107 protein-coding genes, 1 tRNA gene and 1 pseudogene (1 of these 109 running past the window's edge) are annotated in these 115,343 nt (G+C 56.5%); 59 read left to right on the top strand and 50 right to left on the bottom strand.

All coding sequences use genetic code 11. The annotated features are described in order from the left end of the window. Nucleotides 1-299, top strand: partial view of an O-antigen ligase family protein gene (locus BV390_RS16125; RefSeq protein WP_085397106.1) — the end only. The gene continues 874 nt to the left of window position 1, outside the view; 299 of the gene's 1,173 nt are visible here — the last part of the coding sequence; the start codon falls outside the window, past its left edge; its stop codon occupies nt 297-299. 46 nt (nt 300-345) lie between these two features. Here BV390_RS16125 and BV390_RS16120 read toward each other — a convergent pair whose 3' ends face one another. Further along, on the bottom strand, nt 346-1,428 hold the full coding sequence (locus tag BV390_RS16120) for a glycosyltransferase family 9 protein (RefSeq protein ID WP_085397105.1): 1,083 nt from the start codon (nt 1,426-1,428) through the stop codon (nt 346-348). 20 nt (nt 1,429-1,448) lie between these two features. After that, nucleotides 1,449-2,411 (bottom strand): polysaccharide deacetylase family protein, encoded by a 963-nt coding sequence (locus tag BV390_RS16115; RefSeq protein WP_032690271.1) that lies wholly within the window; start codon nt 2,409-2,411, stop codon nt 1,449-1,451. A gap of 111 nt (nt 2,412-2,522) precedes the next feature. Here BV390_RS16115 and rfaQ point away from each other — a divergent pair, with 111 nt between their 5' ends. The 7 genes from rfaQ to coaD all read left to right on the top strand — a co-directional run bounded on the left by rfaQ (nt 2,523) and on the right by coaD (nt 9,473). Continuing rightward, nucleotides 2,523-3,599 (top strand): putative lipopolysaccharide heptosyltransferase III, encoded by a 1,077-nt coding sequence (gene rfaQ / locus BV390_RS16110; RefSeq protein ID WP_085397104.1) that lies wholly within the window; start codon nt 2,523-2,525, stop codon nt 3,597-3,599. Next, a complete protein-coding gene (locus BV390_RS16105) occupies nt 3,596-4,723 on the top strand; it encodes a glycosyltransferase family 4 protein (RefSeq protein WP_046853332.1) in 1,128 nt (375 codons plus the stop codon). Before rfaQ ends, BV390_RS16105 begins: the two co-directional genes overlap by 4 nt. Before the next feature lie 2 nt (nt 4,724-4,725). Further along, nucleotides 4,726-5,820, top strand: coding sequence for a glycosyltransferase (locus BV390_RS16100; RefSeq protein WP_032698548.1), 1,095 nt, complete (start codon nt 4,726-4,728; stop codon nt 5,818-5,820). Nucleotides 5,821-5,850: 30 nt separating this feature from the next. Next, nucleotides 5,851-6,840 (top strand): glycosyltransferase, encoded by a 990-nt coding sequence (locus BV390_RS16095; RefSeq protein WP_032697011.1) that lies wholly within the window; start codon nt 5,851-5,853, stop codon nt 6,838-6,840. 91 nt (nt 6,841-6,931) lie between these two features. Beyond that, entirely contained in the window at nt 6,932-8,206 is a 1,275-nt protein-coding gene (gene waaA, locus BV390_RS16090) for a lipid IV(A) 3-deoxy-D-manno-octulosonic acid transferase (protein ID WP_032690266.1), read from the top strand. Then, nucleotides 8,206-8,976 carry a glycosyltransferase family 2 protein gene (locus BV390_RS16085; protein WP_032690265.1) on the top strand — a complete coding sequence of 257 codons (771 nt, stop codon included), beginning with the start codon at nt 8,206-8,208 and terminating at the stop codon, nt 8,974-8,976. The genes waaA and BV390_RS16085 overlap by 1 nt, the downstream gene beginning before the upstream one ends. Before the next feature lie 2 nt (nt 8,977-8,978). Next, on the top strand, nt 8,979-9,473 hold the full coding sequence (gene coaD / locus BV390_RS16080) for a pantetheine-phosphate adenylyltransferase (RefSeq protein ID WP_032690264.1): 495 nt from the start codon (nt 8,979-8,981) through the stop codon (nt 9,471-9,473). A 93-nt stretch (nt 9,474-9,566) separates the two neighbouring features. On the opposite strand, the gene mutM is transcribed toward coaD, so the two are convergent. The 4 genes from mutM to radC form a co-directional block, all read right to left on the bottom strand. Then, nucleotides 9,567-10,376 carry a bifunctional DNA-formamidopyrimidine glycosylase/DNA-(apurinic or apyrimidinic site) lyase gene (mutM, locus tag BV390_RS16075; RefSeq protein WP_032697013.1) on the bottom strand — a complete coding sequence of 270 codons (810 nt, stop codon included), beginning with the start codon at nt 10,374-10,376 and terminating at the stop codon, nt 9,567-9,569. A 146-nt stretch (nt 10,377-10,522) separates the two neighbouring features. Beyond that, the gene (rpmG, locus tag BV390_RS16070) at nt 10,523-10,690 is read right to left on the bottom strand and encodes a 50S ribosomal protein L33 (RefSeq protein WP_003024094.1); all 168 of its coding nucleotides are present in this window, start codon (nt 10,688-10,690) and stop codon (nt 10,523-10,525) included. Nucleotides 10,691-10,710: 20 nt separating this feature from the next. Further along, a complete protein-coding gene (gene rpmB, locus BV390_RS16065) occupies nt 10,711-10,947 on the bottom strand; it encodes a 50S ribosomal protein L28 (RefSeq protein ID WP_002436699.1) in 237 nt (78 codons plus the stop codon). Between the two features lie 216 nt (nt 10,948-11,163). Then, nucleotides 11,164-11,829: a RadC family protein gene (radC, locus tag BV390_RS16060; protein ID WP_032690262.1), complete on the bottom strand. Its 666-nt coding sequence runs from the start codon at nt 11,827-11,829 to the stop codon at nt 11,164-11,166. A 174-nt stretch (nt 11,830-12,003) separates the two neighbouring features. Between radC and coaBC the strand changes: the two genes are divergently transcribed. From coaBC to slmA, 3 genes are all read left to right on the top strand, one after another. Further along, nucleotides 12,004-13,215 carry a bifunctional phosphopantothenoylcysteine decarboxylase/phosphopantothenate--cysteine ligase CoaBC gene (coaBC, locus tag BV390_RS16055; protein WP_072000064.1) on the top strand — a complete coding sequence of 404 codons (1,212 nt, stop codon included), beginning with the start codon at nt 12,004-12,006 and terminating at the stop codon, nt 13,213-13,215. Further along, complete coding sequence (gene dut, locus BV390_RS16050; protein WP_004868951.1) at nt 13,193-13,651, top strand: dUTP diphosphatase; 459 nt, start codon at nt 13,193-13,195, stop codon at nt 13,649-13,651. Before coaBC ends, dut begins: the two co-directional genes overlap by 23 nt. A 125-nt stretch (nt 13,652-13,776) precedes the next feature. After that, the gene (gene slmA, locus BV390_RS16045; RefSeq protein ID WP_032690260.1) at nt 13,777-14,373 is read left to right on the top strand and encodes a nucleoid occlusion factor SlmA; all 597 of its coding nucleotides are present in this window, start codon (nt 13,777-13,779) and stop codon (nt 14,371-14,373) included. Between the two features lie 39 nt (nt 14,374-14,412). Here slmA and pyrE read toward each other — a convergent pair whose 3' ends face one another. Next, nucleotides 14,413-15,054: an orotate phosphoribosyltransferase gene (gene pyrE / locus BV390_RS16040; RefSeq protein ID WP_004868953.1), complete on the bottom strand. Its 642-nt coding sequence runs from the start codon at nt 15,052-15,054 to the stop codon at nt 14,413-14,415. Nucleotides 15,055-15,229: 175 nt separating this feature from the next. Beyond that, nucleotides 15,230-15,946, bottom strand: a complete 717-nt coding sequence (gene rph / locus BV390_RS16035; RefSeq protein WP_032690259.1) for a ribonuclease PH — start codon at nt 15,944-15,946, stop codon at nt 15,230-15,232. Nucleotides 15,947-16,185: 239 nt separating this feature from the next. Here rph and BV390_RS16030 point away from each other — a divergent pair, with 239 nt between their 5' ends. Further along, nucleotides 16,186-17,049, top strand: a complete 864-nt coding sequence (locus tag BV390_RS16030; RefSeq protein ID WP_032690258.1) for a YicC/YloC family endoribonuclease — start codon at nt 16,186-16,188, stop codon at nt 17,047-17,049. A 207-nt stretch (nt 17,050-17,256) separates the two neighbouring features. Beyond that, nucleotides 17,257-17,874, top strand: coding sequence for a trimeric intracellular cation channel family protein (locus BV390_RS16025; protein ID WP_004868959.1), 618 nt, complete (start codon nt 17,257-17,259; stop codon nt 17,872-17,874). A gap of 5 nt (nt 17,875-17,879) precedes the next feature. Here BV390_RS16025 and ligB read toward each other — a convergent pair whose 3' ends face one another. Then, nucleotides 17,880-19,559 (bottom strand): NAD-dependent DNA ligase LigB, encoded by a 1,680-nt coding sequence (ligB, locus tag BV390_RS16020; RefSeq protein ID WP_085397103.1) that lies wholly within the window; start codon nt 19,557-19,559, stop codon nt 17,880-17,882. Between the two features lie 256 nt (nt 19,560-19,815). On the opposite strand from ligB, the gene gmk reads away from it, so the two are divergent. From gmk to fpr, 7 genes are all read left to right on the top strand, one after another. Then, nucleotides 19,816-20,439 (top strand): guanylate kinase, encoded by a 624-nt coding sequence (gene gmk / locus BV390_RS16015; protein WP_032690256.1) that lies wholly within the window; start codon nt 19,816-19,818, stop codon nt 20,437-20,439. A 54-nt stretch (nt 20,440-20,493) separates the two neighbouring features. Beyond that, nucleotides 20,494-20,769 (top strand): DNA-directed RNA polymerase subunit omega, encoded by a 276-nt coding sequence (gene rpoZ, locus BV390_RS16010; protein ID WP_004868966.1) that lies wholly within the window; start codon nt 20,494-20,496, stop codon nt 20,767-20,769. A gap of 18 nt (nt 20,770-20,787) precedes the next feature. Continuing rightward, nucleotides 20,788-22,908, top strand: a complete 2,121-nt coding sequence (gene spoT / locus BV390_RS16005) for a bifunctional GTP diphosphokinase/guanosine-3',5'-bis pyrophosphate 3'-pyrophosphohydrolase (RefSeq protein WP_032690255.1) — start codon at nt 20,788-20,790, stop codon at nt 22,906-22,908. 165 nt (nt 22,909-23,073) lie between these two features. Next, nucleotides 23,074-23,835 carry a tRNA (guanosine(18)-2'-O)-methyltransferase TrmH gene (gene trmH / locus BV390_RS16000; RefSeq protein WP_032690254.1) on the top strand — a complete coding sequence of 254 codons (762 nt, stop codon included), beginning with the start codon at nt 23,074-23,076 and terminating at the stop codon, nt 23,833-23,835. After that, a complete protein-coding gene (recG, locus tag BV390_RS15995) occupies nt 23,836-25,917 on the top strand; it encodes an ATP-dependent DNA helicase RecG (RefSeq protein WP_085397102.1) in 2,082 nt (693 codons plus the stop codon). 67 nt (nt 25,918-25,984) lie between these two features. Continuing rightward, nucleotides 25,985-26,995, top strand: coding sequence for a class II fructose-bisphosphatase (gene glpX, locus BV390_RS15990; protein WP_004868975.1), 1,011 nt, complete (start codon nt 25,985-25,987; stop codon nt 26,993-26,995). Nucleotides 26,996-27,189: 194 nt separating this feature from the next. Then, nucleotides 27,190-27,936 (top strand): ferredoxin--NADP(+) reductase, encoded by a 747-nt coding sequence (gene fpr / locus BV390_RS15985; RefSeq protein WP_032690252.1) that lies wholly within the window; start codon nt 27,190-27,192, stop codon nt 27,934-27,936. Here the strand turns inward: fpr and BV390_RS15980 are convergent, their stop codons facing one another. After that, entirely contained in the window at nt 27,937-28,365 is a 429-nt protein-coding gene (locus BV390_RS15980) for a DUF805 domain-containing protein (protein WP_032690251.1), read from the bottom strand. A gap of 112 nt (nt 28,366-28,477) precedes the next feature. On the opposite strand from BV390_RS15980, the gene BV390_RS15975 reads away from it, so the two are divergent. Further along, entirely contained in the window at nt 28,478-29,077 is a 600-nt protein-coding gene (locus BV390_RS15975; RefSeq protein WP_032690250.1) for a DUF1454 family protein, read from the top strand. 110 nt (nt 29,078-29,187) lie between these two features. Then, on the top strand, nt 29,188-29,955 hold the full coding sequence (gene tpiA, locus BV390_RS15970) for a triose-phosphate isomerase (protein ID WP_015585511.1): 768 nt from the start codon (nt 29,188-29,190) through the stop codon (nt 29,953-29,955). Nucleotides 29,956-30,067: 112 nt separating this feature from the next. Here tpiA and BV390_RS15965 read toward each other — a convergent pair whose 3' ends face one another. The 4 genes from BV390_RS15965 to zapB all read right to left on the bottom strand — a co-directional run bounded on the left by BV390_RS15965 (nt 30,068) and on the right by zapB (nt 33,723). Then, a complete protein-coding gene (locus BV390_RS15965) occupies nt 30,068-31,372 on the bottom strand; it encodes an SLC13 family permease (RefSeq protein WP_032697017.1) in 1,305 nt (434 codons plus the stop codon). 108 nt (nt 31,373-31,480) lie between these two features. Further along, the gene (locus BV390_RS15960; protein ID WP_032690248.1) at nt 31,481-32,236 is read right to left on the bottom strand and encodes a CDP-diacylglycerol diphosphatase; all 756 of its coding nucleotides are present in this window, start codon (nt 32,234-32,236) and stop codon (nt 31,481-31,483) included. 91 nt (nt 32,237-32,327) lie between these two features. Further along, complete coding sequence (locus BV390_RS15955) at nt 32,328-33,317, bottom strand: sulfate ABC transporter substrate-binding protein (protein WP_004868989.1); 990 nt, start codon at nt 33,315-33,317, stop codon at nt 32,328-32,330. 160 nt (nt 33,318-33,477) lie between these two features. Beyond that, nucleotides 33,478-33,723, bottom strand: coding sequence for a septal ring assembly protein ZapB (gene zapB / locus BV390_RS15950; protein ID WP_086815662.1), 246 nt, complete (start codon nt 33,721-33,723; stop codon nt 33,478-33,480). Nucleotides 33,724-34,280: 557 nt separating this feature from the next. On the opposite strand from zapB, the gene BV390_RS15945 reads away from it, so the two are divergent. Both BV390_RS15945 and glpK read left to right on the top strand, forming a co-directional pair. After that, the gene (locus BV390_RS15945; RefSeq protein ID WP_004868993.1) at nt 34,281-35,126 is read left to right on the top strand and encodes an MIP/aquaporin family protein; all 846 of its coding nucleotides are present in this window, start codon (nt 34,281-34,283) and stop codon (nt 35,124-35,126) included. Nucleotides 35,127-35,147: 21 nt separating this feature from the next. After that, complete coding sequence (glpK, locus tag BV390_RS15940) at nt 35,148-36,653, top strand: glycerol kinase GlpK (protein WP_004868997.1); 1,506 nt, start codon at nt 35,148-35,150, stop codon at nt 36,651-36,653. A gap of 100 nt (nt 36,654-36,753) precedes the next feature. Here glpK and gltS read toward each other — a convergent pair whose 3' ends face one another. Then, nucleotides 36,754-37,956 (bottom strand): sodium/glutamate symporter, encoded by a 1,203-nt coding sequence (gltS, locus tag BV390_RS15935; RefSeq protein ID WP_032690246.1) that lies wholly within the window; start codon nt 37,954-37,956, stop codon nt 36,754-36,756. Nucleotides 37,957-38,242: 286 nt separating this feature from the next. On the opposite strand from gltS, the gene BV390_RS15930 reads away from it, so the two are divergent. The 4 genes from BV390_RS15930 to BV390_RS15915 all read left to right on the top strand — a co-directional run bounded on the left by BV390_RS15930 (nt 38,243) and on the right by BV390_RS15915 (nt 44,742). Continuing rightward, nucleotides 38,243-39,634: a nucleobase:cation symporter-2 family protein gene (locus BV390_RS15930; RefSeq protein ID WP_032690245.1), complete on the top strand. Its 1,392-nt coding sequence runs from the start codon at nt 38,243-38,245 to the stop codon at nt 39,632-39,634. 199 nt (nt 39,635-39,833) lie between these two features. After that, nucleotides 39,834-41,549, top strand: a complete 1,716-nt coding sequence (locus tag BV390_RS15925; RefSeq protein WP_085397101.1) for an AsmA family protein — start codon at nt 39,834-39,836, stop codon at nt 41,547-41,549. Nucleotides 41,550-41,789: 240 nt separating this feature from the next. Next, on the top strand, nt 41,790-43,349 hold the full coding sequence (locus BV390_RS15920; protein ID WP_046853325.1) for a PTS transporter subunit EIIC: 1,560 nt from the start codon (nt 41,790-41,792) through the stop codon (nt 43,347-43,349). A gap of 13 nt (nt 43,350-43,362) precedes the next feature. Further along, entirely contained in the window at nt 43,363-44,742 is a 1,380-nt protein-coding gene (locus BV390_RS15915) for a family 4 glycosyl hydrolase (RefSeq protein WP_032690242.1), read from the top strand. Between the two features lie 148 nt (nt 44,743-44,890). On the opposite strand, the gene BV390_RS15910 is transcribed toward BV390_RS15915, so the two are convergent. Continuing rightward, on the bottom strand, nt 44,891-45,622 hold the full coding sequence (locus tag BV390_RS15910; protein WP_032697020.1) for a MurR/RpiR family transcriptional regulator: 732 nt from the start codon (nt 45,620-45,622) through the stop codon (nt 44,891-44,893). Between the two features lie 336 nt (nt 45,623-45,958). Between BV390_RS15910 and BV390_RS15905 the strand changes: the two genes are divergently transcribed. After that, nucleotides 45,959-46,053: transfer RNA gene (locus tag BV390_RS15905), tRNA-Sec, on the top strand. Between the two features lie 201 nt (nt 46,054-46,254). Here BV390_RS15905 and BV390_RS15900 read toward each other — a convergent pair. Further along, the gene (locus tag BV390_RS15900; RefSeq protein ID WP_085397100.1) at nt 46,255-47,451 is read right to left on the bottom strand and encodes a hypothetical protein; all 1,197 of its coding nucleotides are present in this window, start codon (nt 47,449-47,451) and stop codon (nt 46,255-46,257) included. 552 nt (nt 47,452-48,003) lie between these two features. Here BV390_RS15900 and BV390_RS15895 point away from each other — a divergent pair. The 3 genes from BV390_RS15895 (at nt 48,004) to BV390_RS15885 (ending at nt 50,574) form a co-directional block, all read left to right on the top strand. After that, a complete protein-coding gene (locus tag BV390_RS15895; RefSeq protein WP_032697022.1) occupies nt 48,004-49,011 on the top strand; it encodes a zinc-binding alcohol dehydrogenase family protein in 1,008 nt (335 codons plus the stop codon). 1 nt (nt 49,012) lies between these two features. Further along, nucleotides 49,013-49,312, top strand: a complete 300-nt coding sequence (locus BV390_RS15890) for a putative quinol monooxygenase (RefSeq protein ID WP_032690238.1) — start codon at nt 49,013-49,015, stop codon at nt 49,310-49,312. A gap of 212 nt (nt 49,313-49,524) precedes the next feature. Continuing rightward, a complete protein-coding gene (locus BV390_RS15885) occupies nt 49,525-50,574 on the top strand; it encodes an NAD(P)-dependent alcohol dehydrogenase (RefSeq protein ID WP_032690237.1) in 1,050 nt (349 codons plus the stop codon). Here the strand turns inward: BV390_RS15885 and BV390_RS15880 are convergent. Both BV390_RS15880 and BV390_RS15875 read right to left on the bottom strand, forming a co-directional pair. Beyond that, on the bottom strand, nt 50,571-51,524 hold the full coding sequence (locus BV390_RS15880; protein WP_032690236.1) for a GlxA family transcriptional regulator: 954 nt from the start codon (nt 51,522-51,524) through the stop codon (nt 50,571-50,573). The genes BV390_RS15885 and BV390_RS15880 overlap by 4 nt on opposite strands. A gap of 26 nt (nt 51,525-51,550) precedes the next feature. Next, nucleotides 51,551-52,330: an MBL fold metallo-hydrolase gene (locus BV390_RS15875; RefSeq protein WP_085397099.1), complete on the bottom strand. Its 780-nt coding sequence runs from the start codon at nt 52,328-52,330 to the stop codon at nt 51,551-51,553. A gap of 168 nt (nt 52,331-52,498) precedes the next feature. On the opposite strand from BV390_RS15875, the gene BV390_RS15870 reads away from it, so the two are divergent. Continuing rightward, the gene (locus BV390_RS15870; RefSeq protein ID WP_032697025.1) at nt 52,499-53,053 is read left to right on the top strand and encodes an NUDIX domain-containing protein; all 555 of its coding nucleotides are present in this window, start codon (nt 52,499-52,501) and stop codon (nt 53,051-53,053) included. Here the strand turns inward: BV390_RS15870 and BV390_RS15865 are convergent. The 3 genes from BV390_RS15865 to BV390_RS15855 form a co-directional block, all read right to left on the bottom strand. Then, nucleotides 53,045-53,905 (bottom strand): DMT family transporter, encoded by an 861-nt coding sequence (locus tag BV390_RS15865; protein WP_032690233.1) that lies wholly within the window; start codon nt 53,903-53,905, stop codon nt 53,045-53,047. The genes BV390_RS15870 and BV390_RS15865 overlap by 9 nt on opposite strands. 24 nt (nt 53,906-53,929) lie before the next feature. Beyond that, entirely contained in the window at nt 53,930-54,739 is an 810-nt protein-coding gene (nlpA, locus tag BV390_RS15860) for a lipoprotein NlpA (protein WP_032697026.1), read from the bottom strand. Between the two features lie 307 nt (nt 54,740-55,046). Next, on the bottom strand, nt 55,047-55,952 hold the full coding sequence (locus tag BV390_RS15855; RefSeq protein ID WP_032690231.1) for a helix-turn-helix transcriptional regulator: 906 nt from the start codon (nt 55,950-55,952) through the stop codon (nt 55,047-55,049). Between the two features lie 117 nt (nt 55,953-56,069). On the opposite strand from BV390_RS15855, the gene BV390_RS15850 reads away from it, so the two are divergent. Next, complete coding sequence (locus BV390_RS15850) at nt 56,070-56,606, top strand: carboxymuconolactone decarboxylase family protein (RefSeq protein WP_064384803.1); 537 nt, start codon at nt 56,070-56,072, stop codon at nt 56,604-56,606. Nucleotides 56,607-56,623: 17 nt separating this feature from the next. On the opposite strand, the gene BV390_RS15845 is transcribed toward BV390_RS15850, so the two are convergent. Together BV390_RS15845 and BV390_RS15840 are read right to left on the bottom strand one after the other, a co-directional pair. Beyond that, nucleotides 56,624-57,094 (bottom strand): nuclear transport factor 2 family protein, encoded by a 471-nt coding sequence (locus BV390_RS15845; protein ID WP_032690229.1) that lies wholly within the window; start codon nt 57,092-57,094, stop codon nt 56,624-56,626. Beyond that, nucleotides 57,091-57,723, bottom strand: a complete 633-nt coding sequence (locus tag BV390_RS15840; protein ID WP_032697029.1) for a pyridoxamine 5'-phosphate oxidase family protein — start codon at nt 57,721-57,723, stop codon at nt 57,091-57,093. The genes BV390_RS15845 and BV390_RS15840 overlap by 4 nt, the downstream gene beginning before the upstream one ends. 102 nt (nt 57,724-57,825) lie before the next feature. Between BV390_RS15840 and BV390_RS15835 the strand changes: the two genes are divergently transcribed. Next, a complete protein-coding gene (locus BV390_RS15835; RefSeq protein WP_064384835.1) occupies nt 57,826-58,740 on the top strand; it encodes a LysR family transcriptional regulator in 915 nt (304 codons plus the stop codon). Here BV390_RS15835 and BV390_RS15830 read toward each other — a convergent pair. Next, on the bottom strand, nt 58,737-60,230 hold the full coding sequence (locus BV390_RS15830; RefSeq protein WP_032690226.1) for an MDR family MFS transporter: 1,494 nt from the start codon (nt 60,228-60,230) through the stop codon (nt 58,737-58,739). The two genes, BV390_RS15835 and BV390_RS15830, sit on opposite strands and share 4 nt — an antisense overlap. 80 nt (nt 60,231-60,310) lie before the next feature. Here BV390_RS15830 and BV390_RS15825 point away from each other — a divergent pair, with 80 nt between their 5' ends. After that, the gene (locus BV390_RS15825) at nt 60,311-60,958 is read left to right on the top strand and encodes a TetR/AcrR family transcriptional regulator (protein WP_032690225.1); all 648 of its coding nucleotides are present in this window, start codon (nt 60,311-60,313) and stop codon (nt 60,956-60,958) included. 28 nt (nt 60,959-60,986) lie between these two features. Here BV390_RS15825 and BV390_RS15820 read toward each other — a convergent pair whose 3' ends face one another. Further along, nucleotides 60,987-61,403: a GNAT family N-acetyltransferase gene (locus BV390_RS15820; RefSeq protein WP_032690224.1), complete on the bottom strand. Its 417-nt coding sequence runs from the start codon at nt 61,401-61,403 to the stop codon at nt 60,987-60,989. 200 nt (nt 61,404-61,603) lie between these two features. On the opposite strand from BV390_RS15820, the gene BV390_RS15815 reads away from it, so the two are divergent. The 9 genes from BV390_RS15815 (at nt 61,604) to BV390_RS15775 (ending at nt 73,052) form a co-directional block, all read left to right on the top strand. Continuing rightward, on the top strand, nt 61,604-62,173 hold the full coding sequence (locus BV390_RS15815; RefSeq protein ID WP_032690223.1) for a TetR/AcrR family transcriptional regulator: 570 nt from the start codon (nt 61,604-61,606) through the stop codon (nt 62,171-62,173). Nucleotides 62,174-62,308: 135 nt separating this feature from the next. Further along, on the top strand, nt 62,309-63,433 hold the full coding sequence (locus BV390_RS15810) for an efflux RND transporter periplasmic adaptor subunit (RefSeq protein ID WP_032690222.1): 1,125 nt from the start codon (nt 62,309-62,311) through the stop codon (nt 63,431-63,433). Then, nucleotides 63,433-66,540, top strand: a complete 3,108-nt coding sequence (locus BV390_RS15805; RefSeq protein ID WP_032698519.1) for an efflux RND transporter permease subunit — start codon at nt 63,433-63,435, stop codon at nt 66,538-66,540. Before BV390_RS15810 ends, BV390_RS15805 begins: the two co-directional genes overlap by 1 nt. Before the next feature lie 3 nt (nt 66,541-66,543). Next, on the top strand, nt 66,544-67,908 hold the full coding sequence (locus tag BV390_RS15800) for an efflux transporter outer membrane subunit (RefSeq protein ID WP_032697032.1): 1,365 nt from the start codon (nt 66,544-66,546) through the stop codon (nt 67,906-67,908). A 47-nt stretch (nt 67,909-67,955) separates the two neighbouring features. Further along, the gene (locus BV390_RS15795) at nt 67,956-69,119 is read left to right on the top strand and encodes a multidrug effflux MFS transporter (protein ID WP_032690220.1); all 1,164 of its coding nucleotides are present in this window, start codon (nt 67,956-67,958) and stop codon (nt 69,117-69,119) included. Nucleotides 69,120-69,283: 164 nt separating this feature from the next. Further along, nucleotides 69,284-70,186 carry an N-acetylmuramic acid 6-phosphate etherase gene (murQ, locus tag BV390_RS15790; protein WP_085397098.1) on the top strand — a complete coding sequence of 301 codons (903 nt, stop codon included), beginning with the start codon at nt 69,284-69,286 and terminating at the stop codon, nt 70,184-70,186. Between the two features lie 24 nt (nt 70,187-70,210). Beyond that, the gene (gene murP / locus BV390_RS15785) at nt 70,211-71,644 is read left to right on the top strand and encodes a PTS N-acetylmuramic acid transporter subunit IIBC (protein ID WP_032690218.1); all 1,434 of its coding nucleotides are present in this window, start codon (nt 70,211-70,213) and stop codon (nt 71,642-71,644) included. 121 nt (nt 71,645-71,765) lie between these two features. Further along, nucleotides 71,766-72,668: an EamA family transporter gene (locus BV390_RS15780; RefSeq protein WP_032690217.1), complete on the top strand. Its 903-nt coding sequence runs from the start codon at nt 71,766-71,768 to the stop codon at nt 72,666-72,668. A gap of 93 nt (nt 72,669-72,761) precedes the next feature. Further along, complete coding sequence (locus BV390_RS15775) at nt 72,762-73,052, top strand: YicS family protein (protein WP_032697035.1); 291 nt, start codon at nt 72,762-72,764, stop codon at nt 73,050-73,052. On the opposite strand, the gene BV390_RS15770 is transcribed toward BV390_RS15775, so the two are convergent. The 4 genes from BV390_RS15770 to BV390_RS15755 are packed head-to-tail and all read right to left on the bottom strand — an operon-like array spanning nt 73,053 to nt 76,453. Beyond that, the gene (locus BV390_RS15770) at nt 73,053-73,919 is read right to left on the bottom strand and encodes an NAD(P)-dependent oxidoreductase (RefSeq protein ID WP_085397097.1); all 867 of its coding nucleotides are present in this window, start codon (nt 73,917-73,919) and stop codon (nt 73,053-73,055) included. Then, entirely contained in the window at nt 73,919-75,001 is a 1,083-nt protein-coding gene (locus BV390_RS15765; protein WP_046853317.1) for a 4-oxalomesaconate tautomerase, read from the bottom strand. Before BV390_RS15765 ends, BV390_RS15770 begins: the two co-directional genes overlap by 1 nt. A 1-nt stretch (nt 75,002) precedes the next feature. Continuing rightward, complete coding sequence (locus tag BV390_RS15760) at nt 75,003-75,716, bottom strand: 4-carboxy-4-hydroxy-2-oxoadipate aldolase/oxaloacetate decarboxylase (protein ID WP_049268342.1); 714 nt, start codon at nt 75,714-75,716, stop codon at nt 75,003-75,005. Then, nucleotides 75,713-76,453 (bottom strand): PIG-L deacetylase family protein, encoded by a 741-nt coding sequence (locus BV390_RS15755; RefSeq protein ID WP_032697040.1) that lies wholly within the window; start codon nt 76,451-76,453, stop codon nt 75,713-75,715. Before BV390_RS15755 ends, BV390_RS15760 begins: the two co-directional genes overlap by 4 nt. Nucleotides 76,454-76,580: 127 nt before the next feature. Between BV390_RS15755 and BV390_RS15750 the strand changes: the two genes are divergently transcribed. Continuing rightward, nucleotides 76,581-77,801 (top strand): LysR family transcriptional regulator, encoded by a 1,221-nt coding sequence (locus tag BV390_RS15750; RefSeq protein ID WP_032690211.1) that lies wholly within the window; start codon nt 76,581-76,583, stop codon nt 77,799-77,801. Here BV390_RS15750 and BV390_RS15745 read toward each other — a convergent pair. The 3 genes from BV390_RS15745 to BV390_RS15735 form a co-directional block, all read right to left on the bottom strand. Beyond that, nucleotides 77,798-79,060 carry a gallate dioxygenase gene (locus BV390_RS15745; protein ID WP_032698510.1) on the bottom strand — a complete coding sequence of 421 codons (1,263 nt, stop codon included), beginning with the start codon at nt 79,058-79,060 and terminating at the stop codon, nt 77,798-77,800. The genes BV390_RS15750 and BV390_RS15745 overlap by 4 nt on opposite strands. A gap of 13 nt (nt 79,061-79,073) precedes the next feature. Next, complete coding sequence (locus BV390_RS15740) at nt 79,074-80,444, bottom strand: MFS transporter (protein WP_032697042.1); 1,371 nt, start codon at nt 80,442-80,444, stop codon at nt 79,074-79,076. A gap of 216 nt (nt 80,445-80,660) precedes the next feature. Further along, nucleotides 80,661-81,602, bottom strand: a complete 942-nt coding sequence (locus tag BV390_RS15735) for a LacI family DNA-binding transcriptional regulator (RefSeq protein WP_015585487.1) — start codon at nt 81,600-81,602, stop codon at nt 80,661-80,663. Nucleotides 81,603-81,896: 294 nt separating this feature from the next. Between BV390_RS15735 and BV390_RS15730 the strand changes: the two genes are divergently transcribed. The 4 genes from BV390_RS15730 to BV390_RS15715 all read left to right on the top strand — a co-directional run bounded on the left by BV390_RS15730 (nt 81,897) and on the right by BV390_RS15715 (nt 85,466). Beyond that, entirely contained in the window at nt 81,897-82,211 is a 315-nt protein-coding gene (locus BV390_RS15730; RefSeq protein WP_032690208.1) for a PTS sugar transporter subunit IIB, read from the top strand. Nucleotides 82,212-82,222: 11 nt separating this feature from the next. Next, nucleotides 82,223-83,548 carry a PTS sugar transporter subunit IIC gene (locus tag BV390_RS15725; RefSeq protein WP_049268341.1) on the top strand — a complete coding sequence of 442 codons (1,326 nt, stop codon included), beginning with the start codon at nt 82,223-82,225 and terminating at the stop codon, nt 83,546-83,548. A 133-nt stretch (nt 83,549-83,681) separates the two neighbouring features. After that, on the top strand, nt 83,682-83,984 hold the full coding sequence (locus BV390_RS15720) for a PTS lactose/cellobiose transporter subunit IIA (protein ID WP_015585486.1): 303 nt from the start codon (nt 83,682-83,684) through the stop codon (nt 83,982-83,984). A 102-nt stretch (nt 83,985-84,086) separates the two neighbouring features. Next, the gene (locus BV390_RS15715; protein WP_047663613.1) at nt 84,087-85,466 is read left to right on the top strand and encodes a carbohydrate porin; all 1,380 of its coding nucleotides are present in this window, start codon (nt 84,087-84,089) and stop codon (nt 85,464-85,466) included. A gap of 91 nt (nt 85,467-85,557) precedes the next feature. Here the strand turns inward: BV390_RS15715 and phnV are convergent, their stop codons facing one another. The 5 genes from phnV to phnR all read right to left on the bottom strand — a co-directional run bounded on the left by phnV (nt 85,558) and on the right by phnR (nt 90,317). Then, nucleotides 85,558-86,355 carry a 2-aminoethylphosphonate ABC transport system, membrane component PhnV gene (gene phnV, locus BV390_RS15710; RefSeq protein WP_032697045.1) on the bottom strand — a complete coding sequence of 266 codons (798 nt, stop codon included), beginning with the start codon at nt 86,353-86,355 and terminating at the stop codon, nt 85,558-85,560. 2 nt (nt 86,356-86,357) lie between these two features. After that, the gene (gene phnU / locus BV390_RS15705; protein ID WP_032690203.1) at nt 86,358-87,218 is read right to left on the bottom strand and encodes a 2-aminoethylphosphonate ABC transporter permease subunit; all 861 of its coding nucleotides are present in this window, start codon (nt 87,216-87,218) and stop codon (nt 86,358-86,360) included. Continuing rightward, entirely contained in the window at nt 87,218-88,330 is a 1,113-nt protein-coding gene (gene phnT, locus BV390_RS15700) for a 2-aminoethylphosphonate ABC transport system ATP-binding subunit PhnT (protein ID WP_032690202.1), read from the bottom strand. Before phnT ends, phnU begins: the two co-directional genes overlap by 1 nt. A gap of 5 nt (nt 88,331-88,335) precedes the next feature. Next, nucleotides 88,336-89,349 (bottom strand): 2-aminoethylphosphonate ABC transporter substrate-binding protein, encoded by a 1,014-nt coding sequence (gene phnS, locus BV390_RS15695; protein ID WP_085397096.1) that lies wholly within the window; start codon nt 89,347-89,349, stop codon nt 88,336-88,338. Nucleotides 89,350-89,597: 248 nt separating this feature from the next. Then, on the bottom strand, nt 89,598-90,317 hold the full coding sequence (gene phnR / locus BV390_RS15690) for a phosphonate utilization transcriptional regulator PhnR (protein WP_032690200.1): 720 nt from the start codon (nt 90,315-90,317) through the stop codon (nt 89,598-89,600). Nucleotides 90,318-90,456: 139 nt separating this feature from the next. On the opposite strand from phnR, the gene phnW reads away from it, so the two are divergent. After that, nucleotides 90,457-91,560, top strand: coding sequence for a 2-aminoethylphosphonate--pyruvate transaminase (phnW, locus tag BV390_RS15680; protein WP_085397095.1), 1,104 nt, complete (start codon nt 90,457-90,459; stop codon nt 91,558-91,560). 9 nt (nt 91,561-91,569) lie between these two features. Then, complete coding sequence (gene phnX, locus BV390_RS15675; RefSeq protein WP_032698499.1) at nt 91,570-92,379, top strand: phosphonoacetaldehyde hydrolase; 810 nt, start codon at nt 91,570-91,572, stop codon at nt 92,377-92,379. Between the two features lie 74 nt (nt 92,380-92,453). Here the strand turns inward: phnX and nepI are convergent, their stop codons facing one another. Both nepI and BV390_RS15665 read right to left on the bottom strand, forming a co-directional pair. Further along, nucleotides 92,454-93,635 (bottom strand): purine ribonucleoside efflux pump NepI, encoded by a 1,182-nt coding sequence (gene nepI / locus BV390_RS15670; protein WP_085397094.1) that lies wholly within the window; start codon nt 93,633-93,635, stop codon nt 92,454-92,456. Between the two features lie 167 nt (nt 93,636-93,802). After that, nucleotides 93,803-94,255: a DUF1198 family protein gene (locus tag BV390_RS15665; RefSeq protein ID WP_032690196.1), complete on the bottom strand. Its 453-nt coding sequence runs from the start codon at nt 94,253-94,255 to the stop codon at nt 93,803-93,805. 105 nt (nt 94,256-94,360) lie between these two features. Between BV390_RS15665 and BV390_RS15660 the strand changes: the two are divergent. From BV390_RS15660 to BV390_RS15635, 6 genes and pseudogenes are all read left to right on the top strand, one after another. Continuing rightward, a pseudogene (locus BV390_RS15660) lies at nt 94,361-95,263 on the top strand (LysR family transcriptional regulator). 334 nt (nt 95,264-95,597) lie between these two features. After that, nucleotides 95,598-96,944 (top strand): histidine-histamine antiporter, encoded by a 1,347-nt coding sequence (gene hdcC, locus BV390_RS15655; protein WP_085397093.1) that lies wholly within the window; start codon nt 95,598-95,600, stop codon nt 96,942-96,944. Between the two features lie 37 nt (nt 96,945-96,981). Further along, complete coding sequence (locus BV390_RS15650) at nt 96,982-98,118, top strand: histidine decarboxylase (RefSeq protein ID WP_085397092.1); 1,137 nt, start codon at nt 96,982-96,984, stop codon at nt 98,116-98,118. Between the two features lie 254 nt (nt 98,119-98,372). After that, nucleotides 98,373-99,725: an amino acid permease gene (locus tag BV390_RS15645; protein ID WP_085397119.1), complete on the top strand. Its 1,353-nt coding sequence runs from the start codon at nt 98,373-98,375 to the stop codon at nt 99,723-99,725. Beyond that, nucleotides 99,722-100,990 carry a histidine--tRNA ligase gene (gene hisS, locus BV390_RS15640; protein WP_085397091.1) on the top strand — a complete coding sequence of 423 codons (1,269 nt, stop codon included), beginning with the start codon at nt 99,722-99,724 and terminating at the stop codon, nt 100,988-100,990. Before BV390_RS15645 ends, hisS begins: the two co-directional genes overlap by 4 nt. Nucleotides 100,991-101,147: 157 nt before the next feature. Continuing rightward, nucleotides 101,148-102,986: an ATP phosphoribosyltransferase regulatory subunit gene (locus BV390_RS15635; RefSeq protein WP_085397090.1), complete on the top strand. Its 1,839-nt coding sequence runs from the start codon at nt 101,148-101,150 to the stop codon at nt 102,984-102,986. 48 nt (nt 102,987-103,034) lie between these two features. Here the strand turns inward: BV390_RS15635 and uhpT are convergent, their stop codons facing one another. From uhpT to rbsK, 7 genes are all read right to left on the bottom strand, one after another. Continuing rightward, the gene (uhpT, locus tag BV390_RS15630) at nt 103,035-104,426 is read right to left on the bottom strand and encodes a hexose-6-phosphate:phosphate antiporter (RefSeq protein ID WP_032690190.1); all 1,392 of its coding nucleotides are present in this window, start codon (nt 104,424-104,426) and stop codon (nt 103,035-103,037) included. A gap of 141 nt (nt 104,427-104,567) precedes the next feature. Continuing rightward, complete coding sequence (gene uhpC, locus BV390_RS15625) at nt 104,568-105,896, bottom strand: MFS transporter (RefSeq protein WP_085397089.1); 1,329 nt, start codon at nt 105,894-105,896, stop codon at nt 104,568-104,570. 9 nt (nt 105,897-105,905) lie between these two features. Then, on the bottom strand, nt 105,906-107,387 hold the full coding sequence (gene uhpB, locus BV390_RS15620; RefSeq protein WP_168185421.1) for a signal transduction histidine-protein kinase/phosphatase UhpB: 1,482 nt from the start codon (nt 107,385-107,387) through the stop codon (nt 105,906-105,908). 17 nt (nt 107,388-107,404) lie between these two features. Beyond that, entirely contained in the window at nt 107,405-107,998 is a 594-nt protein-coding gene (gene uhpA / locus BV390_RS15615) for a transcriptional regulator UhpA (protein WP_032690187.1), read from the bottom strand. A 206-nt stretch (nt 107,999-108,204) separates the two neighbouring features. Beyond that, entirely contained in the window at nt 108,205-109,218 is a 1,014-nt protein-coding gene (locus tag BV390_RS15610) for an aldose 1-epimerase family protein (protein ID WP_032690186.1), read from the bottom strand. Nucleotides 109,219-109,229: 11 nt separating this feature from the next. Beyond that, nucleotides 109,230-110,546, bottom strand: coding sequence for an L-fucose:H+ symporter permease (fucP, locus tag BV390_RS15605; protein WP_032697056.1), 1,317 nt, complete (start codon nt 110,544-110,546; stop codon nt 109,230-109,232). A 27-nt stretch (nt 110,547-110,573) separates the two neighbouring features. Beyond that, nucleotides 110,574-111,494 (bottom strand): ribokinase, encoded by a 921-nt coding sequence (rbsK, locus tag BV390_RS15600; RefSeq protein WP_004869105.1) that lies wholly within the window; start codon nt 111,492-111,494, stop codon nt 110,574-110,576. A 336-nt stretch (nt 111,495-111,830) separates the two neighbouring features. On the opposite strand from rbsK, the gene BV390_RS15595 reads away from it, so the two are divergent. Further along, on the top strand, nt 111,831-112,622 hold the full coding sequence (locus BV390_RS15595) for a DeoR family transcriptional regulator (protein ID WP_085397088.1): 792 nt from the start codon (nt 111,831-111,833) through the stop codon (nt 112,620-112,622). Nucleotides 112,623-112,759: 137 nt separating this feature from the next. On the opposite strand, the gene ilvN is transcribed toward BV390_RS15595, so the two are convergent. The 3 genes from ilvN to ivbL all read right to left on the bottom strand — a co-directional run bounded on the left by ilvN (nt 112,760) and on the right by ivbL (nt 114,939). Further along, on the bottom strand, nt 112,760-113,050 hold the full coding sequence (gene ilvN / locus BV390_RS15590) for an acetolactate synthase small subunit (RefSeq protein ID WP_004869110.1): 291 nt from the start codon (nt 113,048-113,050) through the stop codon (nt 112,760-112,762). A gap of 3 nt (nt 113,051-113,053) precedes the next feature. Beyond that, nucleotides 113,054-114,742 (bottom strand): acetolactate synthase large subunit, encoded by a 1,689-nt coding sequence (ilvB, locus tag BV390_RS15585; RefSeq protein ID WP_047663631.1) that lies wholly within the window; start codon nt 114,740-114,742, stop codon nt 113,054-113,056. Between the two features lie 101 nt (nt 114,743-114,843). After that, nucleotides 114,844-114,939 carry an ilvB operon leader peptide IvbL gene (gene ivbL / locus BV390_RS15580; RefSeq protein ID WP_004869113.1) on the bottom strand — a complete coding sequence of 32 codons (96 nt, stop codon included), beginning with the start codon at nt 114,937-114,939 and terminating at the stop codon, nt 114,844-114,846. Between the last annotated feature and the right edge of the window lie 404 nt (nt 114,940-115,343).

Genomic DNA, 115,343 nt, shown 5'->3' with positions numbered 1-115,343 from the left:
TCATTAACTACAGCGGTGAACACATTACCACCACCCACAGCGTCTATCTCGGCTCGCTGTTGAAAGGCGGCATCATTGGCCTGCTGCTGCTGCTGGCGGTCATCGCCAGCGGATTATGGCGGGCATGGTGCAAACGCCGCGGCGACAGCCGGTACGGCCTGGCGATCTTCATGTACGCATTGATTTTTATGGCGTCGCAGGGGATGTTTATCGTCAGCAACCCGCGAGAAACCTGGGTGCTGTTCTGGCTACCGCTCGGGATTGCGTTAAGCAATAACCTGACGGCAAAACGGCCGTAAGGCCGTCGTGAAACCGTAACAGAAAAGGGCCCGTCCGGGCCCTTTTTTATTGCCGCAAGCGCGTGGTCACCAGACTATCAGCCTGTTCTTTGATCATCGGCCATATGGCGTCAATCGAGACATCCGCCACGTTCTCTTCCTCGCAGACAATCTGTCTGGCCTTAGCATAACCCGGGGCCCAGATGGTATAACCCGGCAGGCCAGTATCCTTGAGCTTGCGCTTGTTATAGACCGCCACCATTGGCTTATCAAACACTCTGGCAATGTGCACAATGGAAGTGTCAGCGGTAATCACCAGATCGCAGCAGCGGATAACTTCTACTGCCGAGTTGATATTGCTGTCAGCCAGATACAGCGCCATATCCAGCCCAAGTTGACGGATTTTCTCACTGCGGCCAACCATCACCACGCTCACTTTATAGGGTAGCTGACGGAGTCGCTCAATGAGCGTGGCGACCTGATGACGGCAGAAGTCCTTATCGGTTGATGCGGTAAAGGGGTTGATGGCGACGCATAGCTGTCTGTCACTTTCTGTCGCCAGTAACTTTTCCACTCGCTCACGCTCGCGTATATCGCCGGGAACGTGATAATGATAGTGCTCATCTCTCACGCCAAAAAGCTTAACCACCTGTTTATAACGGGCGGAAATATGGCTTTTGCTATCATAAAAGGCGATTGACTGGTCATACAGCTTATATTTCTCTTTATTAAAACCAATCACGCAGGGCGCGCGTAAATCAGAGAGAAACTTAAACCGTTCATAGGTTTTCACATCATCAAAATCGATGACCACATCAAAATTAAGTGCCCGTAATGCAGCGAGAGACATCCGCGGTTTATACAAATATATATTCTCAAGAAATATTGAGCCTGCTAATATTTGCATACAGACAGGACCGGTGAGAACAGAGACTTTATAGCCGCGCTCGGCAAGAAGTCTGGCACAGCCTGTGGTCACCACCATGTCACCGACTTTGTCATCCAGACGCAGTAATAAAATGCGTTTCACCTGAGCCGGATTAAACGGCTGGCGCTCAGCTTTATTTCTATAACGAAAATTAATTAAATTAAATTTAATGTCGCGGAAGAAAGCATTCTTCTTCCGCGTCAGTTGTTTAAGGATACGCATACGGTACCTTAGGGTGCCTTTTATCGCTGTGTGTGTTTCCGCTGGTAATATTCTGCCAACGTCATTCCCTTCACCTGCGGCGCCAGCCAGTTAAAAAATGCTTCCAGGTCGACATATAACTGCTCGATATCCTGTTTATTTTTAAATGTTGGGCTGCCGCCAGGCATATACTCAGAAGAGTGCAGCATATATTCGACGTAATCATTACCCTGAGTCAATGTCTGCTGCACCACTTTCTTCATGGTGTCGACATTTCCCCCCATCGGGCGCAGCCAGTGAACGGAAGGCGAGCGCACTTTGCCGCGCAAGCGATCGTAGCCCTGCTTCACGCTGTTCATCCAGCCGGAGTGCTTATACTGAATGCTCATCGGCACTTCCAGCAGCGAAGAGCGGCCTTCGCGACTGATATCATTCTCATCAAGGAAATAGGCATGCTGCGGGAAACGACGGTAATCGGTCCCACCGTCCCCCTGCGGGGCGCCTTTCGCCGTCTTCCAGTTGACCCGCGGCGTGACCGAGCAGTCAACCAGATAGCCATGCTCCACCAGCAGACGGGCGTAGCGCTCATCAAACGCCCAGCGTCCGGCGCGATGGCTGACCATTTTCGTCTGGAAAGTGTCTTCCAGCAGATGGGTCATGTAAGCGACTTTTTCGCGCATCGCCGCATCGGAATATTCAATCAGGTAGGGCTTATGACGCCAGTCGTCATCGGTCAACGGGTCCGTCGGCGGGCTGTTCCAGGCGTGGAGGTGCATGCCGATTTCCGCCGTCCCGCGGGCAATCACATCTTTGGCGAATTCGATATAAAAGGGATCAATCGCCATTTCATAGTTGGTCAAATAGACGGGTTTAAAACCATACTTTTCGCAAAGCTGCTGAAAACGCGGTAAATAGCGCGCATTCTCGGTGGTAATGCTGTCATGTTTTTGCCAGAGGTTATCGCCCTCTGTATCAATCGTGATGAGAAATGCGGGATTGTGCACGAAAACGTCCTCAGAGCATACGTATCGGGTCATGGTAGAGCAATACAACGCTTCTCTCAATCAGTCTGATCCCCTAGAATCGGAAACCTGATATTGAATGAAGAACAGAGAATGACGCCTGAAACCCGCACTTCCGGCCCTGTGACCCCGACGCGAATCCTGGTTATTAAGCTGCGCCATCATGGCGATATGCTGCTGATCACGCCGCTCATTCACGCCCTCAAACAGCAATATCCCGCGGCCAGCGTTGATGTTCTGCTTTATGAAGAAACCCGGGATATGCTCGCCGCCAATCCTGATATCAACCAGATTTTCGCCATTGACCGGCGCTGGAAAAAACAGGGTACCGGCCACCAGCTCAAGATGGAGTGGCAGTTGATTCGCGCGCTGCGCCAGCAGCGCTACGATATGGTGCTCAATCTTGCCGATCAGTGGCCAAGCGCAATTATCACCAAACTGACCGGCGCGCCAACCCGTATCGGCTTTGACTTCCCGAAGCGTCGTCACCCGGCATGGCGTTTTTGTCATACCGCTCTCGCCGCAACGCAGCAGCATAACCAGCTGCACACCGTGCAGCAGAATCTGTCGATTCTGGCGCCGCTTGGGCTGGATATTAATGACGCGTCGGCGAAAATGGGCTACAGCGAGCAGGACTGGGACGCCAGCCGTGCGCGGCTGCCGGAAGGATTTCAGGACAACTATATCGTCATTCAGCCGACCTCCCGCTGGTTCTTTAAGTGCTGGCGCGAAGAGCGGATGAGCGCCCTGATTAACGCTCTCTCTGACGCGGGCTATCCGGTCGTGCTGACCTCCGGTCCTGATGGCAAAGAGAAGCAGATGATCGAAACCATTATGGCGGGCTGCCCCAATGCGCGTTTGCACTCCCTCGCCGGTCAGCTGACTCTACGCCAGCTGGCATCCGTCATCGACCATGGCCGCCTGTTTATCGGCGTCGACTCCGTACCGATGCATATGGCCGCCGCGCTGGGTACGCCGCTGGTGGCGCTGTTCGGCCCCTCCAAGCTCACCTTCTGGCGTCCATGGCAGGCCAAAGGCGAGGTGATCTGGGCGGGGGATTTCGGTTCTATTCCCGACCCGGATGATATCGATACCGGCACAGACGAACGTTATCTCGATTTAATTCCCACCGACGCGGTTATCGCGGCGGCGAAAAAGGTACTGGCATGAGCAAATTCAGGCTGGCCCTGGTGCGACAGAAATATCGCCCGGACGGCGGCGCGGAGCGCTTTGTCTCCCGCGCGCTGGAAGCCCTTGATAGCAGCAATCTTGAACTGAACGTCATTACTCGCGAATGGCAAGGACCGGTGAAACCCGACTGGAATATTCATATCTGCAACCCGCGTAAGTGGGGGCGGATCAGCCGCGAACGCGGTTTTGCCGACGCCGCCCGCCAGCTGTGGCAGAGCGAACACTTCGATCTGGTGCAGAGTCATGAACGCATTCCCGGCTGCGACCTGTACCGCGCCGGAGACGGCGTGCACCGCCGCTGGCTACAGCAGCGCTCGCGCATTTTGCCCGGCTGGAAAAGCCGCCTGCTGTTTGCCGACCGCTACCATCGCTATGTGATGCAGGCTGAGCGCGAAATGTACCAGGACTCGCACCTGCGCGGCGTCATCTGCAACGCGGAAATGATAAAACGCGAGATTATTGAAGACTTCGGCCTGCCGGCGGAGAAAATCCACGTTATCTATAACGCCATCGATAGCCAGCGTTTTCTGCCGCCTACGGAAGCGGCCTTTGTTGCGCTACGTAACCAATGGAATCTGCCGCTCCAGGCGACCTGCCTGATCTACGTCGGCTCCGGCTTTGAGCGCAAGGGGCTGGATGCGGCGATCCGCGCCATCGCCCCCACCGATCGCTATCTGCTGGTCGTCGGTAAAGACAAAGATCAGCATCGCTATCAGGCGCTGGCGAAAACCCTCAACTGCGAGGAACGGGTCCGCTTTTTCGGCATGCAGTCGGAAACCCTGCCGTTCTATCAGATGGCCGACGGCCTGCTGCTGCCGACGCTGTACGATCCGTTCCCTAACGTTATTCTCGAAGCGATGGCCTGCGGCCTGCCGGTCATTACCACCACCGGCTGCGGCGGCGCGGAGTTTATCGTTCAGGGCAGCAATGGCTATGTTTGCGATGCGCTGGATATCCCGGCGCTTCAGCAGGCGGTGATGGCGCTTCCTGCCCGCGCGTCAGGTTCTGCGGAAGGCCAACGCGCCCGCGAACGCATCATGACCTGCACCAGCGAACGACTCTCGACGCAGCTGCTCTCCCTCTATCAGGATCTGGTGAAATAACGATGCGTATACTGTTTGTGATCGACGGCCTGCCCGGCGGCGGAGCGGAAAAGGTCGTGCTGACCCTGGCTGAGCGCTTTCTGCGCCAGGGCGAACGGGTCTCGCTGTTTTCCCTGCGCGACGTCTGTGATTATGCGCTGCCGGAAGGGCTGGATTATCAGGTTGTGAGCGATCGCAGCCGGACACCCTGGCGCAAAATCACCGAACTTTCGCGCCGTGCCCGCCAGCTGGATGCAGCCATAGTCAACGCCGAGCAGCAGGGCGAATTCGATCTGGTGCTCTCCAACCTGCATAAAACCGATCGCATTGTCGCCCGCAGCCGGTCGCTGAAAAACCGGAACGTCTGGTTCTGCCTGCATGGCGTCTTTTCCACATCCTATCTGGGCCATCGCAGCGGATTTGATCGCTGGATGAAGCAGCAGAAGATTAAGCGTGTCTATCAGGGGCGCAACGTCATTACCGTCTCCGATGCGGTAGGCCAGGATCTGGTCGAACAGTTCGCTATTCGCCCGGCACAGTTAAAAACTATTTATAACCCGTTCGACATTCCCGCTCTGCGCGCCGCCGCCGATGCCCCTGGCGAGCAGCCCGCGGGTGATTATATTATTCACGTCGGTCGGTTCCACCCGGGGAAACGCCACGATCGCCTGATCGAAGCCTATGCGCAAAGCGGAATCAGCGCGCCGCTGGTGCTGCTGGGTCAGGGTAAACCGGAGCAGGAACAGCGCCTGCGCCAGCTGGCACAGCAGCTACAGGTTGCCGATCGTGTCCTGTTTAAAGGCTTCCAGAAAAACCCGCTGCCGTGGATTAAGCATGCGCGGATGCTGGTGCTCAGCTCCGACAGCGAAGGCTTTGGTAACGTGGTGGTTGAGGCTCTTCTGCTCAATACCCCGGTCGCCAGCACCCGCTGTCCTGGCGGGGTGACGGAAATTCTCACCGGCGAATTAGCCCGCGGTCTGGCCGATCTGAACAGCCCGGCGCTGGCCCGGACGATGCAAAGCATTTACCATAACCCACCCGCTATCGAACCTTCTGCACTGGAAAAATTCAGTGTGGATACGATTTGTCAGCAGTACCGTCAGCTGCGTCGCGGCTGACGCCGCTATTTAACCAGGATCGAATGATTTATGAGTCAAACGCCTTTACTGAGCATTGTGGCTGCCGTTTATAACGGCGAAAAATTCCTTGCGCAATTCTTTGAGTGCATTGAGCAACAGCAGCTGGAAAGCTATGAGCTGATCCTGGTCAACGACGGTTCGACGGACGGTAGCCTGGCGGTTATCGATGAATGGAAAGCACGCTTACCCCATATTATCGTGCTGGAACAGGAAAACCAGGGCGTCTCGGTTGCGCGTAATACCGGCCTGGCTGTGGCAAGCGGCAAGTACCTGGCCTTCCCGGATATTGACGATAAGCTTTATCCTGGAATGTACCGCACGCTGCTGGAGATGGCCGAAAAGGGCCGCCTTGATGTCGCCACCTGTAACGGCCGCTACGTTTACGAAACCCGAAAAGATATCCACCCGATTCTTCCACCGGACCGTCTGCCGTCGACCGGTATCCTGCCAGGCCACGTCTGGCTTAAACAGGCGTTGGATTCGCGCAAGTTCCTGCACGTGACCTGGCTGAACATCTATCGCCGCGAATTTATCATGCAGCACAAGTTCCACTTCGAGCCCGGATTACGTCATCAGGACATTCCATGGACCACCGAAGCGCTGCTGGCGGCTGAACGCGTGCAGTACACCAGCGAACAGTTCTACGATTACTATATTCACTCGGAATCGGTATCGCACAAACCGGACAACGACGACACGCTGATGCGCTCGGCGCGCCACTACATGAAAATTCTGGAGATGCTGGAAGCCATCAACCAACGCTATCCTGATAAGGTGCGTCATATTTCCGCCTGCCGCTGGCAAATCGCCAAAGAGGGGCTGGGAATTATTCATACCTTTGATAGCATGAAAGATGAGTCAAAAAAGCATATTATCATTAAAGAATTCTTTGACCGCGGCATCTGGCGTCTGATCTGGAAAAATGCGCGTACCTTCCGTTTACGCTGGCGCCTTGGCCGACGCTACCTGCGCATTAAACGCTATCGCGACGCGGCCTGACTCTGAATCCCGTTGTTTCCGCCAAAGAGATAGCTTTACGCGGGCTAAATGCTTAGAATTTGCCCGCTAAAACATAAATCGGATAAATCGCTTGGAATTGCTTTATACCACCCTACTCTATCTTATTCAGCCGCTGGTATGGCTGCGACTGCTGCTGCGCAGCCGTAAGGCCCCTGCCTACCGAAAGCGCTGGGCTGAACGTTATGGCTTCTGTCAGAACAAGGTAGCGCCGGATGGGATTCTGCTGCATTCCGTTTCCGTGGGTGAGACGCTTGCTGCTATCCCGCTCGTGCGCGCGCTGCGCCACCGCTACCCCTCGCTGCCTATCACCGTCACCACCATGACGCCGACCGGCTCAGAACGCGCCATGTCCGCCTTCGGCAAAGATGTTCACCATGTCTATCTGCCTTACGATTTGCCCTGCGCCATGAACCGCTTTCTCAACACGGTGCAACCGAAGCTGGTTATCGTGATGGAAACCGAGCTGTGGCCGAATATGGTCGCCGCGCTGCACAAACGTAAAATCCCGCTGGTCATCGCTAACGCCCGTTTGTCGGAGCGTTCCGCCAAAGGCTACGCGAAACTTGGGAAATTTATGCGTCGGCTGCTCAGTCGCATCACGCTGATTGCGGCGCAGAATGAAGAAGACGGCAATCGCTTTCTGGCGCTGGGTCTGAAGCGCAACCAGCTGGCGGTTACCGGCAGCCTCAAATTTGATATTTCCGTGACGCCAGAGCTGGCGGCACGCGCGATTACTCTCCGCCGCCAGTGGGCGCCGCACCGCAAAGTCTGGATCGCCACCAGCACCCATGACGGTGAAGAACAAATTATCCTGCAGGCGCACAGGAAGCTGCTCGATACCTTCCCGGACCTGCTGTTGATTCTCGTCCCTCGTCACCCGGAGCGCTTCGCCGATGCACGAGAAATGGTGCAGAAAGCGGGGATGAGCTTCACGCTGCGCAGTACCGGCGAAATCCCGTCGAACAGCACCCAGGTGGTGATCGGCGATACCATGGGCGAGCTGATGCTGCTGTACGGCATTGCCGACCTCGCCTTCGTCGGCGGCAGTCTGGTCGAGCGCGGCGGTCACAACCCGCTGGAGCCGGCGGCACACGCCATCCCGGTACTGATGGGCCCGCACACCTTCAACTTCAAAGATATTTGCGCCAAGTTGCAGCAGGACGATGGCCTGATTACGGTCACCGACGTCAGTTCGCTGGTCACCCAGGTCGCCAATCTGCTCACCGATGAAGACTATCGTCTGTGGTACGGCCGTCACGCGGTGGAAGTGTTGCATCAAAACCAGGGTGCGCTCTCGCGTCTGCTACATTTACTGCAACCCTATCTGCCGCAGCGGAGCCACTAATGTCGACCCGACTGTCCGTCGTGATGATCGCCAAAAATGCGGCGGATCTGCTGGCTGATTGTCTGGCCTCGGTAGACTGGGCCGATGAAATCGTGCTGCTGGACTCTGGCAGTAGCGATAACACCGTCGAACTGGCCCGCAGCCTCGGTGCAACGGTCTACATCAACAGCGACTGGCAAGGCTACGGTATTCAGCGTCAGCGCGCCCAGGACTACGCGACCGGCGACTATGTGCTGATGATTGATACCGATGAGCGCGTGACGCCGGAGCTGGCCAGCTCGCTTCGCCGCGTACTGGAGGCGCCCCAAAGCGGCGCCGTCTACAGCATCGCCCGGCGTAACTATTTCCTTGGCCGCTTTATGCGCCATAGCGGCTGGTATCCCGACCGCGTCATGCGTTTGTACGAACGCAGCCGTTTCCGCTATAACAATAATCTGGTGCACGAATCGCTCGATGCCAAAGGCGCGCAGGTTATCGAGCTGCCGGGCGATTTACTGCATCTGACCTGCCGCGACTTCTCCGGCTTCCAGCAAAAGCAGCTGGCCTATGCCTCAGCCTGGGCACGGGAGCGTCACCAGAAGGGGAAGAAAACCTCTCTGGCGAGCATCTTCGGCCATACGCTGGGAGCTTTTGTGAAAACGCTGCTGCTGCGCGGCGGCGTGCTGGATGGTAAACAGGGCTGGCTACTCGCCGTGGTCAATGCGCAGTATACGTTTAATAAATACACCGAGCTGTGGGCGCTGAGCCGCGGCTATTCAGAGAAAGTGTAATTATGAGCACAAAAGCGATCTATCCGGGCACCTTCGACCCCATTACTAACGGGCATATCGATATCGTCACGCGTGCCGCCAGCATGTTTGACAAGGTGCTGCTGGCCATTGCCGCCAGCCCGAGCAAAAAACCGATGTTCACGCTCGACGAGCGTATTGCGCTGGCGGAGCAGGCAACGGCGCATCTGGTCAACGTCGAGGTGGTTGGTTTCAGCGATCTGATGGCGAATTTTGCCCGCGCGCAGCAGGCGAATATCCTCATTCGCGGTTTACGCGCGGTAGCGGATTTCGAATATGAGATGCAGCTGGCACATATGAACCGCCACCTGATGCCGACCCTGGAAAGCGTCTTCCTGATGCCCTGCAAAGAGTGGTCGTTTATCTCTTCATCGCTGGTGAAGGAAGTGGCCCGCCACCAGGGCGATGTTTCCCACTTCCTGCCGGCCAACGTACACCAGGCGCTGCTGAAAAAGCTGTCATCTTGCGCCGCAGAATGATGCCCGGCACCCGTCCGGGCTACCCGCCAGCAATCGCGTAGACTCGTAGCCCGCTCAGCGAAGCGTCACCGGGATGGTGGCAACATCAGCACCTTACTTCTGGCACTGGCGGCAATAAAATGTTGCCCGCTGAGCATGTTTGCTGGCCGTAATCGGCGTACCACAAACGCGACAAAGTTCGCCCTTGCGGCCATAAACCTGCAGCTCCTGAGCGAAGTAGCCCGGCTTGCCATCACTTTGCAGGAAATCCTTCAGCGTCGTGCCCCCCTGCTCAATCGAGCGTAGCAGCACCGCTTTAATCACTTTTACCAGCCGTTCGCACTCTTCGCGCGACAGCGAAGACGCCAGCCGATCGGGATGGATCCCGGCCGAAAACAGCGATTCGCTGGCGTAGATATTGCCTACCCCGACCACCAGCTTGTTATCCATCAGCCAGGGCTTAATGGCGGTTTTCTTTTTCGCGCACTTGTGCTGCAAATAGTCGGCATTAAAATCATCGCTTAAGGGCTCTGGGCCAAGATGCGCCAACGCAGGATGTCCTTCCAGCGTGCGGGTCCACAGCCAGGCGCCAAAGCGGCGCGGGTCGGTGTAGCGCAGGACCTTGCCATTACTCATCACCAGGTCAACGTGATCGTGCTTTTCTGCGGGCAGCTCTTCACTCAGAATCCGCAGACTTCCCGACATCCCAAGGTGGATAATAATCCAGCCGCCGGGAAGCTCGAGCAGCAGATATTTGGCACGCCGCTGCACGCTCAGCACCGGTATGTCGCTCAACCGATAGATTTCTTCACTGACCGGCCAGCGCAGACGTCCGTTGCGAATAACAGCATGCAGAATGGTCGCGCCCACCAGGTATGGTTCGATGCCACGCCGGCTGGTTTCTACCTCAGGTAATTCAGGCATTCGTTTTCCTCCGTTAACCCAGAGTATTGTGATGCAGCAACAGACGGTAGGGAAGTAAATTCCCGGCAGGGTTTATCCGACGGTGTCTGCCGGACAAAAACAAAAAACCCCGCCGGGGCGGGGTTTTCTTTACAAGGAAACTAAAATTATTTGATTTTAGCTTCTTTGTATAAAACGTGCTGACGGACAACTGGATCGAATTTTTTCAGTTCCAGTTTTTCCGGCTTAGTACGTTTGTTCTTCGTGGTGGTATAGAAGTGACCAGTACCAGCAGAAGAAACCAGCTTGATTTTCTCACGAATACCTTTAGCCATGATTTATTTCCTCTTAGTACTTAGTACTTTTCGCCACGGGCACGCAGTTCAGACAGAACTGTATCGATGCCTTTCTTATCAATAACACGCATACCTTTAGCAGATACACGCAGGGTGACAAAACGCTTTTCGCTCTCAACCCAGAAACGGTGAGAGTGCAGGTTCGGCAGGAAACGGCGTTTGGTCGCGTTCAGTGCGTGGGAACGGTTGTTACCGGTCACCGGACGCTTGCCAGTAACTTGGCAGACTCGGGACATGTCTATTCTCCAAAAATCAAATTAGCTCGAGCTTCGTATGGGGTATCGGCGCCTCGTCAGGCTTTACAGCCCGGTCATCGCAGTTCTAAGTGAACCATCGATTGCCAGGCCCAAATGCCAAACCCGAGATTCTCAAAGGTGGCGTAGTATACGCTGACTCGGCGATGTGCTCAAGTCCCGAACAGACAAAGATCCCGCTGGATCGCGTGATCGGGGCTAAATCCAGCCGCGTTCGGCAAAAGATACGTACGCACCGCGGCCGATTACGAGATGATCGAGTACTCGTATATCCATGAAACCACAACACTTTACCACACGTTCGGTCATCAGTCTGTCGGCCTTACTCGGCTCGGGACTACCGGACGGATGATTATGTGCAAGGATCACCGCAGCGGCGTTCACTTTGATGGCTTCGCGTACAATTTCTCGCGGATGCACCTCTACGTGGCTAAGAGTACCAGAAAAAAGCCGGCTATGTTTCAATACCCGGTTCTGATTATCTAAAAAGATCACGATGAAGATCTCCCGCTCTTCATCAGAGAGATGGCTTTGCAAAAACTCCAGCGTCATCATCGGCGTGACCAGAGAAGGCTCTTCAACCAGCCGCAGGCTAAAATAACGCCGCGCCAGCTCGGCCACCCCTTTTAGCTGGGCATATTTCGCCAGGCCAATCCCGTCTACCGTCTCAAACTGTGCTTTATTCGCTGACAGCAGACCATACAGCGAACCAAAACGCTGTAGCAGGTCATGCGAGTACGTCATGACATCTTTATCCCGCGTTCCGGTGCGTAAAAACAGCGCCAGCAGCTCAACGTCCGACAACGTTTCAATGCCGTAAAGCCACATTTTTTCCCGTGGCATCAGGGGTTCCGGTGTATCCATAGGGCCTCTCCTTTCTCGTGCCCCCCATCCTGGCACAGCCCGACGGTGCTGCCGACTACCGCATGTACCTCTTGCGCAGCGCCTCGCAAAGTGAATTCCTGGCAGTCACGCGACGGCGACCGGATTGTGGTAATATGCGCGGATTCTGGTGTACTGCAACAGGAAAGAATCATGATGAGTCTGGCTGGTAAAAAGATCGTTCTTGGCGTGAGCGGCGGCATTGCTGCCTATAAAACGCCGGAACTGGTGCGCCGCCTGCGTGACCGTGGCGCGGATGTGCGTGTTGCCATGACGGAAGCCGCCAAAGCCTTCATTACGCCACTGAGCCTGCAGGCGGTGTCTGGCTATCCGGTCTCCGATAGTCTGCTCGATCCGGCCGCGGAAGCTGCGATGGGTCACATAGAGCTGGGCAAGTGGGCGGACCTGGTTATCCTCGCCCCGGCAACCGCCGATCTGATTGCCCGCGTCGCGGCCGGTATGGCCAACGATCTGGTTTCCACTATCTGCCTCGCGACCCCTTCTCCGGTTGCCGTTGTCCCGGCGATGAATCAGCAAATGTACCGCGCAGCGGCTACGCAGCATAACCTTGAGGTGCTTGCCTCACGCGGCTTACTGCTCTGGGGCCCAGACAGCGGTAGCCAGGCCTGTGGCGACATTGGCCCTGGCCGCATGCTGGATCCGATGACGATTGTTGATTTAGCCGCCGCGCATTTTTCGCCTGTCAAAGATTTGCAACATCTCAACATCATGATTACCGCGGGCCCCACGCGTGAACCGCTGGATCCGGTGCGTTATATTACTAACCACAGCTCCGGCAAGATGGGGTTTGCCATTGCCGCCGCTGCCGCAAGCCGCGGGGCGAACGTCACGCTGGTGAGCGGGCCGGTTGCATTACCGACGCCGCCGTTTGTCCAGCGAATCGATGTAACGACCGCGCTGGAAATGGAAGCGGCGGTCCAGCAAAGCGCTCAGCAGCAGCAGATTTTTATTGGTTGTGCCGCCGTAGCCGACTATCGTGCCGTCGCCATCGCTGAAGAAAAAATTAAAAAGCAAGGTGATGAACTCACCCTCAAAATGGTCAAAAATCCGGATATTGTTGCCGGGGTGGCAGCACTCACGGCTAATCGGCCTTTTGTCGTAGGGTTTGCCGCCGAAACGAATAATGTGGAAGAATACGCGAGGCAAAAACGCGCGCGCAAAAATCTCGACCTGATTTGCGCTAACGATGTTTCTCAGCCTGATCAAGGATTTAACAGCGACAGCAACGCATTACACCTTTTCTGGCAGGATGGAGATAAGCGCTTACCACTTGAGCGTAAAGAACTCCTTGGCCAATTATTACTCGACGAGATCGTGACCCGTTATGATGAAAAAAATCGACGTTAAGATTCTGGACCCGCGCGTTGGCCAGCAATTTCCGCTGCCGACCTATGCCACCTCCGGCTCCGCCGGACTTGACCTGCGAGCCTGTCTCGACGACGCCGTAGAGCTGGCGCCGGGTGCAACCACGCTGTTGCCGACCGGTCTGGCTATTCATATCGCCGATCCGTCTCTGGCGGCGGTGATTCTACCGCGCTCCGGGCTGGGTCATAAGCACGGCGTGGTTCTGGGCAACCTGGTTGGTCTTATCGACTCCGACTACCAGGGGCAGCTGATGGTTTCCGTCTGGAACCGCGGCCAGCAGAGCTTTACGATTGAACCTGGCGAGCGCATCGCTCAAATGGTCTTTGTACCCGTCGTACAGGCGGAATTTAACCTGGTGGAAGATTTTGACGCCACCGAACGTGGCGAAGGTGGCTTTGGTCACTCAGGGCGCGCATAAGCCCGACCACATCGAATCCGCATCCCAAAGTGCACTAATGCAATAACATCACCGCAAACGACCGTTTGCGGTCACTTTGTGGATGCCTGCCTGACAAGTGCTTATTTTCAGGGGTATTTTAAAACATGGCAGAAAAACAAACTGCGAAAAGGAATCGTCGCGAAGAAATACTTCAGTCTCTGGCCCTGATGCTTGAATCCAGCGATGGTAGCCAACGCATTACCACAGCGAAACTGGCGGCGTCTGTCGGCGTGTCCGAAGCGGCATTGTACCGCCATTTCCCCAGTAAAACCCGCATGTTCGATAGCCTGATCGAGTTTATCGAAGACAGTCTGATTACGCGCATCAATTTGATTTTAAAAGATGAAAAAGACACATCAGCGCGCCTGCGTCTGATTGTGCTGCTGATTCTTGGGTTTGGTGAGCGTAATCCTGGGCTGACGCGCATTCTGACCGGCCATGCGCTGATGTTCGAACAGGATCGTCTCCAGGGGCGGATTAACCAGCTGTTTGAGCGTATCGAGGTTCAGCTGCGCCAGGTCATGCGTGAGAAGAAAATGCGTGAAGGTGAAGGCTACACCATCGATGAGGCGCTACTGGCCAGCCAGCTACTGGCATTTTGCGAAGGCATGCTGTCGCGTTTTGTGCGCAGCGAGTTTAAATATCGTCCGACGGATGATTTTGACGCCCGCTGGCCGCTGGTCGCCGCACAGCTGCGGTAGCAGAAATCCCGGAGGCATATCGCCTCCGGGGCTTTTGACTTATACGCCAAACTCTTCGCGGTAAGCACGTACCGTCGCCAGATGCTCAGCCATCTCCGGCTTCTCTTCCAGATAGGCAATCAGGTCTTTCAGAGTAACGATAGAAATCACTTTGCAGCCGTAGTCACGCTCGACCTCCTGAATCGCCGAGATTTCGCCGCGACCGCGTTCCTGACGGTCCAGAGAGATCAGCACGCCGGCCAGTTCCGCGCCGTGCGCCTGGATAATTTCCATCGACTCGCGAATCGCGGTGCCTGCGGTAATCACATCGTCAACCAGCATGACGCGTCCCTGCAGGGGACTGCCGACCAGGTTGCCCCCTTCACCGTGGGTTTTTGCTTCTTTGCGGTTAAAGCAGTAAGGCAAATCCAGGTCATGGTGCTCCGCCAGCGCAACCGCGGTAGTCGTCGCGATAGGAATCCCTTTATAAGCCGGCCCAAACAGCAGATCGAAATCAATTCCGGAATCGACCAGCGCTTCGGCGTAGAAACGGCCTAACAGTGCCAGATCGCGCCCGGTATTAAACAGGCCGGCGTTGAAGAAATAGGGGCTCTTACGCCCGGATTTCAGCGTAAATTCGCCAAACTTAAGTACCTGCTTGTTAAGCGCAAACTCAATAAACTGGCGCTGATACGGTTTCATGGATTCGCTCCTCATCTTACTTTTCATCATTTAGGTTTACGCCAAATACTTCACGCGTCATCAGGCGGCACAGATACGTCGATAACGCTGTGAGCTGGTCGCGTGTGGCAACCGAGAAAGACCGCATGAAGGATAAAACGTAAAAAAAAGGGCGGCTCATCAGCCGCCCTTAAAATTAATTTTCTAACGCCGCTTTCTGCGTCGCGACAATGGATTCGATACCCCCGCGGGCCAGCGCCAGCAAGGTGAGTAGCTCTTCGTGGGTAAACGGCTCGCCTTCCGCGGTGCCCTGTACCTCAATGATGCGACCATCTTCGGTCATCACCACGTTCATATCGGTTTCCGCCGCTGAATCCTCGACATATTCCAGATCGCAAAGCGCTTCGCCATTGACGATACCGACAGAAACCGCCGCCACCATCCCTTTCATCGGGTTGGTTTTCAGTTTACCCGCCGCGACCAGCTTATTCAGCGCATCGGCCAGTGCCACACAGGCGCCGGTAATCGATGCGGTACGAGTGCCGCCGTCTGCCTGCAGAACGTCGCAATCAAGGGTAATGGTGAATTCGCCAAGCGCTTTCAGGTCTACCGCCGCGCGCAGGGCACGGGCAATCAGACGCTGGATTTCCATGGTACGGCCGCCCTGTTTCCCTTTCGCGGCTTCACGCGCGTTACGGGTATGCGTTGCACGCGGCAGCATGCCATATTCCGCCGTGATCCAACCCTGGCCCTGACCTTTCAGGAAGCGCGGCACGCCTTCATCGATCGATGCGGTGCACAACACTTTGGTGTCACCAAATTCGACCAGCACGGAGCCTTCTGCGTGTATTGTATAGTTACGGGTCAGGGTGACGGGACGCACCTGATTAGCGCTACGACCTGCTGGACGCATAATGATCTCTCCGGCTTGAAACGAATGTGGCGCGCATTATACACAAAATCATGCGGGATGCATGAGGTGACGCGCCCCTGACAGCATAGATAACTGGCGCTCAGGGCGGAGCGATGCCGCCAACAGAGGGGCTGTCAGAAGGATAACGTGTATATACGGATAATGCTCGCTTATTCCTATCCTGATAAGGCCCTGAAAGCTATAATCCACCTCACTCTCCTTTAAAAACAGGAACGTCTATGATCCGCAGTATGACCGCCTATGCCCGGCGTGAAATCAAGGGTGAATGGGGCAGCGCCGCATGGGAACTGCGCTCGGTAAACCAACGATATCTGGAAACTTATTTCCGTCTGCCGGAGCAGTTCCGTAGCCTGGAGCCTGTCGTGCGCGAGCGTATTCGTTCTCGCCTGACCCGTGGCAAAGTTGAATGTACCTTGCGTTTTGAGCAGGATCCCAGCGCCCAGGGCGAGCTGATTCTCAACGAAAACCTGGCAAAACAGCTGGTCAATGCCGCCAACTGGGTCAAGATGCAGAGCGACGAAGGCGAAATCAACCCGGTTGATATTCTGCGCTGGCCTGGAGTCATGGCCGCTCAGGAACAAGATCTCGATGCGATTGCCGCCGATATTCTGTCGGCCCTGAACGGCGCGCTGGATGATTTTATCGTTGCCCGCGAGACCGAAGGTCAGGCGCTGAAAGCGCTTATTGAGCAACGTCTGGAAGGCGTCACCGCTGAGGTCGCCAAAGTGCGCGCTCATATGCCGGAAATCTTACAGTGGCAGCGCGAACGCCTGGTGGCCAAACTGGAAGATGCGGAAGTACAGCTGGAAAACAACCGTCTCGAACAAGAGCTGGTGCTAATGGCACAGCGTATCGACGTCGCCGAAGAGCTGGATCGTCTGGAAGCGCACGTAAAAGAGACCTGGAACATCCTGAAGAAGAAAGAAGCCGTTGGCCGCCGTCTTGACTTTATGATGCAGGAATTTAACCGCGAGTCGAACACGCTGGCATCAAAATCCATTAATGCCGAAGTGACCAATTCCGCCATCGAACTGAAAGTCCTGATCGAGCAAATGCGCGAGCAGATCCAGAACATCGAGTAATCTCTTTTGCTGGCTCGTCTTGTTGCGAGCCAGCATTACTTTTACTTATCTTTTTTTCTCATCCTTCGATCAACATCCCACTGCAATACTGCTCATGAAATATCTCTCACATTAGTTTTTCCTGGTGTAAATGCTTCACCTTAGAAAATCTCAATCGTGATCTTACGCACAAATCGCTAATCTGCCCGACATCATTGTGGGGGATTTATGCTGCTTCATATTCTGTATTTAATCGGTATTACCGCGGAAGCGATGACCGGCGCTCTGGCCGCCGGTCGCCGCCGGATGGACACTTTTGGCGTCATCATCATTGCTACCGCCACCGCACTGGGCGGCGGCTCAGTCCGGGATATCCTGCTGGGCCACTACCCGCTGGGCTGGGTAAAACATCCGGAATACGTCATTATCGTCGCCGTCGCGGCAGTGTTAACGACCATTGCTGCGCCGGTCATGCCCCATCTGCGCCGCCTGTTTCTGGTCCTCGATGCCCTGGGCCTGGTGGTATTCTCGATTATCGGCGCGCAAATCGCGCTGGATATGGGAGAAGGACCGGTGATCGCCTCTATTGCCGCAGTGATTACCGGCGTATTTGGCGGCGTACTGCGGGACATGTTCTGCAAGCGCATCCCGCTGGTTTTCCAGAAAGAGCTGTATGCCGGCATCTCTTTTGCGGCAGCTATCCTCTATATTGCCCTGCAGCATTACGTCAGCAGCCACGACGTCGTGGTGATCTCCACCTTGCTGTTTGGCTTTACCGCTCGCATGCTGGCGCTGCGCTGGAAGCTGGGGCTGCCCGTCTTCCACTACAACCATAACGCCCACTGATCTCCTCAAAACCCGGGAATATGTTGCCCGCTGAGCCACTGCGCCAGCGCGGCAACATCCGGGTGCTGGAGAAAGGCAACCAGCTGTCTCGCTCTCTCTGCCCCCATGCCCGGTAGACGCTGCCACTGTTCTTCAGAACGTTCCCGTAGCTGCTGCCAGTTTTCCCTCGCCAGACCGGCAAGCGCCACCCGGGGTATCGGTACGCCCATCGCCTGGACCCAGCGCAGAAAGGGCTGTTCGCGCGCCAGATTAAACTGGTGCCAAAGCCGCTGCCCGCGCCCGGCGGTTATCCCTGGAATCCCCTGCAGCTGCGCTGGCGTCAATGTCAGCCACGAGAACAGATGCTCCAGCGGGCGCGCATGTTGCACCGTGCGCCACACTGATTCACCCACGCCATCAAGATTCAGAATCGGTTTTGACGACAGCCAGATAAGCCTTGCGAGAAACTGCGCGTCACACCCCGGCGTGGTGAAATAGCAGGTCAATGGGGTAAACCGTTCCGGGGGTGGCTGCGGCTTCGTACGCTGCGCCGATCGCCATACGACGCTGTCGAGACGCGGAATGCCCTGGCCCGCCAGACTGATTTGTAGCTGATCGCCGGGACCAATATCCAGGCGCTTCCAACGGGAAAGTGACCCGATACTGACTTGCTTAACCCGTTTGTCATCCAGGTACTGCGGCTCCAGCAGCGCGACGACGGAAATTTTGCCGCTGCGCCCGACCCGAAAGTGAATGCCGCGTACTTCCATTAACCGCGACGCCGGCGGATACTTCCACGCAACGATCCACTCACCCTGCCCTGGCGCCCACAATCGCCCGGCGGGTTCGTGGCCGCGACGCACGACCACGCCATCGGTAGCAAAAGGCAGAGGCGAGGTTAACCAGCGCTCTCGCCACCGTACCACCTGCTGAGCATCCGTAACGGGCTGCGTAAAAGATGCGCTATGGAGAAATCCGCTCTTGCGCAACAGGGCCAGACGCTGGAGCATATCCTGAGGACCATCTGGCCATGCCCAGATAAAGATCCCCAGCTCCGCGAGCTGCGCCGAGCTATCAAGGCGCATCAGAGTACCGGCCACTTTCGCCCGGGCATTCATTCCCCCCATCTGCTTCTGCACATGTCCGTCACGCTGCAGGAAAAGCTCTCCCTGCAGCACGCTGTTCGCCAGCTCGCCCTCCGTCACCTTCGGCACGGCTGGAATCTGCCGCACCCTGGCGGTCCACTCCTCCCCGGATCGACCATCGCCACGGCTAATGGCCTGTGCCAGCCGCCCGTGGCGATACACCAGCGTCACGGCGACACCGTCCACCTTCGGCTGCACCCAGAGATCCGTTTTATCGCGCATCCACCGCGCGACATCCGATTGATCGGCCAGTTTACGCACGCCGGTATGGGCAACCGGATGCCCGACCTCTCCGGTTGTGGGCGGCACATCAGCGTTATCCGCGGGCGACACCAGAGAAAAACAACGCCGCCACTGCATGAGTCGCGCCGAAAGCTGGTCGTATATCTCATCACTGACCCCACTGCTTCCCTGTCGCCAGTATGCATTGTTCCAGGCCGTCACCTGCTGGTTCAGACGATGTACCTCCTGCCGGGCCTGCGCCTGCGGCCATTCAGGGCAGGCAGTCTGCCCGTATCCAGCCACCGCCCACGCGCCAATCATCCAGATCCATTTATGCATGACTCCACCTCCTGTTTACCGGCGAACATTCTGCAGGAGAGCGGTTTTATGCGGCGACGAGGGATTTATCACGCTGCGATCGGACATCCAGACTTTGTTTGTCTTCTGTGTAATACACGGCGAAATCAGGGAAACGGCTGGCAAAATGAAAGAAACAGAAGCAAAAAGTGTGACAGGGACTGCGTCACGGTGCGGCGCCGTGTATAATAGGCTCGTATGTAGTATCTCTTTCGACAATCACATACAAAAGACTCTCATGGCTCAAGGCACGCTTTATATTGTTTCCGCCCCAAGTGGCGCGGGTAAATCCAGCCTGATTCAGGCTTTATTGAAAACCCAACCGCTGTACGACACCCAGGTCTCTGTTTCACATACCACGCGCGCGCCGCGTCCGGGTGAAGTGCACGGCGAACACTATTTCTTTGTTAATCACGACGATTTCAGAGCGATGATTAGCAGAGACGCATTTCTTGAGCACGCGGAAGTTTTTGGCAACTATTACGGCACCTCGCGCGAAACCATCGAGCAGGTACTGGCAACCGGCGTCGATGTCTTCCTGGATATCGACTGGCAGGGTGCTCAGCAAATCCGTCAAAAAATGCCTGGCGCGCGCAGCATCTTTATTCTGCCGCCGTCAAAAGATGAGCTTGACCGTCGCCTGCGTGGTCGCGGCCAGGACAGCGAAGAGGTGATCGCAAAACGTATGGCTCAGGCTGTTGCAGAAATGAGTCATTACGCGGAATATGATTACCTTATTGTGAATGATGATTTTGATACCGCGCTGAGCGATCTGAAAAACATTATTCGCGCCGAACGTCTGCGCATGAGCCGCCAAAAGCAGCGACATGGCGCTTTAATCACCAAACTGTTGGCAGACTGAACCCACATTCAGTATCATGCCCAGTCATTTCTTCATCTGTGGAGCATTTTAAGTATGGCACGCGTAACTGTTCAGGACGCTGTAGAGAAAATTGGTAACCGTTTTGACCTGGTACTGGTCGCCGCGCGTCGCGCTCGTCAGATGCAGGTTGGCGGAAAAGATCCGCTGGTACCGGAAGAAAACGATAAAACTACCGTAATTGCGCTGCGCGAAATCGAAGAAGGTCTGATCAACAACCAGATCCTCGACGTCCGCGATCGTCAAGAACAGCAAGAGCAGGAAGCCGCTGAATTACAAGCCGTTACCGCTATTGCCGAAGGTCGTCGTTAATCACGCAGTGGGTAGCCCTTGTATCTGTTTGAAAGCCTGAATCAGCTGATTCAAAATTACCTGCCGGAAGAGCAAATCAAGCGTCTTCGGCAGGCATATCTCGTTGCACGTGACGCTCACGAGGGCCAGACACGTTCAAGCGGTGAACCCTATATCACGCACCCGGTAGCGGTAGCCTGCATTCTGGCCGAGATGAAGCTCGACTATGAAACGCTGATGGCTGCGCTACTGCATGATGTGATTGAAGATACCCCTGCCACCTACCAGGATATGGAGCAGCTCTTTGGCAAAAGCGTTGCTGAGCTGGTAGAGGGGGTATCGAAACTTGATAAGCTCAAGTTCCGCGATAAGAAAGAGGCGCAGGCCGAAAACTTTCGCAAAATGATTATGGCGATGGTGCAGGACATCCGCGTCATCCTGATCAAACTTGCCGACCGCACGCACAACATGCGCACCCTGGGCTCACTCCGCCCGGATAAACGCCGCCGCATTGCCCGCGAAACGCTGGAGATCTACAGCCCGCTGGCCCACCGTTTAGGTATCCACCACATCAAAACCGAGCTCGAAGAGCTGGGCTTTGAAGCGCTGTATCCCAACCGCTATCGCGTCATCAAAGAAGTCGTCAAAGCGGCGCGCGGCAACCGTAAAGAGATGATTCAAAAGATCCTCTCTGAAATCGAAGGGCGTTTACAGGAAGCGGGAATCCCCTGTCGCGTCAGCGGTCGCGAGAAGCATCTGTACTCCATCTACTGCAAAATGGTGCTGAAAGAGCAGCGTTTTCACTCGATTATGGATATCTACGCCTTCCGCGTGATTGTGCATGATTCTGACACCTGCTACCGCGTGCTTGGCCAGATGCATAGCCTTTATAAGCCTCGTCCTGGCCGGATGAAAGATTACATCGCCATTCCCAAGGCGAACGGCTATCAATCTTTGCACACCTCGATGATCGGCCCTCACGGCGTCCCGGTTGAAGTACAAATTCGTACCGAAGACATGGATCAGATGGCAGAAATGGGGGTTGCGGCGCACTGGGCATATAAAGAGCACGGCGGCGAAAGCAGCACCACCGCACAAATCCGCGCGCAGCGCTGGATGCAGAGCCTGCTGGAGCTGCAGCAAAGCGCAGGCAGTTCGTTTGAATTTATCGAGAGCGTCAAATCCGATCTGTTCCCGGATGAGATTTACGTTTTCACCCCGGAAGGGCGTATTGTCGAACTCCCCGCTGGCGCCACGCCGGTGGATTTCGCCTACGCGGTGCATACCGATATCGGCCATGCCTGCGTTGGCGCACGCGTCGACCGCCAGCCATATCCATTGTCCCAGTCGCTCTCCAGCGGCCAGACGGTGGAAATTATCACCGCACCGGGCGCACGTCCGAATGCCGCGTGGCTGAATTTTGTCGTCAGCTCAAAAGCGCGCGCCAAAATTCGCCAGCTGTTGAAAAACCTTAAGCGCGATGACTCCGTCAGTCTGGGCCGCCGTCTGCTCAACCATGCCCTGGGCGGCAGCCGTAAACTGGCTGAAATCCCGCAGGAGAGCATTCAGCGCGAACTGGAACGCATGAAGCTGGCCAGCCTTGACGATCTGCTGGCGGAAATTGGCCTCGGCAACGCGATGAGCGTCGTGGTAGCCAAAAACCTGCAACAGGGCGAGACCGTCACCGCACCGGCGCAGGGCGCCTCTTCAGGCCACGGTCATCTGCCGATTAAAGGCGCTGACGGCGTGCTGATTACCTTTGCGAAGTGCTGCCGTCCGATTCCCGGCGACCCGATTATCGCCCACGTCAGCCCCGGCAAAGGCCTGGTCATTCACCATGAGTCCTGCCGTAACATTCGTGGCTATCAGAAAGAGCCAGAGAAGTTTATGGCCGTCGAGTGGGATAAAGAGACCGCGCAGGAATTTATCACCGAAATTAAGGTGGATATGTTTAACCACCAGGGTGCACTGGCGAACCTCACTGCGGCCATTAACACCGCCTCTTCCAATATTCAGAGTCTGAATACCGAAGAAAAAGATGGTCGCGTGTACAGCGCGTTTATCCGCCTGACGGCGCGCGATCGCGTCCATCTGGCGAATATTATGCGCAAAATTCGCGTTATGCCGGATGTAATTAAAGTCACCCGTAACCGAAACTAACCTTGTGCGCAAAATCATTTGCGTTTTGCACCGTACCGATCCCGAAGGGCCGTGCAGTCAGCCGGATCGCGCGGCGAGCGAATGAATTACCCGGCCCGTACAGGAATACGTAGCCGGGGTAATGAGTACGGCTAACGCCGAGGCAATTTGAAGGATGAAGTGTTTATGAATCCACAGCGTTATGCGCGTATCTGCGAGATGCTCGCCAGGCGCCAGCCTGACCTGACGGTCTGCATGGAGCAGGTCCATAAACCTCATAACGTCTCTGCGGTGATTCGTACCGCAGACGCCGTTGGCGTGCATGAAGTCCACGCCATCTGGCCCAGTAGCCGCATGCGTACGATGGCCTCTGCCGCCGCCGGCAGCAATAGCTGGGTGCAGGTTAAAACCCACCGCTCGATTGACGATGCCGTCAGCCATTTAAAGGGCCAGGGCATGCAGATCCTGGCCACTCACCTCTCTGACAAAGCCGTCGATTTCCGCGAAATCGACTATACCCGCCCAACCTGCATCCTGATGGGTCAGGAAAAAACCGGCATTACCCAGCAAGCCCTGGCGCTGGCCGATCGGGACATCATCATTCCGATGACTGGCATGGTGCAGTCGTTGAATGTCTCCGTCGCCTCGGCTCTGATTCTGTATGAAGCCCAGCGCCAACGGCAAAATGCGGGGATGTATAAGCGTGAGAACAGCATGCTGCCGGAAGAAGAACAGCAGCGCCTGCTGTTTGAAGGCGGGTATCCGGTACTGGCCAGAGTGGCAAAACAAAAAGGTCTGCCTTACCCCTACGTGAATGCGCAGGGCGAAGTCGAAGCCGATGACGCGTGGTGGGCAACCATGCAGGCTTCTGGTTCCGCTCACAGCAGCACGCGGGACAACCGTGCCGGAGCAGGCCAGACAAGACGCAGTCTGAAGGATGAAGGGTAAATGGCCGGTCGCCTGTTAGATGCTGTCCCGCTCAATTCGCTCACCGGCGTTGGAGCGGCACAAAGCAACAAACTGGCGAAAATCGGCCTGCATACCGTGCAGGATCTCCTTCTGCACCTGCCGCTACGCTATGAAGACCGCACCCATCTTTACCAGATAGGCGAGCTGCTGCCGGGCGTTTACGCCACCGTTGAGGGTGAAGTTCTCAGTAGCAACATCACCTTCGGCGGCCGCCGAATGATGACCTGCCAGATCAGCGACGGTTCCGGTATTCTCACCATGCGCTTTTTCAACTTCAACGCCGCCATGAAAAACAGCCTGGCGACCGGCCGCCGCGTGCTGGCCTACGGAGAAGCCAAACGGGGAAAATACGGGGCGGAGATGATTCACCCGGAATATCGCGTGCAGGGTGACATGAGCACACCCGATCTACAGGAAACGCTGACGCCGGTTTACCCCACCACCGAAGGCATCAAGCAGGCGACGCTGCGCAAGCTCACCGATCAGGCGCTGGAATTACTGGCGACCTGCGCCATCGCCGAGCTGTTGCCGCCCGAACTGGCGCAGGGAATGATGAGCCTGCCGGAGGCGCTACGCACATTACACCGTCCGCCGCCGTCGCTGCAGCTCAGTGACCTGGAAAGCGGTAAGCATCCGGCGCAACAGCGCTTAATTCTGGAAGAACTGCTGGCGCATAACCTGAGCATGCTGGCGCTTCGCGCCGGCGCCCAGCGTTATCATGCCCTGGCGCTCAGCGCAAACGACACATTCAAAAACCAGCTGCTGGCCTCCCTGCCCTTTAAGCCAACCGGCGCACAACAGCGAGTCACCGCCGAAATTGAACGCGATATGGCGCTCGATGTGCCGATGATGCGTCTGGTACAGGGCGACGTCGGCTCTGGTAAAACGTTGGTTGCCGCCCTCGCAGCGCTGCGGGCGATCGCTCACGGCAAACAGGTAGCGCTGATGGCGCCAACCGAACTGCTGGCGGAACAACACGCCAATAACTTCCGCCAGTGGTTCGCGCCGCTGGGCATCGAAGTGGGCTGGCTGGCCGGCAAACAGAAAGGGAAAGCCCGCCAGGCACAGCAGGAGGCCATCGCCAGCGGCCAGGTACAGATGATCGTCGGCACCCACGCCATTTTTCAGGAACAGGTGCAGTTCAACGGTCTGGCGCTGGTGATTATTGATGAGCAGCACCGCTTCGGCGTCCACCAGCGTCTGGCGCTGTGGGAAAAAGGCCAGCAGCAGGGCTTCCATCCCCATCAGCTGATCATGACCGCCACCCCGATTCCACGAACCCTGGCGATGACCGCCTACGCCGATCTTGATACCTCAGTTATCGACGAATTGCCGCCGGGCCGAACGCCGGTCACCACGGTGGCCATCCCCGATACCCGTCGCCACGATATTATCGATAGGGTTCGCAACGCCTGTACTCAGGAAGGGCGTCAGGCCTACTGGGTCTGCACCCTGATCGAAGAGTCCGATCTGCTGGAAGCGCAGGCGGCAGAAGCGACATGGGAAGAGCTTAAGCTCGCGCTGCCGGAGCTGAATATCGGCCTCGTGCATGGCCGGATGAAACCGGCAGATAAACAGGCGGTTATGCAGGCCTTCAAGCAGGGCGAACTGCACCTGCTGATCGCCACCACGGTCATTGAGGTCGGGGTCGACGTACCGAATGCCAGCCTGATGATTATCGAGAACCCGGAACGTCTGGGGCTGGCGCAGTTGCACCAGCTCAGAGGACGCATCGGGCGCGGCGCGGTCGCTTCCCACTGCGTGCTACTCTATAAATCACCGCTGTCAAAAACGGCGCAGAAACGCCTGCAGGTTCTGCGCGACAGCAACGACGGTTTCGTTATTGCCCAGAAAGACCTGGAAATCCGCGGCCCCGGCGAGCTACTCGGTACCCGACAAACCGGCACCGCCGAGTTTAAAGTCGCCGATCTGCTGCGCGATCAGGCGATGATCCCGGACGTTCAGCGCATCGCTCGTCATATTCACGAACGTTATTCTCAGCAGGCCCAGGCGCTTATTGAACGCTGGATGCCGGAAACCGAACGCTATTCCAACGCCTAGCGTCCGCTCTGTCCCGCAGGGCCAGAGCAGGATGCTGCGCGCAATTTATCTTCACAACGAGTGGATTATGAAACGAGAACTGGCCATCGAATTTTCGCGTGTCACCGAGGCTGCCGCGCTGGCAGGCTATAAATGGCTGGGCCGCGGCGATAAAAATACCGCCGACGGCGCCGCCGTCAACGCCATGCGCATTATGCTCAACCTGATTAATATCGACGGCACCATCGTAATTGGCGAAGGTGAAATCGATGAAGCGCCGATGCTGTATATCGGTGAGAAGGTCGGCACCGGCAACGGTGATGCGGTGGATATCGCCGTTGACCCTATCGAAGGGACGCGCATGACGGCCATGGGCCAGGCCAATGCGCTGGCGGTGATGGCGGTCGGCGATAAAGGCTGCTTCCTGAACGCGCCGGACATGTACATGGAAAAACTGATTGTCGGTCCAGGGGCAAAAGGGGCGATTGACCTCAATCTGCCGCTGGCGGAGAACCTGCGTAATGTCGCAGCGGCGCTGAATAAACCGCTGGCCGAGCTGACCGTCACCATTCTGGCCAAACCGCGTCATGATGCGGTGATTGCCGAACTCCAGCAGTCGGGCGTTCGCGTCTTCGCCATTCCGGATGGCGATGTGGCAGCGTCGATTCTGACCTGCATGCCGGACAGCGAAGTAGACGTCCTGTATGGCATCGGCGGCGCCCCGGAAGGGGTGGTTTCCGCCGCGGTGATCCGCGCTCTGGATGGCGACATGCAGGGTCGCCTGCTGGCTCGTCACGATGTCAAAGGCGATACCGCAGAAAACCGTCGTATCGGCGAGAACGAGCTGGCGCGTTGCAAAGAGATGGGCATCGAAGCGGGCAAAGTGCTGCGCCTGGACGAAATGGCCCGTAGTGATAATGTGGTGTTCTCCGCAACCGGTATTACCAAAGGCGATCTGCTCGATGGCATTACCCGTAAGGGCAATATGGCCACCACCGAAACGCTGCTGATTCGCGGTAAATCCCGTACGATTCGCCGTATTCAGTCCATTCATTATCTCGACCGTAAAGACCCGGATATCCAGCTGCATATTCTGTAAACATCCGATCGCCCGTGCGGAATGCACGCTGGCGCCAGGCCCAGGGACGGGCCGAAAACGGATGCCGCCAACCCACAGGCAATTGAAGTATGACGGGAATATTTGATCAATAGAGCTTTTCGGCGCCGTCAGGCTGGAAATCTTTGCCGCGTGCAACGAAGATAAGGCAACGCTTTGCGCAACGGGAGAAGATGATGGCGGACTGGGTTAGCGGTAAAGTAAAAAAAATAGAGTTCTGGACCGATACGCTGTTCAGTTTGTACGTCCACGCGCCCGTTCACCCGTTTACCGCCGGGCAATTTACCAAGCTCGGACTGGAAATTGACGGTGAGCGCGTTCAGCGCGCCTATTCCTACGTTAACGCGCCGGGCAATCCCGATCTGGAATTCTATCTGGTCACCGTCCCGGACGGTAAGCTCAGTCCACGCCTTGCGGCGCTCAAACCGGGCGATGACGTTCAGCTGGTCAGCGAAGCCGCGGGATTCTTCGTTCTGGAAGAGGTGCCTGACTGCGAAACCTTATGGATGCTGGCGACCGGCACCGCGCTCGGCCCGTATCTGTCAATTCTGCAGGAAGGTAAAGACCTTGAGCGCTTCAAAAACCTGGTGCTGGTCCATGCCGTGCGCTATGAGGCCGATTTAAGCTACCTGCCGCTAATGCGCGAATTAGAACAGCGCTATGGCGGAAAGCTGCGGATTCAGACCGTCGTGAGCCGTGAAACCGCCGCCGGTTCGCTGACCGGACGGATTCCGTTTCTTATCGACACCGGCGCCCTGGAAGAGGCCGTTGGCCTGCCGATGAACGTCGATACCAGCCACGTGATGCTGTGTGGAAACCCGCAGATGGTGCGTGATACCCAGCAGCTGTTGAAAGAAACCCGGCAGATGACCAAACATTTACGCCGCCGGCCGGGCCACATGACCGCCGAGCAATACTGGTAATCAGGGCTCCGCCTTCCAGCGAACATCCTGCGTATCTTTACCAAATTTATTCTCGCCCTGGGTGCCGACAAATGCGCCCAGGTCGATGAACATCATGACGATAATCAGCGTCGGCACAAACCGCCCGACAACCCATTGCCAGACGCCCGGCAGCACCGACCAGTTCCCCGCCAGCAGCATCCACGCCAGAATCATCAGCAGCGCCCAGAGCCCCGATTTACCGCGATCGTGCAGGCGTTTGATCGTCACCGCCGCCGTCGGCCACAGCAGGCACACCAGGATAAACGCGGCGGTCTGCACATTGAGCAAATGGGTGCCGGCCAGGGTAAAGAGCGCGCTCATGGCAAGAACCCAGATGGCCATCCAGATCCAGAAATCACGGCGCCCGATACGCCCCTTAATTGAGAACATCCACTGCTGTAGGGTCATGTTTTATTCCTTATCATCATCATTCGCGTAGTTTACCCTGAAGCCGTCACTTTTTGACAAGCGCGACGGTTCCCGTTTTAATCGTCTGCAGGCAAAAAAAGGAAAGACCGGCATGAAGACGTGGATGACTGTATGTTTTATTGGGCTGACGGCCATATCCGTCGGCCCGAAGGCGTTGTCCGCGGTGCCCGAATCCTCCGCCACCGCCCCTTATCTGCTGGCGGGCGCCCCTACCTTTGATATGTCTATCAGCGACTTTCGGGAAAAATTCAATGCGCAGAATCCGAAGCTGCAGCTGAATGAATTTCGCGCCATTGCCTCCAGCCGCGACAGGGAAAATCTGACCCGTGCGGCGAGCAAAATTAATGAAAATCTCTACGCCTCCACGGCGCTGGAGCGCGGTACTCTGAAAATAAAATCGATGCAGGTGACCTGGCTACCTATTCAGGGGCCCGAGCAGAAAGCGGCGAAGGCCAAAGCGCAGGAGTATATGAGCGCCGTGTTACGCATATTCGCGCCCACCTTAAGCGTGGCTCAGAGCCAGCAAAAACTGCAGAAAATGCTCGCCGCCGGCAAGGGAAAACGTTACTTCGCTGAAACGGAAGGTGCGATACGTTATGTTGTCGCAGACAACGGTGAAAAAGGACTGACCTTCGCTGTTGAACCGATTAAGCTGGCGCTATCTGAAACGCTGGAGAGCAATAATAAATGACAAAAAGCAAAGCCTTTCCAACGATGAATCTCTATACTGTTTGACAGACCATGCTGCCCTGACGGGTGGCTATATTCCTTAATTCGCTTAACGTAGCGTGGAGAATTAAAATGCGACATCCTTTAGTGATGGGTAACTGGAAACTGAACGGCAGCCGCCACATGGTAAACGAACTGGTTGCTAACCTGCGTACCGAACTGGCTGGCGTTTCTGGCTGTGCCGTTGCAATCGCTCCGCCAGAAATGTACATCGATCTGGCTAAGCATGCGGCAGAAGGTAGCCACATTCACCTGGGCGCGCAGAACGTTGACCTGAACCTGTCCGGCGCATTCACCGGTGAAACCTCGGCTCAAATGCTGAAAGATGTCGGTGCTGAATACATCATCATCGGTCACTCTGAGCGTCGTACTTACCACAACGAGTCTGACGAGTTCATCGCTAAGAAATTCGCGGTTCTGAAAGAACAGGGTCTGATTCCGGTTCTGTGCATCGGCGAAACTGAAGCAGAAAACGAAGCGGGCAAAACGGAAGAAGTGTGCGCACGTCAGATCGACGCCGTTCTGAAAACTCAGGGCGCTGCGGCATTCGAAGGCGTGGTTATCGCTTACGAACCTGTCTGGGCAATCGGCACCGGCAAATCAGCGACTCCGGCACAGGCTCAGGCCGTGCACAAATTCATTCGCGATCACATTGCGAAAGCAGACGCGAAAGTGGCTGAGCAGGTCATCATCCAGTACGGCGGTTCCGTTAACGCTTCTAACGCAGCAGAACTGTTCACCCAGCCGGACATCGACGGCGCGCTGGTTGGCGGCGCCTCCCTGAAAGCAGACGCTTTCGCGGTGATCGTTAAAGCAGCTGAAGCAGCGAAAAAAGCGTAACCTGCACTCATCCCGGCCCCGGCGGCGCACCGCTTACCGGGGTGAAGGGATAGCGCAATACGAGGAGCCCGGACAACGCGCGCAGGCGCCGCATCCGGGCTTTTTTATGCCGCTACAATTTCCCCAACGCGTGATACCACAGATAGTCCAGCGGCAGCAGAATCAAATAGCTCACCGCCGCCAGCACGATACACAGCAGCATTCCCGCCCGCGCCGGCACTTTGCCTAGCCCCATCGCCACGACAATCGGCGACGCCTGATACGGCAGCAGCGGCGTGGAATAGCCCAATACCTGAATCATAATCACGCTTAGCAGCGGGAAACCGGTGGCATCGGAAAAGCTCTGCGCAAAGGTGGTGTACAGCGCGGGGACGCCGTTAGCGGTCATAATAAAGTTCAGGGCGCTGGTCATGCCGGTTAATGCCAGGAAGCTGGTGAACGGACTCTCTTTGTCGAGCGGCATCACCTGCAGCAGCGCATTGCCGACCACCTCGCCGATCCCCGTTTGGGTGACGGTAATCGCCAGTCCGAGGATCCCGGCGACGTAAATGCAGGTGCGTATATTCACCCCGCTGGAGAACTCCTCCCCGCTGATAAAGCCAACCCTCGGCAGCAGCGTGACGACTGCGGCTGCCAGTCCCGTCCAGGCGGGCCCGATACCGTGCCAGCTTTCACTCACCCACAGCACCAGCACTACGGCCAGCAGCCAGGCCAGGCGCTTCTCGTCCCGACTCATCGGCGGAAGCGGCGTCAGTTCGCGCGGCGGATGCGGCTTGCCCGGGAACAGCCAGCAAATCAGAGCAATTAAGATCCCCCCCTTCAGCCAGCCCAGCACCGGCGTGTGCAGCAGCAAGTACGGCAGGTAATTAAGGTGGATCCCGTACGAACCTTCGGCGGCGCCGCTCATCACCAGGTTCGGGACGTTGGCGGGCAGAATGGTCGCCGACAGCTGAAAGGTCCCAAACCCCACCGCCAGCGCCAGCCCATACCAGGCCCGCGTGCCGTCTGCGATACCGGCCCGCTTAGCCATCGCCGCCACGATGGGCATCAGCAGCGCGATGCGCCCCATATTCGACGGCATCACGAAGGCCAGCGCATAGCTGAGTAGCACGACGCTACCCACCATCAACGGCCAGGAGTCCGTCAGTCGCGCCGATAGCGCCCGCGCCGCTCTGTCCGCCAGTCCGGTTTTACGAATCGCAATCCCGAGGACGAAGCCGCTGAATACCAGCCAGAATGCTGACGAGGCAAACCCGCCAAAGATCGCTTCCGGCGGCGCAATTTTGGCGATCATCGCCGCCGCGAAAAACAGCAGCGCGGTCATAAACTCCGGCAACAGCGAGGTCGCCCACAGCAGAATGGTTATCGCGATAATCAGCGAGGGAAGGAACAGAGGGTGAGAAAACCAGAGCGACATGCCTGTCTCCTGTCGTTTTTTCAGCAAGAATACGATCGGGGGCGAGGCAGGTAAACCTATCAAAAAATAGCCAGCCATGCGGGAACCCGCATGGCTCAGCAATAAAGGTTATTTCAGGATAGAGCAGCGATGATCCTGGATCTCTTCCGCAGAGGCACGATTCAGGGTCAGCAGGTTGCGCTCGGTCGCCAGCAGCACCAGCGAGCCATCGCTCTGTTTCGCCAGCGCCAGCGCAAAGCGCCCCATATGTTCACGCGCCTCCGGCACCTCTTCCGCCAGCATCAGAAACGGGCTACGCTGCGCCAGTTCGGACTCAGTCACTCGCCGCGCGAGATATTCATGGCCGAGCAAACCACCGGGAAGCGGCAGCCATCGGCTGCTGATGGCTGCGGTATCGTTATCCAGCCGGGCACGCACATCTTCGCGTAGGCAGGAGATATGAATATGGAAATGGTTTTGCGTGCGTCCGCTACGGGAGTTAATGGCTAATGACACGGCGCTATCCGGTATTGCCGAACCGCGGCGCTCACTCATGATGTCGCGTCCCTGCCATGCCTGCCAGAAGAAGTTCGGCGTTAACGGGTCGAGCAGCAGCGGGCTCTCGGTGCCGTTAATTCGGTACGTCGGCATCAGCAAATACTGCAGGGGTCCGTTACGATCTTTAAACAGCACGTAACCGCCCTGCAGATTAACGTCGGCACACGGCGAGGGAGTTTGGTGCTGCTGTTGATTAGGAACGCATTGCTGCAAAACAATCTGTCGCAGCGCGTCAGGGTTACCGGAATGCAGCCAGTACCAGCCGCCGGCCGCCGCTGCCAGCACAAGCACCGGCAGCAGCCATAAAAGGTATCGTACTCTTCTCATCATCTTTTCCTGTCCAGCCAGAAACGGAAGAGTAGCGTAGTTTGATGACTAAATAAAAACGCCCGGCTATTTAACCGGGCGTTCGGAACGATTAACGCTGACTGATTTGATCGAAAGTGCCGCCGTTTGAGAAGTGCTCTTTCTGGGCCTTAGTCCAGCCACCAAACTCCTGGTCGATGGTAAACAGCTTCAGTTTCGGGAACTCATCGGCATATTTCTTCGCCACTGCCGGGTCACGTGGGCGGTAGAAGTTCTTCGCCGCAATCTCCTGGCCTTCCGGCGAGTAGAGATACTTCAGGTAAGCTTCAGCCACCTGGCGGGTGCCTTTTTTATCGACCACTTTATCAACCACGGAGACGGTCGGTTCAGCAAGAATCGATTCGCTCGGAGTCACAATTTCAAACTTATCTTTGCCCAGCTCGTTCGCCGCCAGCAGCGCTTCGTTCTCCCACGCAATCAGCACATCGCCGATCCCGCGTTCAACAAAGGTATTGGTCGAACCGCGCGCGCCGGAATCCAGCACTTCGACGTTCTTATACAGCGCCTTCACAAACTCCTGGGCTTTTGCCTGGTCGCCGTGATTCTGGTGCAGGGCATAGCCCCAGGCGGCCAGGTAGTTCCAGCGTGCGCCGCCGGAGCTTTTCGGGTTTGGCGTAATCACCGACACACCCGGTTTAATCAGGTCGTTCCAGTCATGAATCTGTTTTGGGTTGCCTTTACGCACCAGGAACACGATGGTAGAGGTATACGGCGCGGAGTTATCCGGCAGACGTTTCAGCCAGTTTTTATCGATACGGCCGCGTTCAGCGATCGCATCAACATCGTAGGCCAGCGCCAGCGTCACGACATCGGCTTCGATACCGTTGATCACCGACGTCGCCTGTTTGCCGGAGCCGCCATGCGACTGGCGAATCACCACATTGTCGCCGGTTTCTTGTTTCCAGTGCGCGCTGAATGCCTTGTTGTACTGTTCGTACAGCTCGCGCGTTGGATCATAAGATACGTTTAATAACTGAATGTCTTTGGCCAGAACGCTGGCGGATGCCAGCAACAGAGTTAACCCAACGCCCCACTTGTTCATCGCACCGCTCTCTTTATGTCGTGTTGTGATGAGTTAAGCGTGCCAGAAAGCGAAACAATGATTAAAGAATAAAAAAAGATTGGCTATAACTTGTGAGTATATGTAAAGCGGAGGGGAATGCTTACCCTCTCCAGGAGAGGAGAGGGTGAGGGCGAGAGGGTTACACTTCTTCCATGCGACCCAACAGCGCCTGCAGACGATCCTGCCAGCCCTGCAGCTGTTCTCTCAGCTGACCGTTTTCACGCTCCAGCTCTTCACGGCCGTGCTGTGCGCCCTGGACTTCCTGCGCCAGCGTGTTGTTTTTTTCTTTCAGCTCTTCGATTTCCATCTGCAACAGAGTGATGGTATCAATCGCCTGCTGTACTTTTGATTCTAATTTCTCAAACACTTCTAATGACATCGTCATACCTCTCCTGAACTTGCAAGGCGTTGATAGAGTACTATCCCGTACACGTCGTCCTTCAAGCTGCTTCTGCGTTAGCGGGTGCTTCCCGAACACTTACCGAAGTAAGCGGCGAGGATTCATTCGCTTGCCGTTTTGACACATCCCGAATGATGTTGTGTACCTACGCGGTGACGCCTTAACGAAAATAAGCGCACTACAGTGGTCATGCAGTCGATTGTATGAATCCCCGCCTTCCCTGTCCAGCGACAACCCGCGCAGATTGCGGTTTGCAACACTTTTCAGTCTTTACCTGGCGCATTCGGCGCGTTTCTGTGGAAGTTATCCTGCAATTGTTAATCAATGGGTTAACAAAATCCGCCGGAAAAGCGGGGCAAATGTGTCACAACACGCGTTTATGGCGCGAAAACGCTCATTTTCTTGACGCAGCACACACATTTATATTTCGATATTTCTCGTTTTTGTTCGTTAACGATAAATTAACACTATGCCTACAAGGCAGCGTGGTCGTCTATGACCTTCATACATACAATAATCACCACTTCGCTTCAGGATTCGATATGAGCCAAACATCAACATTAAAAGGCCAGTGCATCGCAGAGTTCCTCGGTACCGGGTTGTTGATCTTTTTCGGCGTTGGGTGCGTCGCGGCGCTCAAAGTTGCGGGAGCCAGCTTCGGTCAGTGGGAAATCAGCATCATCTGGGGTCTGGGGGTGGCCATGGCTATCTACCTGACCGCGGGCGTATCCGGTGCGCACCTTAACCCGGCGGTCACTATCGCATTGTGGCTGTTTGCCTGCTTCGACGGGCGTAAAGTTGTTCCTTTTATCATTTCTCAATTCGCAGGCGCCTTTTGCGCCGCGGCGTTAGTTTACGGGCTTTACTACAATCTTTTCTTCGATTTCGAACACAGCCACAATATGGTGCGCGGTAGCGTCGAAAGTCTTGAGCTGGCCGGTATTTTCTCCACTTACCCGAACCCACACATCAATTTTGTGCAGGCTTTCGCGGTAGAAATGGTGATTACCGCTATCCTGATGGGCGTTATCCTGGCACTGACTGATGACGGCAATGGGATTCCGCGTGGTCCGCTGGCGCCGCTACTAATCGGCCTGTTGATTGCGGTTATCGGCGCATCCATGGGACCGCTGACCGGATTTGCCATGAACCCGGCCCGCGACCTCGGACCAAAAACGTTTGCCTGGCTTGCCGGCTGGGGCGACGTCGCCTTCACCGGCGGTAAAGATATTCCTTATTTCCTGGTGCCGCTGTGCGCACCGGTGGTGGGCGCCGCGCTGGGCGCGTTCAGCTATCGTAAGTTGATCGGCCGCCACCTGCCTTGCGACACCTGCGTCGAGGAAGAGAAAGAGAGCACCTCGACTACGCAACACAACGCTTCGCTGTAATCTGACTACGGGACTCATACTATGACCGACAAAAAATATATCGTTGCGCTCGACCAGGGCACCACCAGCTCCCGAGCCGTTGTGATGGATCACGATGCCAATATCGTCAGCGTTTCTCAGCGAGAATTTGAACAAATTTATCCGCATCCAGGCTGGGTTGAGCATGACCCGATGGAGATCTGGGCGTCGCAAAGCTCCACGCTGGTTGAAGTGCTGGCAAAAGCCGATATTAGCTCCGACGAGATCGCCGCAATCGGGATCACTAACCAACGTGAAACCGCCATTGTGTGGGAGCGCGAAACCGGTAAACCGATCTATAACGCTATCGTCTGGCAGTGCCGTCGTACCGCAGAGATCTGTGAACAGCTCAAACGTGACGGCATGGAAGAGTACATTCGCAAGGCCACCGGCCTGGTGGTTGACCCGTACTTCTCCGGCACCAAAGTAAAATGGATTCTCGATCACGTGGAAGGCGCCCGCGAGCGGGCAAAACGCGGCGAACTGCTGTTCGGAACCGTGGATACCTGGCTGGTGTGGAAAATGACCCAGGGCCGCGTCCACGTGACCGACTACACCAACGCCTCGCGTACCATGCTGTTCAACATCCACGAACTGGACTGGGATGACAAGATGCTGGAGGCGCTGGATATTCCGCGCGCGATGCTGCCGGAAGTGCGCAAGTCTTCCGAGGTATACGGTCAAACCAACATCGGTGGTAAAGGCGGCACGCGTATTCCTATCGCCGGTATCGCCGGTGACCAGCAGGCGGCGCTGTTCGGCCAGCTGTGCGTCAAAGAGGGGATGGCAAAAAATACCTACGGCACCGGCTGCTTTATGCTGATGAATACCGGGGAAAAAGCGGTAACCTCCACGCATGGCCTGCTGACCACGATCGGCTGCGGCCCACGCGGGGAAGTGAACTATGCGCTGGAAGGCGCAGTCTTCATGGCCGGCGCCTCCATTCAGTGGCTGCGCGATGAAATGAAGCTTATCAACGACGCCTTCGATTCCGAATATTTCGCCACTAAAGTGAAAGACACCAACGGCGTGTATGTGGTTCCGGCCTTTACCGGTCTCGGCGCGCCATACTGGGACCCGTATGCGCGCGGCGCCATCTTTGGCCTGACGCGCGGGGTGAACGCCAACCATATTATTCGCGCCACGCTGGAGTCTATCGCCTATCAGACACGCGATGTACTGGAAGCGATGCAGGCAGATTCAGGGATTCGTCTGCACGCCCTGCGCGTCGACGGCGGTGCCGTGGCCAACAACTTCCTGATGCAGTTCCAGTCCGATATTCTGGGTACCCGCGTAGAGCGCCCGGAAGTGCGTGAAGTGACGGCGCTGGGCGCCGCTTACCTCGCAGGTCTGGCCGTTGGCTTCTGGCAAAATCTGGATGAGCTGCAGGAGAAAGCGGTGATTGAGCGCGAGTTCCGCCCGGGTATCGAAACCACCGAGCGTAACTACCGCTACAACGGCTGGAAAAAAGCGGTGAAACGCGCGCTGGCGTGGGAAGAACACGAGTAACCGCGACCACAGGACTGCCCCGGTGACGCTACGCTTACCGTGCCTACAGAGTCAGGATTTTGTAGGCCCGGTAAGGCGCAAGCCGCCACCGGGCCACTCATCAGCCAAATATCGGCAGCAGCAGATACAGCTTAATCACCAGCGCATTCACGATATCAATAAAGAACGCGCCGACCATCGGCACCACCAGGAACGCCATATGAGACGGGCCAAAGCGGTCGGTGATTGCCTGCATATTGGCAATCGCCGTCGGCGTCGCCCCGAGACCAAAACCACAGTGCCCGGCCGCCAGCACGGCGGCGTCATAGTTTTTCCCCATCATGCGATAGGTCACGAAGACGGCATACAGCGCCATCGCCACCGTCTGGACCGCGAGGATCGCCAGCATCGGCAGCGCCAGCGAAGCCAGTTCCCACAGCTTCAGGCTCATCAGGGCCATGGCAAGGAACAGCGACAGGCTAACGTTGCCCAGCACCGATACCGCACGCTCAAACACGCGATAGAAACCTAACAGCGACAGACCGTTGCTGAGGATCACCCCGATAAACAGTACGCAGACAAAAGTGGGCAGCTCAAAGACGGTGCCGGTCAGCAGTTGCGCAACCACCCTCCCTACCGTCAGGCAGATGGCAATTAAGGCGATGCTCTCAATCAGCACCAGCGAGGTGATCATGCGGCCCATATCCGGTTTTTCGAAGGCGGTAGGCGCCAGCTGATCATCCGGCGTTCCGTCAGGTGAAGAAGAGTGTTTAACCAGATAGCGCGCCACCGGGCCGCCAATCAAACCACCCAACACCAGACCAAAGGTGGCGCACGCCATTGCGACTTCGGTCGCGTTGGCAAAGCCGTAGCGTTCAACAAACAGCTTACTCCACGCCGCGCCGGTGCCATGGCCGCCAGACAGGGTAATTGAGCCTGCCAGCAGACCCATCAGCGGGTCCAGCCCTAGCAGCTTCGCCATCCCGATGCCGAGGGCGTTTTGCAGCAGCAACAGTCCCACCACCACAATCAGGAAGGTGCCCACCACTTTGCCGCCGGCCCGCAGGCTGGAGAGGTTAGCGTTCAGACCGATAGTCGCAAAGAACGCCATCATCAGCGGGTCTTTCAGGCTCATATCAAAGTCAATTTCCCAACCCATGCTCTTTTTCAGCACCAGCAGCGCCAGCGCCACCAGCAGACCGCCCGCGACGGGTTCAGGGATTGTGTATTTTTTCAGGAAGGGGACATTCTGCACGAGTTGTCTGCCCAACAGCAGCACCAATGTTGCGGCAACGAGCGTCGATAAGGTATCGAGATGAAACATAAAAAGAGCTCCTTAAAGGCGCATGATCCATTCACACGCGTCGGTATTCCCGGTGTCGATTACTTCTCATCTTGAGGAATCGGAGGGGGATTTTAAGCAGAACCGCGCAAAAAATGACAGGAAAAGATATTTTGTTTTGATATTGATGCGATCAAGCATACAAAATGTTAATTAATAACCGACCCCGCTGAGTTGTATAAATATTTCTCAGCAAACGCTGGCAAACGTTTGCTTTTGTACTACAGTCCGATAAAATTCCCGCTTTGCCACCTTGGGATTGTTTGTGATGTCCGTTAACACCGCCGAGTCAGAAGCTGCGCAACCGGTTGCGCATAAAACAACCAGCGAATTAATCTACCGCCTCGAAGACCGCCCGCCGCTGCCGCAAACCCTGTTCGCCGCCTTTCAGCATCTGCTGGCGATGTTTGTCGCGGTCATCACGCCGGCGTTGTTAATCTGTCAGGCGCTGGGCCTCCCGGCTCAGGATACGCAGCACATTATCAGCATGTCGCTGTTCGCTTCCGGCGTGGCATCCATCATTCAGATTAAAGCCTGGGGACCCGTCGGTTCCGGCCTGCTCTCTATTCAGGGCACCAGCTTTAACTTCGTCGCCCCGCTGATTATGGGCGGCACCGCGCTGAAAACCGGCGGCGCCGACGTGCCGACGATGATGGCCGCGCTGTTCGGCACCCTGATGCTGGCCAGCTGCACGGAAATGGTCATCTCGCGCGTTCTGCACCTGGCGCGGCGGGTGATTACCCCGCTGGTCTCCGGGGTGGTGGTGATGATTATCGGCCTGTCGCTGATTCAGGTCGGGCTGACCTCCATCGGCGGCGGCTATGCGGCGATGGCCGACCATACCTTCGGCGCGCCGAAAAACCTGCTGCTGGCAGGCATCGTCCTGGCGCTGATCATTATTCTTAACCGCCAGCGCAACCCGTATCTGCGCATCGCGTCGCTGGTTATCGCCATGGCGGCGGGTTACCTGGCGGCCTGGCTGCTGGATATGCTGCCGGCAAATACCGCGCCTGCCAACGATAGCCTGATTACGGTCCCGACCCCGCTCTACTACGGCCTGGGCATCGACTGGAGCCTGCTGCTGCCGCTGATGCTGGTGTTTATGATCACCTCGCTGGAAACCATCGGCGATATCACCGCCACCTCTGACGTGTCGGAGCAGCCGGTCTCCGGTCCGCTGTATATGAAGCGCCTGAAAGGCGGCGTGCTGGCTAACGGCCTGAACTCCTTTGTCTCCGCCGTCTTTAATACCTTCCCGAACTCCTGCTTCGGCCAGAATAACGGCGTAATTCAGTTGACCGGCGTCGCCAGTCGCTATGTCGGCTTCGTGGTGGCGCTGATGCTGATCGTACTGGGCCTGTTCCCGGCAGTCAGCGGCTTTGTCCAGCATATTCCGGAGCCGGTCCTCGGCGGCGCAACGCTGGTGATGTTCGGTACTATCGCCGCTTCCGGGGTGCGCATCGTCTCCCGCGAACCGCTCAACCGCCGCGCGATTCTGATTATCGCCCTGTCGCTGGCAGTGGGCCTCGGCGTTTCCCAGCAGCCGCTGATTCTGCAGTTCGCCCCTGACTGGCTGAAGAACCTGCTCTCCTCTGGCATCGCTGCCGGGGGTATCACCGCCATTGTGCTGAATTTAGTGTTCCCGCCAGAGAAGAATTAAACCCGTATCCCCGATGGCGCATTGCCTGGCGGGGATAACGGCGGAATATCCCGGATGAGGCCTTCACACCGCCCTCCGGGTATGCCTGAATAAAACGTATCTCCCATCACTCTGTCATTCAAATAAACAACTCCTGTCTTGAGGATTGCGCATAAATCGTGCATAACAGCCCTATGTGCACTTCTCAGGATGGAAGATCATGAAATTTATTGGAAAGCTGATTTTGTGGCTCGCGATCGCCCTACTGGTGGTGGTGATTGCCCTCTATTTCCTGCTCCAGACCCACTGGGGTTCACGTCAGGCCAGCGCCTGGCTGAGCGATGGCACCGGCTGGCAGGTTTCCTTCGATGCGATGGAGCACAGCTTCTCTTCCCCTCTTCACCTGCAGCTGCAAAATGTCACTTTCGGACGCGACGGCAAACCGCCGACGCTGGTCGCTAAAGCGGTGGATATTGGCTTCAGCACCCGCCAGTTCAGCGATCCGCTGCACGCCGACGAGATTGTGCTTAGCGACGGGACGTTAAATCTCTCGCCCTCCTCCGCTTCTTTACCCTTTGCCGCCGACCGTCTGCAGTTGCGCAATATGGCGTTTAACAGCCCGGAAACCGGCTGGGCGCTGAGCGCACAGCGCGTTGACGGCGGCGTCAGCCCCTGGGCGCCGGAAGCGGGCAATGTGCTGGGTAAAAAGGCACAGATTCAGATGAGCGCAGGCTCGCTGACCCTCAACGGCGTGGATGCCAGTAACGTGCTGATCCAGGGAAGCCTTGATAATGGCGAAGTAACGTTATCCACGCTGGGCGCCGATATTGCGCGCGGGACGCTGACCGGCAACGCCAAACGCAACGCCGACGGCAGCTGGCTGGTAGATAATCTGCAGCTCAACGAAATTCGCCTGCAGAGCGATAAATCGCTGGCAGAATTCTTCACCCCGCTGACCAGCGTCCCTTCACTGCACATTGGCCGTCTCGACATGACCGACGCCCGTTTGCAGGGGCCGGACTGGGCGGTGACCGATCTCGACCTCAATCTACGCAACCTGACCCTGAGCCAGGGCGGGTGGCAAAGCGATGACGGCACCCTGTCGATGAACGCCAGCGAATTTATTAACGGATCGCTGCATCTGCTTGATCCCATCGCCAATGCCGAATTTTCACCACAGGGTATCGCGCTGCGCCAGTTCACCTCACGCTGGGAAGGCGGGATGGTACGGACTTCTGGCAACTGGCTGCGCGCGGGTAACGCGCTGGTGCTGGACGACACCGCCTTTGCCGGGCTGGAATATACCCTCCCCGCTAACTGGAAACAGCTGTGGATGGAGTCGCTGCCCACGTGGCTGGAAAACCTGACGCTGAAGAAATTCAGCGCCAGCCGCAATCTGGTTATCGATATCGATCCCGCATTCCCATGGCAGATCACCGCCCTTGACGGCTACGGCGGCGAACTGCAGCTGGTGAAAGACCATCGCTGGGGCGTGTGGAGCGGCAGCGCAACGCTGAACGCCGCCGCCGCAACCTTTAATCGCATCGACGTTCGCCGGCCATCGCTGAAGCTTAACGCCAATGCCTCAACGCTCAACATCACCGAGCTAAGCGCCTTTACCGAGCGCGGTATCCTGCAGGCCACGGCGGCCGTCTCGCAGCTTCCCCAGCGCCAGGTCACGCTCAGTCTGAACGGTCGCGGCGTACCGCTGAATATTCTGCAGGCCTGGGGCTGGCCCGCCCTGCCGGTTTCCGGCGACGGTAATTTCCAGTTGACCGCCAGCGGCAGCGTGCAGGCCGATGCGCCGCTGAAACCGACGGTTAACGGCCAGCTCAGCGCGGTGAATATGGAGAAACAGCAGGTTGCGCAAGTGATGCGCAACGGCCAGCTAAACAGCGAGCCGGCTCAGCCAATCGCTCCCCCGCCAGCACCGTAATCGCCCTCCGCCCTCTCTCCGCCGGAGAGAGGGTCCCGCTCTGGTCTTCGTCCATCGGTCCCTCTTTCACTCCCTCAGGCACGCCTTTCTCGTCAGCGAAACCTGTGTGCATTTTGCGGCTACCTGTACCTATTTCCCGCAACCTGTTTCTTTCAAAGATCGGAATTGCTATAAACAAAATACTGGAAGTAGAGATAAAAATTAAAAACCCTATGTAAATATAAAAATAAAGGAACGACTATGTCCGCAATACGTCAACGTATTCTGGAGAATATGCAAAAATTCTCCAGAGCAATGATCGGTGCAGTCCTGTTCTTGCCCGTCATTGGCCTGATTCTGGCACTCAGTTCTGTCTTAACCAACCCTACATTAATTTCTGAAACCAGTTTTTTACATCAGTCAGGACAATTACTCGGCGATACGTTCTGGCCGCTGTTTGGCAATCTTGGATTACTTTTTTGCGTCGGTATTAGTTATGGGCTGGCGAAAGATAAAAAAACAGAAGTCGCCCTGGTTTCAGTGATGTGTTTTATTATGTTTCTGGGTGCTAACCATTCGTGGCTGGAACATATCCACGGCATCGCTGAAAAAATTAATGGCGAATACTACGGCACCGGTCAGACGCAACTGCTCGGTTTTGTGGTCGTCGATATGGGGGTGTTCCTCGGCATTATCCTCGGCTGCACCATTGCCTGGGTGCATAACAAAGTCTCGAACATCGAACTGCCCGGCGCGCTGTCAATGTACGGCGGCGCCAAGCTGACCCTGGTAGCCATGACCCCGGTGGTGATTTTCTATGCCATCGCCTTCACCTGGATCTGGCCGTTTATGACCCACGGTATCGGGGCGTTAACCGGATTTATGAAAAACGCCGGCGTGGCGGGGGTTTTCGTTTATGGCTTCTTTGAAAAATTCCTTATCCCCACCGGCCTGCACCATTTCGTCTGGTCGCCGTTCCAGCTCACGCAAATCGGCGGTACGCTAAACGTTGACGGACAGGTGGTTTCCGGTACCCAGGCGATTTTCCTCGCCTATATGCGCCACCCGGATCTGACCCCGGTCATGAACGATGCGCTCCGTTTCTCACAGCAGGGGATGACCACGATTTTCGGCCTCGCTGGCGCATCGCTGGCCTTTTATCACACGGCGAAACCGGAGAAAAAAATGATGGCTAAAGCGATTCTGCTGCCCGCCATTATTACCTCAATGCTCACCGGTATTACGGAGCCGATTGAGTTCACCTTCCTGTTCGTGTCGCCGCTGCTCTGGGTGATTCACGCCACCCTGACCGCCGCGTCACAGGCGATTTGTGACATCTTTACCGTTCGGCCGTGGGGCGCATCCGGGCTTATCGAATTCCTGATTTATAACCTGCCGCTGCCGGTCTCATTAACGCGCTGGCCTGGGTATGTTCTTATCGGTATCGGTCAGTTCGCCGTTTATTACGTTATTTTCCGCACCCTGGTAGTGAAGCTGAATTTAAAAACACCGGGCCGTGAAGACGACGATAACGTGAAGCTCTACAGCAAAGCTGATTATCGTAAAAAGGTCGGTAATCCGCAGTCGGTGACCGATGAGATTATTAGTGGCCTCGGCGGCAAAGAAAATATTATTTCGGTCGACAACTGTTTCACTCGCCTGCGGGTGGTAATTAAAAATATGGATTTGGTTGATGATCTCATATTGAAAAGTACCGGTGCCAATGGCGTCGTACGAAATCGTAACGAAGTTCAGGTTATTTATGGCGTCAAAGTGGGACAGGTACGTTCCCGGGTTGATAGCTGGCTGGCAGAAAATTAATTGGGAGTGATGTATGAAATTAACCGTATTAGGCGGGGGCGGCGTTCGCTCTGCATTTTTGGCGAAATCTCTGGCTTATAACGCCCACCGCATAGGTTTAACGGAAGTGGTATTTCTGGACAGCTCGGAAGATAATCTGGCCCTGTTTGGTGAAATTGCCCGCTACGTGTTTAATACGATTCGTCCGGATATTGCGTTCAGTACGACCAGCGATCCGGTCGCCGCGCTGAAAGGCACAAATTATGTGATTACTACCCTGCGGGTGGGCGGCGATGAGAGCCGTATTCGCGATGAGCGTATTGCGCTTGAGCATAATACCTTAGGCCAGGAGACCACCGGTGCGGGCGGCTTTGCCATGGCGATGCGTTCGATCCCGGCGATCCTCAACTACTGTCGCCTGATCGAAGAGCATGCCGCCGAGGATGCGATCCTGTTTAACTTTACCAACCCATCGGGGCTGGTCACCGAGGCGATCATCAAGTCCGGCTTTAAGCGTCGCGTATATGGCATTTGCGATGCGCCGTCGGAGCTGATTCGCGAACTGCCCGAGATTCTCGGCTGCGACGAGCGCGATCTCAGCGTCGAGTGCTACGGGCTGAACCATTTCTCCTGGTTCACCCACATCACCGTACGCGGGGAAGAGGTGACCGAACGCCTGATCGCCAGCCCGGATTTATACCGTAAAACGGCGATGCAGTATTTCTCGCCGGAGCTGGTTCAGCTGTGTGATAAGCAATTACTCAACGAGTACCTCTATTATTACTATTATCGCGAGGTAGCCTTAAAAGCGATTCAAGAGGCGGACGAAACGCGCGGCGAGCAGATTGCCCGTATCAATCGCGATATGCGGGACGCGCTGCGCGGCATTGATGTGAAAGCCGATCCGCAGGCGGCATTTTCTCTGTGGATGACGCACTACCTGCGCCGGGAAAATAGCTATATGCAGAACGAGTCGCAGCAGGAGAAATTCCATACCCGCGAACCGTTAACCCTGCGCCAGTTTATTGAGGAGCCGGATACCGGCGGCTACGCCGGGGTGGCGCTGGACATTCTGGAGGCAGTCAACAGCCGCACCACCAAACGAATCGTGGTCTCCATACCCAATAACGGCACTCTCGATTTCTTGCGTCCTGACGATGTGATTGAGATCAGCTGCGACCTGAGCAAAGATGGCTTAAAACCGGTGACGCCAGCGCACGTGCCCACGGCGCAGAGAAACATGATTGCCAGCGTGAAAGAGTATGAGCGGCTGGCAGTGGCGGCCATTTTGCAGCGCGATAAATCCCTGGCGATACGCGCATTAATGGCACACCCGCTGATCGGCTCTTTTTCGCTGGCCAAAACCCTGGTCGAGGCCTATCTCGACGACGCGCAGTTCGCCGACTGGCAATAAACGCCCGGCTCAATCCCCCGGATAGCGGCTAACGCCTTATCCGGGCTACCGGATAAGGCATGATTGGCCGGTTTTGTAGCCCGGGTCAGGCGTCTAAGCCACAACCCGGGAACGCGTAAGTTGTCATTTTATCGCCCTGACAGGCGCGTCAAACGCCGCCTCCAGGGTTCTCCGTCTGTATAAACCACATCTTCAGCAGCCGCTCAAACCCGAGTATGCAGTAACCGAAAAACGGGTTGCTCCAGTAAATATCATCGTCGAACTTCTGCGGGTCATGAATAATGAATGCGGTATCCGCCGCCTGCGCCAGCGGACTTTGATAATCGCCGGTAAAGCACACCAGATTAATCGCCTTGCCTTCCAGCGCCTTCACCCAGTTCAGAGCCGAGCTGCTGCGCCCGGATTTTGAGACGATCCAGATGGAGTCGAATTTCGCCGCATTTTTTTGCTCCAGGATTTCGTAATCCGGCCACAGCGCGAGGCTGGCGTTCACGCCGGTCACCAGGAACTTATTATAAATATATTGCGCAATCAGCTGCGAAAAGCCGCTGCCGTGGATCAGGATCCGCTGATGCTGCAGGCTTTCCAGCAGCGGCGTCAGCCGCTCTGTCGGCTGAATACTCATATAGTCGATGTCGTTGGTGACATCGAGTTTCGGCATGGTGATATTGAATTTAATAAAATAGACCAGCTCCAGCCAGCCGCTGAACTTCAGTTTCTTCGCCAGCCGCACCAGCGAGGAGGGGTTGCTATAGCAGCGCTCAGCGACGCTGCGGATGCCTTCCCGCACACACTGCTCAGGATCATTCTGGATAAAGCGCAGCACGGTCATTTCCGTTTTGCTCAGCTTGACGTCACGAAAGATATTTTCTAAGTCCATTGCGGCTCCTCTCAGCGGCAGATTACGCTATCACCAAACGGCAAAGGTGTCTGTGGGGGAACTCACTGGCAGGAAAGAGCGAATAGCGACATGGCATGCATGCGCCACGCTGACTGAGACGCATGGAGGCGGCCGCGTATCTCTCCAGCGTCGTTTTTTCCTGCCAGATCGCCCTCGCAGAAAAAATATAAAAGTGTAACCCGCGGATTTTACGAGGGTTTGTGTCAGACTGTTCTGTAAAGTCCAGTTTTAACAGTAAAAAAGTGCGTTCAGGTATGTGGTAAATGCCTGAAAGTAGCTATAATGCGCCCCGCCTCCATGTAGCAATCGAGGCGCGGAAGATCGTCATCTCCGGTGAGGTGGCTGGACTTCAAATCCAGTTGGGGCCGCCAGCGGTCCCGGGCAGGTTCAACTCCTGTGATCTTCCGCCAGTTTGCTACCCCTGAACTTCCCCATATGCAATAAACCATGCCAATCCGCGGTGTCATCCTCAGGCCAACTCATGTTGACCCAGACCCCGAATATCATCAGGGATAACCGGCTTCATGTTGCTTGCATCTTCTGGCAACCGGCAGACTTCTTAGCAGGATGGCTGTGCGAAGCGGGGGCTTTTGAGAAGCCAGTTCCCCTCATCAGAAGTAATAACCAATATTAACGTTAGTGCGGAAATACCATTTACCGCTGCCCTCGGACTGAGTGCTGGTCCAGCCGGTAGAGTTCAGCGCGCCGCCCCACGGATTGACGTTCTTCGCCCAGCTGAGATCGACCCAGAACATCACCGGTAGCGCGAAGACCTGCACGCCGAGGGTGTTCATCTGCGAATCCTGCCAGCCGCTTTTGTCTTTCCACAGTACGCTGTAGTCATTGTAGAAACGCAGCTTCGAGACTGTCCCCCATTTCACATCGACGTCGCGGGCAAGGTTGAGCGATGCGGTGGTCGCTTTAGCCGGGATCAGGTAGGCCGGAGTCAGGCCGTTGCCGCCCATCAGAATCGTATCGTCGCTGACGCCCGCCGGGTTCTTCGGATCGTACTGGTAGCGAATCAACTGCGAGGTGAGCTGCCACGGCCCGTTATGCAGCATGCCGTGTACTCCCGCCGCCCAGAAGGTACCGTCGTCGTCAGTCTCGCGGTTGTGCAGGCGCGCCAGCGCCAGCGAGCCGCCCAGCTCGTTACTCCAGCCGCCGCCGTGGAAATTGCGCGCGATACGCACATTAACCTGATCGCGCTTTTCATTATGCTGCTGATGCTGGGTAGGATAAATCGTGTTTTTCAGACGATCGTAATCGCCGACATCCGGCGCGTAGCGTAAATTCTCCGGCTCCATCCACGGAAAATAAGCCACATCCAGCGACCAGTTATTATCGTGATATTGATAGTTGACGCCACTGCCGGCGCTGACGCCAAAACCTAAATAAAACGGTATGCCGTACGACCAGCCAAATTGCGGATAGGGCTGCAGACCGAAAGGTTTGCCGGGAATGCCCAGCTGGATATTATTATTACCATCAACGCGATATCCTACATAGGCGCGGTCGACGGCGTATTTACGATGATCCTGGAACCAGAATCCGGCATCAAAGAAATAATGATTATAAAAACCGCTGCTGTCGATACGAAAGGTATCAAAACGCAGATGCGGCGGGTTACGATAATTACTGCCCTTCCAGTCTTCATAGCGGTAATTGGCCCGCAGCGCGCCGCCGAAATCCAGACCAGCGAGATTGTCCGCGCTGCGCCAGCCGATATGCGGAAAAGGCTTGCCGTCGTCCGCCTGTGCCAGCCCGTTGGCGCTGGCGACCAGCAGCAGCGAAAGAACTAATTTACGCATAGTACATCCCTCACTTTATATTTTAATAAGCGATAAAAAGCCTCGCCGCTTAATATCGGCGTTTTTATTTATTTTTGTCTCAGCAGTGAAACTATCGATTAAACAGCAAGATTTTTATATTTTCGTTCCAGATATGAAACTCTGTTTATTATTTTATAGAGGGAAAATCGCACGCAGGATGCCAGGAGTCAAGGCATAAACCTTGAGCGATAACGCAATATTATTATTCCCTGCGGAAGATATTCATATTTGCGGTACAGGAACAAAAACATTCTCAAATATGAAACATAATTAGCGAAGTACAAACCACATTCCCCGGAGCGATCGTTTAGCGATATTCCTCCCGGGAGTCTCTGCATTGGCGCCGTGCCACCGGCGAAGTCAGCGTATCCGCGCTGAGGGATCTGCGTCGGATAGCGCGACGCTTATCCCCGGAGCTGATTTTCAGCTTTTCAATATAACTCTTATCGCCCGGGCCCCGTTTTTCCCTCCCCGCCAGGGGTCTACCATTAATGGATTCCCACAGAAACCCCATTTAAAACCGGAGAGTGTATGAAAGCGATTGCCATTACCCGCGCCGCTACTGAAGGCAGTAACATCCCATTTTTAAGCGCCATCGAGCTACCGGTTCCGGTTGCTGCGGGGCATGACCTGCTCATCGAAGTGAAGGCGATTTCCGTGAATCCGGTGGATACCAAAGTGCGCGCCGGATTTACCGGCGATACCCCGCGCGTGCTGGGCTGGGATGCGGTTGGCGTCGTAAAATCGGTCGGCGAGGCGGTCACCCTGTTCGCGCCGGGCGATGAAGTCTGGTATGCCGGTGCGCTGGGGCGCGCGGGAAGTAATAGCGAGTTTCAGCTCGTCGACGAACGGATCGTCGCCCTGAAGCCGCGCTCGCTGGATAACGCCTCTGCCGCCGCCCTGCCGCTGACCGCCATCACCGCATGGGAGTTGTTGTTCGATCGTCTTGGCGTGCAGGAAGGCGGCAACGCCGGGGACGCGCTGCTGATTGTCGGCGCGGCGGGTGGCGTCGGCTCCATTCTCACGCAGCTGGCGCGTAAACTGACGCGTATGACGATCATCGGCACCGCTTCGCGCCCGGAAAGCCAGAAATGGGTGCTTGATGCCGGGGCGCACCACGTTATCGATCACAGCAAGCCGCTCAGTGAAGAGCTGGCGCGGATTGGGGTCAACGCCGTGACGCACGTCGCCAGCCTCAACAATACTGAGCAACATTACGCGCAGCTGATTGCGGCTCTCGCCCCGCAAGGCAAGCTGGCGTTGATTGACGATCCGCAAACCCTGGACGCCCGCCCGTTGAAGGCTAAAAGCCTTTCGCTGCATTGGGAGTTTATGTTCACCCGTTCGATGTTTGAAACGCCGGATATGCTGGCCCAGCATCAGCTGCTGACCCGGGTAGCGGCCCTGATTGACGATAAGACCCTCAAAACTACCCTCGGCGAGCATTACGGTCCAATCAACGCCAGCAACCTGCAGAAAGCGCACACTCAGCTGGAAACCGGACGCGCGGTCGGCAAAATCGTGCTGGAAGGGTTTTAAGATGACGAACGACACGGTATCTGTCATTGCGGTTCTGAAGGCCAAACCGGGGCAAACGGCCGCTCTGCGGCAGGCGCTGAAAGCGCTGTTACAGCCGACCCGTCAGGAAGCGGGTAATCTGGATTATGCCCTGTTTCAACTGCGCGATGCGCCGGACACCTTCTACATGCGCGAGTCGTGGCGTGACCCGGCGGCGCTGGAGGCACACATCGCTCTGCCGCACTTTCAGGCCTTTATCGCGCAAATGGACAGCCTGCTGGCTGAGCCGCTGCGCCTGGATTATCTGACGCCGGTTGAATAATCGCCTCAACGCTGCGGGTTCCCTGCCAGGCAGGGAACCCGCCTCTTTTTGCCCCTTTCCTTTTTTATCCCGTCTTTTTCCCTTTTCTGTTTAACACTCTGAGCTAATCGCCCCACGCCCCGCGCTGACCAGGCTACGCTTACCGTTGCCGCCAAAAAGCAGGTCATCCCCTCCGAATCATCCAGCACGTTCATTCAGAAAGAGGTTTCGCTATGCAGATCAATGCTATTGGTACGTACTCCGCCACCCAACCGCTGAAATCGATGGCTATCTCCCGCCGCGACCCGGGCCCCCACGATGTACAGATCGCCATCGATTACTGCGGCGTCTGCCACTCCGACCTTCATCAGGCGCGATCTGAATGGGCCGGTACGCTCTATCCTTGCGTGCCGGGACATGAAATCGTCGGCCAGGTGACCGCCATCGGCAATCAGGTCTCGGGATTCAACGTGGGAGATCTGGTCGGCGTCGGCTGTATGGTCGACAGCTGTCAACAGTGTGAAGAGTGCGAAGCAGGGCTGGAAAATTACTGCGACCATATGATTCTCACCTACAACGGCCCCACGGCAGACGCGCCCGGACACACTCTCGGCGGTTATTCGCAGCAGATTGTGGTGCACGAACGCTACGTGCTGCACGTGCGCCATCCGAAAGCCCAACTTGCCGCCGTGGCGCCGCTGCTCTGCGCGGGGATCACCACGTACTCTCCGCTGCGCCACTGGAACGTCGGGCCGGGAAAAAAAGTCGGCATCGTAGGTATTGGCGGGTTGGGACATATGGGAATTAAGTTGGCCCACGCCATGGGCGCCCACGTGGTGGCCTTTACCACCTCAGAATCGAAGCGGGAAGCGGCAAAAGCGCTGGGCGCGGATGAGGTGGTTGTCTCACGCAACGAGGACGAAATGGCCGCCCACGTGAAAAGCTTCGATTTCATCCTCAACACCGTGGCGGCACCGCACAACCTCGATGCCTTCACCACCTTGCTCAAACGCGATGGCACCCTGACCCTGGTCGGCGCGCCGGCCAGCCCGCATCCTTCGCCGGAAGTGTTTAATCTGATATTTCGCCGTCGTGCGATTGCCGGTTCGATGATTGGCGGGATCCCGGAAACCCAGGAGATGCTCGATTTCTGCGCCGAACACGGCATCGTCGCTGATATTGAGCTGATTCGCGGCGATCAGATCAACGAAGCCTGGGAGCGGATGGTCAAAGGCGATGTCAAATATCGCTTCGTGATCGACAGCGCGACGCTCGCCGGCTAAATGCCGCGGCGAAAGGTGCGCCGCCACTCCGCCGGGCTGACGCCAAAGCGGGATTTAAACTGCTGGCGCCAGGTCACGGCGGAGCGGAATCCAACGCTCTCCGCCACCTGCTCGACGGGCATATTCCCCTCCTCGAGCAGGAGCTGACTGCGCCGTAGACGTTCAATGGTCAGCCAGTCGGCAATGCTCATGCCGGTAGCCCGGGTAAAGTGACGAGTCAGCGTACGGCGGCTCATCGCCACCACCTGCGCCAGCGAGTCGAGGTTGTGCGGCTCGGCGATATGCTGCTGGAGATACTCCAGCAGGCCGTTAATCCGCGCGTCGCGGGTATTTTTCGGTACCGGCTGGGCGATAAACTGCGCCTGGCCCCCTTCACGATGGGGCGGCACGATCATACGCCGGGCGATTTGATTCGCCGCGAGGCTGCCGAAACGCTGGCGAATGATATACAGACAGCAGTCGAGCGCCGCCGCGGTGCCCGCTGAAGTAATGATCCGCTGGTCATCAACGTACAGCGCGTTGATATCCAGCCGCACCTCGGGAAACTGCTGCTGAAATGCCTGCTCAAACTCCCAGTGGGTCGCCGCCCGTTTGCCGTCCAGCAGCCCGGCATAGCCGAGAACAAAGGCACCGAGGCACAGCCCGACGATTTCAGCGCCGTTCTCCCTTGCCCGTACCAGGCTATCCAGCAGCGACTGGGGCGGACGCTGATGCACCGCTCCCCAGTAAGGCACCACCACGATATCGGCCTGCTCAAGAGCGGTGAAATCTGCGCTGGCGTTGAGCGCAAAACCGTCGCGCGCGGTCAACAATCCCGGCCGTTCGGCGCAAATCTGCAGGTTAAAGCGTTTCGTTTCCGAGACGCTATCGCCAAACAACATGCAGGGAACCGAGTAGTGAAAAGGGCTGAACCCGTCCACGGCAACAATCGCGACATCGGTTAATTTCATCATCCTCTCCGTTCCCCGCGGCGGGCTTAAAAGATCATACTTTCCCCATCCTGCGGGATGCTGACACAATCGGCAATCTGATTATCCGCCACGTATTCGCGCAGCTCCTCGCGGCTCAGCAGGCAGTGATTAACCGCCTCAAGATGGATGGCGACAATTTTCGCCTCTGGCAGGGTGAAATGGGTTTTCAGCACATCTTCTTTGCCCATGATAATCGGCCCGAATCCAATCACGTGCGCGTACCCGGCATTCAGTACCACGACATCGGGACGTAGCCGTAGCATGTCGGCCGCAATTTCAGGACGCCAGATGGTATCGCCGACCAGCCACAGCGTCTTCTCCTGCGGATGGCGAAACACCACGCCGCAGGCTTCGCCCAGCCGCTCCGCCATAGCCGGTACGGCATAGGTGCGGTCGCTACCATGCTGCCCGGAGGTGGTTTTCTGTAAACGGACGCCGGCAAACTCGCTCTCTTCCGACAGCAGACGGACATCCTGAAATCCCTGTCCACGCAGCAGCCCGGCATCACCGTCATGCTGCACAAAAACCGGCAGCGTTTTCGGGATCGCGGCGATCGCCGCCTCATCCCAATGATCATCATGCGTATGGGTGACGATCGCCGCATCGACATCAATGATAGTTTTCAGGGAAAAAGGCAGCCCGACCAACGGATTACGCAGCGCTGCGCGGGCGGTGCCCGGGAATCCCGGCCAGGCGCCACGATCCGCCAGCATCGGGTCAATCAGGAACTTTTTCCCTGCATATTCAATAAGCTGAGTTGAGTTACGGATCTGGGTCATTTTCATGATGTTCACTCCTCTTCGCGGTTATCTGGCGAACATCGTACGTCCCACCAGCCTGGCGCAATATGGGCATTTGGGCAATGTTCGATGAGATTGGGCCAACTTTCTGCGGTTGCCATCCGCCCCAGGCTATGGTGTCCTGAACGCGGGTTTTCTGAGGAAGTGGCTACGATGAAAAAGAGACTAAGCGCCGCCGATATGCACGACGCCGAAGTGATTGCGCAAACTCCGTGGTTCAGCATGCGTAAAGTGGCCATCGACGTCACCGACGCCGAGCGCCGCGATTTTTACTCTGTCCATTACCCGCGTCCGGCGGTGGGGATTGTCGCCATGCAGCAGGACAAAGTACTGCTGATCCGCCACTATCGGTATCTGATCGATAAGGTGGTATGGGCTATTCCGTCCGGCGGTATTGATGAAGGGGAAGAGCCGCGCGCGGCGGCCCTACGCGAGCTACGGGAAGAGACCGGCTATCAGGCGAAACAGGCCACAGAAATTATCCGCTACAACCCCTCCTACGGCAGCAGCGACCAGCTGTTTATCACCTGGCTTGCGCGCGATCTGACGTATGTCGGAATGGATGAAGATCAGGATGAGGTGATGGAAACAGGCTGGTTTACCTTCGCCGAAATCAGCCAGCTGATCGCCCGCGGCGAGATGCCTGACGGGCTGTCGCTGGTGCCGCTGCTGCATCTGATGGCGCAGCAGCATAACGGTTTAGCGTAACGGCCTGAGCATCCGCCAGCGGAACCACAGCTGCGCCACCAGGATCAGCATACCGCCAATAATCTTTTGCAACGGCAGCTGTTCGCCGTACCACAACGCGGCGGCAATGACCGTCAACAGCGGCTCCAGCACCATGATAATCGCAGCGCTCGCCACCGCCGCGTACTTCTGCCCCTTCATTTGCAGGCCGAAACGCAGACTGGTGGCGATAACAATACTGGCCAGCAGCCAGCCGAAAGTGGGCAGCGTGAATGGCTGGTCCCAGGTTTCGACAGCGGCGGAGATCCCCAGCCCAACGACCCCGGTAATCGCCAGTTGCACGGTGGTCAGCGGGATCAGGGGCACATCGCGGGCGCAGCGGCTGGTGTAGCAAAACCAGATCGACTGCACCAGCGCGGTCAGCAGAAACCAGCCCTGGCTAGGGTGGAAGGCAATCGGCATATGCAGACTGAGCAGCCCGAGGCCGACGATCGCGACCGGCAGGCACTCCCAGTATGCCCGGGCAGGGCGTGTTTTCATCATCACCCATGCGGTGAGCGGCACAAACAGCATCGACAGGCTCATGATAAACGCCCCCTCGCCCAGCGAGGCAGTGGTCGAAACCGAGTAGATCCACAGACACAGGTTCAGCGCAAACCACAGCCCGCCGATCGTCATCTGCCGCCAGTGTCGCCTCTCAACGTGAAAGCCGCGACAAAACGGCAGCAGCAGCAGCGCCGCAAAAAAGAAACGCAGCCCGAGGAAGGCGAAAACCGGCATTCCGGCGATGGCTTCGCGAGAAAATATCCACCCACATGCGGCGATAACCGTAGCGGCTACCAGCAGTAAATCCGCCTGACGCTGCCGGACCATATTCACCTCTCCTTGTGTTGACGATTACCAGCCGGGAACCGCACCACCGTTAAAGATAGTCTCTGCCGCCTTTGCCACTTCCGGCGACTGATAGGACTGCATAAATTCCTTCACGTTTTCCGCGTCTTTATTCTCTTCGCGGGCCACGATGATATTCACGTACGGCGAGTTTTTATCTTCAATAAAAATCCCGTCATGCACCGGCGAGAGACCGGTCTGCTGAAGATAAGTGGTGCTGATAATCGCCACATCCACTTTCGGGTCGTCCAGCACGCGCGGCAGCTGCGCCCCTTCCAGCTCCATAATGTTCAGGTGACGCGGGTTAGTGGTGATATCGACCGCCGTAGGCAGCAGGCCAGTCCCCGCCTTCAGGGTAATCAGCTGCTCTTTTTGCAACAGCAGTAACGCGCGGCCCAGGTTGGTGGGATCGTTCGGAATGGCGATAGTCGCCCCGTCTTGCAGATCGGCCACTGATTTTATTTTGCGTGAATAGCCCGCCATCGGAAACACGAAGGTGTTGCCGACCGCCACCAGATGGTAGCCGTGCGCTTTGTTATCCTGCGCCAGGAACGGCCGGTGCTGGAAGACGTTAGCATCCAGATCGCCGGCGTTCGTCGCTTCGTTAGGCAGAAGCGAACCGCTAAAGCCCACCAGCTCGACATTCAGACCATATTTCTCTTTGGCGACCTTTTTAGCCACTTCCGCTACATCCTGTTCCGCGCCGTTGATGACGCCGACTTTAATGTGTTTCGCATCGCTGCCTTTCTGGTCGCAGCCTGCCAGCAGCAGACCCGCCAGCACCACGGCGGCGGCTGTCCGTAAACGCAATTTCATCATTTTTACCCTGTCAGTCCATAGAAGTCGTTATTATTTTTCGTCCGAAACTATAACGACTTTATGGTCAGGTTTTAAACTGCAAAAACAGCAACCGGAAATAAAATCATCTACCGGTGTTTGGCTTCATGCGCCAGCAGCCCAGGCGTCGCCTGTTGCTGTTGTTGTGCGAAATCCATAATTCCTCCGGATTGGTAATGATACGGCGGATGCTGGCCCGCGCGTCACAACCGGAAACCGGACGACAATGTTGTGTTTAGCCGCTGGCGGCACCGGCCGTCACGACCAGCCTCGGCGCCACAGCCGCTTACCGACGCCGCCACTCCCCAGGCGTCACGCCATACAGTTTTTTAAACGCCTTCGAGAACGAGGCCTGCGACTGAAACCCACAGCGCCCGGCAATCACATCAAGGTTGGTCTGCCGCTCCACGCGCAGCAGGCGCGCAGCCATCGCCATCCGCAGCTGCGAAAGCCAGGCCTGCGGCGTGAGGTGATAAGCACGGGCAAAGTGCCGGGCGAAGGTCGCGCGCGATAAAAAAGCGCGGGCGGCCATACTCTCCAGCGTCCAGGGCTGCTCCGGCGTCTCCAGCACCGCGAAAACAGCGGGCATCAGCCGTTCATCGCTCATCAGCCGCAGCAGCCCTTCCGGCGGCGCTTCGCTGCCCAGTAGCGTACGCAGCAGCAAAACCAGCAGCGTGTCGCCGAGACTACGCACGATAGCCCCGCCGCCGGGGCGCGCCATCAGGCTCTCCCGTACCAGCACGTTAAGCAGCAACTCCAGCTCCGGGCACTCCGCCCGCTCATCGGTGTGCAGATGAATCAAGTCAGCCGGTTCCGCAAATAACCAGCTGACGTGCGGGCCGAAGTAAAATTCGCCGCACAGCATCTCCAGCGCATCATGGTCGGTAGCGGTTCGGACCTCGGTCAGGGTCCCGTTAAAGCGGTGGGCGACGGGCAGAATCTGCCCCCACTCCACCAGACTTTCCATCAGATGCGGCGAGCCGTGCGGGAGCAAGATGACATCGCCCGCCCGCATCTGCCGGGTTTGCCTGCCGACCGTCAGCCGCCCCTCGCCACGCAACACAAAATGCCAGGGCACCACGCCGCTGCGCATCTGCTCATGCCCGGCCTGCCAGCGACCGCCAAACCGGCAATGCAGATTCACTTCGCAGCGCGGCGCCAGCAGCGCCAACAGATGACTGAGACTGTCCATGCCACTCCTGAGACGATAAGACAAAAAAATGAGACGAAGAGCCTCAGTCTAGCACGCCGCCTGTCCCTAACATGTCGCCATTGCCACATCACACCCTCACAGACACAGGAGCACACCATGAGCCGTTTAGCTGATATTCGTGAACAAGACGTCACCGGTAAAGCCGCAGAAATTTTCGGTGCGATCAAAAAAGCGATGGGTAAAGTGCCCAATGCCTATCTGACCATTGGCGGTCATTCACCGGCGGCATTGCAGCAGGCGTTGGCGCATAACGCGATGCTGAGTAAAAGCAGCCTGAATGCCAAACAGCTGGAAGCGATTAACCTGGCCGTGAGCGAGGCCACCGGCTGCGATTACTGCCTGGCGGCGCATACCTTAATGGCGAAAAAAGCGGGTTACAGCGGCGAGCAAATCCATGCCCTGCGCCGCGGCGAGGTTACTGATGATGCCCGTCTCGATGCGCTGGTCAAGTTTGTCCAGACCCTGGTGCGCACTCGCGGTACGCTCCCGGAAGCCGACGTCAGCGCACTGCGTAACGCTGGCTTCGGCGACCAGCAGGTGATTGAGATTATCAGCGCGGTGAGCGCCATTCTGTTCACCAATATGGTGAACCGGGTGAATGATACGGTCGTCGACTTCCCGAAAGCCGATTAACCCGTCACATCGCCTGTTTATAGCCCCAGCTCGCTCAGCCCCGGATGGTCATCGGGGCGGCGCCCCTGGGGCCAATGGAACAGGCGATCCCGCGCGGCAATCGGCAGATCGTTAATGCAGGCGTAGCGGGTATGCATCAGGCCATGCTCATCAAACTCCCAGTTTTCATTGCCATATGAGCGGAACCAGCTGCCGCTGTCATCACACCATTCATAGGCGAAACGCACGGCAATACGGTTATCGTTCCACGCCCACAGCTCCTTAATCAGCCGGTACTGCTGCTCCTTTTGCCATTTTCGCGTCAGGAAGCCGATGATTTCCGCACGCCCATGGACAAACTCACTGCGGTTGCGCCACTGGCTGTCGGCCGTATAGGCCAGCGCCACTTTTTGCGCGTCGCGGCTGTTCCAGCCATCTTCGGCGGCGCGAACCTTTTGCAGCGCGCTTTCCCGGGTAAACGGCGGTAGCGGCGGGCGAACTTCGGTCATGGTCGTTCTCCTTTTAACGTTAACTGTTGTTGTAGCTTCAGATTTTCCTGCTCCAGCGCCTGGATACGCTGCTGCAGCGTCTGGCTGTACTCCGCCACCTGTCGGGCGCTGTAGCGCGGCGTTATGTGCTGCGGACAGTTCCAGTCAAACGCCTGCAGATGAAAGCGAAACAGGCGCTCCACCCGGGCGCGGTAATTGTCCGGCGTGACCCGAGCCAACAGCCCGGGATCATCGTCCTTCGCCAGCACCTCGACGGTGGCATAGATTTTCAGCCTGGCGCGGCGCGGGTAATCCATCAAAAACAGGCAGGCCCGGTCGCTGCCGCGCAGGTTGCCGGTGGTGATGTACTGCCGGTTGCCGCCAAAATCCGCCATCGCCAGGGTGGCGTCATCCAGCAGATGGAGAAAACCCGGCGGCCCGCCGCGATGCTGGATGTAGGGCCAGCCGGTTTGCGATAACGTTGCCAGATAAAAACTGTCGCGGGTGGCGATCATCTCCTCTTCGCTGGCGCCGAAACGTTCTCCCCTGCGCTGGCGATACGGCGACTGCCACAGACCATCGCTTCCCATTTCATGTTGAACGTCCATCACATCAGGCGTGATGGCAATATCGAGAAAGTCCCCCGGCATAGATCCTCCGAACGCGCTGTGACTGCGCTCATCATGGACTCTGCCGCCATAAATGATAATACTGCGATACTGACAATCATCTTTCCGGAAAACGGGATAATTATGGATCGCTTGAGCGCCATGGCGCTGCTGGTAAAAGTCACTGAACTGGGCAGCATGTCGGCGGCGGCGCGGGCGCTGAATACGCCGTTGACCACCATCAGCCGCCATATTGCCGAACTGGAAAGCACGCTCGGCGTGCGCCTGCTGCTCCGCACCACCCGCAAGCTGACGCTGACCGATGCCGGTATCGATTATGTCGCCGCCGCACGGCGGATTCTCGAAGAGGTTGACCTGGCCGAGCGCCAGGCGGCGGGGGAATATCAGCAGCCGAAGGGTGAGCTGACGATCGCGGCACCGACGATGTTTGGCCGACAGCATGTTTTGCCGGTTGTCACCGCTTTTCTCGCCCGTTACCCGCAAATTCGCGTCCGTTTGCTGCTCAGCGATCGTAATGCCGACCTGGTCGACGACCATATCGATCTCGCGGTGCGTATCGGTACGCTACCGGATAGCGGAATGGTTGCCACCCGCCTGGGCGAGATGCGTATTGTCACCTGCGCCCACCCGGCGCTGCTGGAGAAGCACGGATACCCGCAGCGCCCGCGTGAGCTGAGCACACTGCCGGCCATTGGCATTGAATCACCGATGCCCTATCGCGGCTGGCGGTTTAAGGCGCCGATGGCGGAAGACCGGCACGTAGTGCTCCAGCCGGTGCTCTGCGTGACCACTCCGGAAAGCGCCGCCGACGCCGCGCGACTGGGGGCCGGCGCGGCGCGCCTGCTGCACTACCAGGCCATCGATGGTCTGGCGTGCGGTGAACTGACGCTGATACTGGAAGCGATGGAACCGGAGCCTGCGCCGGTACACCTGCTGTATACCGCCCGCGGGCTGGCACCTCTTAAGTTGCGGAAGTTTATCGATTTCGCCACCCCGATGCTGCGCCAGGCGCTGGCGCGCATCGCGGCAACCCGCTAGCTCGCCACCGTTTTCAGCGGCGCCTCTTTCAGCAGCCATGAGAGCAGGAAAGCGACCGCCATGATGCAGGCTGCCATCAGGAATGCGGCATGAATCGCCGAGCCAAAGGCATCGAGATAATCGAGGCGGATCTCTGACGGCAGGTTCTGCACCGCGGCCGGATTCAGCGCCCGCGGCAGCGCCGTCCCTTCCGGCAGCAGACGCTGCAGGTTGTTTTGCAGAACGTGGGTGAACACCGCGCCGAACAGCGCCACCCCGATGGAACCGCCGATCGAACGGAACAGCGTCACGCCAGAGGTCGCCACGCCGTACATCTGCGCCGGCATGGCGTTCTGTACCGCCAGCACCAGCACCTGCATCACCAGTCCCAGGCCCATCCCCAGCACGGCGGTAAACAGATACAGCTGCCACATCGGCGAGTAAATGGTAATACGCGTCAGCAGCACCATCCCCACCATACCTGACAACGTGCCAAGAATCGGGAATATGCGGTACCGGCCAGTACGGCTGATAATGCGCCCGCTGACGATCGACGTCATCAACAGCCCGCCCATCAACGGAATGAGCTGCATCCCGGCTTCGGTCGGCGTCGCCGCCTTCACCACCTGCAGATAGAGCGGCAGGAAGGTGACCGAGCCAAACAACGACATCCCGATGACAAAGCCAATCAGGCTGCACAGCAGAAAGCTGCGATTGCGAAAGAGGGAGAGCGGGATAATCGGTTCTGCGGCGATCCGTTCTTCATAAATAAAGCCGATAACCCCCACCACGCCGAAGGCGAGAATGCACCACAGCTGCGGGTCGTTCCACGCGCGCACGCTGCCGCCTTCAGAGGTGAAGAGAATGATACACAGCAGCGCCATACTCAGGTAAATCGCGCCCAGCCAGTCAACCTGATGCTGGCTACGTTTATTGCTGCTGTGGAAAACCGCGCCGATCACCAGCAGCGCAAACAGCCCCAGCGGCAGGTTGATATAGAAAATCCAGCGCCATGAAGCGTGCTGGACCAGGAAGCCACCGATGAGCGGCCCGATCACCGTCGCCAGGCCGAATACCCCGCCGAACAGCCCCTGATAGCGGCCGCGGTTGGCCGGTGGGATCACGTCGGCCACCGCCGCCATGCTGATCACCATCAGGCCGCCGCCGCCCAGCCCCTGTAGCCCACGCATCAGCACCAGCTGCGTCATATTCTGCGCGACGCCGCACAGCGCGGAACCGACCAGGAACAGCACGATCGCAACCTGGAGCACAATTTTGCGGCCAAACAGATCGCCAAATTTACCGTACAGCGGTACGACAATCGTCGAGCTGAGAATATAGGCGGTGACCACCCAGGAGAGCTTATCCAGCCCCCCAAGCTCACCAACAATCGTGGGTAGCGCCGTCGACACAATGGTCTGATCCAGGGCCGACAACAGCATAACCAGCATCAGCGCGCTAAACAGCAGACGGATCGACGGTGCCGGTTGGGTCGCGACTTGAGACGTCATCACATAACTCGCTTGAAATTAATTAAATGTATAATTAATATTTAGGGAAATGATGAATCCCGTCAAGAGAGGATCAAGAAATGGCCGCACAAAAAGACAATGATGTCCCTCGCCGCCCGGGCCGCCCGCGGGGTAAAAAACCCGGCACAGCCAGTCGCGAGCAGCTTATGGATATTGCGCTGATGCTGTTTGCCCGTCAGGGGATCGCCCATACTTCGCTCAATGCCATTGCCAAAGAAGCCGGCGTGACGCCGGCGATGCTGCACTACTATTTCAGCTCGCGGGAAGCGTTAGTAGACCAGTTGCTGGAAGAGCGCTTCATGCCTTTGCGCAGTGAGATAGGCCAGATTTTTATCGAACATCCGGAAGATCCGGTGACCGCTTTCACCTTGCTGATCGAGGCACTGGGGACGCTGGCGGAGAAGCACAACTGGTTTGCGCCGCTGTGGATGCAGGAGGTGATTGGCGAGATGCCGATACTTCGCCAGCATATGCACGCGCGCTTTGGCGATGATAAATACCACCGGATGCTGGCAACGGTGAAGCGCTGGCAGGAAGAGGGTAAACTCAACCCGGCCCTGTCGCCAGAGCTGCTGTTCACCACCCTGATTAGCCTGGTTCTGGTGCCTTTCTCCCGCCTGCGTACCGACACACGCTTAGCCTCCGTCTCCCGACAGACCATTGTCAGCCACGCGCTGACGCTGATCCGCCAGGGAATTGCCGGTTAAGCCACGCGCTATCGGCTGCCCGCCGGAGCTACAGCGCTTTCGACAGGTAGTGGCGCGCCATCCCGACGTGCGGAAAATCAGGAAGCGACATCTGCAGCTGATAGCCCTGCTTTTGATAAAACGGCAGGGCCTGGAAGCTGAAGGTATCGACCAGAACATGGCGACAGCCCTCCTCGCGCGCCTGCTTTTCCGCCGCGCGCATCAGTTCGCCGCCCAGCCCGCTGCCGCGCGAAGCTTCACTGACCCACAAATACTCAATACAGAGCCAGTTGGCCTTTCTTTTGGCAATCAAACCGCCCAACATGACCCCGGCCTCATCGCGGAAGTAGACGCCCAGGTCAGCAAACTGCGTCGCATCCAGATAGCGCAGGTTGTATTCACGTAATCCTGCCAGCAACTCCTCCTGATCCGCTGGATTAATACTTTTCGTTATAATCAATGCCATCGGCATTCTCCTTAATTCAATATTATGAAGATATCTCTGCGCTTACTTTCACAAAAAATACTTATTTTCTCCATTATTTCCTGTCTAAATTTTCCGGGCTTATTTTTAATTAAAAAAACCTTTCCATCATCCGCTGGAAACGTATAATGAAGGAAAAATGAGAATGATCATTCTCACTTTATGTCACCACGGAGAAAACCATGAGCAACGCCCTGGCCGCCCGGCAAAAGATCCGGCAGGATGAAATCATCGCTGCCGCACGTCACTGCTTTCGTCGTCATGGTTTTCACGGAGCCAGCATGGCGCAGATCGCCAGCGAGGCGAAGCTGAGCGTCGGGCAAATCTACCGCTACTTCGCCAGTAAAGACGCCATTATTGCGGAAATGATCCGCCGCATCATCGATTATCGTATTGCCGAGATGGACGGAAAAACGCAGACGGACCAAATTCCGCGGCTGCTCGCCTGGCGACAGACCCTGGATGAAGATGATGACGCGCTGATGCTGGAAATGGCCGCCGAAGCGACCCGCAATCCGCAAATCGCGGCCATGATGGTGGAAGCCGACAAGCGCATGTTTGCCAACGCCTGCGCGCATATACGCAAAGCGCACCCGCATCTGAGCGACGAACGCATCCGCTGCTGCGTTGAGATCACCGCGGTGATGATGGAAGGGACGATTTACCGGCGTCTTGTTCCACAAACGGTGGCACCAGAAGTCCTCGAGAAACTTTATCGGGAAATAACCGCTATGTTGCTAATGGATAAATAATTAACTGCAATTAATAAACAGGGAATTTTAAATTCCCTTTTTGTCGTTTCCGTTTATCGGAAATGCGTCACCCGCTGGCCTGAACCCTGCTATTTAATTAGCGGGGAGGACGTCGTTCATCCTGAGAAAAATATAATGAAATATACCATAATCCCCATCGCAGCGGCCTTATTCATCCTGAGCGGATGCGATAATGCCCAAACATCAGCCCCACCACAGGTGACGCCGGAAGTGGGCGTCGTCACGCTGAAAAGCCAGCCCGTTTCCGTGATCAGCGAACTGACCGGTCGTACCACGGCCTCACTCAGCGCCGAAGTGCGTCCGCAGGTGGGCGGCATCATTCAAAAACGCCTGTTCACCGAGGGCGATAGGGTAAAAGCCGGCCAGGCGCTGTATCAAATCGACCCCGCCAGCTATCGCGCAGCCTATAACGAAGCCGCCGCCGCGCTCAAGCAGGCCCAGTCGCTGGTGACATCCGACTGTCAGAAAGCCCAGCGCTACGCGGCGTTGGTCAAGGACAACGGCGTTTCCCGTCAGGATGCCGACGATGCTATCTCCACCTGCAATCAGGACAAAGCCAGCGTGGAGTCGAAAAAGGCGGCGCTGGAGAGCGCGCGGATTAACCTGAACTGGACCACCGTTACCGCGCCGATTGCCGGACGGATCGGCATCTCTTCCGTCACCCCCGGCGCACTGGTTTCCGCCGACCAGGATACCGCCCTGGCCACGATCCGTGGGCTGGACACCATGTATGTCGATCTCACCCGCTCCAGCGTCGATCTGCTGCGCCTGCGCAAACAAGCGCTGGCGACCAACGACAATACGCTTAGCGTGTCGCTGACCCTGGAAGACGGCAGCACCTACAGCGAAAAAGGGCATCTGGCGTTGACCGAAGTGGCGGTGGACGAATCCACCGGTTCGGTCACGCTGCGCGCAGTCTTCCCCAACCCGCAGCATGTCTTGTTACCGGGAATGTTCGTGCGCGCCCACGTCGATGAAGGAGTGATGGACGATGCGATCCTGGCGCCACAGCAAGGCATCACCCGTGATGCCAAAGGCAATGCCACCGCGCTCGTCGTCGATAGCAACAGCAAAGTAGAGCAAAGGGAAGTCGAAACCGGTGACGCATACGGCGACAAATGGCTGGTGGTGAACGGCCTGAAAAGCGGCGATAAGCTGATCGTTGAAGGCACCAGCAAAGTCGCTGCTGGCCAACAGGTCAAAGCCGTCGAAGTCAACAATGACGGAGGCAACGCCTGATGTTTTCCCGCTTCTTTGTGCGTCGCCCGGTTTTTGCCTGGGTTATCGCCATTCTGATCATGCTCGCCGGGGTGCTCGCCATCCAGACGCTGCCGGTGGCGCAATATCCTGACGTCGCCCCTCCGGCGGTAAAAATCTCGGCCACCTATACCGGGGCCTCTGCGGAAACCCTGGAAAACAGCGTCACTCAGGTCATTGAACAGCAGCTGACCGGGCTGGATAACCTGCTCTATTTCACCTCCACCAGCAGCTCTGACGGCTCGGTAGATATTACCGTCACCTTCGAGCAGGGGACCGACCCGGATACCGCCCAGGTGCAGGTGCAGAACAAAGTCCAGCAGGCGGAATCACGCCTGCCGAGCGAGGTGCAGCAGTCCGGCGTCACGGTAGTGAAATCGCAAAGTAACTTCCTGCTGATCCTCGCGGTGTACGATAAAAATAACAAAGCCACCAGCTCCGATATCTCCGACTGGCTGGTCAGTAACATGCAGGACCCGCTGGCGCGCGTTGAGGGCGTCGGTAGCCTGCGCGTTTTCGGCGCAGAATACGCGATGCGTATCTGGATGGATCCAACCAAACTGGCCTCCTACGCGCTGATGCCTTCCGATGTACAAACGGCGATTGAAGCGCAGAACGTGCAAATTTCCGCGGGCAAAATCGGCGCGCTGCCGTCATCCAGCGCGCAGCAGCTGACCGCCACCGTCCGCGCCCAGTCGCGGCTGCAAACCGTCGATCAGTTCAAAAACATTATCGTCAAGAGCAAGTCAGATGGCTCGGTGGTGCGTCTGGGCGACGTCGCTCGCGTTGAGATGGGCAGCGAAGATTACACCGCCACCTCAAACCTCAACGGCCATCCGGCCGCCGGTATCGCGGTGATGATGGCCCCGGGCGCCAACGCGCTGGATACCGCCACGCGCGTGAAAAGTAAAATTGCTGAATATCAGCGGCAGATGCCGCAGGGCTACGATATCGCCTATCCGAAAGACAGCACCGAGTTCATCAAAATCTCGGTTGAAGATGTTATTCAAACGCTGTTTGAAGCCATCATTCTGGTGGTTTGCGTGATGTACCTGTTCCTGCAAAACTTCCGCGCCACGCTGATTCCGGCGGTGGCGGTGCCGGTCGTGCTGCTGGGGACCTTTGGCGTACTGGCGTTGTTCGGCTACTCCATCAACACCCTGACCCTGTTTGCGATGGTACTGGCCATCGGCCTGTTGGTGGATGACGCCATCGTGGTGGTGGAAAACGTCGAGCGTATTATGCGCGACGAGGGCCTGCCCGCCCGTGAAGCTACCGAAAAATCGATGGGCGAAATCTCCGGGGCGCTGATCGCGATTGCGCTGGTGCTGTCGGCGGTATTCTTACCGATGGCCTTCTTTGGCGGCTCGACCGGCGTGATTTATCGCCAGTTCTCGGTGACCATTATCTCGGCGATGATGCTGTCGGTGGTGGTGGCTCTCACCCTAACGCCGGCGCTGTGTGGCGCGCTGCTCTCCCACTCTAAGCCGCATACCAAAGGGTTCTTCGGGGCGTTTAACCGCCTGTGGGGCCGTACCGAACAGGGCTATCAGCATCGCGTGCTCGGCGGGCTACGCCGCTCTGCCATGATGATGGGCGCCTTTGTGCTGATCTGCGGCACCATGGCGCTGGCGATGTGGAAGCTGCCGGGAAGCTTCCTGCCGGTAGAGGATCAGGGTGAAATTATGGTCCAGTACACCCTCCCGGCGGGCGCCACCGCCGTGCGTACCGCCGAGGTACGTCGCCAGGTGACCGACTGGTTCCTCAGCAAAGAAAAAGCCAATACCAACGTTATTTTCACCGTCGATGGCTTTAACTTCAGCGGCAGCGGACAAAACGCCGGGATGGCCTTCGTGTCGCTGAAAAACTGGTCCGAGCGTAAAGGCGCCGAGAACACCGCCCAGGCCATTGCCCTGCGCGCCACCCGGGATCTGAGCAGTATTCGCGACGCCTCGCTGTTTGCCATGACCCCGCCGTCGGTGGACGGTCTGGGGCAGAGCAACGGCTTTACCTTTGAACTGATGGCGAGCGGCGGCACCGATCGCGATAGCCTGATGAAAATGCGCAGCCAGCTGCTGGCTGCCGCCAACCAAAGTCCGGAACTCCAGTCGGTCCGCGCCAACGACCTGCCGCAAATGCCGCAGCTGCAGGTCGATATCGACAATGACAAAGCCGTTTCCCTGGGACTGTCGCTGAGCGATGTCACCGACACGCTCTCCAGCGCATGGGGCGGCACCTACGTCAACGATTTTATCGATCGCGGACGCGTGAAGAAGGTTTACATCCAGGGAGAAAGCGACGCCCGCGCCGTGCCGTCCGATCTCGGTAAATGGTTCGTACGCAGCAGCAATGACAGCATGACGCCGTTCTCCGCCTTTGCCACCACCCATTGGCAATATGGCCCGGAAAGCCTGGTGCGCTACAACGGCGCCACGGCCTTCGAAATCCAGGGTGAGAATGCCTCCGGCTTCAGCTCGGGTGCGGCAATGGAAAAAATGGAAGCGCTGGCCAACAGCCTGCCGGCAGGCACCACCTGGGCATGGAGCGGCATGTCGCTTCAGGAAAAGCTGGCCAGCGGGCAGGCCATGAGCCTGTATGCCATCTCGATTCTGGTGGTGTTCCTGTGTCTCGCCGCGCTGTATGAAAGCTGGTCGGTCCCCTTCTCGGTGATCATGGTGATCCCGCTGGGCCTGCTCGGCGCGGCGCTGGCGGCGTGGATGCGCGATCTGAGCAACGATGTCTACTTCCAGGTCGCACTGTTGACCACCATCGGTCTGTCGTCGAAGAACGCCATCCTGATTGTTGAATTTGCCGAAGCGGCGGTCGATGAGGGCTATTCCTTGTCGCGCGCGGCGCTACGTGCGGCGCAAACGCGTCTGCGTCCTATCGTGATGACCTCGCTGGCGTTTATCGCCGGGGTCCTGCCGCTGGCGGTAGCGACCGGCGCCGGGGCCAACAGCCGCGTGGCGATCGGGACCGGTATTATCGGCGGCACCCTGACCGCAACGCTGCTGGCAGTGTTCTTCGTTCCCCTGTTCTTTGTGCTGGTGAAGCGTCTGTTCACCCGCCAACGCCCTACTCAGGAGTAAGTTATGTTTCGTTTGACCCTGGTTTTTGTTGCGCTCCTGACCGCAGGCTGTGTTTCCCTCGATCCGGACTATAGCCGCCCGGCGGCGCCGGTTCCCGCGACGCTCCCTGGCGCTCACGGTGAAGCCACTGCGGTGGTCGGCAGCTGGCAGCAGGTTGTCAACGATGCGCGGCTGAAAAAAGTGGTCAGCATGGCGCTGACCAGCAACCGCGATCTGCAGAAAGCGATTGCCGACATTGAGGCCGCTCGGGCGCAGTATGGCGAAACCCGCGCATCGCTGTTCCCCACCGTTGACGCCGAACTGAGCCATACCCGCAGTAAAACTGTCGCCAGCGGCCTCACCTCATCCTCAGAGGCCGACGGCGCGGTCTCCAGCTTCGAGCTGGATCTGTTTGGTAAGAATCAGAGTTTATCGCGGGCGGCACGGGAGACCTGGCTTGCCAGCGAATACACCGCGCAGAATACGCGCCTGACGATGATTGCCGATCTGACCACCGCATGGGTCACGCTCGCGGCGGATAACAGCAATCTGGCGCTGGCCCAGCAGACCCTGGCCAGCGCAGAGAACTCACGCAAAATTGTTGCCCGCCAGATGGCGGTAGGCACCGCTTCCGCGGGCGACCTCAGCGATGCCGAAAGCGTTTACCAGCAGGCGCGTGCCAGCGTCGCCAGCTATCGCACCCAGGTGGCGCAGGACAAAAACGCGCTCAATTTACTGGCCGGTGAAACCGTGCCCGACAGCCTGCTGCCCGGTACCCTGGAAAGCCTCGGCGACCACGGCATTAGCCTGGTACCGGCCGGCGTATCCTCGTCGGTGCTGCTCCGCCGCCCGGATATCCAGGAAGCGGAGCATAACCTGAAGAGCGCCAATGCGGATATCGGCGCGGCGCGAGCCAATTTCTTCCCGACCATCTCCCTGACCGCCAGCGCTGGCGTAGGCAGCGATGCGCTATCTTCCCTGTTCAGTCACGGGATGCAGGTGTGGTCGTTCGCCCCATCGATTAGCCTGCCGCTATTTACCGGCGGCAGCAATTTGGCCCAGTTGCGCTATGCCGAAGCGGAGAAAAAGGGGCTGATCGCCACCTACGAGAAGAGTATCCAGAGCGCCTTTAAAGACGTGGCCGATGCGCTGGCGCGCCGGGAAACGCTGAGCGAGCAGCTGGATGCCCAGCGCCAGTACGTCGCCGCCGAGCAGACGTCGCTGGATATTGCGTTGAGGCGTTATCAGACCGGCGTCGGCGATTATCTGTCGGTCCTGACCGCCCAGCGCACGCTGTGGTCGGCGCAGGCCACGCTGATATCGCTGCAACAAACCGATCTGGAAAACCGCATCACGCTCTGGCAGTCGCTGGGAGGCGGCGCCAGCTAAATCAATATCAACCGGGCGGCAACGCCCGGTATGCTAAAGGAGTTTTTATGCCGCGCATCTCCCTCTCCTGGGCGTTAATTCTCGGCCTGTTAACCGCCATCGGTCCGCTGTGCACCGATTTCTATCTGCCCGCGTTGCCGGATATTACCCGGCAGCTGAATGCCACCGGCACGCAGACCCAGTTCTCGCTAACCGCAGCGCTGATTGGTCTTGGTCTCGGCCAGCTGTTTTTTGGTCCGCTCAGCGACCGCATCGGGCGTAAAAAACCGCTGGTGCTCTCGCTGCTGCTGTTTATTTTCTCATCGGCGATGTGCGCCGCGACCGACGATATTCATCTGTTGATCGGCTGGCGTTTTCTGCAGGGCTTCGCCGGTGCGGGGGGGTCAGTGCTCTCCCGTTCGATTGCCCGCGATAAATATCAGGGCGCCCGACTGACCCAGTTTTTCGCCCTGTTGATGACCGTCAACGGCATCGCCCCGGTGGTGTCGCCGGTGATTGGCGGCTACATCATTACCGCGTTCGACTGGCGAATTTTGTTCTGGACGATGGCCGGGATCGGCGGCGTACTGCTGCTCCTGAGCCTGACGGTGCTACGCGAAACGCTGCCGGGTAAAGATCCGGCCACGACACATCAGCAAAGCGACATCCCGGTGCTGAAAAACCGCCCCTTTATGCGCTACTGCCTGATTCAGGCTTTTATGATGGCCGGACTGTTCTCATACATCGGCTCGTCGTCGTTCGTGATTCAGAGCGAATACGGCATGACGGCCCTGCAGTTCAGCCTGCTGTTTGGCGTAAACGGCATTGGACTGATTATCGCCGCGCAGATCTTCTCCCGCCTCTCGCGCCGCTATAGCGCCGATACGCTGCTGCGCGGTGGCCTGAGCCTGGCGGTCCTGTGCGCAGTCATCACCCTGTTTCTCGCCTGGCAACATCTGCCGCTACCGGCGCTAATCGGCCTGTTCTTCACCGTGTCGTTCATGAGCGGTATCAGCACCGTTGCCGGCTCAAAAGCGATGAGCGAGGTCAGCAGTACGCAATCGGGTACCGCCTCGGCGCTGATGGGGACCCTGATGTTTGTCTGCGGCGGCATCGCGGCGCCGCTGGCCGGACTCGGCGGTGAAACGATGTTGAAAATGAGCCTCGCCATGACCATCAGCTATCTGATCGCCCTGTTCTTCGGCCTGCAAAAAAACCACTCGACCCGTTAAGCGCGAATGCAGTAATAAAATATTCCAATTTTGTTACTGCATCACTTCCCGACCTGCCTACAAATCTCTTATTATCCGTTGAGTATTAATCGTGATAACCTTCACATGATTGGAATAATTAATTCCTTAGAATCTGGCTTAACTGTGATTGAAGAGGTTTGTGTATGAGTATCGACCTGAGCGCGCTGCTGACCGAGCGCCGCAATGCCAATAGCGCCAATATAGACACCCTGTCCACCGTCGAGATGCTGACGGTTATTAACCAGGAAGACCAGCAGGTGCCCCACGCGATCGCCCCCTATTTACCGCAAATCGCTCAGGTCGTAGATAAAGTGGCCGCGGCGTTACAAGCCGGTGGACGCCTGATTTATATTGGCGCCGGGACCTCCGGGCGCCTGGGGATCCTGGATGCCAGCGAATGTCCGCCGACTTTCGGTACCCGTCCGGAGCAGGTGGTCGGGGTGATTGCCGGCGGCCATAAAGCCATTCTCAGCGCCGTGGAAAATGTGGAAGATAACAAAGCGCAGGGCGCCATGGACCTGCAAAATCTTAACTTCAGCAACCGCGATGTGCTGGTTGGCCTGGCCGCCAGCGGACGTACGCCGTACGTCATTGGCGCCATGGAGTATGCCCACAGCCAGAACGCCTTTGTGACCATCGTCAGCTGCAACCCGCACGGTGAAATGGCCCGTCTGGCCGATGTGGCCATTACCCCAGTCGTGGGTCCGGAAGTGGTCACCGGGTCTACCCGTCTGAAAGCGGGAACCGCGCAAAAGCTGGTGCTGAACATGATCTCCACCGGTGCCATGATCCGTATTGGTAAGATTTACAGCAACCTGATGGTTGACGTTGAAGCGACCAACGCGAAGCTGATTGAGCGCCAGGTCTCGATCGTTATGGAAGCAACCGACTGCGATCGCGCCACCGCACAGGCCGCGCTGGACGCCTGCGGTCGCCACTGTAAAACCGCCATTGTCATGGTGCTGGCGAATCTGAACGCTGCGGAAGCCCAGTCCCTGCTGGCGCAAAATAACGGTTTTATCCGCCAGGCGCTGAGCAACACCTAAGCGCCGACAACCCGGTAACGTGCAATGGCAAAAATAAATAAAGAGATGATAGCGCGGATCCTGACCCATGTTGGCGGGGCCGCAAACGTCGCCCAGGCGGGGAACTGTATGACCCGCCTGCGTTTAACCCTACGTGATGAGCAGCTCGCCGATAGCGCCGCCATCCGCCAGATTGAAGGGGTGATGGGGGTTATCGTCAGCGATGAGCAGTTTCAGGTGGTGCTCGGCCCCGGTAAAGCGCAAACCGCAGCGGAAATGATGAACGGACTGCTGGAAGAGGCGCCGGCCGACGCGCCGTCTCTGGCGGAGGTGGCGGCAGAGAAAAAACAGGCGCTGAAAAGTAAGCAAACCAGCGGCGTGCAGAAGTTTCTCGCCAAATTCGCCACTATTTTTACCCCGCTGATTCCCGGTTTTATCGCCGTCGGTCTGCTGCTCGGCTTCGCGACGCTGGCAGAACAGATGTTTGTGCTGGAGAACGCCCATCCCAACGCCTCCCTGGTGGCGCTAATTGGCTACATGAAAGTCTTCAGCAAGGGGATGTTCACCTTCCTGAGTATCCTGATCGGCTATAACGCGCAGAAGGCGTTTGGCGGTTCCGGAGTCAACGGCGCCATTATCGCTTCGCTGTTTGTCCTCGGCTACAACCCCGAAGCCACCAGCGGGTTCTTCTCCGGGATCACCACCTTCTTCGGCCACGGCATTGACCCGCGCGGCAACATTATCGGCGTGCTGATTGCCTCGATTCTCGGTGCGTGGGTGGAAAAGCAGGTACGCCGCGTGATGCCGGCCAACCTCGATATGATCCTGACCTCGGCAGTCACCCTGCTGATTATGGGCGCGGTGACCTTTACGGTGATTATGCCCATCGGCGGCTGGTTGTTTACCGGGATGTCGTGGCTGTTCCTCCATCTCAACGGCAACCCGTTTGGCTCCGCGGTGCTCGCCGGTCTGTTCCTGCTGGCGGTGATGTTCGGCGTCCATCAGGGCTTCGTGCCGGTCTATTTTGCGCTGGTCGATGCGCAAGGATTTAACTCACTGTTCCCGATCCTGGCGATGGCGGGAGCCGGGCAGGTTGGTGCCGCGCTGGCGCTGTACTGGCGGGCGAAGCACGGCTCGATGCTGCGGACCCAGATTAAAGGGGCGATCATTCCCGGCTTTCTCGGTATCGGCGAACCGCTGATTTATGGCGTAACCCTGCCGCGCATGAAGCCGTTTATCACCGCCTGTATTGGCGGTGCCTGCGGCGGCTTTTTCCTCGGTCTGATCGCGTGGCTGGGCCTGCCGGTAGGGCTGAATACGGTCTTTGGCCCTTCTGGCCTCGTGGCGCTACCGCTAATGACCTCCGCGAGCGGGATCTACGCTGGCATGGCGGTTTACGCCGCAGGTCTGGCCGTTTCCTACCTCTGCGGCTTCGCCTTTACCTGGCTGTTCGGCAGTAAAAACGTCGATTTGAGCTAACGCCAAATCACCCCGGGGTCCCGGCCATCGCCACCACGCCGGGCCCCACCATTTCCTGCCCGCCTGCGCGCGTCAGCTCATGCTATGATGCGCCCTTTGCAATATTTCATTCGAGGAAAAGATGGGCTCCAGCAAAAAAGGGATGCTGAACGTACTGATAGCCGCGGTGCTATGGGGCAGTTCTGGCGTTTGCGCGCAGTACATTATGCAGCAAAGCCAGATGTCATCGCCGTTTCTGACCATGACGCGTCTGCTGTTCGCTGGCCTGATTCTCCTGATGCTCGCTTTTGTGCACGGCGACAAAATTTTCCGCGTCCTGCAAAACCGCAAAGATGCCTTCAGCCTGCTGTTCTTCTCGCTGTTTGGCGCGCTGACCGTGCAGTACACCTTCCTGATGACCATCGAGAAATCGAACGCCGCGACCGCAACGGTGCTGCAGTTCCTGTCGCCGACCATTATCGTCGCCTGGTTTGCGCTGGCCCGCAAAACACGACCGGGGCCGCTGGTGCTGGCCGCCATCGGGACATCGCTGGCCGGTACGTTCCTGCTGGTCACCCACGGCAATCCCACCACGTTGTCCATTTCGCCGTCGGCGCTGCTCTGGGGGGTGGCGTCGGCCTTTGCCGCCGCGTTTTACACCACCTGGCCGTCAACGCTCATCGCCCGATACGGCACCCTGCCGATCGTCGGCTGGAGCATGCTGCTGGGCGGGGCAATGCTGCTGCCGTTCTACGGCGGTCAGGGCACCCACTTTGTCGTCAATGGCCGTCTGCTGCTGGCGTTCTTCTATCTGGTGGTGATCGGCACTTCGCTGACCTTCAGCCTCTATTTAAACGGGGCACAGAAAATTGGCGGCGCGAAAGCGGGGATTCTCAGCTGCGCCGAACCGCTGAGCAGCGCGCTGCTGTCGCTCATGCTACTGGGCATCACCTTTACGCTACCGGACTGGCTCGGTACGCTGCTGATTCTGTCCTCTGTGGTGCTGATCGCCGTGGATTCCCGACGTCGGGTTCGGGTAGCATAGATCTGATTTTAAACAACTTAACTTCCTGATAATTTGCGTGTTTCGCATCCTGCGCATATAGTTGACTGAAGCTACTATTTGAGGAGAAGCACCATGAAAGCGTGTTGGATATTGTGCCTGGTTACCACCCTCAGCGCGACGGCGGCCTGGGCCGAATCACCGCTGAAGAGCCTGCAGTTCGAGCAACAAAAGCAGCTGGTGTTAAAAGCGGTGAAGGAAAAATGTGCCCCGAAGCCCCCCCTGAGCGATACCGATTTTGCCAATAAAATCCTCGCCTCTCAGGCAAACCAGGAGTATGTCCGGGAGGCCACGCTGGCGAAAGAGCGAAATAACCAGCAGGGTTATCAGGCAGCCATCGATAAAATCAGCTGCCCGGAAACGTAATCACTTTAGCTTCGCCGCCAACGCTTTCCAGTCGAACGGCACCAGCTGTGCATAGTTCAGGTCGCGTGCGGCCATGCTCTGCGGCAGCTGGCGTTGCGCCTGGGCCGTCGCCCGGCTCATCAGCCCTGCGCCCCCCGCATCACGCAGCGTTTTCACCACCTCTTCCATCTCCTCACTGCGGCGAATACCGTGTTCAGCCACCCGGCTAATCAGATATCCCGGCAACGCGTCGTTCCAGCCCAGCGACGGAAAACTGGCGTGCAGCGATGCCAGTACCTGCTCTTCCACCCCATATTCGCGGGCGGCGAACAGGCATTCGGTCGTCAACGCTTCCAGGCCTTTGATCATCACGCTCCGGCACATTTTAATGGCCGACACCTTGCCCACCTCATCCGCGCCGTAACGAGCGTTCAGCCCCAGGGCGCTTAAGCGTTCCGTGAGTGCGCGAGCCTGCGTGCCCCCGATCAGCAACGGCGTGCTCAGCCGCGCCGGCGGTACCGGCGCCATGACCGCCACATCGAGATAGGCCCCGGGCAAAAAGCGATTGGCCGCGATACGTTTAGTTTCAGGGGCCACCGAGTTCAAATCGAGGAAAAACTGGCCTTCGCGTACGTATTCGGCTGCTGCCAGCGCGACTTCCAGCGCCGAGCCGGCGGTCACGGTGGAGAAGATCAGCGCTGCCCCCTCCAGCGCCTGGGCAAGCGAGTCCGCAACCCGGACGCCAGCGAGATGCGCTTTTTCCCGCATCGCTGCGCGCTCTGCGCCCTGAAGCTTGCGGTCCCAGATGGCAACGTCATTTTCCCGTGCCAAATCACCCGCCAGAATCCCGCCCGCTTCGCCAAAACCAATAAATGTTATTGCCGTCATCATTGCTCCTTATGCGGCCAGACCCTGGCCGGAATACAGACTTCGCCGGAAAACAGCAGGCGGGCGGTACGCAGCAGACCGCAGCCCGCCAGTTCACCCTGCGCGTCGCGCCGCAGGGCAACGCTGAACTCGCCGCTGGGGTGCTCAACGCTGATAAGCGGATTGTCGCCCACCCGCGCCAGCCCCTCGGCGACCGAACCGGGGATCAGGCAGGCGCTGGCGACGCTGACTGCGCCAAATACGCCAATCGACGCATGGCAGCGGTGAGGGATAAAGGTCCGGCTGGAAATCGCGCCACCGTCGCGCGGCTCGGCGAGCAGGGTCATTTTCGGTACCGTACGCCGGGCAACATCGCCCAGATTCATTCGTGGGCCGGCCTGCAGGCGTATCGACTCCAGCCGCTGTTTCAGCTCGCTGTCGTTATCCAGCTGTTCACGGGTTTCATAGCCGCTTCGCCCAAGGTCGCGGGCACGTAACAAAATCACCGGCATACCGTTATCGATGCAGGTCACCTCGATGCCGTCGAAGCGATCAATGGCGTTGCCGGTTGGCAGCAGCGCGCCGCAGCTGGAACCTGCGACATCAAGAAAATTCAGTACGATTTGGCTGGCATACCCCGGCACCCCATCAATACGCGTCCCACCCGCATACTCCACGCCGTCTTCATCGCAAGGCACCTCAGCGATAGCCGTCTGACCGGTGTTTTCCATAAATATTCGCACCTGGGTCAGCGGCGCCGCGTGGGCCACCAGGCCGCGCTCAATCGCGAACGGCCCGACGGCGGCGAGAATATTGCCGCAGTTCTGTCCATAATCGACCACGGCGCTATCGACGTTAACCTGAGCAAACAGGTAATCGACGTCAGCGTCTGGTCGCGCGGAGCGACGGATAATCGCCACTTTGCTGGTCAGCGGATCGGCGCCGCCGATGCCGTCAATCTGTCTGGCGTCCGGCGAGCCCATCGCCGCCAGCAGCACCGCATCGCGCTGCGCGGGGTCTGACGGCAGATCGTCCGCCAGGAAACAGGCGGCTTTCGAGGTACCGCCGCGCATCAGCAGGCAGGGTATCTTGCGTTGCGCCATCTTAGCCCTCCACATCGTCCGCATTGTCGTAGTAACGCAGCCCCTTTTCCGCCAGACGCGGACGCATGGCGTAGATATCCAGTCCCAGCTCGCCGTCGCGCATCCGATCGCGCTTCGCCATTTCATTAGCCATTCGGGTTTCCGCTTTGGCCAGCACCGCGCGGGCTTGTGCATGCGGTACGACCACGACGCCATCGTCATCCGCCACCACCACATCGCCGGGGGTAACCAGTTGCCCGGCGCAGACAACCGGGACGTTGACCGATCCCAACGTCTCTTTCACCGTCCCCTGGGCATAGACCTGGCGCGACCACACGGCAAAGCCCATTTCTCGCAGGGTATGCGAGTCGCGGATCCCGATATCGCCCACCAGGCCTATCACGCCCCGTGATTGCAGCGACGTTGCCAGCAGGTCACCGAAGAAGCCATCGCCGCAGGGCGAGGTCGGGGCCACGACCAGAATATCGCCCGCGCGACACTGCTCGACCGCCACGTGGAACATCCAGTTGTCGCCCGGCGTCACCAGCACCGTTACGGCGTTCCCCGCCCGGCTGACGCCTTGCTGAATCGGGCGAATGGCTGGAGCCATCAATCCCTGCCGATCGTGCGCTTCATGAATCGTTGCCACCCCGGCTGTTGCAAACTGCTGTAACGTCGCCGCGTCGTGGCGCGGCAGATTACGGACAACAATGCCTTTTTTATTCAACAGGTTCATGCCAGATTCTCCGTCACCCGCGGGAAGATGCTCTGATATGCTTCGCCGTGAACGATATCGCGGGCGGCGGTGATGCCGATATTGCGTTTCGCCTGCACGCCGCGCTGCAGCGCAACCCGGGTGTAGTACTCCCAGAGATGCTCCTGGCCCTGCATACACTGAATAGCCTGATATTTTTTCTCCCACACGCTGGTGATATCCAGCAAGACATCCGGCTGCCAGTGGCACTGTTCCGGCTGGTGCGGCTCAAAGCAGTAAACCGGCGGCGCGGCAACGATCTTTTCGCCGGGACGATAGCCTTCTGCCTGGGCAATGATCCGCGCTTCCTGGGCCAGATTAGAGGCCATCGGATGGTCGTAGTTGTAGGGGTCCTGCAGCGAGTGAGTCAGGACAAAGTGCGGCTGCACGCGACGATAAACATCGGCCAGACGGAACAGCGTCTCTTTATCGGCGCGCAGAGGATAATCGCCGATATCAAAGAACTCGACGCTGGCGCCGAGGATATCGGCGGCGGCCTGCGCCTCTTGCTGGCGGATCTGCTTCACCGTCTCTTCGGTCATGTTGCCTTTGCGCCACAATTTGGCCGATTCGCCACGCTCGCCGAACGACAGGCAGACAATATGGACCTGGTAGCCCTGGCTGGCGTGCAGGGCAATCGCCCCGCCAGCGCGCCAGACGAAATCGGCAGAGTGGGCGCTGACGACAAGGGCACTTTTTTCGCTATGCGGATGAGACATGATGGCTTCCTCTGTTGTTTTTTTCAGCTTGTCATGTCCCGGGGTCCGCGGGTAATTCGTTAACTTGCGAAGGCTATGATTTTTATTTATGTTGTAGGAAAGCTCACAACCTGGCGCCTGGTACAGAATGTTGAAGAGAAAATACGATAAGACGATAAATATCATGCAGCTACGCTTCTTCTGCCAGGTCGCTCAGCGCGGTAGCGTCTCGCGTGCCGCTGATGACTTATTTCGTACACAGTCGGCGATCACCCGGGCAATCCGCGATCTGGAAGCGGCGCTGAACGTGACGCTATTCGAGCGCCACTACAGCGGGATGGTGGCGACAGAGTACGGTAAATGTATTCTGCCGCGCGCCCTGCGCGCGATCGGTGATTTACAGGCGATTCCCGCCCTGTTGCACAAGCTGAAAGCCCGCGCCTCATCGGCGCTGCCGGACGCCGGCTGGCTGTTTAATACCCGGCGGCTGGAGATTTTTCTGCAGCTCTACCATGTCAACCACACGCAGACCGTCGCCACGCAGCTGGGTATCACCCAGCCGGCGGTCAGCGCGGCGCTGAAAATTCTGGAAAAAGGCGCCGATTCCGCGCTGTTTCGCCGGACACCGGAAGGCGTCCGCCCGACGCCGGCAGCAGACCTGCTGTACCCGCCCATCAGCCGGGCACTCAACGAGCTGGAGAATATCTGGAGCGATCTTGCCGCCCGTCGGGGGGTGCTTGAGGGTAGCGTGCGCATCGGCGCCCTGCCGCTCAGCCGTACCCGGCTGCTGCCTGCGGCGATTAGCGCCTTTCTGGCGCATCATCCGGGGATTATGGTGATGACCAACGAAAGTCCGTATGAGTCGTTGGTTTCCGACATGCGCGCGGGGCACATCGATTTTATTATCGGCGCGCTGCGTCAGGATGAAGAGCTGCCGGACCTGAGCTGCGAGGCGCTGTTTGAGGAAGATATGTTGATTCTTCTGCGCAACGAGCACCCGCTGCTTCGCCACCCCGACCCACTGAGTCAGCTAGCGGCCGCGCAATGGGTACTGCCACGCTCGAATGCTCCGGCACGACGCCTGCTGGAGCGGGCGTTTCTGACATTGGGATTACCTTTGCCGCAGCCAACCGTGGAGACAGGAGATGCGGCGATGGTGCGCGGCCTGCTACGCGACTCTGATATGCTGGCGGCAGTTTCCGCCAGCCAGATGTGTTTCGAAATCGACAATGGCCTGCTGACCGTCCTGCCGGTGCAGCTGCCGGATACCACCCGCCGCATCGGGCTAACCTTCCGCGCGGGCAGTTTGCCGTCGCCGGCGACCCAGGCACTGCTCAGCTTTATCCAGCGGCAGGTCGCGCAAGGTTAACGGGTTCCGGCCACCGAGTAAGTCACCTGCTGATTTCGCGTTTTCTGGAACTCTTCCAGCGTCTGTCCGCGCATGGCGGCGTAGATATGCAGGTTGGATACGCCCACCACCGCCCCCATTTTCTCCAGCAGGAAAAAGCTGGCGCCGTACTGAATCAGCCCACGCCAGTCGCGCTCGTCGAGCAGACGTTGCTCCTCTTCGCTGAGCCCCGCTTCGGCGTAAAGCGCCTGCGGTTGCTTGAGAAAACGCTCGCGCCAGGCGGGCTGGATCAACTGGTGGAGGAAACTGTTCAACCGCAGGCTATTCAGGCTCCGTTCATGGGTGAACGGATAGGTCCCCGGCAGCTTTTCCACGCCAGCCAGCTGCTGTGCCATATGCTGACGATGGCGACTGAGGGTATCCACCGGCGGAGTGCGGGCATTATTTTCCAGAATCAGGGTGGCGATGCCGGTCATTGACGGCAGGTAGTAGTCACGCCAGGTTTCAGTCACATTCGCCGACAGCGCGCCGCGCATGACCAGCCACATAATCACTTCAGACCCTTCCATCCCCCCAAGCGTGGCGTACTCGCCAAGCGTCATTTCAGCCAGCTTTTCCGGATCATTAACCAGCATATCAACGAACTGCGCGTCCCACTGCGGATTGTTGAAACCGCAGCGCTCGCCATGCACCTGATGCGACAGGCCCCCGGTCGCGACGATCGCCACGTTGATATCTTGCGGGTAGCTTTCAATCGCCCGGCGCAGCGCCTGGCCAAGCTTGTAGCAGCGCCGGGCGCTGGGCACCGGGAATTGCAACACGCCGATTTGCAATGGGATCACCCGCGTCGGCCATCCCGTCTCCTGCTGCCACGGCAGCAGCGCCGAGAGCGGAGAGAACAGGCCGTGGTCGAGCTTTTTGTTCATAAAGAACGACATATCAAACTCGTCCGCCATCAGGCTCGCGCCAATATGCCTGGAGAGCGCCGCATCGCCTTTTACCGGCGGCAGATCGCGCGGGCCTCCCCCTTCGTCTGCCACATCGTATTCGTTATCAATCCCGAGCGTAAACGTCGAGTAGTGGTCGAAGAAAAAGGCGGTCACATGGTCATTGAAGATATAGACCAGCGCATCCGGTTTTTTCTCATCAAGCCAGCGCTGCAGCGGCTCAAAGCTCTGGAAAATAGGTGCCCATGCCGCGTCCTGCTGTTTGTGATGATCGACGGCAAAGCCGATGGTCGGGGTATGAGAAACGGCGATCCCGCCGAGTATTCTGGCCATAAGGTAACTCCACTTATCGGTTATGCAACGTTTGCGACAGCGCGTTCAGATCCGCCTCTGTTTGCCGAGGCTTAGGGTGGTTCATACGGTGCAGTAAAATCGCGATCCCCGCCAGGCAGGCCGGTAGCGCCAGCACCAAAAATATTGAAGAGTGGCCCGGTACGGCGAGCATAATCACGCCACCGAGGGTAGAGCTAAGTATCGCTCCGCTACGGCCAATACCGTGCATCCAGCTAACGCCGGTGGCGCGAATTTCGGTCTGATAGTAGGCCGGCGAGTAGGCCTGCAGGCCATTTTGCGCGCCGTTAATACACATGCCGCTGATAAAGATCAGCACCGCCAGCGCCGCCGAGCCGAAGTCCATCAGCCCCTGGGTTAACAGACACATACAGCCGAGGAAATAGGTCACCGCAATCACCGCTTTTGCCGAGCCGCGGTCCATCAGATAACCGACAAGGATCCCCCCCAGCGGGCCGCCCAGCTGGAACAGACCGGTGATAATCGCCGCCTGCTGCAGCGACAATCCACCAGAACGTAAAATCGTGGGCAGCCAGCCGTTGAGCAGATAAATCACAAACAGCCCCATAAAATAGGTCAGCCACAGGGCGAGCGTGCCGCGCGCATAGCCGTTGCGGAACAGCTGCGCCACCTTACTGCGCCGTGAGATTTGCGGCGCATTGAGCTGAAAGACGGTGCTGCTATCGAAGCTGCCGCCCAGACGGTTGAGGACCCGGGCAATATGCTCACCCGGTAAGCGACGTGCCACCATATTCATCGCCGACTCCGGCAGCATGACGACCATGAACGGCAGCACCACCAGCGGCAGTACGCCGCCGAATATCAGCGCCGAATGCCAGCTGTAATGCGACAGCAGACCTGCGGCGATAAAGCCGCCCAGCCCGGAGCCGACGTTAAAGCCGCTGTACATCAGGGTGATCATCAGCCCCTTACGACGTTCGGGCATATATTCCGCCACCAGCGTCACGCAGTTGGGCATCACCGCCCCCAGCCCCAGCCCGGTGAGAAAGCGCATCAGCGCCAGCTGTGACGGGCTCTGCGCCAGCGCGGCGGCAAGGCTGAAGAGAGCAAAAAAGGCCACCGACCACAGCAGAATACGCTTGCGACCGTAACGATCGGAAAGCGGGCCGGCAACCAGCGCGCCGAGGGCTACGCCAAACATGGCGGCCCCGAGGATCGGCCCCATTTCGGCCCGACTGATGCCCCAGTCTTCAATCAGAGCCGGGGCGATAAAACCCATCACCGCCGCGTCGTAGCCATCAAGCATAATGATGACAAAACACAGCAGCAGGACGTTCCACTGAAAACGTGAGATCGGTCGGGCATCGATCCACGACTTCACGTCGACAACACGAGGGTGATTCATAGGGTGACTTCCTTAAGCAGGCGATACGAATGTTCTGGTTAATGATTTTTGGTATTGAACTTTCGTATTCAACTTAAGGTAGTCACCGGGCGCTGTCCGGTTCAAAAAACCGGCGGCAGCTATGAGTTCTGTTTATATTGTGAAGTGGGCAGCAAAAAGGTCGGTATAAAAAAACCCGCGGTGTTAAAGCCGCGGGTCGAGGTTCAGAAGGGGCGCTTAGCGCTTCGGAATAATTAAATCACCACGCAACATGCTGCCGCCGAGCATCTGGGTTTTTTCCGTCAGCCAGCTGACGATGCGTGCCGCCATGGCGTCCATCGAATACTCAATTGCCGGGATGGTCGGAATACCGGGCAGCTGTAACGATCCGGCCAGGCTGAACACCATGACTTTTTCCGGCACCGCCCGGTTGAACGCCAGCAGCTGCGGCACAATATGCTGAGCCTGTTGCTCGTCGGCAACCAGTAACGCATTGAAATTCAAGGTGGTCGCATTGTTCACCAGTTCCTGCACCGCCACCGACGGCGATGTGCTGTCGAGGAATACCAGGTTGCGATTAAACGGCAGGAAATTTTTTTCCAGCGCATGTTTGTAGCCCAGCAAAACCTGGTCGGCAAAGCCGCTCCCTTCCGGATGAATTAACGCAATCTGTCGCCGCCCCTGGCTAATCAGGTAGTTACAGGCCGTTTCCGCCGCAAATGCGTGGTCAAACTGAATATTGTTCACCCCTTCGCTTTCCAGGCAGTCAATCAGCGCCACATCCGGCCGGTCGATATTTAATGGAAACCGCGCGCCGATAATCAACACATCATCACACAGGCCGCAGCTGAGCTCTTCGAGGGCGCTCATCACGCCGGCGCGCGTGTTGGCAAAGCGCAGCAGCAGATGCTTCTGATGCAGGCTCAGCTGTTTTTCCAGAGCATACAGATAGCTGGTCGTTTGATTAATATTGTCCTGAGCACAAATCACGCCGATACAGCCGGTGCTCTGGCTAAGCAGCGACTGGGCTATCATATTGGGTCGGTAATTGAGTTCTTCTGCCGCCTGCAGTACCGCCTGACGGCTGGCCTCTTTGACGCCGCGCGAACCGCTCAAAACCCGAGAGACGGTGGCTTTGGACACCCCTGCTAAACGTGATACATCATTGATTGTAGACATCATTATCCCCTGACAGGGCGCGTCCGATCCCTGTACATCCCCGGCCCTGAATCGCTTCAATTATAACCATCGCCAGTATATCCGTTTCCCTTTTCATTTGGAAACCGATTTTCCGTTTCATGGAAAAACATCGCCAAACCGGCTGAAATCTGTGAGCAGAATCCAATTAATTAGCGCTATAAGGAGAAGATCTTGACAGTCATCACAGTTCTGTTTTTTATGAATGGAAACCGGTTTCCGTCTGATATCAAATCATCCACGCAATAACTTTTTACATTTTGAGGATGAGTGTCGATGTACAAGATTATGCTGTGCTGCTCTGCCGGGATGTCCACAAGTTTGCTGGTCAGGAAGATGGTCGACGTGGCGAAAGAACGTAACCTGCCGGTGCAGATTGACGCCTACGGCGTTTCCGAATTTGACATGCAGTTTCCGCAGTACCAGGTGGTACTTCTTGGTCCGCAGGTGAAATACATGTTGAAAACATTGTCAGAAAAAGCCGCCTCCCTGAATATTCCGGTCCAGCCTATTAATGCCATGGACTACGGGATGCAACGGGGAGATAACGTCCTGGATTATGCGCTGTCGCTGATTAATCCGGCGCAATAAGAGGTGTGCAAATGAGCTCTCTGTATCAGTCCATGATTGCCGTGATCGAGCAATCTATTACTCCGCTGGCAGGACGCCTTGGGCAGCAGAAGTATGTTATCGCTATTCGCGATGGCTTCACTGCCGCATTGCCGTTTATGATCATCGGCTCTTTCATGCTGGTATTTATCTTTCCTCCCTTTTCACCGGATACCACCAATGGTTTTGCCCGCGGCTGGCTCGATTTCTCGCAGCAGTACCGCGAACAGCTGATGCTGCCGTTCAACCTCAGCATGGGGGTGATGACGTTCTTTATCTCCGTCGGTATTGGCGCCAGTCTGGGACGCCAGTTTCAACTCGACCCGGTGATGTCCGGCCTGCTGGCATTCATGGCCTTTTTACTGGTGGCGGCCCCTTATGCTGACGGTAAAATCTCGACGCAGTACCTGTCAGGTCAGGGGATCTTTACCGCGCTGATTACCGCCATTTACTCCACCCGCGTCTACGCGTGGCTGAAGCAGAACAACATTACCATTCGCCTGCCGAAAGAGGTGCCAACCGGAGTCGCCCGTTCGTTTGAAATCCTGATCCCGGTCCTGGTGGTGATTGGCACCTTGCATCCGCTAAACCTGTTTATCGAAGCCCAGACCGGCATGATCCTGCCGCAGGCGATTATGCACCTGCTGGAACCGCTGGTATCCGCTTCCGACTCCCTGCCCGCGATTCTGCTTTCCGTGCTGATGTGCCAGATCTTCTGGTTTGCCGGGATCCACGGCTCGCTGATTGTCACCGGAATTATGAACCCGTTCTGGATGGCAAACCTGTCGGCAAACCAGGCGGCTCTGGCAGCCGGTGCCGCCCTGCCGCACGTGTATCTGCAAGGTTTCTGGGACCACTATCTGCTGATTGGCGGCGTGGGTTCAACCTTACCGCTGGCCTTCCTGCTGCTGCGTAGCCGCGTGACGCACCTGCGTACCATCGGCAAAATGGGTATCGTGCCCAGCTTCTTTAATATTAATGAGCCGATCCTGTTTGGGGCGCCGATAATTATGAACCCGATGATGTTTATCCCGTTCGTTTTCGTCCCGATGATCAACGCTATCCTGGCCTATGGCGCAACCCGCCTCGGCTGGCTGACGCAGGTCGTGTCGCTGACGCCGTGGACGACCCCAGCACCGATAGGCGCCTCCTGGGCGGCTAACTGGACCTTAAGTCCGGTCATCATGTGCCTCATTTGCATGGTGATGTCAGCGGTTATCTACCTGCCGTTCCTGCGCGCCTATGAACGCTCTTTAATGAAAACTGAAGTAGAAAAAGCAAAAAATAGCGTACCGGTTGCCGAAACCGTCAGCCAGTAATCAGCGGCAATACCGCTGGCGGAATGTTTTCCGTAAAATTTAAATAATCAAATACCATCATCTCCGAATAATGCGAAAAAGGAATTTTCGCTATATTCTTTAAATAATAAAATTAATCACCTCAGGTAATATTATGATTGATCTAGAAGAAGCGGTAATGGAAATTATCGTGAATGCGGGACAGTCACGCTCATTATGTTTTGAAGCGTTACATGCCGCCCGTAGTGGAAATATTAATGAAGCCAAATTACTCCTGAATGAAGCCGACGGCTACGCCCGCCGCGCGCACCTGATGCAGACCCGGCTCATCGAGCAGGACGCCGGTGAGGCGCGCCAGCCAATGACGTTAATTATGGTGCATGCTCAGGATCATTTAATGAATTCACTGCTAGCGCGTGAATTTTCAGAAGAATTAATTCATTTATACCAGCGTTAATTTATATAAATATTTAACAACTGTACCCGAAATAAATAAACCAGCTTATCCTGGCGGGATGGCTATTATCTGAATATATGAATTATTAAAAGCGAGATAATTATGAAAACTGTAAAAATGCTGCCATTAGCAATGGCGGTCGTCGCCGCGCTGTGCCCAATTTCCGTACTCGCCCAAGATTTTACTCAGGAACAAATTGACGCCATTGTGGCGAAAGCCGTCGATAAGGCGCTGGCGGATCGTCAGGCTAAAATTGATGCCGCCGCCAATAAGAAAGTGGACGTCATTACCAACCCGCAAACCACCGCCGCTTCGCCGGATATGGCGATTCCGTTCGGCCTCAAGTTTAGCGGCTACGCCCGCTACGGCGCCCAGTTCCAGACGGGCGATCAGAAGTTCGTTGGCGTCGATGGCTCCTATAACGGCGCGTCGGCCATCGGCCGTCTGGGCAACGAAGGCAACGGCGGCGAGTTCCAGATTACCAAAGCCTTTAAGAGCAGCCAGGGCGCCATCTGGGACATCAACGTCATGTTCGATCACTGGAGCGACGAAGTTAACCTCAAGAAGGCCTACGTTGGCGTCACCAACGTGCTGGAATCGAATCCCGGCGCTTATATCTGGGCCGGTCGTGATTTCCACCAGCGTCCACAGCAGGGCATCAACGACTACTTCTGGATGAACCACGACGGCCAGGGCGCCGGGGTGAAAAACTTCGATATCGGCGGTGTCCAGTTCGATGTCGCGGCGGTTTCGCAGGTAGAGTCCTGTAGTCCGGAAGTCATGGCCGACGAAGCTAACCCATCGCGCATTACCTGTACCGGCGGCTCCGGCACCGGCGACGACGGTCACTATGCGCTGACCTCGAAAATTCACAATATGAAAGCGGGCCCGATCGACGTTGAGGTCTATGCCAACTACGGTTTTGATTCCAAAGCCGTGGATGACGATGCCCGACTTGACGCCTGGCAGGGCGGCCTGGTGCTGAGCCATACTAACGACAGCGGCGTCAATAAGGTGATTCTGCGCTACTCGGATAACTCGGATAACAGCGTCTATAACAAGACAGACGACCTGACGGCGATTTACGCCAGCTTCGAGGGGCTCCACAAGTTTACTCAGCAGGCGCAGGTGGAATACCTGCTGGCCTTCCACGATTACGATAACGGCAAAGATGATAGCGATAATCGTAAAAACTACGGAGCGATCGTGCGTCCGATGTACTTCTGGAATGACGTGCATTCGACCTGGCTGGAAGCGGGCTATCAACGCGTAGATTACGATCAGGGCGGAGATAACCACGGCTGGAAACTGACGTTGTCGCAGAATATCGCCATCGGGATGGGGCCGGAATTCCGTCCGATGCTGCGTTTCTACGTCACCGGTGGCCAGGTAGATAATAAACGTACCGCGAAGGTGAACGGCACCAAAGACAGCCAGCTGGATTCGCTGAACGTCGGCGGCATGTTTGAGGCGTGGTTCTGATGCCATAGCTTTCCCCGGAGGCAGCGCGTGACGCGCCTGTCCGGTTAATAAGGTATGTCCCCCCGGTAAGCGTCACGCTACCGGGGAAATCTTATCTCTGACTCAATCGGCGGGCGATGCGCTCAAGCTTGATCATCAGCAGCAGCGTCACCCCCGCCAGCACGATGGTCAGCGCCGAGCCATCGGCAATATTGCCGCGGTCGGTAAGACTGAAGATGGTGACCGGCAGCGTCGTCCAGCCCGGCGGATAAATCATCACCGTGGCCCCCAGCTCCCCCATCGACAGCGACAGACTTAGCGCCAGCGCGGAGATCATCCACGGCGTCATCAGCGGTAAGGTGACATAACGCAGACGATACCACGGCGAGGCGCCAAGGCTGGAGGCGACGTTTTCAATATCCGGCGAAATACGCGCCAGCCCGGTGGAGACGTTGCTGAAGGTAAATGCCGAAATCAGCACGAAGTGCGCCGCCAGTACAATCCAGAAGGTGCCATTCATTCGCAGCGGCCCCTGGCTGAAAGCCACCAGAATCCCTAGCCCCACTGAAACGGAAGGAATCGCACTGGGCAGATAGAACGCCAGCCCGAGATATTTTTGCAGCCGGGCGCTGAACTGACGCAGAGACAGCGCCGCCCACATGCCGCATAACAGGGCGAACAGACTGGCGCAAAAGCCCACCACCAGGCTTGAGAACAGCGAATCCCAGGCCGCGCCGCGAAACGCATTCACGAAGTGTCCGAAGGTAAACCCCGACGGCAGCAGACCGTTCCACTGCTGGCTGAGGCTGGACATCAAAATCACCGCCAGCGGCAGGAAGAAGAACGCGGCAAATAACACTACCGCCAGAGTTCCCGCCGCCGCGCGGCCTTTATGCGACCAAATTAACATCGTTAGCTCCTCACGCCGGTACGCGCAGCCGCCAGCCGGTAGAGCATAAACAGCCCCAGCGACAGCAGAATATTAATCAGCGCAATCATGCAGGCCACGCTGTAATCGGACTCCAGAATGGCCTTGCTGTAGACCATCATCGGCAGGGTATTTACCCCTTTCGCGCCGATAAACAGTACGATGCCGAACTCATTCGTCGTTAACAGCAGACACAGACTGCCCCCCGCCATCAGCGCCGGCAGCGCCGCCGGGAAGATAACCTGGGCAATCACCCGCAGCGGATGAGCCCCGAGAATGCTCGCCGCCTCCAGTTGGCTTTTATCAATCTGCCGCAGTCCGGCCATCAGCGGACGCATGACCAGCGGCGTAAATACGGTGATTTCCGCCAGAATCACGCCCTGAATCGAATAGAGAAAATCCACCGGCGGCAGCGCAAAATCGAACAGCGACATCAGCGTGCCGTTCAGCAGGCCAGCCGAGCCATAAATAAAGGTGAAGGCGAGGGTGATAAGAAAGGTCGGCAGGGCGATAAAAGTATCAATCACCCGGCTAATCAGCTGGCTACCAGGGAACGGGATAAATACCAGAATCACCGCCATCAGGCTGCCCAGCACCAGACAGCCAAGCGTGGCAAAAACCGCAATTTGCAAAGTATTTAGCAAGGCGCCGATAAAGCGGCGGGACTCCATTACCTGCCAGAACGTTCCGAGGCTCAAATGGCCGCTGGTATCGCGCAACGCCTGTTCGGCGATCAGCAGCAGCGGGTAGAAAAACAGAGTCGCCAGCACCAACAGCGGCAACAGGAGCCACAGGAAGGGACGCAGGTTCGGCAGCGGGCGCGACAGCGTTAACGTCTGCGACATCATGACACCTCAATCAGGACCGCGTCGTCCGGTTCAAAGTAGAGCGCCAGCTTATCGCCCGCGCGCGGCAGCGGATTAACATGCGTCATGACAATACGCACCGATTCGCCGGCCACGTCGCACAGCAGATGGGTCAGATCCCCCTGCCAGTGCACTGACGTCAGCGTGGCATGAAGCCGGTTGCTGGCCGCCGAGCGCGGCGCCAGACTCATATGTTGCGGGCGAATACACAGCAGCTTGTTATTACCATGCTGTCCGCCCTGGCTGAAAGCCTGGAGTAACCCGCCGCCGCAGCTGACGCTGACCAGCCCTGGGCCCGCGCTATCGGTCAGCGCCGTGGCCTGCAGAATATTGGCGCGGCCGAGGAATTCGGCACTGAAGCGGTTAGGCGGATAATGGTAAAGCCGATGCGTTTCTCCATGCGCAATCATTGACCCGTCTTTCATAATGCCAATCTTGTCCGCCAGGGTCAGGGCTTCGGTCTGATCGTGGGTGACGTAGAGAATGGTCAGCTCCGGCAGCTCACGGTGAAGACGGGCAATCTCCTCCACCATGTTATGACGTATTTGCGCATCCAGCGCCGAGAGCGGCTCGTCGAGCAGCAGCACCCGCGGACGCACGGCAATCGCCCGGGCGATGGCGACGCGCTGCTGCTGGCCGCCGGAAAGCTGGTGCGGATAGCGCGTGGCGTAGTCCGCCATCCCGACAATCTTCAGCGCCTCTTGCACTCTGTCGGCAATCAGCGCTTTCGGCTGCTTTTGCGCGCGCAGGCCAAAAGCGACGTTATCTTCCACCTTCATATGCGGGAACAGCGCATAGTTTTGTACCACCATGGCAAGACCGCGTTTGTACGGCGGCAGCCCGGTCACCTCCGTATCACCAATCAAAATGCGTCCACCCGCCGGCTGTACAAACCCGGCAATGGCCCGCAGTACCGTGGTTTTCCCGGACCCAGAGGGGCCAATCAGCGCCAGCACTTCGCCTGGCTCAATGGTCAGCGACAGCGGTTTCAGTACCACGTTGCCGTGGTACGAAACGCGCAGAGAATCGAGGGTTATCCCCGAAGTCCCCGTCATTGACGGGGAGTGGGCAGCAGTCGTTTTCATCAACATCAGGCTTACTCGCTGTCGGTCACTTTATGCCAGCGGGCAATATCCGCCGATAGCGATACGGCCACATCGTCCCAGTTCGGTTGCCAGCTTTTCACGCCGTCGAGCGCCGCTTTTGCCGCCCGATAGTTACTGTCGGTTGGCGTCACATCGCTACGTACCGGCAGGCCCCAGGAGAGCGCGCTGACGCTGCTTTGCGCCTGCTTATCAAGCAGGAAGTTAATCAGCTTTTTACCGTTTTCACTCTGCGGCCCGTTCTGGACCAGACCCACGGTATACGGCAGGGCCAGCGCGCTGCGCTCGCCCTTATCGTCCGCCGGCCAGAAGATTTTCACATTCGGGTTTCGCGCAATTTGCGACAGGTTCATCTGCAGATCGCCGTTCGCCACCAACAGTTCACCTTTATTCACCAACGCGGTCAGCTTGCCGGTAGAGGCCGACGGGCCGACGTTATTGGCCTGCAGTTTCCCGAGATAGGCAAACCCGGCATCTTTGCCGCCGAGGCTGTGAAAGGCTTGTAGCATTACCGCAGTACCGTCACCGGCCTGGCCCGGCGTCGAGTACTGCAGCTTGTTTTTGTAGCGACTGTCCAGCAGTTCCTGCCAGCTGACCGGGGCGGTTTTCAGCAGTTGGCTGTTGTAGATAAAAGTCAGGTAGTTGTTCACCAGCGGCGAGTAACGGGCATTGGCGCCGGGAATTTGTTCGCTGCCCTGCGGGGTAAATTCAGCCAACAGATTTTCTTTGCTGGCACGCTGGATAAACGGCGGAACGGTTACCAGCACGTCGGCCTGCGGGTTGGTACGCTCCTTCGCCAGCCGCTCAACGATTGCGCCAGAGCCGCCTTCCACATACTGCACTTTGATGCCCGTCGCTTTGGTAAAGGCGTCGAACTGGTTCTGATACCAGCTGTTATCGCCGTCATGCAGGCCATCAGCGGAATAAACGGTGACCACCCCATCGGCCCAAACCGGGGAACTGGTCAGCGCGAAAACGGACAGCAGAGCAAGTCGGGAAAGTTTCATCGTGTAAGCCTCATCGGATGGTGATTTTAAATGGTCTATACCAGATTGATTGTCACGCTACCGGGGATTTATGACAAAACGATGAATGAACGGTGTCGAAAGGATGAAAAGCGCAAGGGGGTAGTCAGGGTAAAACTCGTGCAGGAATTTCCCCTGGAGGCGGCGCCAGCCGTGCTTTGTCAGGGTGACAAGATGGTGCTGAACGGGGCCCCGGTCAGCATAATGCCCACCTCACAGGGCCAACAAAATCAGTGGGTATCGACTTCGATGCGCAGGCTATCGTGGCGCCAGTACTCAATATCGTAATCCAGGATACGCCCATGCTGATCGTAATTCAGACGGCGCAGCAGCAGGGCCGGACGCCCTTCCATCACCCCCAGCGCCTCCGCCGCCTGCGGTGGCATAGAGGTTGGATAGAACGACAAATGCATACTGGTATATATCAGGTCGTAATGGGCCTGATAAATCTCGGTCAGGCTGCCGTTCAGATCGTGGCGCAGCAGCTCCGGCACCCGCGCCGGCAGGCAGTGGTTTTCGCTGTAGCAAATCGCCCGTCCGTCGGCATAGCGCAGGCGCGTCAGGAGATAAACCTGATCGAACGGCTGCAGCGCCAGCGGCGCCATCACATCAAGCGGCACCGCGGCCAACCGACCGTTTAGCAAAACCGTTTTCGGCTCCCGCCCCTGCTCCAGGCACAGCTTATGGAAGTTGGTATTTTGTGTCGGGTCCAGCCACAGACGCTCCGGGGTCACAAACCAACCGCGGCGATCCGCACGATAAATCACGCCGCTGGCTTCCAGCTGCGCCAGGCTCTCGCGCACCGTAATTCGCGTGGTATTGAAAATAGTGCACAGCTCGCGTTCTGACGGCAGTTTATCGCCGCTTTTTAACGCCCCGTTTTCGATACGAGCCTGCAGTTGCGCCTTTATCAGCAGGTATTGCGGCGTTTCGCCAGAGGGTGATTTCATGTTGACTCGCAAGCAGATTTGATAGCGCCATTATACCCATGGAGATGAATTTTTTGTTGCAGCACGATCTTTTCTTTGACCTTTGGCGTCCCTTATCAGCATCATAAAGCCAATCTGGTATAGACCAATGGTGAGATAAATGACTTCACGCAACTACCTGCTGCTGACCCCTGGCCCGCTGACCACCTCCCGTACGGTAAAAGAGGCCATGCTGTTCGATAGCTGTACCTGGGATGATGATTACAATCTCGGCGTCGTACAAACCATTCGCCAGCAGCTGGTACAGCTGGCAACCCCGGCCGAAGGCTACACCTCGGTTCTGCTGCAGGGTAGCGGCAGTTACGCGGTCGAAGCGGTACTCGGTAGCGCAATCGGTCCGCAGGGCAAAGTGCTGATTATCAGCAACGGGGCCTACGGGGCGCGGATGATTGAAATGGCAGAAATGATGGGCGTTGCCTGTCACCCGTATGACTGCGGGGAAGTCGCCCGTCCAGACGTCGCAGCGATCGAACAGATCCTGCAGACGGACCCGGCGATCACTCATATTGCCATGGTCCATAGCGAAACCACCACCGGGATGCTTAACCCCATCGAAGAGGTAGCGGTACTGGCGCAGCGCTATGGTAAACGCTACATCGTTGATGCAATGAGCAGCTTCGGCGGTATTCCGATGGATATCGCCGCGCTGAATATCGATTACCTGATTAGCTCCGCCAATAAATGCATTCAGGGTGTACCGGGTTTCGCCTTTGTGATTGCCCGCGTGAGCGAACTGCAAACCTGTAAAGGCCGCTCGCGATCGCTGTCTCTGGATCTGTATGCCCAGTGGCGATGCATGGAAGATAACCATGGAAAATGGCGCTTTACCTCCCCCACCCACACCGTGCTGGCTTTTGCCCAGGCGCTGAAAGAGCTGGCCGAAGAGGGCGGTGTGGTCGCGCGCCACCAGCGCTATAGCTCCAACCAGCGCCGTCTGGTCGCCGGGATGCGTGCGCTGGGCTTCCAGCCGCTGCTGGACGATAGCCTGCATTCACCGATCATTACCGCGTTTTACTCTCCGGACGCGCCGCAGTACCGCTTCAAGGCGTTCTACCAGAAGCTGAAAGAGCAGGGCTTTGTTATCTATCCGGGCAAAGTCTCGCAGAGCGACTGTTTCCGTATTGGCAATATTGGCGAGGTTTATGACGCCGACATTACCGCCCTGCTGACCGCTATCGACAACGCCATGTACTGGACTCACTGAGGAACCGCCATGAACCGTATTACCGCACTGATCCTTGACTGGGCTGGCACCACCGTGGATTTCGGCTCATTTGCGCCAACGCAAATTTTCGTCGAGGCCTTTCATCAGGCATTTGATGTCGATATCACCCTGGCTGAAGCCCGTGTCCCGATGGGGCTTGGCAAGTGGCAGCATATTGAAGCGCTGGGTAAATTACCCTCCGTGGACGCGCGCTGGCAGGCGAAATTCGGCCGGGCGATGAGCGCTGCCGATATTGACGCGATTTATGCCGCTTTTATGCCGCTGCAAATTGCCAAAGTTGTCGACTTTTCTGCACCGATTGCCGGTGTTGTCGACACAATTTCCGCATTTCGCGCCGAAGGACTGAAGATTGGTTCCTGTTCGGGATACCCGCGCCCGGTAATGGAGAAGTTGGTGCCCGCCGCCGCCGCCCATGGCTATGCGCCGGACTACTGGGTCGCCACCGACGACCTCGCGGCTGGCGGCCGTCCAGGCCCGTGGATGGCGCTGCAAAACGTCGTTGTTCTGGGCATTGATGCCGTCGCTCACTGTGTGAAGGTGGACGATGCCGCCCCCGGGATCACCGAAGGGCTAAACGCCGGCATGTGGAGCGTCGGCCTGGCGGTTTCCGGCAACGAGTTTGGCGCCACCTGGGAAGAATATCAGGCAATGACGACGGAAGAGATAGCCACCCGCCGCGAGATTGCAGCAAGCAAGCTGTATGCCGCAGGGGCGCATTATGTGGTTGATACGCTGGCGGACCTGCCGGGAGTGATTGCCGAGATTAACGCCCGCCTGGCAAAAGGCGAACGCCCATAGATTTCACTGCCTTTTCCCGGGCGGGGTCATACGCACCTTGCCCGGGTTGCCCTGCCCGTGAAACGTAGTCCCGACTACACCCGGACTTTGCCAGCCACCAGCAAGCCGGTCAACAGCATCAACGCGCCGGAAATCACCAGCGGCGATAGCAGGCCAAGATGGTCCAGCGCCACGCCCCCCACCGCCGCACCACAGGTATTGGCCAGCTGAATGACCGCCACCTGGATTGAGCCGGCCTTCTCAGCCTGGTCGGAGAGCGAGCGGGTGATCCACGTTGACCACCCCACCGGAATCAATGCAAATGCAAAGCCCCAGATAACCGCCACCGCCGACGCTATCACCTGGCTTTCTCCCCACAGCACCAGCGTCGTCGCACAAATCGCCAGCAGCAGCGGCGCAACCGTCAGGGCCATTTTCACCGAATGCTTAAGGATCATCGACGACAGCGAGGTACCGATAAAGCTGGCAATACCGAAGCTCAGCAACACCAGCGTCAGGCCATCAACATCAAAACCGGCGAGGGTCATATAGACCGGACGAATATAGGTAAAGAAGGCAAATTGCCTGGCAAAGGCCATAAAAATGGCGCACATCCCGGCCATCACGCCGGGGCGTTTCAGCAGGCCGAACATATTTTGCTGTTGATGCGGCGCTTCGCCGGGTAAAGAGGGCAGCACCTTCAGCACCCAAAGCGTACAGAGTACGCCCATCACCGCCGCCGCATTAAAGACGTTACGCCAGCCGATAACGCCGCCCAGAAAGCTCCCCAACGGCGCGGCAATCACCAGCGCAATCGACACCGCGCCAAAGATAACCGACAGCGCTTTTGGCACCACCCGCATCGGGACAAGGCGCATCGTCAGCGAGGCGGACATCGCCCAGAAGCCGCCCAGCGCCAGCCCGAGACAGGCTCGGCCCACCAGCAGCAGCGCAAAGCTATTGGCGAAAGAGACCAGCAGACAGGATACCGTTAGCAGAACCGAGAAGAGAATCACCACATAGCGGCGATCGGTACTGCGAATCATGGAGGTGATAAACAGGCTGGCGAACATCGCCACAAACGCCGTGGTGGTGACCGACTGGCCGGCCAGCCCTTCAGAAATCCCCAGATCCTGGGCCATCGGCGTCAGCAAACTCACCGGTAAAAACTCAACGGTAATCAGGCAGGCCACGCAGAAGGCCACCGCGAAGACCGCCGACCAGTTTGGCCGCGCATGTTCGCTGGCATGTTGTTTGGCTTCATTCAGAGGAGTCATCAGTTACCTGCAAGGTTGAATGGCGGAAAAGCTGCGCAGTGTAACATTTTGTGTGTGACTAATTTAACGTTTTGACAACTTCAGGCTTGATTATTGTGCGTGAATAAACCCAAGCCCGCCAGTAACGGGCCGCAGCGCGATCAGATATCCGGTGGCCGACAAGGTAATCAGTGCAGCCAGTGCACGCCGTCTTCAGGTAAAAACAGCGCGTTATAGCGCTGCTGCAGGGCGACAATCTCGCTCAGCTCCGGGTCCAGCTCGCGCAGAAATCCTTGTGCCAGACGGATCTGCGCATCGGTAATCGGTGCAGCCAGGCGGGCTTTTTGCATCTGACGGAACCAGTAGTGCAGGTTCTGTTCACTGCTATCCACAATCCCCACCTGCCAGATCAGCAGGACCTGGGCGGCGTTTTGCAGATGCGCCTCATTGGGGCGCTCAAGGTAATGAAGGTACTCATTTCCGGCGGTTTTTCCCAGCTGATCGATCATCGATTCCAGCGGCACCGGGGTAATGGCTAACCGTTCGCTCAGGCGGCGAATAGCACGGCGTGAATCAGAGGTAAGTACCCGAAATCCGACAACAAAAACTACCACCAGCGTGGCCAATCCTAACCAGATCATGCTTCCTCTCATTCTACCGCAGCCCCACTATCATAATGGGAATTTGCCCGCTGTCGACTCCCGGGCATAGCATAATGTGACTTATCGCCGTTGCGGACCTTCATCATGAAATCTGATATCAGAAATCTCGATCTGAATCGGCTCAAAGCGCTGGATGCTCTGCTCGATGAGCACAGCGTTACCCGGGCTACGACGCGACTTTCCCTGACGCAGCCTGCGGTCAGCGGCATGCTTACCCGGCTGCGGGAAGCCTTTAACGACCCGCTGTTTATCCGCGCCCCACACGGTATGGTGCCGACTCTGCGCGCGCAGACGCTGGCTTCGCCGGTTAAGTAGCTGCTGGCGGATGCCGAAGCGCTGCTCTATCCGACCATCTTCGACCCGCTACAGGCGGATTTTACCTGGACAATGGCGGCGACCGACTACGCACTCAAAGCGGCGATCGTGCCGTTTATCGCCGCACTGAAAACGCGGGCGCCGGGCATTCGCGTTCGCGTTATTCCGGACTCTCCGCAGATGCTCTTTGCCCAGACCGAGCGGGGTGATGTCGATATTGCACTGCTAACGCCTCATTCCACGCCGCCCGATCTCCACAACCGGACGCTGTATCAGGAAGAGTACGTGTGCCTGATGCGGACAGACCATCCGCTGGCCGCCGCGCCGTTAACCCTCGATCTTTTCTGCTCGCTGGAACATGTGCTGGTCTCCTGGCAAGGCGATAGCTTTCGTGGCGTAACCGATGAGGCGCTGGCGGCACTGGGACGTTCGCGGCGAGTGGAGCTGTCGGTGAGTAGTTTTCTGGTGCTGCCTGAAATTCTGGCGATCAGCGACATGATAGCCGTGGTGCCGCGCCGGCTGGCGAAGATAGCCGACGGGATGCACATCGCTCCGCCGCCTCTGACAATACCAGGATTTAGCAAAAGCATGGCCTGGCATGAGCGTAGCCATCGCGACCCGGCGCAACAGTGGCTGAGGGAGCTGCTGTTCAGGACTAATCAGCAAAAGTAAATAAACAGATTAAAACGAAACAAAATAAACCACAAACAGGCACATGAACGCATATTATTTAACACAATCTTTGCTTCAGCCATTTTATCTGTTCATGCCGGAGCGGCGCCTCAGCATTATAAAACCGAGGCACAAATAGTTTAAATAAAAGGGGACAGAGTCAATTACGTCATAATTGAACAAATAACCACCAGTTCTTCAGCATTTAATAATCTACTTAATACTCATTTTTGACCCCTATCACAAAAACAACACCTTCTCGTTGATAAAAATACCCCCGACTTCAGTACGAACTTTCACTTATTGTAAAACTCAAAATTAATAGGAAACCATTATGGGAACAGTTAGCTCAGGCTCTGCTCATAAAATGGGAGTCATTGCCCTGACATTAGTGACCGCATCGAATATGATGGGGTCAGGTGTATTTATGTTACCCACTAATTTAGCAGGCATTGGTTCTATCTCAATATGGGGATGGGTATTTACCATTATCGGTGTTATTGCCCTCGCATTAGTTTTTGCTAAAACCAGCCTCATTACACCACGAACCGGAGGGATCGTTGCCTATGCCAGCGATGCTTTTGGACCATTTATCGGATTTCAAACTACCATCTGTTACTGGATAAGCGCCTGGGTTGGTAATGTTGCATTACTGGTTGCTGGCGTTGGATATCTAAGTTTCTTTTTCCCTGAATTAAAAAACCCGGCCTATGGCTGTATCGCTGCCATTATTATTTTGTGGGCATTTGTATTCCTTGCGAGTTTCGGTGCGAAGGTCGCCGGTCGGGCACAGTCCTTCACCGCAACCTGTGGCCTTGTCGTTATTTTAGGTGTGGGCCTGGTGGGTTGGTTCTGGTTTAACCCAGAAATGTATTCCGAAGTTTATAATGCGACCGGGCGCAGTAATTCCTCCGCAATTATTTCTGCATCCTCCATTGCTCTCTGGGGATTCTTAGGAATTGAATCTGCTGTCGTCTCAACAGGACAAGTTGAAAATCCTGAGCGTACCGTACCTCGCGCGACGGTAATGGGACTGCTTATCGCCTCTGTATGCTATGTCGGTAGTTGCACCGTCATCATGGGCCTGGTTCCGCATCATGTTCTGATCACCTCGGCTGCGCCATTCGCAGACGCCGCTCGCTACATGTTCGGTAATATGGCGGGTAACATTGCCTCCGCCTTGAGTATTATTGCCTGCTTCGGCTCAATCTCGGGTTGGCTCATTTTGCAGTCAGAAGGGCCACGTGCAGGTGCTCAGCAAGGCCTGTTCCCGAAATTTTTCTCTGACACCAATAAACAGGATGTCCCGATGAAAAGTCTTATTTTCACCGGTGTTCTGATGAGCATTGTATTACTGCTTACCGCCTCACCAAACCTCGCCAAGCAGTTTGAAGTCATTATCTTAATGTCAGTATTCGCTTCTTTGCTCCCGTATATGTATGCATTGATCTCCTTACCGATCATTCTCGTATCAAAGAAAATGAACCGCGGCAGCACCTTTATGTTTTACTGCACGCTTGTCGTCATTGGCATGATCTACTGTATTTTCGCCTTACTGGGGTCAGGTAGCGATTCCATGTTCTGGGGAATACTTATGATGATGGTGACTATTCCTTTATTTTCTTTCGTGGCTGCAGGAAAAAGCAAAAAAGGCCAAACCACTCTCTATTTAGACAAGTAAATCCAGATATATAAATAAGAACACCAAGGAGTTTAAAATGACATTATCCATTAGCGATCAAAATAAACTTGATTCTTTCTGGTCATATTGTGTAAAAAACCAATATTTTAATATCGGATATCCTGAATCGGCAGATTTTGATTACACCATCCTTGAACGTTTCATGCGCTTCTCAATCAACAACTGTGGCGATTGGGGAGAATACTGCAACTACTTATTAAACTCCTTTGATTTTGAAAAAGAGGTCATGGAGTATTTCGCCCAGCTATTTAAAATCCCATTTGAAGAAAGTTGGGGGTATGTGACCAATGGCGGTACCGAAGGCAATATGTTTGGCTGCTATCTGGGTCGGGAGATTTTCCCCAACGGTACGCTATACTACTCGAAAGATACCCATTACTCCGTGGCAAAAATCGTCAAACTGTTGCGCATAAAATCGACACTTGTTGAATCGCAACCCAATGGTGAGATGGATTACACCGATTTAATCAAAAAAATAAAACGCGACAATGAAAAACACCCCATTATTTTTGCAAATATTGGGACTACCGTTCGCGGAGCAATTGATAATATTGCCATCATTCAGGAATCAATTAGCGAACTGGGCATTGAACGCAAAGATTATTATCTTCACGCTGACGCGGCGCTGAGCGGAATGATCTTACCTTTTGTTGATAATCCACAGCCGTTTAACTTCGCAGATGGCATTGATTCCATTGGTGTTTCCGGACACAAAATGATTGGCTCACCGATTCCTTGCGGCATTGTTGTTGCTAAAAAGAAAAATGTCGATCGAATCTCTGTAGAGATTGATTATATTTCTGCTCACGATAAAACCATTTCAGGCTCGCGTAACGGTCATACCCCACTCATGATGTGGGAGGCAATTCGTAGCCATTCATGGGAGGAGTGGCGGCGTCGTATCGAACGCAGCCTGAATATGGCGCAATATGCCGTTGACCGTTTTCAGTCCGCGGGAATTGATGCCTGGCGCAACAAAAACTCCATCACCGTCGTCTTCCCTTGCCCATCAGAGGCCGTCTGGAAGAAACACTGTCTTGCTACATCTGGCGATATTGCCCACCTCATCGCCACCGCGCACCACCTTGATTCCAGCAAAATTGATGCACTGATTGATGACGTGATCGCCGACCTGAAAAAACAGGCCGCATAGTAAAAGGGCAGTGATAATCACTCACTGCCCTCCAGGACAGACGTCACCGATGCCGAGACCAATCAATATCGGTGCGTCCTTCAGGCTCTGTTTCTACGGAGCCTTAATTCAGATTACCGCTTTGTCGATATGTTGTAACGACAAAATTGTGCCTGAGACATTCGCCGGGGAGACATCAGACTCCGCTGCGACTGTTTTTCATCATCCACCTAATGGGGACTGGCATGAGTAAATGCTGCGCGAGAACCAATCAGATGGGCCTGCTTGCCCTGACCGTGATGACAGCATCAAATATGATGGGAAGCGGGGTCTTTATGCTGCCCGCCACACTCGCACGTATCGGTGCGATTTCCGTGTGGGGATGGGGGGTCGCTTTTTTAGCCATTACTGCACTGGCACTCATCTTTTGCAAAATGAGTGAGTTATTTCCCCGAAATGGGGGAATTATTGCCAGTATAACGGCGAGTTTTGGCCCTTTCGTTGGCCTGCAAATGACCCTGTTTTACTGGCTTTCAACGTGGATTGGCAATTGTGCCTTGCTACTTGCCGGCGTGGGTTATCTCTCCTATTTCTTCCCCGCACTGCATAACCCCCTCTACGGTACCAGCGCTTGTATTATCTTGTTGTGGCTCTCTGTCCTATGGGGATTAAGAGGTGCAAAGCTGGTGGGATACGCTCAGCTGTTTACCGGTGGGTGCATGGTGGTGGTCATCCTGAGCATCGGTATGCTGGGCTGGTGGCATTTTGATGCCGGGCGTTATCAGATGAGCTGGAATGTCAGTAACCATAGCGACCTGAAGGCCATTATCAACGCCGCAATGATATCGTTATGGGGATTCCTCGGTATTGAATCGGCATCAGTCTCTTTTGGGCAGGTAAAAAATCCCCGTCGTACCGTCCCTCTGGCGACCTTACTGGGCTTAGCCATTGCGGGGTTATGCTATGCCACATCCACCAATGTCATGATGGGCATACTGCCACATGATGTTCTGGTGAATTCATCTTCCCCCTTTGCCGACAGCGCTGCCGCGATGTGGGGGAAAGTCGCCGGCTCTCTGATTTCCGCTATGGTGGTTATCGCCTGTCTTGGCGCGATGCCTGGCTGGCAAATTCTCCAGACAGAAGTCCCCAGAGCCGCCGCAGAGGATGGACTTTTACCGGATTTTTTTGCCCGAATAAATCGCCATGGTGTTCCGTGGGCAGGGCTCGTTTTCACTGCATCTTTGATGACCCTGCTCCTGCTGCTAACGCTGTCACCCGATTTACAAAGCCAGTTCAAAACTATTATTACCCTGGCCATCTCTGCCAGCCTTTTACCCTACGCTTTCGCTGCCATCTCACTCCCGGTAATGATGGTCATCAATCGCCAGAAGAAACATACAAACTTCTATTGCTACTGCTGCCTCAGCTTCATTGCACTTTGTTTCATCACATTAGCCCTTATGACAGAAAGTTCGGCAACGGTGGTGTGGGGAATCGTTTTACAGCTGGCCACTCTCCCTCTTTATCTTTTCTACATTGCCAGGCGTCATCGTCAAAAAAATGACGTCTCAGAAATACGCCCAACAAAACCATCTTTTTCTAATTTAAGTAAGGAGTTGTCATGAACAAGATCCAGGCTATACGAGGTATGAGAGATGTTCTTCCCGATGAAACCCCCATGTGGCAGTGGCTGGAAAGAAAACTCCACCATATGGCATTTCGTTACGGGTATCAGGAGATGCGGCTGCCACTGCTCGAACCGGTGACGCTGTTCGAACGAGCTGTGGGTGAAGCGACCGATATCGTCTCAAAAGAAATGTATGATTTCACAGATAAAAGTGGTGAACATATCACTCTTAGACCTGAAGGAACCAGCGGCTGTATGCGCGCCGTGCTGGAAAACAATATGTGTTACAACAAGTCACAGCGCTTGTGGTATCAAGGACCGATGTTTCGCTATGAGCGCCCGCAAAAAGGCCGCTTGCGCCAGTTTACCCAATTTGGCATCGAAGCATTCGGAATGTCCGGCGCCGACGTGGATGCAGAACTCATTTTTATGATTCGGGATCTCTTTGAAGATTTAAATATTACTCAGAACGTCCGCCTCGAAATAAACTCACTCGGTACCTCCGCAGAACGGCAGGCGCATCGCGAAGAGCTGGTCAAATGGTTCACTCAGCATGCTGCTGTGCTCGACGAAGATAGCGTGAAACGTCTTGCCATTAACCCATTACGTATTCTCGACAGTAAAAATCCTGACCTTCAGAGCGTTATTGAACATGCTCCACGTCTACTTGATTTTTTAGGTGAAGAGTCTCGCCAGCATTTTGATACCCTACGGACGATTTTGGATAATGCAGGAATTACCTATCAAATTAACCCCCGCCTGGTACGCGGCTTAGATTATTACTCTCGGACCGTCTTCGAATGGGTTACTGATGATTTAGGATCTCAGGGTACCGTTTGTGGTGGTGGGCGCTACGATGGCCTCGCAGAACTGTTTAGCGGCAAGAAACTTCCCGCATGTGGTTTTGCCATCGGTATCGAACGCTTACTCTTGCTGCTACAAACCGTTTCTGACGGCCAGAACCCACAATGGCAGTCGGCACCTGATATTGCTATTACCAGCGAGCTAAATGATGGTGGTGTTCGCGCGCAGATGCTCGCTTGTCAGTTACGCAGAGACCTACCTGGTTTAAACGTATTGACTGATTGCAGCGGGGCGAAATTAAAGCGACAACATCAAAATGCGCTTAAAAGTGGTTGCCAATACATCCTTACTATTAATTACGATGAGAAGCTTCGGCTATGGAGTTTGCGAAATAATCAGCAAGAATCTATGAGTATAGAGCAAGTAAAACTACAAATTTCAGAAATTAGTCACAAATAAAAAACTGAGCTATCAAACTACCCTTGTCGTTTTTTGGTAGCTCCTGTAAGATATTCAAAAATGGGAGTGAGTATGATTAACGCCATGATAATTATAATAAAACAACCATCACACTTCCCTCCTTATATTATCACTCAATAAATTAAGTGATTTAACTATGCCGCGAAAAAAAAGATTATTCATTGATGGCATCCCTCATCTTGTAAAACTGTCAGGACATAATGATGAGGTTATATTTAAGGATGACGAAGACATTAGCAATTTTTATCATTGTGTTGATAATGCATTAGTTATTTACAATATAAAATTACATGCATATTCATTGTCTTTGCAAAAAATAACATTGCTCCTTTCAGCCCCAGATAAAGAAAGTCTGGGACGTTTCATGCAGCACCTTGGAAAAGGTTACGCGCATGATTTCAACCACCGACATCAGCGGCATGGCACGCTGTGGGATAGCCGTTACGATTGCAGCCCAGTCGAACCCAATGCGTATTTTTTACTCGTTAAAAAATATATTGAATGCCACTGCACCGATGAATTTACTCATCACAGCTCTGCCGATGCGCCAGAGGAAAGAATTACACCTCACGACGAGTATTTACGCCTGGGGGAAAACTCATTACAACGTCGAAATATTTATCAACATTTTTGCCTCAGCAGCATGAGTCCGGCAATAATAACGCGAATTGAATCTGCATTAACCCAAAATTGCCTGCTGGCTACCACTGCATACTCTAAATCACTTGAGGAAAAATTCCAACGGAATTTACGCCCACGGAAAATAGGCCGTCCCAGGAAACATGACCACAATCCCGCGGCAACCTGGGAGTGGCTAGAAAAAAAAGCAGAATACCTGTTGCGCCAGTATTGTTATCACGAAATACGAACTCCGTTGCTGGAAAAACTTGAGGAAGATTTAACTCAGTCTTTTTGCTCTGACTCCGGCGAGCTTTTATTAAATCATCAGGCATTACTTCGCGGTGATGGCACCATGGGGTGCTTACGGCTACTTTCACAGCATCGAAATTTGCAAACTGAAACAAGGGTCTGGTATCAGGGGACAATGTTTCGTCGTCAGCATCAGCAAAATATCAGCCAGTTTCACCAGCTGGGTGTTGAGACCTTCGGCTATTCCGATATTGGCATTGAAATCGAACTTATTTCCCTACAGTACGATTTTTTTAAATCTCTTCAGTTATTACCGTTCATCGACCTCAAAGTTAACACTACCGGAAATCAGGAAGAGTTTGCGCATTTTCGTCATGCCCTACAACAATACTATCGTCCTTTCGCCGCACTGTTGAACGCCCAACAACTTAACTGGCTCAACATCCGCCCGGAACGTTTATTAACGGATAAAGACAGTTTAATGCAGCGTCTTGCGGAACCGGCTCCTCAATTAGAGTCATGGATATCACCCCGCTCACGTCAGCGATTCACCCGGCTCTGTGACACCCTGACGGCCTTGCATATCCCGTTTACTCACGACCGCAAACTTTTCCCCGTGAATAACTACAATGATCTTATTTTTGAGTGGCACTCTGACGCCCCGTATCGCCATCAATTGTTATGCCGGGGAGGACGCTATGATCATACTGCCAGCCGGCTGATTGGCCACCCTGTGTCCGCCTGCGGGTTTGCTTTTATGCTGGAACCTATCATGCATCTGCTCAGCAGTACCAAAAAAGTTAACTTACCCGGCAAGCATATTGATCTGGTGATTATTCCATGTCAGGAAAGAGCCCGCAGCGTGGCATTGACCCTGAGCCGGCGCTTACGCCGCAGTTTTCCACATTTAAGCATTCTGAATGATTGTTCTTCTTTACGTCTCGCGACCAGACAAAAAAATGCCCAGCGCCAGGGCGCTCGCTTTATTTTACTTATTGATGGCAATGAGACCGAGGTAACATTTTACGACGAAGAAAATCATGATTGGGTACAAATTTCACTCAACGATGTCGTCGCCCATTTGAGTCATTCACTGATGGTGTAATAAAAAAGCCCGGCATAAATGCCGGGCAACGTTACCTATACTCATCACTCAGGCATTCTGCAGGATGGGTTTCTTTTTCTCGCGACGAATTTTACGTTCTTCAAAGACCGCGACGATGGCCATCAGGCAGATACAGCCGATAGCTGCCGCATCCAGCGCCGCAAAGGTACCCGCCCAGCCAGTCAGGCCAAAGACCGGCGTGCCGTCGGCAATCATCCCCAGTCCCAGTTTGGCAAAGCTGTCGCCTATCAGATAAGCGAAGGTGCCTTTGATACCGTCCGCCGCACCGATGGCTTTTTTCGGGACGAAGCCCACCGCCGCAACGCCGATCAGCAGCTGCGGGCCAAAGACCAGGAAGCCTAAGGCAAACAGCGACATCAGATAGACATACTGGTTGCTGGCATGCTGGTAAACACCCAGGGTGGCGATGATTAACGCCAGCGCGATACAGGCCACCAGCGCACGACGGCCGTTCGCCAGATCCGACAGCCAACCCCACAGCAGCGTGCCGACCAGCGCCCCGACTTCAAACAGGGTAAAGCCCTGAATCGCCACCTCTTTGGAAAGCTTCAGCTCCTGGAAGGCATAGACCGTCGACCACTGATCGATACCGATGCGCACCACATAGAGGAAGATGTTGGAGAAGCACAGCAGCCAGATGACTTTGTTTTTCAGGACATACTCGACGAAAATCTGCCATTTGGTCATGGCGTTCTCTTCCGTCTCTTTATCCTCTTCGCTGATCTCTTCGCCAAACAGCTCTTCCGCGTTACCGAGGCCGTAAGATTCCGGAGAGTCGCTACCAAAACGCAGACCGATAAAGCCGACAATCAGCGCAATAATCGACGGGAAGATGAACATGCCGATGACGTGGCCGTCGAACAAATAGTTCGCGCCAAACAGCGCCACGCCCGCAGCGCCCGCGCCGCCGAGGTTGTGAGAGATATTCCAGAAGCCGAGGAAGGTGCCGCGCTTACGACGTGGCGTCCATTTGGTAATGGTCGAATAGCTACACGAACCGCCGGTGCTCTGGAAGAAACCGCTCAGCGCATAGAAGGCGATCATCAGGAACAGACTGGTTGAACCGGCCCCCATACTGGCGCTAAAGCCGAGCATACAGATGGCGGAGAGGATCAGCATAAACGGCAGGAACTGCTTGGTGTTTTTACCGTCTGCGTAGTAAGACACCAGCGTTTTACCCACGCCGTAGGTGATCGAGAAGCCAAGGCCAATCATCCCCAGCTGGGTCATGCTCAACCCGTAGGTGGAGATCATATCGTTCTGGGCAATGTTAAAGTTTTTGCGGATCAGATACATCGTCAGGTAGCCAATAAAGACCACCAGATAGGACTGCATGAACGGTTTGAACCACATTTTACGCCGCACATCGAGCGGCAGATCCAGGGTCGGCTTGCGCACCTGGTTTAGAAAGGCCAGCATAGGACACTCCGGGCTAATTTTTATACCTGCGAATGGCAGGCATTGTAAAAAGCCGCGCTGCGACTGGCCTGAGACAGTGTCCAGGCGGAACCGGGAAAATTTCTTAGTTTTGCCTCACTCGGGGTAAAAAGGAGAGACAGGTCACGCTTCGCTGGCGGTTCTGGGTGCCTGAGCGTTTAAAAATGGCAGCAGCAGCAGCGCGGAAATGCCGGCGGCAATAGCGATGACTACGAAAAAACCGCTCCAGTGCCAGATTTCCATAATCTGCGCCAGCGGCCAGCCGGACAGCGACGCCCCGAGATAGGCAAACAGCCCGACAAACCCGGTTGCCGCGCCCGCCGCTTCTTTATGGGAACACTCCGCCGCCGCCATGCCAATCAGCATCTGGGGGCCAAACACAAAGAAACCGGTGGTAAAGAAGCAGGCCGCCTGCATCACATAGCTGGCGAAAGGCATCAGCCACAAACCACCGACCGAGAGCAAAATACCGGCGGCGAAAATCAGGTTCATCGGTCCACGGTTGCCGTTAAACAGCTTATCCGAGCCCCATCCCGCCACCAGCGCGCCAATAAAACCGCCCAGTTCGAACATCGTTACCGCCGAATTAGCGGTCACCAGATCGACGCCCAGCGTCTCCGACATATACAGGTTGCCCCAGTCGTTAATCGCCGCCCGCACCACGTATACCAGCACGTAGCACAGCGACAGCAGCCAGATATAGGGATTGAGCAGTACGTATTTGGTAAGAATCTCTTTGCGCGTCAGACCCGCCCCCTCCTGCTGCTGGGCAATCTCCAGCTCGTCATGCCGCCAGTCGCCCACCGCAGGCAGCCCGACGACCTGCGGCCGGTCGCGCAGTCGCCAGCAGAGGAACAGCCCGGCGAGAATCGCCAGCATCCCGGCAATCATCATCCCGGTACGCCAGCCGTAGCGTAGCGCCGCCGCGCCGACCACCATCGGAATCAGCGCCCCGCCGACGTTATGCGCGGTATTCCACAATGCCCACCAGCCGCCGCGCTCGGTTCGCGAATACCAGGCCGTCAGCAGACGGGCGCACACCGGCGACCCCCAGCCCTGGAAAAAAGCGTTCAGCGCCCACAGCAGGGCGAACGCCCATAGCGAGGTGGAGAAGCCAAACAGAATATTGACCACGCCGGTGGCGATAAGGCCCAGCCCCATAAAATAACGGGCGTTGGAACGGTCGCTGACGATGCCGGAGAAAAACTTCGATAGCCCGTAGGTGATGTAAAACAGCGTCGCCAGCAGGCCAATATCGCTGCGGGTCAGGACGTTGCTGGCGAGAATTTCCGGCACCGCGGCGTTAAAGCTTTTGCGCGTGAAATAAAACAGGGCATAGCCCAGCCAGATGGTCAGCAGAATATGACGCCGCCAGTAGCGATAACGCTCATCCAGCGCCTGCTTATCGGTAACCGGCGCGGCATCGGGCGGGGATTTCAGAAAGCTCAGCATCATGACTCCTCAAACATAACGGCGCGGCAGGCTGACGCAGACACGGGTGCCGTGCGTGCAGGAGATAGTGAGCGTACCGCCCAGCGCCGTCACGCGTTCGCGCATACCGGTCAGGCCAAAGCCCTGCTGCCCGGTACCCGGCGGCAGCCCGCAGCCATCATCCTCAAGTACCAGCATCAGCCGTTGATCCTGCTGCCAGCCCTGCAGCGTCACCGCGCTGGCGCTGGCATGTTTGACGATATTATTCAGCCCTTCCTGACAGACGCGGAACAGCGTCACGCGCTGGTTTTCGCTCAAGGCGGCCTCATCAATGCGCCAGTCGAGATGGCTGATCATCCCACGATCTTCCAGCTCCATTTCGCGCATCAGCGAACGTACCGCCTGTTCAAGGGTCAGATCGTCGAGCTGACGCGGGCGCAGACGACCCAGCAGCCGACGAACCGAGTCGTAAACCCCTAGCGAAAGCTGCTCAATCAGCTGACCGCTCTGTTTCACGCCGCCGTTTTCCGGCGCCAGACGCTGCACAATCCCGGCCTGGGTGCGAATCGCGGTGATGGTCTGGCCAATATCATCATGCAGCTCGCGCGCCACGTCCCGGCGCACGCTCTCTTCCGTTTCCAGCAGCCGCTCCGCCAGCCGCCGGTTACGCGCCAGCTCGCTTTGCAGCGACTGGTTCAGCTCGCGCAGACGCTGAATTCCGGCGCCCAGCAGCAGCCCGGTCAGGCTCTGCGCCAGCAGTGAGAGCAGCAAATCCACCGGATGATCGTGCCAGGTCTGGCTGGCGATTAACGCGATAGCGTTCATCAGCGCGGCGATCAGCGCCCCCTGCCAGCCGTAATGCCAGGCTAAAGCGATGATCGGCAGCGCCAGGCAGAAAGGGGTAAAACGCGAGAGCTCGGCGGGCAGTCCCAGCTGTAGCCAGAGGCTGACGGTAAACAGCAGCAGATACCAGATAAGATGCCGCCCTCGCCAGTTGACCGGCTGTGAAACCAGCGATGGCCCCAGCGGTCGCCAGACGGTGCTGGTGAGATAGTGCCAGATAACCAGGCAGGTCGGGGCCAGCGTCAGGCCGCCGGTTAACGTCAACAGCAGCGCGTTCAGTCCGTCGCTCCCTTCGCTCATCCACGGCAGTGATTGCAGCAGCGCGGCGGCAATCAGCGCCCCGCCCTGACGCAGCAATGTGAGCCAGTCGCGCTGGTGACGATAGCGTGAAATGAGCGCCACCGGCAGCAGCGCCAGCACGCTACCGATCATCAATATTATCGGATGCGCCAGCGCCACTTCCTGCGCCAGCCAGAAGATCAGCAGCCATTCAGCGCCCAGTAACACCGGCCAGTAGCCGCGCGGACACTGCAGCATCAAACCCAGCCGCAGGCCAAAGGGGAACAGCAGGACGGCAAGATCCGGTCGTTCGACCAGGTGCAGGCTGATGCTCCACAGGCAGAACCACGCGGCGGAGAAAATACAGAAGCAGCCAGCCACCGAAAGCAGCCGGGAGAGGAACGGTCTCATTGCCAGCTATCGAACATACGCCGCGCCAGCTCAACATCGTTGCTGACGCCCAGCTTTTCCAGCAGATTGGCGCGATGCACGTGTACGGTTTTTGGCGACAATGCCAGCTCAGCGGCGATCTCTTTCACCGCCATCCCCTGCGCCAGCTTTTCTGCGACCTGCCGCTCGCGGCGGGTGAGCGGATCCTGGCGGCCTGCCGCCAGCTTCATGGCGATGTCCGGCGTCAGGTAACAACCGCCGGCCGCCACCGTTCTGACCGCGGCGATCAGCTCATCCGGGCTACAGCGTTTGGAGAGAAAACCGCGGGCGCCGGCATTCAGCGCCTGTTCCACCAGCGCCGGACTGTCGTGAACAGAGAGCATGATGGTCGCCATGCCTTTAGGCAACTGGCTGAGCAGCTCAAGTCCTGACATATCCGGCATCGAAATATCACAAATACAGACCTGTACGCCGCGCCCGGGCAGCCCCGCCAGCGCTTCGCGGGCGGAACCAAATTCGGCAACCACCTGAAAGTCGGCTTCCAGCCCCAGCAGCTGCGCAAAACCGGAGCGGACGATAAGATGATCGTCGATAAGGGCAATGGTGGTCATGGCGTTTCCTGGCGGGTTAAAAAACGCGCTTACCTTAACGATATAAACGGCATCCTTCAAGCGGCGTCTGCGCTGGTGACATCTGCTTCCCCCAGCCACTGACTTAAGTCAGTAACCGGGGATTCTCAGACTTGCCGCCTTGATGCCACTTGAATGATTTTGTTTATCGCGCGTTGTTGTTCAATCCTTGAGCAGGATTATCCGCCTCAGGCGATACCGGTGGTCACCGTGAAGGTCCGGGTTTGCTGCGGCGCCAGTGAAATCAGGCTGCCATTACGCTGAGCCGCCAGGAATCCCTCGGGCCGACAGGTGGCGGGCAGCGCGAAAGCAGCAACCTGCTGATCGCCGTTATAGAGGATCCAGCGGGTAACATAATTGAACTCGGTGCTGGAGAACCGCGTGACAAACGTGGTGCCATCCGGCGCTATCATGCGAAATTCCGGGCTATCGGTGTAGCGATCCAGCTGATCGGCAAAAAAGACGATTTCCGGGTCGTAATATTGAGGCTCGCACAACGCGGTCAGCGAGGCTTCGCCTTGCAGGAGACGCTGATTGAACGCCAGCCACGATTCCGTCGGCTGCACGTGGGCAGGTACCGATTCGCGCAGCGAGAGCGCTTCGTCAGGGATATTCTGGCTGAAGGTCGCCTGCGCCACATAGGCATAGTTCATATGGCACATGTACTGCAGCGGCATGGCGACAGAGGCAAGATTGGTCACCGCCATCTGGATATCAAACAGCGCGCTGGCTCGCCGTAAGGCCACCGTCGGCCGCGCCTCATAGTGATGACCAAAGCCCATCACGTATTCATAGCGCCCCGCCACGCGCAGGCAGTCTGCCTCCAGTTCAAGCCAGGCTTCATCCATGGCCGCACAGGCCATTTCACCATGCAGCGGGTGAGTATCCTGCGGCGACGGACAGCCGTTCGCCAACAGCCCTGAGTGGAAAGCGAAACAGCCATAGGTGGCCACCACCTCCGCTGCCGGCTTCGGCTCGCTGAACATATTGCGCATGGTCAGATCGCGGCCATCAAACTCAGCATCCCAGATCATTTGCCCCAGCCAGGGCAAAATCACCAGATAACCGCGCGCGTTTTCCACCCGCAGCCCCTCTACGCCGCTGGCATAGCGGAAAGCCGTCACCGTGAAGTCATCATTCGCCAGCAGCGTGCGCGGTTGCTCGCTAAAGAGCTGGCGCCATAAAGGTAAGCGTGTCGTCATGATCGTTCTCCTCAGGATGCCGTCGCTTCAGTCAGCGCCCGGCGAACTTTGCATTCGCGCCAGAAATAGATGCCGACATAGATGAAGCACAGCATCGGTACCAGGAAAGAGACCTGCAGCGAGTGGAACATATCGGCGACAAAGCCCTGAATCGCAGGGACGACGGCGGCGCCAATAATCGCCATCACAATGACCGCACCGGCCATTTCAGTGTGTTCGTTATCCACCGTATCGAGCGTACCGGCATAGATGGTTGCCCAGCACGGTCCGAACAGCACGCTCACCAGCACCGCCACGTAGACCGCGCTAAAGCTCGGCGCCAGCGCCACATACGCAAGGAACAGTGCGCCGATAACCGAGTAGAGAATCAGCACCTTTTCCGGCGTGAAGCGGGTCATTAAAATGTTGGCGATAAACTTGCCAATAAAGAAGCAGGCAAAGCTGTAGACCATAAACGTTGAGGCATCACGCTCGTTGATATCACCCAACTCCAGCGCAAGGCGAATGGTGAACGACCAGACGGTAACCTGCATACCGACATACAGGAACTGGGCGGCAATTCCGCGACGAAAACGTGCGTTGGTAGCCAGGTAGCGCAGCGTGTCGGCCGCCGACGGGCGTTTATGGTTCGCCGTCTGCGCAACTTTACAGGTCGGGAAGCGCGTCAGCAGGAACAGCACCATGACCACCACCAGCACCATGATCATGTACTTGTAAGGCTCAAGGGTGTTTTCCAGCATCAGGACTTTAAAGTTATGGATCTGCTCGGCATTCATGCCAGCCATCTGTTTTTCCAGACTTTCGCCATCGGAAAAGACCAGATATTTACCCAGCAAAATACCGGCTGCCGCGCCAATCGGATAAAAGGTCTGGCTGATGTTCAGGCGCAGCGTGGCATGGCTTTTCGGGCCGATCATCGAACTGTAGGTGTTCGCTGCCGTCTCAAGAAAGCTCAGGCCGATGGCAATCGCGAAAATCGCGGCCAGGAACATGGTGTAGGTTGCCATGTGCGAAGCCGGGAAAAAGAGCGTGCAGCCGACGATATACAGCGTCAGTCCGGTGAGAATAGCGACCTTATAGCTGGTATTTTTAATCACTAACGACGCCGGGATCGCAATTAAAAAATAACCGCCATAAAATGCGCTCTGGACCAGCGCGGAGGCAAAGTTACTTAATGCAAACACGCTTTTAAACTGCGTAATTAAAATATCATTTAAGGCCGCAGCACATCCCCATAAAGGGAATAAGCAGGATAACAAAATAAACTGGAACAGAGGTGTTTTGTTCAGATAGCCGTCAGGCATCTGAATGATGTTTTTATCGTTCATAGTGCTACCTTTTACAGTGCAGAGTGATTATTCGTTTAACGACAGATATTCATTAAACTGCTCGATACTGGGATAAGACGATTGCGTGCCTTTCCCCGTGACGCTAAAGGCGGCAAAGAGAGCGGCTTTTTTCATGGCGGATTCAACATCTCCGCTCTGGACGTAATAGTGAGCAAAACAACCGATAAAGGCATCGCCTGCGCCGCTGGTATCTACCGCGCTGACTTTAAATGCCGGGACATGCACTTCCTGAGTGCGCGTCATCCACAGCGCGCCCTTCTCACCCATGGTCACAATAATATTGTTGAGGCCTTTTTCAACGAGGCTGCGGGCGGCGGCACGAATATTGTCGTAAGTATCAACAGGCAGGCCGGTTAATATTTCCAGCTCGGTCTCATTGGGAACAAAGAAATCACATTTACAGGCATAAGACATATCTAATTCGCGCAACGCGGGCGCCGGATTTAATAACACTTCAATGCCGTGCTTTTTACCAAATTCGATAGCGTGGTAAACCGTTTCCAGTTGAACCTCAAGCTGCAACACAATCAGCTGGCATTTTTTTAAATCCTCGGCGGCGCGATCGATATCTTCAGGAGAGAGGAACTTGTTGGCGCCTTTAATAATAAGAATGCTGTTGCTGGAGTTGGCATTCACAAAGATCGGCGCCACGCCGCTGCTGGTACAAGGGACTTTCTCAACATAAGTGGTATTGATGCCCCAGGACTCAAGATTGCGAATCGTGTTATCCGCAAAGATGTCATCTCCCACCTTGGTCAACATCAGCACTTTCGAATTAAGCTTAGCGGCGGCAACGGCCTGGTTGGCCCCTTTCCCGCCGCAGCCAATTTTGAACGCCGGCGCCTCAAGGGTTTCCCCCTCTTTCGGCATCTGGTTGGTGTAGGTGATGAGGTCCACCATGTTGGAGCCAATAACCGCGATATCCATTTTACTACCTCTCAGAAACAATCACACAACAATGATATTATCGTAACATTATCATGTTACTTTAGTACCATTTGTGACCATGATCGCGATTGCAGTATCATTTCTTGTTTATTTATCATCCAGGAAAATGTGGGAAATCGAGAGGGAAAGAAAAATAAAAATCAAAGACAACAAGATAAGAAACTGAAAATAAAGAAATTATATTAATAAAAACGAGATCGGTCAGACTTTTAATTCTCAAGGGGCCGCAGTATAGTAATGTGAATGCATAATGTTTCAGCAGGGACAAAAATGTTACCAAAGGAACATTTGCCAAATGAATTGCGGAGAGTGTGAATGGAGACCAAGCAAAAAGAACGTATACGTCGTCTGATGGAACTGCTGAAGAAAACCGACCGAATCCATCTTAAAGACGCCGCGCGTATGCTGGAGGTCTCTGTGATGACGATTCGTCGGGATCTCAGCCAGGAAAACGACGAACCGCTGCCGCTCACGCTATTAGGCGGCTACGTGGTGATGGTCAACAAACCCTCATCGCCTTCCGTCACGCCAGCGCTGGCGACAAAACCGGCCCATCATCGCGACGAACTGCCCATTGCCATCCTCGCCGCCGGCCTGGTCAGCGAAAACGACCTGGTCTTTTTTGATAACGGCAGCGAAATGCCGCTGGTCATCAATATGATCCCCGATGACATTACCTTTACCGGTATTTGCTATTCACATCGGGTGTTTATGGCCTTAAATGAAAAGCCCAATGCCACCGCCATTTTATGCGGTGGCACCTATCGGGCGAAGAGCGATGCCTTCTACGATAACGGCAACCCTTCGGCGCTGGATTCACTCAATCCGCGTAAAGTGTTTATCTCCGCCAGCGGCGTTCACGAACATTTTGGCGTCAGCTGGTTTAACCCCGACGACCTCGCCACGAAACGTAAAGCGATGGATCGCGGCCTGCGGAAAATCCTGCTCGCGCGCTACGCGCTGTTCGACGATGTTGCGCCTGCCAGTATAGCGCCGCTGCCGGCATTTGATGTGCTGATCAGCGATCGCCCGTTACCGGCAGACTATGCCACGCACTGCCGGAACGGGTCGGTAAAAGTCATCACGCCGGACTCTGAAAGCGAATAACTGAGCGTCATCCCACCAGGCGTAGATTGTTGCAGCCAGTCTGGACGCGGGCAGCGCGGAAAAACCAGAGCGTACACGCAGTACGTGCACTGCCCATGGCCAAAATGGCAAATAAAATAGCCTGATGGGGCAGGCTCTTACTCAAAGAAGACGGCAATTTTATTAAACATGGAAGGATCGGACTGATTACGCGCCACCTTCTCCACATCTTCCAGTTTTTCAATCTGACTGATCATCTGCCCCAGCCGCTGGTCATCGTTCACCAGCAGCCAGATGCGGCTGTGGTTGCTGTTCTGAATCGGCAAACAGAGAATGCCTTCCACGTTGAACGCGCGGCGGGCAAACAGGCCACAAACGTGGGTCATCACTCCCGGATGGTTGCGCACGGTGAGTTCCAGAATAACGTTGTCATGAGTCTGCTGTTGCATGGTTTATTCCCCCACCATTTCTGTATTTGCCGCTCCCGGCGGAACCATCGGATAGACTTTTTCTTCCGCATCAATACGCACATGAATCAGCGCCGGACCGGGACGATCGATGATCGCCTGCAGCGCCGCCTGCGGGTCGGCTTCGTGATTTAAATCGCAGGTTTGCAGACCAAATCCGGCGGCGATCTGCATAAAGTTAATCATTCCGGGATAGGTGGCAGCAAATACCCCCTGCTGATAGAACAGGCTCTGTTGCTGATAGACCAGCCCCAACGCTTCGTTATTCATCAGGATGATTTTCACATCCAGCTGGTTTTCTGCCGCGGTGGCCATCTCCTGAATGTTCATCATCAGGCTGCCGTCACCGGAGAAGCAGATGACTTTGCGCTGTGGATTAGCCAGCGCCGCTCCGACCGCTGCCGGCAGACCGAATCCCATGGTTCCCAGCCCGCCGGAAGTCAGCCATTGACGCGGGCGATTCAGCGGATAAGCCTGCGCGACCCACATCTGATGCTGACCGACATCGGTGGTGACGATCGCCTCATCATTGACGCAGGCGGCAACGGCGTTGATCAGGCCGTAATGGGTGAGCGGGTCGCTCTCCTGCGGAATCGGGGACGGAAACTCACGCTGCAGATCCGCCACCATCTGGCGCCACTCGTCGCGCGGCTGGGCGGCGACCTGCGGCGTCAGCTGCGCCAGAACGTCGGCCACATCCCCTTGAATCGCCACGTGCGGCTGCTTGATTTTACCCAGTTCGGAACGGTCGATATCAACGTGAATAATTTTCGCGTTCGGGCAGAACTGCTCGGTTTTACCAATCGCCCGGTCATCAAAACGCGCGCCTAAAACAACCAGTAAATCCGCTTCTTGCAGAATAAAGTTGGTGCTGCGCGCGCCGTGCATACCCAGCATGCCCAGCGACAGCGGATGCGCCTTCGGCAGCATCCCCAGCGCCATCAGGGTCATGGTGGTAGGCAGGTTCGCTTTTTCCGCCAGCGCACGCACCTGCTCAGGGGCGTTAATCACGCCGCCGCCCAGATAAAGTACCGGGCGCTTAGCCGCATTGATCATGGCGGCCGCGTCGTGGACGCTGGCGCTGTCAAATGTCGGCGGTGTGGTGCGCGCACCCGGCTCCGGTAACGCCTCCAGCTCGATGGTCGCCGTCTGCACATCCTTAGGAATATCTATCCACACCGGACCCGGGCGGCCGGACTGGGCGATACGAAAAGCATCGCTCATCACCTGCGGCAGTTCAGCAATATCGCGGACCAGGTAGTTATGTTTGGTGATGGGGATAGAGATACCGTAGGTGTCGACTTCCTGGAACGCATCGGTCCCGATCATCGATGCCGGAACCTGGCCGGTAATGCACACCAGCGGAATCGAGTCCAGACGCGCATCGGCGATGGCGGTGATCAGGTTGGTGGCGCCCGGGCCGCTACAGGCCATACAGACCGCCGGTTTGCCCTCGGTACGCGCCATCCCCTGAGCGATAAAGCCCGCGCCCTGCTCGTGACGCGCCAGAACGTGGCGAATCTGCGTGCTTTGGCTTAATGCGTCATAGATGGGAAGGATAGAGCCGCCCGGGATGCCCGCAACGGTCGTGATCCCCTGGCGTTCCAGTAAATGAATAACTAACTGTGCGCCGGTAAAGCGCATTTTTTCTGATGTTGTGCCCGAACTTGCCATGCTCCAGTCCTTTTATTTTGAGCCGACTTACCGGGCGAGTGTCGAAAAAAAACCCCGCTCGGTTTGCGCCGGCGGGGTTTGGAATCGTGTTGTTCCGGACCCTACGGCGCATTGCCGACGACGACCACCACACGCACGACGACCACCGCGGCAGGCGCGGTTTTTAGTAGAGTCGAAGTCAGAATGGAAGCGTTCATTAGGGACCTGTTGTGTCGAAAATTTAACTGAATTTATACAAACACAGCCGCCGCCATTAAACAACGGATTTATTTTCATCCACGAGGATTTGTGTGAAGGATCACAATTTCTTACCGGTCGAAAAAAACAAAAAACCCCGCCGGAGCGAGGTTTTTCTCAGCATGTTTACGGCTGGTAACCGCAAGTACACTGTATTACGTCAACGCTGAAAGTATACGCGCGCGCAGGCGTTCACGCAATTTTCACCCCGGTTTTTGCCAAAGTAGAGTATGGATGGCGAGCGCAATTTTGTCGAGAAAATGTCGCGGTAGGGATACCCGTTACCGGATACCCCCCGCACAGATCCCGGCGTGCGCGATTTACGCACCGGGCTCCTGCCTCGGGTGTCTGGCGGTGAACCGCT

It is taken from the genome of Klebsiella sp. YJ, assembly GCF_002108615.1.
Classification (GTDB): Bacteria; Pseudomonadota; Gammaproteobacteria; order Enterobacterales; family Enterobacteriaceae; genus Klebsiella; species Klebsiella planticola.
The sequence above is the reverse complement of the archived record's forward strand: the minus strand, read 5'-3'. Positions and strand labels throughout refer to the sequence as shown.

Coding starts and splice junctions, on each gene's coding strand:
- BV390_RS16120 (WP_085397105.1), bottom strand. CDS start 1,428: ATGCGTATCCTTAAACAACTGACGCGGAAGAAGAATGCTTTCTTCCGC.
- rfaQ (WP_085397104.1), top strand. CDS start 2,523: ATGACGCCTGAAACCCGCACTTCCGGCCCTGTGACCCCGACGCGAATC.
- BV390_RS16105 (WP_046853332.1), top strand. CDS start 3,596: ATGAGCAAATTCAGGCTGGCCCTGGTGCGACAGAAATATCGCCCGGAC.
- BV390_RS16100 (WP_032698548.1), top strand. CDS start 4,726: ATGCGTATACTGTTTGTGATCGACGGCCTGCCCGGCGGCGGAGCGGAA.
- BV390_RS16095 (WP_032697011.1), top strand. CDS start 5,851: ATGAGTCAAACGCCTTTACTGAGCATTGTGGCTGCCGTTTATAACGGC.
- BV390_RS16085 (WP_032690265.1), top strand. CDS start 8,206: ATGTCGACCCGACTGTCCGTCGTGATGATCGCCAAAAATGCGGCGGAT.
- coaD (WP_032690264.1), top strand. CDS start 8,979: ATGAGCACAAAAGCGATCTATCCGGGCACCTTCGACCCCATTACTAAC.
- mutM (WP_032697013.1), bottom strand. CDS start 10,376: ATGCCTGAATTACCTGAGGTAGAAACCAGCCGGCGTGGCATCGAACCA.
- rpmG (WP_003024094.1), bottom strand. CDS start 10,690: ATGGCTAAAGGTATTCGTGAGAAAATCAAGCTGGTTTCTTCTGCTGGT.
- rpmB (WP_002436699.1), bottom strand. CDS start 10,947: ATGTCCCGAGTCTGCCAAGTTACTGGCAAGCGTCCGGTGACCGGTAAC.
- radC (WP_032690262.1), bottom strand. CDS start 11,829: ATGGATACACCGGAACCCCTGATGCCACGGGAAAAAATGTGGCTTTAC.
- coaBC (WP_072000064.1), top strand. CDS start 12,004: ATGAGTCTGGCTGGTAAAAAGATCGTTCTTGGCGTGAGCGGCGGCATT.
- dut (WP_004868951.1), top strand. CDS start 13,193: ATGATGAAAAAAATCGACGTTAAGATTCTGGACCCGCGCGTTGGCCAG.
- slmA (WP_032690260.1), top strand. CDS start 13,777: ATGGCAGAAAAACAAACTGCGAAAAGGAATCGTCGCGAAGAAATACTT.
- pyrE (WP_004868953.1), bottom strand. CDS start 15,054: ATGAAACCGTATCAGCGCCAGTTTATTGAGTTTGCGCTTAACAAGCAG.
- rph (WP_032690259.1), bottom strand. CDS start 15,946: ATGCGTCCAGCAGGTCGTAGCGCTAATCAGGTGCGTCCCGTCACCCTG.
- BV390_RS16030 (WP_032690258.1), top strand. CDS start 16,186: ATGATCCGCAGTATGACCGCCTATGCCCGGCGTGAAATCAAGGGTGAA.
- BV390_RS16025 (WP_004868959.1), top strand. CDS start 17,257: ATGCTGCTTCATATTCTGTATTTAATCGGTATTACCGCGGAAGCGATG.
- ligB (WP_085397103.1), bottom strand. CDS start 19,559: ATGCATAAATGGATCTGGATGATTGGCGCGTGGGCGGTGGCTGGATAC.
- gmk (WP_032690256.1), top strand. CDS start 19,816: ATGGCTCAAGGCACGCTTTATATTGTTTCCGCCCCAAGTGGCGCGGGT.
- rpoZ (WP_004868966.1), top strand. CDS start 20,494: ATGGCACGCGTAACTGTTCAGGACGCTGTAGAGAAAATTGGTAACCGT.
- trmH (WP_032690254.1), top strand. CDS start 23,074: ATGAATCCACAGCGTTATGCGCGTATCTGCGAGATGCTCGCCAGGCGC.
- recG (WP_085397102.1), top strand. CDS start 23,836: ATGGCCGGTCGCCTGTTAGATGCTGTCCCGCTCAATTCGCTCACCGGC.
- glpX (WP_004868975.1), top strand. CDS start 25,985: ATGAAACGAGAACTGGCCATCGAATTTTCGCGTGTCACCGAGGCTGCC.
- fpr (WP_032690252.1), top strand. CDS start 27,190: ATGGCGGACTGGGTTAGCGGTAAAGTAAAAAAAATAGAGTTCTGGACC.
- BV390_RS15980 (WP_032690251.1), bottom strand. CDS start 28,365: ATGACCCTACAGCAGTGGATGTTCTCAATTAAGGGGCGTATCGGGCGC.
- BV390_RS15975 (WP_032690250.1), top strand. CDS start 28,478: ATGAAGACGTGGATGACTGTATGTTTTATTGGGCTGACGGCCATATCC.
- tpiA (WP_015585511.1), top strand. CDS start 29,188: ATGCGACATCCTTTAGTGATGGGTAACTGGAAACTGAACGGCAGCCGC.
- BV390_RS15965 (WP_032697017.1), bottom strand. CDS start 31,372: ATGTCGCTCTGGTTTTCTCACCCTCTGTTCCTTCCCTCGCTGATTATC.
- BV390_RS15960 (WP_032690248.1), bottom strand. CDS start 32,236: ATGAGAAGAGTACGATACCTTTTATGGCTGCTGCCGGTGCTTGTGCTG.
- BV390_RS15955 (WP_004868989.1), bottom strand. CDS start 33,317: ATGAACAAGTGGGGCGTTGGGTTAACTCTGTTGCTGGCATCCGCCAGC.
- zapB (WP_086815662.1), bottom strand. CDS start 33,723: ATGACGATGTCATTAGAAGTGTTTGAGAAATTAGAATCAAAAGTACAG.
- BV390_RS15945 (WP_004868993.1), top strand. CDS start 34,281: ATGAGCCAAACATCAACATTAAAAGGCCAGTGCATCGCAGAGTTCCTC.
- glpK (WP_004868997.1), top strand. CDS start 35,148: ATGACCGACAAAAAATATATCGTTGCGCTCGACCAGGGCACCACCAGC.
- gltS (WP_032690246.1), bottom strand. CDS start 37,956: ATGTTTCATCTCGATACCTTATCGACGCTCGTTGCCGCAACATTGGTG.
- BV390_RS15930 (WP_032690245.1), top strand. CDS start 38,243: ATGTCCGTTAACACCGCCGAGTCAGAAGCTGCGCAACCGGTTGCGCAT.
- BV390_RS15925 (WP_085397101.1), top strand. CDS start 39,834: ATGAAATTTATTGGAAAGCTGATTTTGTGGCTCGCGATCGCCCTACTG.
- BV390_RS15920 (WP_046853325.1), top strand. CDS start 41,790: ATGTCCGCAATACGTCAACGTATTCTGGAGAATATGCAAAAATTCTCC.
- BV390_RS15915 (WP_032690242.1), top strand. CDS start 43,363: ATGAAATTAACCGTATTAGGCGGGGGCGGCGTTCGCTCTGCATTTTTG.
- BV390_RS15910 (WP_032697020.1), bottom strand. CDS start 45,622: ATGGACTTAGAAAATATCTTTCGTGACGTCAAGCTGAGCAAAACGGAA.
- BV390_RS15900 (WP_085397100.1), bottom strand. CDS start 47,451: ATGCGTAAATTAGTTCTTTCGCTGCTGCTGGTCGCCAGCGCCAACGGG.
- BV390_RS15895 (WP_032697022.1), top strand. CDS start 48,004: ATGAAAGCGATTGCCATTACCCGCGCCGCTACTGAAGGCAGTAACATC.
- BV390_RS15890 (WP_032690238.1), top strand. CDS start 49,013: ATGACGAACGACACGGTATCTGTCATTGCGGTTCTGAAGGCCAAACCG.
- BV390_RS15885 (WP_032690237.1), top strand. CDS start 49,525: ATGCAGATCAATGCTATTGGTACGTACTCCGCCACCCAACCGCTGAAA.
- BV390_RS15880 (WP_032690236.1), bottom strand. CDS start 51,524: ATGAAATTAACCGATGTCGCGATTGTTGCCGTGGACGGGTTCAGCCCT.
- BV390_RS15875 (WP_085397099.1), bottom strand. CDS start 52,330: ATGAAAATGACCCAGATCCGTAACTCAACTCAGCTTATTGAATATGCA.
- BV390_RS15870 (WP_032697025.1), top strand. CDS start 52,499: ATGAAAAAGAGACTAAGCGCCGCCGATATGCACGACGCCGAAGTGATT.
- BV390_RS15865 (WP_032690233.1), bottom strand. CDS start 53,905: ATGGTCCGGCAGCGTCAGGCGGATTTACTGCTGGTAGCCGCTACGGTT.
- nlpA (WP_032697026.1), bottom strand. CDS start 54,739: ATGAAATTGCGTTTACGGACAGCCGCCGCCGTGGTGCTGGCGGGTCTG.
- BV390_RS15855 (WP_032690231.1), bottom strand. CDS start 55,952: ATGGACAGTCTCAGTCATCTGTTGGCGCTGCTGGCGCCGCGCTGCGAA.
- BV390_RS15850 (WP_064384803.1), top strand. CDS start 56,070: ATGAGCCGTTTAGCTGATATTCGTGAACAAGACGTCACCGGTAAAGCC.
- BV390_RS15845 (WP_032690229.1), bottom strand. CDS start 57,094: ATGACCGAAGTTCGCCCGCCGCTACCGCCGTTTACCCGGGAAAGCGCG.
- BV390_RS15840 (WP_032697029.1), bottom strand. CDS start 57,723: ATGCCGGGGGACTTTCTCGATATTGCCATCACGCCTGATGTGATGGAC.
- BV390_RS15835 (WP_064384835.1), top strand. CDS start 57,826: ATGGATCGCTTGAGCGCCATGGCGCTGCTGGTAAAAGTCACTGAACTG.
- BV390_RS15830 (WP_032690226.1), bottom strand. CDS start 60,230: ATGACGTCTCAAGTCGCGACCCAACCGGCACCGTCGATCCGTCTGCTG.
- BV390_RS15825 (WP_032690225.1), top strand. CDS start 60,311: ATGGCCGCACAAAAAGACAATGATGTCCCTCGCCGCCCGGGCCGCCCG.
- BV390_RS15820 (WP_032690224.1), bottom strand. CDS start 61,403: ATGGCATTGATTATAACGAAAAGTATTAATCCAGCGGATCAGGAGGAG.
- BV390_RS15815 (WP_032690223.1), top strand. CDS start 61,604: ATGAGCAACGCCCTGGCCGCCCGGCAAAAGATCCGGCAGGATGAAATC.
- BV390_RS15810 (WP_032690222.1), top strand. CDS start 62,309: ATGAAATATACCATAATCCCCATCGCAGCGGCCTTATTCATCCTGAGC.
- BV390_RS15805 (WP_032698519.1), top strand. CDS start 63,433: ATGTTTTCCCGCTTCTTTGTGCGTCGCCCGGTTTTTGCCTGGGTTATC.
- BV390_RS15800 (WP_032697032.1), top strand. CDS start 66,544: ATGTTTCGTTTGACCCTGGTTTTTGTTGCGCTCCTGACCGCAGGCTGT.
- BV390_RS15795 (WP_032690220.1), top strand. CDS start 67,956: ATGCCGCGCATCTCCCTCTCCTGGGCGTTAATTCTCGGCCTGTTAACC.
- murQ (WP_085397098.1), top strand. CDS start 69,284: ATGAGTATCGACCTGAGCGCGCTGCTGACCGAGCGCCGCAATGCCAAT.
- murP (WP_032690218.1), top strand. CDS start 70,211: ATGGCAAAAATAAATAAAGAGATGATAGCGCGGATCCTGACCCATGTT.
- BV390_RS15780 (WP_032690217.1), top strand. CDS start 71,766: ATGGGCTCCAGCAAAAAAGGGATGCTGAACGTACTGATAGCCGCGGTG.
- BV390_RS15775 (WP_032697035.1), top strand. CDS start 72,762: ATGAAAGCGTGTTGGATATTGTGCCTGGTTACCACCCTCAGCGCGACG.
- BV390_RS15770 (WP_085397097.1), bottom strand. CDS start 73,919: ATGACGGCAATAACATTTATTGGTTTTGGCGAAGCGGGCGGGATTCTG.
- BV390_RS15765 (WP_046853317.1), bottom strand. CDS start 75,001: ATGGCGCAACGCAAGATACCCTGCCTGCTGATGCGCGGCGGTACCTCG.
- BV390_RS15760 (WP_049268342.1), bottom strand. CDS start 75,716: ATGAACCTGTTGAATAAAAAAGGCATTGTTGTCCGTAATCTGCCGCGC.
- BV390_RS15755 (WP_032697040.1), bottom strand. CDS start 76,453: ATGTCTCATCCGCATAGCGAAAAAAGTGCCCTTGTCGTCAGCGCCCAC.
- BV390_RS15750 (WP_032690211.1), top strand. CDS start 76,581: ATGTTGAAGAGAAAATACGATAAGACGATAAATATCATGCAGCTACGC.
- BV390_RS15745 (WP_032698510.1), bottom strand. CDS start 79,060: ATGGCCAGAATACTCGGCGGGATCGCCGTTTCTCATACCCCGACCATC.
- BV390_RS15740 (WP_032697042.1), bottom strand. CDS start 80,444: ATGAATCACCCTCGTGTTGTCGACGTGAAGTCGTGGATCGATGCCCGA.
- BV390_RS15735 (WP_015585487.1), bottom strand. CDS start 81,602: ATGTCTACAATCAATGATGTATCACGTTTAGCAGGGGTGTCCAAAGCC.
- BV390_RS15730 (WP_032690208.1), top strand. CDS start 81,897: ATGTACAAGATTATGCTGTGCTGCTCTGCCGGGATGTCCACAAGTTTG.
- BV390_RS15725 (WP_049268341.1), top strand. CDS start 82,223: ATGAGCTCTCTGTATCAGTCCATGATTGCCGTGATCGAGCAATCTATT.
- BV390_RS15720 (WP_015585486.1), top strand. CDS start 83,682: ATGATTGATCTAGAAGAAGCGGTAATGGAAATTATCGTGAATGCGGGA.
- BV390_RS15715 (WP_047663613.1), top strand. CDS start 84,087: ATGAAAACTGTAAAAATGCTGCCATTAGCAATGGCGGTCGTCGCCGCG.
- phnV (WP_032697045.1), bottom strand. CDS start 86,355: ATGTTAATTTGGTCGCATAAAGGCCGCGCGGCGGCGGGAACTCTGGCG.
- phnU (WP_032690203.1), bottom strand. CDS start 87,218: ATGTCGCAGACGTTAACGCTGTCGCGCCCGCTGCCGAACCTGCGTCCC.
- phnT (WP_032690202.1), bottom strand. CDS start 88,330: ATGTTGATGAAAACGACTGCTGCCCACTCCCCGTCAATGACGGGGACT.
- phnS (WP_085397096.1), bottom strand. CDS start 89,349: ATGAAACTTTCCCGACTTGCTCTGCTGTCCGTTTTCGCGCTGACCAGT.
- phnR (WP_032690200.1), bottom strand. CDS start 90,317: ATGAAATCACCCTCTGGCGAAACGCCGCAATACCTGCTGATAAAGGCG.
- phnW (WP_085397095.1), top strand. CDS start 90,457: ATGACTTCACGCAACTACCTGCTGCTGACCCCTGGCCCGCTGACCACC.
- phnX (WP_032698499.1), top strand. CDS start 91,570: ATGAACCGTATTACCGCACTGATCCTTGACTGGGCTGGCACCACCGTG.
- nepI (WP_085397094.1), bottom strand. CDS start 93,635: ATGACTCCTCTGAATGAAGCCAAACAACATGCCAGCGAACATGCGCGG.
- BV390_RS15665 (WP_032690196.1), bottom strand. CDS start 94,255: ATGATCTGGTTAGGATTGGCCACGCTGGTGGTAGTTTTTGTTGTCGGA.
- hdcC (WP_085397093.1), top strand. CDS start 95,598: ATGGGAACAGTTAGCTCAGGCTCTGCTCATAAAATGGGAGTCATTGCC.
- BV390_RS15650 (WP_085397092.1), top strand. CDS start 96,982: ATGACATTATCCATTAGCGATCAAAATAAACTTGATTCTTTCTGGTCA.
- BV390_RS15645 (WP_085397119.1), top strand. CDS start 98,373: ATGGGCCTGCTTGCCCTGACCGTGATGACAGCATCAAATATGATGGGA.
- hisS (WP_085397091.1), top strand. CDS start 99,722: ATGAACAAGATCCAGGCTATACGAGGTATGAGAGATGTTCTTCCCGAT.
- BV390_RS15635 (WP_085397090.1), top strand. CDS start 101,148: ATGCCGCGAAAAAAAAGATTATTCATTGATGGCATCCCTCATCTTGTA.
- uhpT (WP_032690190.1), bottom strand. CDS start 104,426: ATGCTGGCCTTTCTAAACCAGGTGCGCAAGCCGACCCTGGATCTGCCG.
- uhpC (WP_085397089.1), bottom strand. CDS start 105,896: ATGCTGAGCTTTCTGAAATCCCCGCCCGATGCCGCGCCGGTTACCGAT.
- uhpA (WP_032690187.1), bottom strand. CDS start 107,998: ATGACCACCATTGCCCTTATCGACGATCATCTTATCGTCCGCTCCGGT.
- BV390_RS15610 (WP_032690186.1), bottom strand. CDS start 109,218: ATGACGACACGCTTACCTTTATGGCGCCAGCTCTTTAGCGAGCAACCG.
- fucP (WP_032697056.1), bottom strand. CDS start 110,546: ATGAACGATAAAAACATCATTCAGATGCCTGACGGCTATCTGAACAAA.
- rbsK (WP_004869105.1), bottom strand. CDS start 111,494: ATGGATATCGCGGTTATTGGCTCCAACATGGTGGACCTCATCACCTAC.
- BV390_RS15595 (WP_085397088.1), top strand. CDS start 111,831: ATGGAGACCAAGCAAAAAGAACGTATACGTCGTCTGATGGAACTGCTG.
- ilvN (WP_004869110.1), bottom strand. CDS start 113,050: ATGCAACAGCAGACTCATGACAACGTTATTCTGGAACTCACCGTGCGC.
- ilvB (WP_047663631.1), bottom strand. CDS start 114,742: ATGGCAAGTTCGGGCACAACATCAGAAAAAATGCGCTTTACCGGCGCA.
- ivbL (WP_004869113.1), bottom strand. CDS start 114,939: ATGAACGCTTCCATTCTGACTTCGACTCTACTAAAAACCGCGCCTGCC.